The organism is Candidatus Halocynthiibacter alkanivorans (assembly GCF_003333265.1).
Classification (GTDB): Bacteria; Pseudomonadota; Alphaproteobacteria; order Rhodobacterales; family Rhodobacteraceae; genus Halocyntiibacter_A; species Halocyntiibacter_A alkanivorans.
In genome coordinates this window covers 1-96,078 of the sequence record NZ_QOLB01000169.1, presented here as the reverse complement: position 1 = coordinate 96,078, position 96,078 = coordinate 1, and the positions used below count along the sequence as shown (strand labels likewise).

General features: G+C 59.0%; 89 protein-coding genes. 35 read left to right on the top strand and 54 right to left on the bottom strand.

What is annotated here, in order from left to right; translation table 11 throughout:
* Positions 1-314 precede the first annotated feature (314 nt).
* Genes DWA01_RS22710 through DWA01_RS22695 form a run of 4 tightly spaced genes read right to left on the bottom strand, consistent with a single transcriptional unit; the run spans position 315 to position 4,522 of the window.
* Positions 315-1,352, bottom strand: coding sequence for a glycosyltransferase (locus tag DWA01_RS22710; RefSeq protein WP_114288084.1), 1,038 nt, complete (start codon positions 1,350-1,352; stop codon positions 315-317).
* Positions 1,349-2,341, bottom strand: coding sequence for a glycosyltransferase family 2 protein (locus tag DWA01_RS22705; protein ID WP_114288083.1), 993 nt, complete (start codon positions 2,339-2,341; stop codon positions 1,349-1,351). Before DWA01_RS22705 ends, DWA01_RS22710 begins: the two co-directional genes overlap by 4 nt.
* A 19-nt stretch (positions 2,342-2,360) precedes the next feature.
* Entirely contained in the window at positions 2,361-3,284 is a 924-nt protein-coding gene (locus DWA01_RS22700; protein WP_114288082.1) for a glycosyltransferase family 2 protein, read from the bottom strand.
* 2 nt (positions 3,285-3,286) lie between these two features.
* Positions 3,287-4,522, bottom strand: coding sequence for an oligosaccharide flippase family protein (locus DWA01_RS22695; RefSeq protein WP_114288093.1), 1,236 nt, complete (start codon positions 4,520-4,522; stop codon positions 3,287-3,289).
* A gap of 211 nt (positions 4,523-4,733) precedes the next feature.
* Between DWA01_RS22695 and DWA01_RS22690 the strand changes: the two genes are divergently transcribed.
* Positions 4,734-5,954, top strand: coding sequence for a polysaccharide biosynthesis/export family protein (locus tag DWA01_RS22690; protein ID WP_114288081.1), 1,221 nt, complete (start codon positions 4,734-4,736; stop codon positions 5,952-5,954).
* Here DWA01_RS22690 and DWA01_RS22685 read toward each other — a convergent pair.
* The 3 genes from DWA01_RS22685 to DWA01_RS23935 form a co-directional block, all read right to left on the bottom strand.
* On the bottom strand, positions 5,853-8,591 hold the full coding sequence (locus DWA01_RS22685) for an ATP-binding protein (RefSeq protein WP_114288080.1): 2,739 nt from the start codon (positions 8,589-8,591) through the stop codon (positions 5,853-5,855). The two genes, DWA01_RS22690 and DWA01_RS22685, sit on opposite strands and share 102 nt — an antisense overlap.
* A 327-nt stretch (positions 8,592-8,918) precedes the next feature.
* Positions 8,919-9,806, bottom strand: a complete 888-nt coding sequence (locus DWA01_RS22680; RefSeq protein ID WP_114288079.1) for a UTP--glucose-1-phosphate uridylyltransferase — start codon at positions 9,804-9,806, stop codon at positions 8,919-8,921.
* Between the two features lie 34 nt (positions 9,807-9,840).
* The gene (locus DWA01_RS23935) at positions 9,841-11,235 is read right to left on the bottom strand and encodes a WecB/TagA/CpsF family glycosyltransferase (RefSeq protein ID WP_114288078.1); all 1,395 of its coding nucleotides are present in this window, start codon (positions 11,233-11,235) and stop codon (positions 9,841-9,843) included.
* 245 nt (positions 11,236-11,480) lie between these two features.
* On the opposite strand from DWA01_RS23935, the gene DWA01_RS22670 reads away from it, so the two are divergent.
* The 3 genes from DWA01_RS22670 to DWA01_RS22660 all read left to right on the top strand — a co-directional run bounded on the left by DWA01_RS22670 (position 11,481) and on the right by DWA01_RS22660 (position 15,007).
* Positions 11,481-12,095, top strand: a complete 615-nt coding sequence (locus tag DWA01_RS22670) for a response regulator transcription factor (RefSeq protein ID WP_114288077.1) — start codon at positions 11,481-11,483, stop codon at positions 12,093-12,095.
* A 105-nt stretch (positions 12,096-12,200) separates the two neighbouring features.
* Positions 12,201-13,679, top strand: coding sequence for a GumC family protein (locus DWA01_RS22665; RefSeq protein ID WP_235008684.1), 1,479 nt, complete (start codon positions 12,201-12,203; stop codon positions 13,677-13,679).
* Positions 13,676-15,007 carry an O-antigen ligase domain-containing protein gene (locus DWA01_RS22660; protein ID WP_235008682.1) on the top strand — a complete coding sequence of 444 codons (1,332 nt, stop codon included), beginning with the start codon at positions 13,676-13,678 and terminating at the stop codon, positions 15,005-15,007. Before DWA01_RS22665 ends, DWA01_RS22660 begins: the two co-directional genes overlap by 4 nt.
* Before the next feature lie 195 nt (positions 15,008-15,202).
* On the opposite strand, the gene DWA01_RS22655 is transcribed toward DWA01_RS22660, so the two are convergent.
* The 9 genes from DWA01_RS22655 to DWA01_RS22615 all read right to left on the bottom strand — a co-directional run bounded on the left by DWA01_RS22655 (position 15,203) and on the right by DWA01_RS22615 (position 25,722).
* Positions 15,203-16,495, bottom strand: coding sequence for a uroporphyrinogen decarboxylase/cobalamine-independent methonine synthase family protein (locus tag DWA01_RS22655; protein WP_114288076.1), 1,293 nt, complete (start codon positions 16,493-16,495; stop codon positions 15,203-15,205).
* A 10-nt stretch (positions 16,496-16,505) separates the two neighbouring features.
* Positions 16,506-17,312, bottom strand: coding sequence for an inositol monophosphatase family protein (locus DWA01_RS22650; RefSeq protein WP_114288075.1), 807 nt, complete (start codon positions 17,310-17,312; stop codon positions 16,506-16,508).
* A gap of 123 nt (positions 17,313-17,435) precedes the next feature.
* Positions 17,436-18,332, bottom strand: a complete 897-nt coding sequence (locus DWA01_RS22645) for an endonuclease/exonuclease/phosphatase family protein (RefSeq protein ID WP_114288074.1) — start codon at positions 18,330-18,332, stop codon at positions 17,436-17,438.
* Positions 18,333-18,464: 132 nt separating this feature from the next.
* Complete coding sequence (locus DWA01_RS22640) at positions 18,465-19,475, bottom strand: LacI family DNA-binding transcriptional regulator (RefSeq protein ID WP_114288073.1); 1,011 nt, start codon at positions 19,473-19,475, stop codon at positions 18,465-18,467.
* Complete coding sequence (locus tag DWA01_RS22635; RefSeq protein WP_114288072.1) at positions 19,472-21,004, bottom strand: glycerophosphodiester phosphodiesterase; 1,533 nt, start codon at positions 21,002-21,004, stop codon at positions 19,472-19,474. Before DWA01_RS22635 ends, DWA01_RS22640 begins: the two co-directional genes overlap by 4 nt.
* Positions 21,001-22,059 carry an ABC transporter ATP-binding protein gene (locus DWA01_RS22630; protein ID WP_114288071.1) on the bottom strand — a complete coding sequence of 353 codons (1,059 nt, stop codon included), beginning with the start codon at positions 22,057-22,059 and terminating at the stop codon, positions 21,001-21,003. The genes DWA01_RS22635 and DWA01_RS22630 overlap by 4 nt, the downstream gene beginning before the upstream one ends.
* Positions 22,059-22,883 carry a carbohydrate ABC transporter permease gene (locus DWA01_RS22625; protein ID WP_114288070.1) on the bottom strand — a complete coding sequence of 275 codons (825 nt, stop codon included), beginning with the start codon at positions 22,881-22,883 and terminating at the stop codon, positions 22,059-22,061. The genes DWA01_RS22630 and DWA01_RS22625 overlap by 1 nt, the downstream gene beginning before the upstream one ends.
* Positions 22,884-22,898: 15 nt before the next feature.
* The gene (locus tag DWA01_RS22620) at positions 22,899-24,299 is read right to left on the bottom strand and encodes a carbohydrate ABC transporter permease (RefSeq protein ID WP_235008681.1); all 1,401 of its coding nucleotides are present in this window, start codon (positions 24,297-24,299) and stop codon (positions 22,899-22,901) included.
* Positions 24,300-24,369: 70 nt separating this feature from the next.
* A complete protein-coding gene (locus DWA01_RS22615; RefSeq protein ID WP_114288069.1) occupies positions 24,370-25,722 on the bottom strand; it encodes an extracellular solute-binding protein in 1,353 nt (450 codons plus the stop codon).
* 523 nt (positions 25,723-26,245) lie between these two features.
* Between DWA01_RS22615 and DWA01_RS22610 the strand changes: the two genes are divergently transcribed.
* The gene (locus tag DWA01_RS22610) at positions 26,246-27,166 is read left to right on the top strand and encodes a LysR family transcriptional regulator (protein WP_114288068.1); all 921 of its coding nucleotides are present in this window, start codon (positions 26,246-26,248) and stop codon (positions 27,164-27,166) included.
* On the opposite strand, the gene DWA01_RS22605 is transcribed toward DWA01_RS22610, so the two are convergent.
* The 8 genes from DWA01_RS22605 to DWA01_RS22570 all read right to left on the bottom strand — a co-directional run bounded on the left by DWA01_RS22605 (position 27,157) and on the right by DWA01_RS22570 (position 33,924).
* Positions 27,157-27,630, bottom strand: a complete 474-nt coding sequence (locus DWA01_RS22605; RefSeq protein WP_114288067.1) for an EamA family transporter — start codon at positions 27,628-27,630, stop codon at positions 27,157-27,159. The two genes, DWA01_RS22610 and DWA01_RS22605, sit on opposite strands and share 10 nt — an antisense overlap.
* Before the next feature lie 99 nt (positions 27,631-27,729).
* Entirely contained in the window at positions 27,730-28,869 is a 1,140-nt protein-coding gene (locus tag DWA01_RS22600; RefSeq protein WP_114288066.1) for an aminotransferase class V-fold PLP-dependent enzyme, read from the bottom strand.
* Positions 28,870-28,927: 58 nt separating this feature from the next.
* A complete protein-coding gene (locus DWA01_RS22595; protein WP_114288065.1) occupies positions 28,928-29,416 on the bottom strand; it encodes a RidA family protein in 489 nt (162 codons plus the stop codon).
* 58 nt (positions 29,417-29,474) lie between these two features.
* Positions 29,475-30,170 (bottom strand): ABC transporter permease, encoded by a 696-nt coding sequence (locus tag DWA01_RS22590; RefSeq protein ID WP_114288064.1) that lies wholly within the window; start codon positions 30,168-30,170, stop codon positions 29,475-29,477.
* Positions 30,171-30,172: 2 nt separating this feature from the next.
* Positions 30,173-30,844 (bottom strand): ABC transporter permease, encoded by a 672-nt coding sequence (locus DWA01_RS22585; protein WP_114288063.1) that lies wholly within the window; start codon positions 30,842-30,844, stop codon positions 30,173-30,175.
* The gene (locus tag DWA01_RS22580; RefSeq protein WP_114288062.1) at positions 30,844-31,623 is read right to left on the bottom strand and encodes an ATP-binding cassette domain-containing protein; all 780 of its coding nucleotides are present in this window, start codon (positions 31,621-31,623) and stop codon (positions 30,844-30,846) included. The genes DWA01_RS22585 and DWA01_RS22580 overlap by 1 nt, the downstream gene beginning before the upstream one ends.
* 71 nt (positions 31,624-31,694) lie before the next feature.
* Positions 31,695-32,441 (bottom strand): transporter substrate-binding domain-containing protein, encoded by a 747-nt coding sequence (locus DWA01_RS22575; protein ID WP_114288061.1) that lies wholly within the window; start codon positions 32,439-32,441, stop codon positions 31,695-31,697.
* Positions 32,442-32,886: 445 nt separating this feature from the next.
* Positions 32,887-33,924, bottom strand: coding sequence for a LacI family DNA-binding transcriptional regulator (locus DWA01_RS22570; protein ID WP_136057813.1), 1,038 nt, complete (start codon positions 33,922-33,924; stop codon positions 32,887-32,889).
* Between the two features lie 228 nt (positions 33,925-34,152).
* Between DWA01_RS22570 and DWA01_RS22565 the strand changes: the two genes are divergently transcribed.
* From DWA01_RS22565 to DWA01_RS22550, 4 genes are read left to right on the top strand one after another with little or no spacing between them, the layout of a single operon-like run.
* Positions 34,153-35,247, top strand: a complete 1,095-nt coding sequence (locus DWA01_RS22565) for a fatty acid desaturase family protein (protein ID WP_114288059.1) — start codon at positions 34,153-34,155, stop codon at positions 35,245-35,247.
* A gap of 41 nt (positions 35,248-35,288) precedes the next feature.
* Entirely contained in the window at positions 35,289-35,612 is a 324-nt protein-coding gene (locus tag DWA01_RS22560) for a MocE family 2Fe-2S type ferredoxin (RefSeq protein WP_114288058.1), read from the top strand.
* Positions 35,609-36,826 (top strand): NAD(P)/FAD-dependent oxidoreductase, encoded by a 1,218-nt coding sequence (locus tag DWA01_RS22555; protein WP_114288057.1) that lies wholly within the window; start codon positions 35,609-35,611, stop codon positions 36,824-36,826. The genes DWA01_RS22560 and DWA01_RS22555 overlap by 4 nt, the downstream gene beginning before the upstream one ends.
* A complete protein-coding gene (locus DWA01_RS22550) occupies positions 36,827-37,639 on the top strand; it encodes a 3-methyl-2-oxobutanoate hydroxymethyltransferase (RefSeq protein ID WP_114288056.1) in 813 nt (270 codons plus the stop codon). It begins immediately after the preceding gene.
* 89 nt (positions 37,640-37,728) lie between these two features.
* On the opposite strand, the gene DWA01_RS22545 is transcribed toward DWA01_RS22550, so the two are convergent.
* Positions 37,729-38,799, bottom strand: a complete 1,071-nt coding sequence (locus DWA01_RS22545) for a LacI family DNA-binding transcriptional regulator (RefSeq protein WP_235008680.1) — start codon at positions 38,797-38,799, stop codon at positions 37,729-37,731.
* Positions 38,800-38,998: 199 nt separating this feature from the next.
* Here DWA01_RS22545 and DWA01_RS22540 point away from each other — a divergent pair, with 199 nt between their 5' ends.
* From DWA01_RS22540 to DWA01_RS22515, 6 genes are all read left to right on the top strand, one after another.
* Positions 38,999-40,522 (top strand): sugar ABC transporter ATP-binding protein, encoded by a 1,524-nt coding sequence (locus tag DWA01_RS22540; protein WP_114288055.1) that lies wholly within the window; start codon positions 38,999-39,001, stop codon positions 40,520-40,522.
* Positions 40,519-41,538, top strand: coding sequence for an ABC transporter permease (locus tag DWA01_RS22535; RefSeq protein WP_114288054.1), 1,020 nt, complete (start codon positions 40,519-40,521; stop codon positions 41,536-41,538). The genes DWA01_RS22540 and DWA01_RS22535 overlap by 4 nt, the downstream gene beginning before the upstream one ends.
* Before the next feature lie 100 nt (positions 41,539-41,638).
* Entirely contained in the window at positions 41,639-42,595 is a 957-nt protein-coding gene (locus tag DWA01_RS22530; RefSeq protein WP_114288053.1) for a substrate-binding domain-containing protein, read from the top strand.
* A gap of 68 nt (positions 42,596-42,663) precedes the next feature.
* The gene (locus tag DWA01_RS22525; RefSeq protein ID WP_114288052.1) at positions 42,664-43,716 is read left to right on the top strand and encodes a sugar phosphate isomerase/epimerase family protein; all 1,053 of its coding nucleotides are present in this window, start codon (positions 42,664-42,666) and stop codon (positions 43,714-43,716) included.
* Positions 43,717-43,773: 57 nt separating this feature from the next.
* A complete protein-coding gene (locus DWA01_RS22520; protein ID WP_200832649.1) occupies positions 43,774-44,946 on the top strand; it encodes a Gfo/Idh/MocA family protein in 1,173 nt (390 codons plus the stop codon).
* A 384-nt stretch (positions 44,947-45,330) separates the two neighbouring features.
* Entirely contained in the window at positions 45,331-45,873 is a 543-nt protein-coding gene (locus DWA01_RS22515) for a histidine phosphatase family protein (protein ID WP_114288051.1), read from the top strand.
* An 80-nt stretch (positions 45,874-45,953) separates the two neighbouring features.
* On the opposite strand, the gene DWA01_RS22510 is transcribed toward DWA01_RS22515, so the two are convergent.
* From DWA01_RS22510 to nirB, 4 genes are read right to left on the bottom strand one after another with little or no spacing between them, the layout of a single operon-like run.
* Entirely contained in the window at positions 45,954-47,231 is a 1,278-nt protein-coding gene (locus DWA01_RS22510; protein WP_114288050.1) for an MFS transporter, read from the bottom strand.
* 12 nt (positions 47,232-47,243) lie between these two features.
* Positions 47,244-49,850 carry a nitrate reductase gene (locus DWA01_RS22505; protein ID WP_114288049.1) on the bottom strand — a complete coding sequence of 869 codons (2,607 nt, stop codon included), beginning with the start codon at positions 49,848-49,850 and terminating at the stop codon, positions 47,244-47,246.
* Positions 49,847-50,182, bottom strand: a complete 336-nt coding sequence (nirD, locus tag DWA01_RS22500) for a nitrite reductase small subunit NirD (protein ID WP_114288048.1) — start codon at positions 50,180-50,182, stop codon at positions 49,847-49,849. Before nirD ends, DWA01_RS22505 begins: the two co-directional genes overlap by 4 nt.
* The gene (nirB, locus tag DWA01_RS22495; RefSeq protein WP_114288047.1) at positions 50,179-52,623 is read right to left on the bottom strand and encodes a nitrite reductase large subunit NirB; all 2,445 of its coding nucleotides are present in this window, start codon (positions 52,621-52,623) and stop codon (positions 50,179-50,181) included. The genes nirD and nirB overlap by 4 nt, the downstream gene beginning before the upstream one ends.
* Positions 52,624-52,770: 147 nt before the next feature.
* Between nirB and DWA01_RS22490 the strand changes: the two genes are divergently transcribed.
* The gene (locus tag DWA01_RS22490) at positions 52,771-53,673 is read left to right on the top strand and encodes a LysR family transcriptional regulator (RefSeq protein ID WP_160116101.1); all 903 of its coding nucleotides are present in this window, start codon (positions 52,771-52,773) and stop codon (positions 53,671-53,673) included.
* Between the two features lie 1,162 nt (positions 53,674-54,835).
* Here the strand turns inward: DWA01_RS22490 and gyrB are convergent.
* The 9 genes from gyrB to mutM form a co-directional block, all read right to left on the bottom strand.
* Positions 54,836-57,253, bottom strand: a complete 2,418-nt coding sequence (gene gyrB, locus DWA01_RS22485) for a DNA topoisomerase (ATP-hydrolyzing) subunit B (RefSeq protein WP_114288045.1) — start codon at positions 57,251-57,253, stop codon at positions 54,836-54,838.
* Positions 57,254-57,342: 89 nt separating this feature from the next.
* Complete coding sequence (locus tag DWA01_RS22480; protein ID WP_114288088.1) at positions 57,343-57,963, bottom strand: LysE family translocator; 621 nt, start codon at positions 57,961-57,963, stop codon at positions 57,343-57,345.
* A 107-nt stretch (positions 57,964-58,070) separates the two neighbouring features.
* A complete protein-coding gene (gene recF, locus DWA01_RS22475) occupies positions 58,071-59,171 on the bottom strand; it encodes a DNA replication/repair protein RecF (RefSeq protein ID WP_114288044.1) in 1,101 nt (366 codons plus the stop codon).
* 82 nt (positions 59,172-59,253) lie between these two features.
* On the bottom strand, positions 59,254-60,372 hold the full coding sequence (gene dnaN / locus DWA01_RS22470) for a DNA polymerase III subunit beta (protein ID WP_114288043.1): 1,119 nt from the start codon (positions 60,370-60,372) through the stop codon (positions 59,254-59,256).
* A gap of 125 nt (positions 60,373-60,497) precedes the next feature.
* Positions 60,498-61,892, bottom strand: coding sequence for a chromosomal replication initiator protein DnaA (dnaA, locus tag DWA01_RS22465; protein ID WP_114288042.1), 1,395 nt, complete (start codon positions 61,890-61,892; stop codon positions 60,498-60,500).
* Between the two features lie 33 nt (positions 61,893-61,925).
* Positions 61,926-62,375, bottom strand: a complete 450-nt coding sequence (locus DWA01_RS22460; protein ID WP_114288041.1) for a rhodanese-like domain-containing protein — start codon at positions 62,373-62,375, stop codon at positions 61,926-61,928.
* A gap of 215 nt (positions 62,376-62,590) precedes the next feature.
* Positions 62,591-62,857, bottom strand: a complete 267-nt coding sequence (gene rpsT / locus DWA01_RS22455) for a 30S ribosomal protein S20 (RefSeq protein ID WP_114288040.1) — start codon at positions 62,855-62,857, stop codon at positions 62,591-62,593.
* Between the two features lie 117 nt (positions 62,858-62,974).
* The gene (locus DWA01_RS22450; protein ID WP_114288039.1) at positions 62,975-63,751 is read right to left on the bottom strand and encodes an enoyl-CoA hydratase; all 777 of its coding nucleotides are present in this window, start codon (positions 63,749-63,751) and stop codon (positions 62,975-62,977) included.
* 63 nt (positions 63,752-63,814) lie between these two features.
* Positions 63,815-64,666: a bifunctional DNA-formamidopyrimidine glycosylase/DNA-(apurinic or apyrimidinic site) lyase gene (gene mutM, locus DWA01_RS22445; protein ID WP_114288038.1), complete on the bottom strand. Its 852-nt coding sequence runs from the start codon at positions 64,664-64,666 to the stop codon at positions 63,815-63,817.
* Positions 64,667-64,901: 235 nt separating this feature from the next.
* Between mutM and ubiE the strand changes: the two genes are divergently transcribed.
* Both ubiE and ubiB read left to right on the top strand, forming a co-directional pair.
* Positions 64,902-65,651, top strand: a complete 750-nt coding sequence (gene ubiE / locus DWA01_RS22440; protein WP_114288037.1) for a bifunctional demethylmenaquinone methyltransferase/2-methoxy-6-polyprenyl-1,4-benzoquinol methylase UbiE — start codon at positions 64,902-64,904, stop codon at positions 65,649-65,651.
* Position 65,652: 1 nt separating this feature from the next.
* Positions 65,653-67,182, top strand: coding sequence for a 2-polyprenylphenol 6-hydroxylase (gene ubiB, locus DWA01_RS22435; RefSeq protein WP_114288036.1), 1,530 nt, complete (start codon positions 65,653-65,655; stop codon positions 67,180-67,182).
* A 171-nt stretch (positions 67,183-67,353) separates the two neighbouring features.
* On the opposite strand, the gene DWA01_RS22430 is transcribed toward ubiB, so the two are convergent.
* Together DWA01_RS22430 and DWA01_RS22425 are read right to left on the bottom strand one after the other, a co-directional pair.
* The gene (locus DWA01_RS22430; protein WP_114288035.1) at positions 67,354-68,052 is read right to left on the bottom strand and encodes a flagellar hook capping FlgD N-terminal domain-containing protein; all 699 of its coding nucleotides are present in this window, start codon (positions 68,050-68,052) and stop codon (positions 67,354-67,356) included.
* 14 nt (positions 68,053-68,066) lie between these two features.
* Complete coding sequence (locus DWA01_RS22425) at positions 68,067-70,208, bottom strand: flagellar hook-length control protein FliK (RefSeq protein ID WP_114288034.1); 2,142 nt, start codon at positions 70,206-70,208, stop codon at positions 68,067-68,069.
* Between the two features lie 207 nt (positions 70,209-70,415).
* Here DWA01_RS22425 and DWA01_RS22420 point away from each other — a divergent pair, with 207 nt between their 5' ends.
* The 6 genes from DWA01_RS22420 (at position 70,416) to DWA01_RS22395 (ending at position 74,401) form a co-directional block, all read left to right on the top strand.
* Positions 70,416-70,631 carry a rod-binding protein gene (locus DWA01_RS22420; protein ID WP_235008687.1) on the top strand — a complete coding sequence of 72 codons (216 nt, stop codon included), beginning with the start codon at positions 70,416-70,418 and terminating at the stop codon, positions 70,629-70,631.
* The gene (locus tag DWA01_RS22415) at positions 70,628-70,981 is read left to right on the top strand and encodes a hypothetical protein (protein WP_114288033.1); all 354 of its coding nucleotides are present in this window, start codon (positions 70,628-70,630) and stop codon (positions 70,979-70,981) included. Before DWA01_RS22420 ends, DWA01_RS22415 begins: the two co-directional genes overlap by 4 nt.
* Positions 70,982-71,191: 210 nt before the next feature.
* Positions 71,192-72,682 (top strand): flagellin N-terminal helical domain-containing protein, encoded by a 1,491-nt coding sequence (locus DWA01_RS22410; RefSeq protein ID WP_114288032.1) that lies wholly within the window; start codon positions 71,192-71,194, stop codon positions 72,680-72,682.
* 89 nt (positions 72,683-72,771) lie between these two features.
* Positions 72,772-73,149: a flagellar biosynthesis regulator FlaF gene (gene flaF / locus DWA01_RS22405; protein ID WP_235008679.1), complete on the top strand. Its 378-nt coding sequence runs from the start codon at positions 72,772-72,774 to the stop codon at positions 73,147-73,149.
* The gene (gene flbT / locus DWA01_RS22400) at positions 73,146-73,550 is read left to right on the top strand and encodes a flagellar biosynthesis repressor FlbT (protein ID WP_114288030.1); all 405 of its coding nucleotides are present in this window, start codon (positions 73,146-73,148) and stop codon (positions 73,548-73,550) included. Before flaF ends, flbT begins: the two co-directional genes overlap by 4 nt.
* The gene (locus DWA01_RS22395) at positions 73,547-74,401 is read left to right on the top strand and encodes a DUF1217 domain-containing protein (RefSeq protein WP_114288029.1); all 855 of its coding nucleotides are present in this window, start codon (positions 73,547-73,549) and stop codon (positions 74,399-74,401) included. The genes flbT and DWA01_RS22395 overlap by 4 nt, the downstream gene beginning before the upstream one ends.
* Positions 74,402-74,470: 69 nt before the next feature.
* On the opposite strand, the gene DWA01_RS22390 is transcribed toward DWA01_RS22395, so the two are convergent.
* On the bottom strand, positions 74,471-75,784 hold the full coding sequence (locus DWA01_RS22390) for a FliI/YscN family ATPase (protein ID WP_114288028.1): 1,314 nt from the start codon (positions 75,782-75,784) through the stop codon (positions 74,471-74,473).
* A gap of 82 nt (positions 75,785-75,866) precedes the next feature.
* Here DWA01_RS22390 and DWA01_RS22385 point away from each other — a divergent pair, with 82 nt between their 5' ends.
* The 9 genes from DWA01_RS22385 to DWA01_RS22345 are packed head-to-tail and all read left to right on the top strand — an operon-like array spanning position 75,867 to position 80,457.
* Positions 75,867-76,247 carry a FlgB family protein gene (locus tag DWA01_RS22385; protein WP_114288027.1) on the top strand — a complete coding sequence of 127 codons (381 nt, stop codon included), beginning with the start codon at positions 75,867-75,869 and terminating at the stop codon, positions 76,245-76,247.
* 3 nt (positions 76,248-76,250) lie between these two features.
* Positions 76,251-76,643 (top strand): flagellar basal body rod protein FlgC, encoded by a 393-nt coding sequence (flgC, locus tag DWA01_RS22380; RefSeq protein ID WP_114288026.1) that lies wholly within the window; start codon positions 76,251-76,253, stop codon positions 76,641-76,643.
* Between the two features lie 11 nt (positions 76,644-76,654).
* On the top strand, positions 76,655-76,951 hold the full coding sequence (gene fliE / locus DWA01_RS22375) for a flagellar hook-basal body complex protein FliE (RefSeq protein WP_114288025.1): 297 nt from the start codon (positions 76,655-76,657) through the stop codon (positions 76,949-76,951).
* Positions 76,952-76,954: 3 nt separating this feature from the next.
* On the top strand, positions 76,955-77,221 hold the full coding sequence (locus tag DWA01_RS22370) for a flagellar biosynthetic protein FliQ (RefSeq protein WP_114288024.1): 267 nt from the start codon (positions 76,955-76,957) through the stop codon (positions 77,219-77,221).
* 3 nt (positions 77,222-77,224) lie between these two features.
* Positions 77,225-77,941 (top strand): flagellar hook-basal body complex protein, encoded by a 717-nt coding sequence (locus DWA01_RS22365; protein WP_114288023.1) that lies wholly within the window; start codon positions 77,225-77,227, stop codon positions 77,939-77,941.
* Positions 77,942-77,956: 15 nt separating this feature from the next.
* The gene (gene flgG, locus DWA01_RS22360; protein WP_114288022.1) at positions 77,957-78,742 is read left to right on the top strand and encodes a flagellar basal-body rod protein FlgG; all 786 of its coding nucleotides are present in this window, start codon (positions 77,957-77,959) and stop codon (positions 78,740-78,742) included.
* The gene (gene flgA, locus DWA01_RS22355) at positions 78,739-79,191 is read left to right on the top strand and encodes a flagellar basal body P-ring formation chaperone FlgA (protein ID WP_114288021.1); all 453 of its coding nucleotides are present in this window, start codon (positions 78,739-78,741) and stop codon (positions 79,189-79,191) included. Before flgG ends, flgA begins: the two co-directional genes overlap by 4 nt.
* A 9-nt stretch (positions 79,192-79,200) precedes the next feature.
* A complete protein-coding gene (gene flgH / locus DWA01_RS22350; protein WP_114288020.1) occupies positions 79,201-79,929 on the top strand; it encodes a flagellar basal body L-ring protein FlgH in 729 nt (242 codons plus the stop codon).
* 12 nt (positions 79,930-79,941) lie between these two features.
* Positions 79,942-80,457, top strand: coding sequence for a flagellar basal body-associated FliL family protein (locus tag DWA01_RS22345; RefSeq protein WP_114288019.1), 516 nt, complete (start codon positions 79,942-79,944; stop codon positions 80,455-80,457).
* 3 nt (positions 80,458-80,460) lie between these two features.
* Here the strand turns inward: DWA01_RS22345 and maiA are convergent, their stop codons facing one another.
* The 3 genes from maiA to hmgA are packed head-to-tail and all read right to left on the bottom strand — an operon-like array spanning position 80,461 to position 83,787.
* Positions 80,461-81,108, bottom strand: coding sequence for a maleylacetoacetate isomerase (gene maiA, locus DWA01_RS22340; RefSeq protein ID WP_114288018.1), 648 nt, complete (start codon positions 81,106-81,108; stop codon positions 80,461-80,463).
* 20 nt (positions 81,109-81,128) lie between these two features.
* Positions 81,129-82,385: a fumarylacetoacetase gene (gene fahA, locus DWA01_RS22335; RefSeq protein WP_114288017.1), complete on the bottom strand. Its 1,257-nt coding sequence runs from the start codon at positions 82,383-82,385 to the stop codon at positions 81,129-81,131.
* 40 nt (positions 82,386-82,425) lie between these two features.
* Complete coding sequence (gene hmgA / locus DWA01_RS22330) at positions 82,426-83,787, bottom strand: homogentisate 1,2-dioxygenase (RefSeq protein ID WP_114288016.1); 1,362 nt, start codon at positions 83,785-83,787, stop codon at positions 82,426-82,428.
* Between the two features lie 69 nt (positions 83,788-83,856).
* On the opposite strand from hmgA, the gene DWA01_RS22325 reads away from it, so the two are divergent.
* On the top strand, positions 83,857-84,291 hold the full coding sequence (locus tag DWA01_RS22325) for a MarR family winged helix-turn-helix transcriptional regulator (RefSeq protein ID WP_114288015.1): 435 nt from the start codon (positions 83,857-83,859) through the stop codon (positions 84,289-84,291).
* Here the strand turns inward: DWA01_RS22325 and DWA01_RS22320 are convergent.
* The 10 genes from DWA01_RS22320 to DWA01_RS22275 all read right to left on the bottom strand — a co-directional run bounded on the left by DWA01_RS22320 (position 84,288) and on the right by DWA01_RS22275 (position 94,636).
* Positions 84,288-84,632 (bottom strand): hypothetical protein, encoded by a 345-nt coding sequence (locus tag DWA01_RS22320; protein WP_114288014.1) that lies wholly within the window; start codon positions 84,630-84,632, stop codon positions 84,288-84,290. The two genes, DWA01_RS22325 and DWA01_RS22320, sit on opposite strands and share 4 nt — an antisense overlap.
* Complete coding sequence (locus DWA01_RS22315; RefSeq protein WP_114288013.1) at positions 84,629-85,720, bottom strand: EscU/YscU/HrcU family type III secretion system export apparatus switch protein; 1,092 nt, start codon at positions 85,718-85,720, stop codon at positions 84,629-84,631. The genes DWA01_RS22320 and DWA01_RS22315 overlap by 4 nt, the downstream gene beginning before the upstream one ends.
* A complete protein-coding gene (locus tag DWA01_RS22310; protein WP_114288012.1) occupies positions 85,720-86,496 on the bottom strand; it encodes a flagellar biosynthetic protein FliR in 777 nt (258 codons plus the stop codon). The genes DWA01_RS22315 and DWA01_RS22310 overlap by 1 nt, the downstream gene beginning before the upstream one ends.
* Positions 86,493-88,568 (bottom strand): flagellar biosynthesis protein FlhA, encoded by a 2,076-nt coding sequence (flhA, locus tag DWA01_RS22305; protein ID WP_114288011.1) that lies wholly within the window; start codon positions 88,566-88,568, stop codon positions 86,493-86,495. Before flhA ends, DWA01_RS22310 begins: the two co-directional genes overlap by 4 nt.
* Before the next feature lie 9 nt (positions 88,569-88,577).
* Entirely contained in the window at positions 88,578-89,345 is a 768-nt protein-coding gene (locus DWA01_RS22300; RefSeq protein ID WP_114288010.1) for a transglycosylase SLT domain-containing protein, read from the bottom strand.
* Between the two features lie 86 nt (positions 89,346-89,431).
* Positions 89,432-92,131 carry a hypothetical protein gene (locus DWA01_RS22295; protein ID WP_114288009.1) on the bottom strand — a complete coding sequence of 900 codons (2,700 nt, stop codon included), beginning with the start codon at positions 92,129-92,131 and terminating at the stop codon, positions 89,432-89,434.
* Positions 92,128-92,997, bottom strand: a complete 870-nt coding sequence (gene motA / locus DWA01_RS22290; RefSeq protein ID WP_114288008.1) for a flagellar motor stator protein MotA — start codon at positions 92,995-92,997, stop codon at positions 92,128-92,130. The genes DWA01_RS22295 and motA overlap by 4 nt, the downstream gene beginning before the upstream one ends.
* Before the next feature lie 72 nt (positions 92,998-93,069).
* Positions 93,070-93,708, bottom strand: coding sequence for a MotE family protein (locus tag DWA01_RS22285; protein WP_235008678.1), 639 nt, complete (start codon positions 93,706-93,708; stop codon positions 93,070-93,072).
* Positions 93,708-94,127, bottom strand: a complete 420-nt coding sequence (locus tag DWA01_RS22280) for a hypothetical protein (RefSeq protein ID WP_114288007.1) — start codon at positions 94,125-94,127, stop codon at positions 93,708-93,710. Before DWA01_RS22280 ends, DWA01_RS22285 begins: the two co-directional genes overlap by 1 nt.
* An 11-nt stretch (positions 94,128-94,138) precedes the next feature.
* The gene (locus tag DWA01_RS22275) at positions 94,139-94,636 is read right to left on the bottom strand and encodes a flagellar basal body-associated FliL family protein (RefSeq protein WP_114288006.1); all 498 of its coding nucleotides are present in this window, start codon (positions 94,634-94,636) and stop codon (positions 94,139-94,141) included.
* A gap of 125 nt (positions 94,637-94,761) precedes the next feature.
* Between DWA01_RS22275 and fliF the strand changes: the two genes are divergently transcribed.
* Positions 94,762-96,078, top strand: a 1,317-nt coding sequence (gene fliF, locus DWA01_RS22270) for a flagellar basal-body MS-ring/collar protein FliF (RefSeq protein ID WP_114288005.1), incomplete at its 3' end; no start/stop codon positions are given.

Here is a 96,078-nt window from a genome sequence, read left to right as displayed (position 1 = left end):
TACAGAAGGGGTAGCGTCGGCAGCGTCGGATGTGTATAAGAGGCAGTCTTGGAATAGGGGGTGGTCTGAAGTGAGGCGTGGCCGGTTTCAGACCAGCACAACACCTGCTGCGCCCGGACTGCGCGCCGCGGACCACTGGCCGGACATCCGGGCACCGGCACTGTGGGCACGACAAAATCTCAACTTGGCCACCAAGGCGTTTTCCGGGACTGGCGCAATTTGACGGCAGCCCTGATGACGCAGCAGTTTCAGCCCGCGTTCCAACGGGTTATCGCGCAATGGTGACGCGTATTTCGGGTCAAAGCGCAGGCGGGTCATCTTTGGACCGGCGTCCTGGTCACCCGCCGGGGCATAACGTGCCGCACATCCTGCCCCGAGATCACAGTTTCCCACTGCGCGGCGAATTGCTGTTCGCGCTGCGCCATGCGGGTGTTTTGTACCCCGCGCGCGCTTTGCGGCACCGTCAGATATGCCAGCCCGTTTAATGCGTGGCTCCAGGCAGCCACCGAGGCGCAGGCGACTCCGGACGCGCCCTCCGAGATCTGATCTTTTAGCCCATCCACATTTGCCGCCAGAACCAGCCGGCCCGCTGCGCGGGCTTCAAGCGCCACCAGACCGTAGGCCTCCCAGCGCGACGGCACCGCCACCGCGTCCAGCGTCGCCATCACCGCCACCGGGTCGTCGCTGTGGCCAAAAAACCGGATCCGGGGGTCGCCTTCGGCCAGGGTTTCAAGCGCGGCACGCTCGGGGCCGTCACCGTGAATATGCAATTCCATATCGCGCGGTTCACACGCCACAAAAGCCCGGATCAGAGTATCAAAGCCTTTTTGCCGGTGCAGCCGCCCCATGGCACCGACCACCCGGATCTCCGGGCCAGGCGTGGCCAGAACGCGGAACTGATCCAGATCAACGGTTGATGGGATTACGACAAGATTGGCACGGGCCACCAGGCTGCGTGCGCCAAACCAGCGCGCCTGGTCATGGCTGACGGCCACCACCCGGTCAAACAGGGAATAGGCGGTTCTGAGCAGGGTCATAAACCTGTGTTTGTGTTTTACGTTCAGGGCGGTGGAGCATTCGGTATAGCTGTGTTCCACATGGATCAGCCGCAGATCTGCATGCAGCGCCCTGAGCGCAATCAGGCTGGGCAAGGTGCGCCAGCTAACCGCCAGGTGAGAGACGATCACATCGGCTTTGATCCGTCGGAAGGGCAGCGCGCCACGGCGCACCGGATGCAGCTGATGCTGCCCGGTCTGCGCCATCTCCTTTGAGGTTACAATATGGTTCAGGACGCGCATCACACCGCCAGGCGTGGTGTCATCAACGAGGTGGGCTACGACAGGACGGCTCATTGGTCTTTCCTTTTTGGTTGGGAGAGAAGCGCCCTGGCGGCCCGCAGGGGCGGCGCGCCGAACACGGCCAGCGTCCCGGTGGCAGCAAGGGTGACCGCCGATTTCAGCGGTTCTTCGACCAGTGGGCGCAGTGAGGAGCCCAGCCAGGCCCGGGTGAACTCCCAGGCGCCATCTGCATCCAGATCCTGCACCGCACGCCGGCTGAGATAGCGCAATTGATAGGCCCGTGCCGCCGGGGTGTGGCGCCGGAAGAACTCCGGGTCCAGCGTCTGCAGTTTGACCACCATGCGCTCCCACGCAATCAACTGGCGGTCTGTGGCGGCAGACAGGCCGCCCGAACTGATCCGGTAACGGGTCAGCAGGCCCGGCACGCCGCGCACGTCCCAGTCCGTGGTCAGCATCAGCCGCAACCAGCATTCGATATCTTCGGACTGGCGAAAGGTCTCATCAAAATACCAGTCGCGCTCGCTTTCATGATCCGGGCGCCAGGCGATGTCCCGCAATGCTTTGCGCCGCATCACCGCTGCGGAACCGTTGCCCACCGGGTTACGCTTGAACATATGGGCGCAGGTGACCCCCGCCAGCCGGGGCCTCTGTGTCTGGCCGATCAACGCACTGTTGTCATTAATCAGCGCCGAACCAGAATAGCTGATCCCGACGCGGGGCTGCGCGTTCAACTGTTCCACATGGGCGGCAAGTTTGCCCGGCGTCCACAGGTCATCCGCATCGCAAAACCCGATATACTCCGACTGCGCCGCCGCGATACCGCTGTTGCGCGCGCCGGCGAGCCCCCGGTTGGGCTGGCTGATGACCCGCAACCGGGCATCGTCTGAAAACTGACCGGCAACCTCCAGAGTCGAATCAGAAGAGCCGTCATCAACAACCAGCACTTCAAAATCATCGAAACTCTGCCCCAGCAAAGAGGTCAGGGTCTCTGCCAGGGTGGCTTCGACATTAAAGGCGGGGACAATAATACTGGCCAGGGGCATGAAAAACTCCTTTACCGGTTCAGGTTGAAAATAAATGGCGACGCAGAACGCGTGGCATAAGGGGTGCGCAGAAAGCGGCGATCACGGTTGCGCCGCCGCGACGCCAGGGATGCAAGAAACCGGCCGGGCTCTGGCACAGACCTTCGAGCGTAAAGCGCAGCGCGGCACCGCCGCCGGTGCCCAGACGCAACGCGCGCCGGGCCAGATAGCGCAGATGCACTGCTTCATTGCGCGCGTCCGGCAGAAAGCCAAAGCGGGCGGCGGTCGCCATCGCGGCGCGGCGGCCCCGGCGCATCGCCGGCAGATCCGCCGACAAGCCGCCAGGGCTGGCCCGGTAATAGACCTGAGTTTTATTGATGCCGACAATGCGCGCGCCCCGGCCGATCACCCGGATCAGAAATTCCAGATCCTCATTGTGGGAAATCTGCGGGTCAAACCCCGAGGCCGCTTCAAACACCCGGCGGCGCAGCGTCAGGTTGGACAGGGTGCAAACCGGGTTTTCCCCCAGCAGAACCGGAATGCTGAGATCCCCAGGCGGCACCGTGGACACCACCTGCGCGGCTTGCGGGGCCTCGGAGAAGAACGCAATGCGCCCATAAGCCCCGTCGACCCAGCAATCGTCAAAACAGCGGTTCAGACTGGAGAGTTTGTCCTTGTGCCAAAGATCATCGGCGTCACAAAAGGCGATCAATTCGCCCGATGAGGCAATCAACGCCCCGTGGTTGCGCGCCTCAGACGGGCCTTTGCCCGGATTGCGGATCAGCGAGATACGCCGGTCCTGTACCGCCAGGCCGCGGATTAACGCGCGGGTGTTGTCGCTGGAACCGTCATCAATGCAGATGAGCTCCCAATTTTCAAAACTCTGTTCACGCAGACTGTTAAGCGTCTCCAAAATCGTGTCCGCCGCGTTAAAACAAGGCAAGATGACAGAAAATCGGGGCATGTTCAGACCTCTTTCAGTTTGGCACCAAAGGCGGTGGTGATGGCGGGAAGGGATGCGGTGAACAGCACCAGTGATGTGATCAGCGCATAACCAGTGGCGATGGCGGTGAGGCCGTGTTCGGCCAGGATGACGGTGTTGGCGATCAGCGCCAGGGTCAGCAGGAAGGTGACCAGCAATTCGGTCTGCGGCCGCTCATGGGCCCGCAGCCAGCCGGCGGCAGAAGACCAGAGCGTGGTCGGGATTGCCACCAGGCAAAGTATTGCGACCACCGGCGAAATGCCCTCCCAGCCATCGCCAAACAGGATCGGCACATACCAGGGCGCCAGTGCCGCTTGCAGCAAAACAACCGGCACGATCAGCCCCAGCGACAGCATCATCGCCTGGCGCAGTGCCAGCACCCGGTCCCGGGCGGCGCAGAGATGGGGAAACAGCACGGTGGAAAACGCCATGGAAAAAGAATTGGCGAGGCCAAGCCCGGCGTTAAAGGCGAGGAAATACAGCCCCAGCGCTTCGGCACCCATCATCATGCCGATCACCAGCTTGTCAGCCTGAAGGCGTGCCGCTTTCAGCACTTCCACCCCCAGCACTGCCCAGCCAAAGCGCAGGAACGGTTTCAGCGGTTCATAGCCCTGCGAGCGATCCGCACGCCAGGGTCGCAGCCGGCGCATTGCCAGCAGCCAGAGCGGCGCGGTCAGCAGCCGTGGCAGCACCAGCGCCAGCGCGCTGGGCCAGAGCAGTGCCAGCACCACGGACAGGAAATTCGCAATCACCGTCTGCCCGGCAGAAATCGCTGCGGTCTGGCGCAGTTTGCCTTCCCGCATCGCCAGCGCCGCCTGCACCAGGCCCGGCGGCATGAACAGATATTCCCCGGCCAGGGTCAGGATCAGCGCCAGCAACAAGAGGCTGCCGCCGCTCAGATAGAGCGCAAAACCGATGGAGACCTGCAGAATGAACAGACCAACACACCACACCCAGAACAGGATCTGAGCGGTGGCGCAGACACGCTTCAGCCTCTCCTGAGGAGCTGCAATGATGCGCTGGCCAACACCATTTTCCGTCAGGGACTTCAATATATCCGCAGCAGCAAGCGCCGCCGCAGCCAGTCCGATCTGACCGGCGTCGAGCGTGCGGGCGATGACCACCACGACAATCAGGCGCGATGCTTTTGCCGCTGCTTCTGAGGCCCCGTAGGCCATCAGGTTGCCGGCAAAGCGGCCTGTCTGCTTATTGTCCTGCATGTTCATAAATCTCCCGTCCCGACACATGATGTCCCAATCAGCCTAAAGCTGTGGCGGCGCGAAATCGCCAGCGCGCCCGGCGGGGACTGTGGGGTTTTGGTGACAGGGCCTACCCCTCCGGTCAGGGATACGGGACCAAAGTATACCTGCAGTTGATTTATCGCAGCTCCCGGTGATTGAATGGGCTGACAATTGGGCCGGAGGGCAGTAAATGATTGCAGGCAAACATGTTCTGGGACTGAGCGCGGGCGTTTTTCTGGCCGGGTGCACCGGATTTGACCGCCCTGACAATATCGCTCCGGTCGAGAGCGGCGGTGGTTATCAGGCGCAATACCGCACGCCGGACGTGGCACGCGCCAACGCGGGTTTCCTGCGGTCAGCAGCAATGAACCGGCAAAAATGCCTACCCGCCCGCGGCGACGCGTTTGACAGCAACAGCGGCAAAGGCAACGCTATTCCCGCCTTTGAGCTGCGCGGCGAACGCCTGTCGCGCAATGACCTGCTGGACATCCGCATTGACGGGGATGAGACCTTTACCGGAACCTACGTGGTGTCACGGGACGGCACATTAAAACTGCCCTACCTGCAACCGGTGGCCGCCCAGGGCCGCAGCGCCGATGAAGTGGAATCGGCGATAGCGCGCCAGCTGATTGCCAATGAGTTTTACAGCAGCCTGCCGCGCCTGTCGGTGCGGGTTGCGGATTTCGCATCGGTCAGTGTGGGCGTGTCAGGCGCGGTCTTTGAGCCCCATCTGGTCGAGATTGGCGGCGTGGCAGGCAATCAACTGGACCCTGGACGCCAGCAGGCGCTTGGCGCCTCCACCGAGGCGCGCAATCTCTCCGCCGCGCTGCGTGCGGTCGGCGGCGTGCGCCCCGATGCGGATCTGTCCGCGGTTGAATTGCGCCGGAACGGGCGGCTGTACCGGCTTGATCTGCGCGGCGTGTTTGAAGGCCGCAACCCGGTCGATATCATGTTGCTGACCGGCGACGATATCCGGGTGCCTGACCGCCAGTGCTTTCAGGATGATTTAATGCGTCCCAGCCCGGTCAGCCCGCCCGGCATTACCCTGTTTCTGTCCAATCTGACCCAGCCTGCCACCGACAACGCCAGTTCTGCCATTGCGCGGGAAGTGCGTGAAATGCCTTATGGCACCCGCTATCTGCAGGCGGTGATCGACACCAACTGTGTGGGGGGGCCGCGGGTCAGCAGTGCCGACCGCTCGGCGGTGCTGTTCACGCGCAATCCGGTGACCGGCGTGTCTGTGGTGATTGAACGCGATATTGAAGATCTGCTGCGGCGCGCGGACCGGGATGATTTTGACCCGTATCTGCTACCCGGAGACGCGCTCGCCTGTTACGACAGCACCATCACCAACATCACCGAGATCGGGCGTGTCCTCGGGGTGATCGGCGCCGGTTTCCTCGTGCGCTGAGCCGGGTTCGTCCCGCCAGAGCGCGTGTTTTGTCTGCCGCCAGATGCCCGCCAGCGGGGCAAGACCTGCCACCAGGTCACCGCGTTCCTTACACCGCGCCGCGGTTTCCAGCAGCACCAGATGTTCGCGCAGCCGGCGGGCGCCAAACACCGCAGCGCTGCTGGCCAGGTTGTGCACTCTGCTGTGGGTGTCTGCGGTGAGCGGCAGATCCGCCTGAAAGGCCTGCAGCCAGTCAAGGGTCTCTTCTGCCTCGCGCTGGAACCGGGATAAAAGCGCCTGATAGGCCTGGCTGCCGACGCTGTTCTGCATCGCCTGGTTCTGCTCAAAGTCCAGCAGGTTTGCCTCCGGATTCTGCGGCGCGGACTCGGGCGCGGCAGGTTTAGCAGCGGGTTCGGCAGCGGCCCCCGGCCCTGTGCCCAGCTCCGCCACCAGGCGCAGCAGATCGCCCCGCATCAGCGGTTTGCTGAGCACGCTGTTCATCCCGTCCAGCCGGAACGAACGCAACTCCTCTGCCATCACATTGGCGGTCAGCGCCACGATCGGCACATCGCGCGACGCACCATCGCCGTGCCGGATCGCCCGCGTGGCCGCGCGCCCGTCCATGCCCGGCATGCTGATATCCATCAGGATCAGATCAAAACGGCGGGCTTCCGCCAGCTGCACTCCGCTGGCGCCATCATGGGCCAGGGTCACGTTATGCCCCGCAGCAAGCAGCATCTCATGCACCACCTGACGGTTTATTTCATTGTCCTCCACCACCAGGATGTCACAGGCCCGGCCGGGCATCGGTTCCGGCGCGGCCACCGGCGCCACAGCACCATCTGCCTGCGGTTTTTGCGTCGGTTCAAACGGCAACGTGACCGTGAACACGCTGCCCACGCCCGGCGTGCTTTGTGCACCTATGGTGCCTTCCATCGCGGTGATGAACCGTTTGGCAATGCCAAGTCCCAGACCGGTGCCGTCAGAGCAGCGGCTGTAAGAGTTGTCACCGGCAACAAAATCATCAAACACCCGGGTCATCGCCTCGGCTCCGATGCCGATGCCGGTATCGGTCACACGGAATTCGACGGTCGCCGGCGCGGAGCCTTCGGCACCGGTCACCACTTCAAGTTCCACCGTGATCCGGCCCTGACGGGTGAATTTGATCGCATTGCCAATCAGGTTCAGCATCACATGCTGCAACCTGTTGCGGTCCGACAGCACCCAGGGCATCGGCACGCCGCGCCAGCCCCATTCCAGCAAAGTGCCTGCCGCTTCGGCCTGACCGGCCTGGCTGTCCACCAGCGCCTGCATCATTTCGCTGATATTGACCGGTTCACTGGCAATGTTCAGTTTGCCGGCTTCATATTTGGTAATGTCGAGAATGTTGGACACCTGATCCATCAGCAGCCGGCCGGAGATTTCCATATTGTCGAGAAACCCGTCTTGTTTGGGGCTGGTGCCGGTGTCGCGCATCAACGCCAGATTGCCCAGCAACCCGTTCAGCGGCGTACGGATTTCATGGCTCATCAACGCCAGAAACTCGGTTTTGGCCTGTTCGCTCTGCAACGCGGTGTCGCGGGCTTTGACCAGTTCGGCTTCGGCACGCACCCGGAAGGAAATATCGCGCAGAAATGCGATATAAACATCGCCGCTGCCGGTCTGGGCGGACTGAATCGCCAGTTCCACCGGAAACACATCGCCATTGGCCCGCGTTGCATAAAGGCGCACGCGGCCTTTGCCGGCAAAATGTGCCGCAGCAGAGCGCCGTAAGTGTTCAAACCCACCAAGCAGACCCTTTGCACGCCCCCGGCTCTGCCCCGCAGGACCGGGTCCCGGATCAGTGCCGGCCTCATCCCCCACGATCAGTTCGGCAATATTACGCCCCAGAACATCGGCGGAGGGGTATTGAAAAATGCTTTCTGCCGCCTGATTGAATTCCTGAATATCACCAAGCCCGTCGGTCACGATCACCCCGTCCAGCGCCGCTGTGGTGACCGCTTTCATTCTTGAATTGGCGCGCAGCAACTCGGCCCTGTCGGTCTGGCTGCGCCGGTTCAGCGCGCCGAGGTAAATGGCCAAAAGTGCCAGCCCGGCCATCAGAGCTGCCAGCACCGCGGCGAGGCTTATCAGCGTCTGCGACACATCTGAGCGGCTGTTGTCGGCCTGAATGGCGAAATAGGCCAGACCTGACAGGGCCAGCCCGCGCACTTTAGGCCTGATTTCAGCCGCCTGCGCCCGCAGCAGCGGCAAATCGCGGATCAACTCCGCGTCGCTGCCGTCAATCTGCGCAACGCTGTTGTCGAGGAAAAACTTGATGTCCGTCAGAGGAACCTTAAAGTCACCGCTGGCGCGCAGCCCCTCATACAGGGTCGCGGTACACAGCGTGGTGATGCGGCTGAAAAACACGTCAAACTCGCGGCGCAGGGTTTTCAGATCCGCCGGGGAATTGTGCTGGGCGGCGTCAATGGCGCTTTGATATTCCAGAAACTCCACTTCGGCCTGTGACAAGTTCCACTGAATATTGTCGGAATTTGCCGAGCCCAGAAGCTTCAGGTGCCGCACAATGTCCACGCTGAGAATGCCAATGGAAACCAGGCTGATCGCCGTCACCAGCACCAGGAAAGACCAGTTTACGCCTGATTTTGCTTTATCCATGTGTTCTGCCTTTCCTTTTCTCACAGTTGGTGCCGAAAGCGCAGCACTGTGGCGGAAACGGGCACACTGTGCGGCCGGTGGTGCACCTCAGGCCTTCGCCCCCCTTGCGCCCTGTGGCGCCGGAGCGGGCAGAGGCCCTTAACCGGGCTGGCCTGATGTTTGTGTCCTGCTCATGCGATCAACGCTCAAAAATACTGAAGTCGCGGTCACAAAATAACGGACCACGTTTCTAATCCTTTGCTGACATACAACAATATGCCACAGCGCTGGCCGCAGGTGCAGCCAGGCTGAGGGATAGGGTCCTATCACAACGGGTAGGATTTGGGCTCAGGCGATAGAACGCCAGGGGAAAAACCGCTGATGTACGAACTTGTCGAACTCTTCGCACAGGTCTGGGCGGTCCAGTCCAAAGGCCACCGTGGCCTGTATCAGACCCTGGATTGAACCGCAGTCAAAGCGCTCGCCGGAGAATCGGTAGCCGCTCACCCCGGCGGTGCTCAGGTCGGCGTTGATCGCGTCGGTCAGCTGTAACTCGCCTCCACTGCCCGGGGTGATCATATCCAGTTTATCAAAGATTGAAGGTTCCAGAATATAGCGTCCGATTACCGCTTTGGCGGAAGGCGCTTTGCCTGGATCGGGTTTTTCCACCAAGCCGCGCACTTTGGCGATACGACCGTTTTCCGACAGCACGTCCAGCACTCCGTAAGAGGCGGTTTTGGCCCGGGGCACGGTCATCGTTGCCACCATATGGCCGCGGTTATGCTCATAGGCATCCACCATCTGCGCCAGCGCCGGGCGCGGCGCGCGGATCACATCATCAGGCAAAAGCACGGCGAAAGGTTCATCCCCCACCAGTCTGCGGGCCAGGCTGACCGCGTGCCCCAGCCCTTTGGGCCTGTCCTGACGTATAAAAGAAAGCGTGCCTGCCGGCATTCTTGTGCGCCCCAGCGCCGCCAGCGCTTCGGTTTTTCCGGCGCGTTCCAGCCGCATCTCCAGCGCCGCTGCGGTATCAAAATAATCTTCCAGCGCAGATTTTCCGGCGGAGGTAATGAAGATGAACTCCTCGATCCCCGCCGCGCGCGCCTCGTCCACCGCATATTGAATCAACGGCCGGTCCAGCAGTGGCAGCATTTCCTTGGGCACCGATTTGGTTGCGGGCAGAAATCGCGTGCCCAGACCGGCAACAGGGAAAACAGCTTTGCGAATACGTGTCATATCAATCTCCGTTTGAGCAGATGGATGGGGCAGTTTAATAAGCGCCACGCCCCGAGAAAACCGCACGTACAGTCAGCGCGATCAGCATGAAATCAAGCAGCAGCGTGCGTGATTTCGTATAGGCAAGGTCCATGTCGATCATTTTTTCAAAGCCAATATCGGCGCGGCCGGACACTTGCCAGATGCCGGTGATACCCGGTTTTACCGCTAGCCGGCCCAGCGCGCGACGTGGGTAGGCTGCCGCTTCTTCCGGCAAGGCCGGGCGCGGGCCGACAATCGACATCTCGCCCCGTATGACATTCAGGATCTGCGGAAGTTCATCGATGGAAAAGCGACGGATAAAGCGCCCGACCCGGGTGATGCGCGGATCCGCTTTGGATTTAAAACAAATTCCAGCACGGTCAGAGGTGGCGAGCAATTGCGCCCGGCGGGCTTCGGCGTCGAGATACATGGAACGGAATTTCAGCATTTCAAAGCGGCGGCCATCTTTGCCGACGCGGATCTGGCGGAACAGCACCGCCCCCGGGCTTTCCAGCCGGATCAAAGCCATCACCGCCAGCAACAAGGGTGCGAGGAAAAGCAGGGCACTTCCCGCCAGCGCCAGATCCAGCAGACGCCGCTGCAACGCATTGGCAGAGCTCTGTGCCAGCACGGTTTTAGCGGCCCGCGCCAGAAATGTGACATTGCCGATCAAATAACGTTGCGCCAGGCGACGCGGCTCCTGCGCCAGCCGCCAGACCCATTCCAGCCTGGCTTTGCGCACCAGCACCGGCGCGCGGCTGACGTTGCCCGCAAGAAAATCGAACAAAGCCCCCACCGCAAGTGTCACCCGCGCGGAAAGCCTGTGCTGATGGCGCGCCAGCCAGAGCTCCTGACGCGGAACCCCCATCGCCACAAGCAAGATATCAGCGCCAGAGGCATTGATTGCAGCGACCGCCGCATCCGCATCTTCAGCACCGTCAAAACCGTCGCGGGTGCCGGCAATCTGCAGATGGGGGATTTTTGCGATCAGGGCATCTGCGGCGGCTTCGGCGGTGCCGGGACGGGCCCCAAACAGAAACACCGACAGGCCTCGCTTTGCCGCCTCAACCAGCAGTCGGGGCACCAGATCAGTGCCGTTCAGATTAGAACTCAGGGTCTCGCCGCCCATTCTGGCCGCCAGTTCAATGCCCGCACCATCGGGCAACAACATTGTGGCGCGCTCCAGCGCCGCGGCGTAAGACGAGTCACGCTGGCGGATATTGCAACAATGGGCATTGATGAAAAACCCCATTTTTGATCCCGGCGTCAGCAGGGCGCGGACAGCGGCTTGCGGGCTGGCATCCACCAGCTGCAACCCCAGTGCGCTCAGGTGTCGGGTAGAAAATCTGCCAGCGTCAGAATCTCGTGGCGCTCCCAGTTCGAAGTGGGTTTGATTTGTATGTTTCATCCCTGTGCTCCTCATGTGAAACGCCTGGTCTCAGGCTGCCTCACGCCGTTGCTTCACTCAAACGGTCGGGCGGACAGGACGTGGGGGCGTTCGGGACCAAACTGTCCCTCTGGCCGGGGTTTCCTGCTCCACCGGAGGGGGGATCTATGCTTAGGAATAGGGGGCTCGCCGAATTGGTGCTGGCTTTGCGCACAACTTCAGGCACAATCAGGGCACAGAAGCTATTGTAACAAGTGAGGATTATGATGAGAGTTTTGATTGCCGACGATCACGATCTTCTCCGCGACACATTGGTATTGTACCTGGAATCAGAAGGCGGGGTCGAAACCCATACTGCCGCAAACCTTGAAGACGCCTGCGCACGCATCCGCGCCGACGAGACATATGATCTGATCCTGCTGGATTATAACATGCCGGGAATGAACGGGCTCAGCGGTCTGAAACAGGCGCTGGCGATGGAAGGTGGCCAACGGGTGGCGCTGATGTCAGGCGAAGCCACCCGTGAGATCGCAGAACAGGCGCTTGAAGCCGGTGCCGCCGGGTTTGTGCCCAAAACGCTCTCAGCGCCCTCGCTGATCAATGCGGTCAAATTCATGGCGATGGGCGAGCAATATGCCCCGATCGCCTTTATGACCGCGCCGCCAGAACCGGTCACCAACCCGCTGGCGGAAAAACTGACCCGGCGCGAGTTGCAGGTTCTCGGCGGGCTGACCCAGGGCAAGGCCAACAAGGAGATCGCCCGGGACCTGGGCATTCAGGAACCGACCGTGAAACTGCATGTGAAAACACTCTATCGCAAAGTCGGCGCGAAAAACCGCACCCAGGCGGCGCTGATCGCGCGCGAAGCCGGGCTGTTCTGACCTGTCCGCCGGTATAGGGCTGCGCCCGTAAAGCCGGGGACCCTATCCACCGGTGCCGCAGTTTTCCGGACTGCAACATGTCACGCTCTGGGCAAAGGAGCGCCCATGACCAGTGACATAAAATGCGGAAACACCACCACAGCCGGCCCGCGCCCCCGGGTGCCGGAAATCTATCGGACCCCGCTGCGTCAACTGAGCTGGCACCGGCTGATCCGGGGGGGCCGGACCGGCGACCTGGGCCGCCTGCCGCGTTACCTCGCCTTTGGCCTGCTGGGCAGCGCGATGATCTGGGCCCCGATCATAGGTTATCTCAAAACCGCACCGCTGAGCTTTTCCAGTCAGGCCTCCCTGATCCTGCCGGGATCCGGTGCCGCTGCTTCGCTCAATCTTGAAGGCATCGGTCAGTCGTCCTCCTACGCCAACTCCGCATTTACCAGCCCTTCTGTCAGCCCCACCGAGACCTACAAACGGTTGATTGGCGCAGAGCGTATATTGGTGACAGCGGCCCTCGAGCTGGGCATTGAACGGCCCGCACTGAATGGGCCGCGGATCCTGCTGGTGGACCAGACCAGCCTGATCCATGTGGAGATGACCGGCCCCAGCCCGCGCGCCGCCCAGGCGCGCACCGAAGCCGTGCTGCGCGCCTTTTTCAGTGACCTGGACACGTTGCGTCAGGACGAGCTGGTCACCAGAGAGGACGGTGGCAAAGGGGCGATCGAAGATTACAAACGTTCGGTCGCCGCCACCCGCCAGAACATTGCCGATCTGCAGGCCAGTACCGGGCTGTTGTCCAAAGGGCAATTTAACGCCCAGGTCGCCGCCAATGACACCCTGCACAACACCGTCGAAATCCTGGAATGTGAGTTAGACCAGAAGACCGAATCCCTGCGCAGCCTGCAACAGGTGCTGGGCACCACGCCGCAGCTGGCCGCCACAGTGCTGAACCTGAACGCGAACAGTGAGTTTTCCGCCCTGATCAGGGAAATGTCCTCCCATGCCGCTGAACTGGCAGAAGCACGCGCGCATTACGGGCCGCGCCACCCCGAGGTGCTGCGCGCAGGCTCTGCATATCAGACCGCCCGCCAGGGGGCGCTGCAACAAGCGAGTCTGGTGACCGGATTGTCGGCCGAAGCGCTTGCAGAGCTGGACCTGACCGCGTCTGAAGCCCGGGCAGACCTGCTGGCCGAACTGGTGCGGATGGAGGCGGAAGCCGCCGGCGTCCGGCGCGAATTCGAAACGCTGAGTGCCCGCCTGACGGAGGAGACAACCCGGCTGAAAATCCTGTCTCCGGCAGCAGCGCGGCTCGAAGACCTGCAACGGGATTTTTCGGTGTCAGAAGCAGTCTTTACCTCCGCCATTGCGCGGTCTCAATCCACCAAATCCGATATTTACGCCTCATATCCGCTGGTGCAGGTGCTGGAAAACCCGTCCCTGCCGGACGCGCCTTCGTCGCCGAAACGCAAGCTGGCGCTGGCCGCCGGCGGTGGCGCAACTCTGATGCTGCTGATTGGTATGATGCTGGGCTGGGTCCGCCGCGCGCTGATCGCCCGCGTGCTGGCCCGCCCGGAGCGGGACGCCCCATGAGCGCTTTCTCGCCCCGCAACCCGGCCGAAACCATGTTGTGGCGGGCGCTGATCTGGACCTGGCCGTTCTATTTTATAGGCGCGCTCTATGTGGTGGGCCCGGTGCTGGCCTGGCTGATGGGCGGCCTGGCGGTGCTGGCGCTCTATCTGGGACCGGCCATCCGCGCTGACTTACGCCCTGCAGGCCCTGTGCCCCCGGTTGTCACCGGTTGGATCCTTGGCATGATCCTGATGCTGATCGTACTCCTGATCGGCCATGTGGACTGGGATCTGAGCCTGCGCCAGACCATAAAATCCACTGTCGGCTGGGCCAAGGGCTGGGCATTGCTGGCGTTGTTTCCGCTGGCGGGTGCGGTGCTGCCGGTACGCCGCGCGCTGCTAGTGCGCGGTCAGTGTGTGGTCGGGGCCTGGACGCTGGCGCTGGCGCCCCTCATGTTGCTGGCACCCACTCTGGGATTGCCGGAGCGGATATTTGTCTCCCCCCTGCGCGCCGTCGGCGGGCCCGGGCCGGAATATTTCACCGTCTTCCTGTTCACCTGGGACCCGGCAACCTGGACACCACGCTGGCAGTTTTTTGCCCCCTGGTCGCCCTTTGCCGCCCTGCTCGGGGTGATGATGTTCTTGTTTGCACTGGAGGAGAAACACCGCGGCTGGAGGGGGGCCGGCCTGCTGGCTGGCATGCTGATGGTCTTTGCCTCAAAATCCCGCATGGGGCTGGTGGGGCTGCTCATCTGTCCTGTGGGTCCGCGACTGATGCCGCTGTTGCTGCGCGGCTGGGCCTGGCATGTGGGAGCGGCGCTGATTGCCTCGCTGGCCGTGTTTGGCACCACGCTTGCCACTGCTTTGGGCGATGGGGTGTATGCGTTCAAAATGGCCCGTGCCGACAGCACAAGGGTGCGCGCCACCTTGCAGCGCATTGCCGAAGAGCGCTGGCAAAACGAGGCGCCCTGGTTTGGTCACGGCACCATTCAGCCCGGCTCTCATCTGGTGGAATACATGCCGATCGGATCGCATCACACCTGGTACGGGCTGTTGTTTATCAAAGGGCTCGCCGGGTTCTGCGCCCTGCTGATCCCCTTGGTGTGGAACACTGGTCTGGCACTGGTGGATGCAACCCGCCACGCGCGCGGCCGCCTGCCGCTTGGCATTCTGATGACCATCATGCTGCTGTCTTTTGGCGAGAACCTGGAAATTCAGGTCTACCTGCTCTGGCCCGGCCTGGTGATGCTTGGCATTCACGCCCGCGAAATGCACGCTGGGTGCTCCGGCCCTGGGACCGGGCGCAAAACCGGGCGCGGCGACCAGGACAGCGTGCGAAAATCAACCTGAAGACAAAAAAGGACAGCGCAAGGCAACGGTGATACGCGCTGCAAACAGCGCCACCCGATGCAAAATTCCAGAGTTTTTGAACACAGCGCCTGCTCACCTGATCCGGCACCACCGGCCCGATAGCAAAGCCACCTTTGCGAACGGAGCGCCGGATCCGTTGATCTTTAATGAGGTCCCGGCAGCCGGGCCCGCCCCTCAGCGAATGTCCGACACCCCGGCCAGTACCTGCTGCATCAGATCAATGCTGGTCTCTACATTGGTGTCCTCAATGTAGATATCACCGGGCCAGGACAGGACCGGTCTTGGCCGTTCCTGTCCCCGCAATACGTCCGATATCTGGCGGATAACGCCGGCGCGTTCTTTTGCTACCTGGCGCAGCTCAATTCCGGCCGCTGCCAGATCGGGCACTGAATTACGATCCAGCCGGACAGCACCGATGCCCAGATACAGCGGCATGCCCAGATCGGTCGCTGCCCGAATATAGTCCTGCAGCGGCGCCGCGTCCGCCTCCAGCCGCATAAGGAAATGCGGGCAACACAGCTTTTTTGCTTGCAGCAGACTGTCAAAAGAAATCGACGATACCGCAGCCGGGCTTTTTTTCCGCCGCCCCCGGCTTGGTGCCCCTGCGGGCAGATCGCCCCGGTAATTGGCGACAAACACCCGGTCCCCCCAGGGGTTTTCCACAATTATCCGGCGCACCGGATCCACGACGAATTTCAGAAAATTCTCCGGCCCGACGAACATCGGCGATCCGCTGGCATCCGAAAACTCCAACCAGACATCGGGCACATTGGCAACCAGGTCCTCACACCAGGGTACCAGCACCCGCGTCACGATCAGGTCGAGGAATTCATGCACAAAATCCGGCTCAAGCGCCAGCGCACCAATCAGCGGTTCCTGGCCAAATATCTCTGCGGCAAGCGAATAGGGTGCCGGCATATGGGCAACGGGCTCAATGCCGCCAAGACGCGCCATATGTTGCAGGTTTTCGCGGATGACGCGGGCCACAGGGTGATCGGGATCATAGGCCGGCATGTCACGCCAGCTGTCAAAATCCAGCAGCGGCACCTCCGGGTCAGACCCCGGAGCCTGGTCTCTGGGGTAGATCATCACCTGGCCCAGAAGTTCGGCGCCAAAGCCATAAGCCGGGCCGCCAAGTGTCAGCCGTTCCAGCCCCAGCATCCGTTGTATCAGACAATTTGTACGCACGTAGCGCAGCGCGTCACCTTTATAGAAATCCTCAGCGTCCAGCCCGGTCAGCCGGTTGAGCAGCGCCATTACCATCAGATGACAGGACGTGGTGACATGAATTTTTTCCGGGTCCGGATCACCCGCATACTCCGCGTCATAGCGGCCCGCATCCGCCGCCTCAAAGATCGCCGTCAACTCCGGCGCCGCGGTCTGGTCGCCGTCAAGATAACGACGCAGAAGATCCAGCCCTCCTGGTCCGGTTACCTGCGCCCAGTCCTGTGCAATGGCATCTGACATGCAATCTCTCCTATTTGGCGGCCAATATTCCGGCCAACAGATCTGACAGCGCCGGGGTGGCGCAGAAAACCTCGCCACCGCGGGCGATAAATTTATCCATTTCAGGCAGCCGGATCGTGCCGCCGGCTTCGCGGGTGATCAGTACCGCGGCCAGCGCGTCCCAGCTGTTCAGGTGGCCTTCATAATAGAAATCAACCGTACCTTCGGCCACGCGAATGATGCCAATGGCGGCGGAGCCGATTTTTCGGTGCTCGATACCGGCGTCATAAAGCGATTTGATCTGACGCAGATACCCCTCGACCGGCAGCCGGCGCGACGCCCCGAGAATGCCCAGCGCTGCGTGCGGATCGCTGGTCGGCGATACAGAGATCGGCTGCCCGTCGCGAAATGCCCCCTGCCCCGCCTGTGCGTGATACAGCCGGTCGGTCGGTGAATCATGTACAAGGCCAAGCTGCATCTGACCGCCAGACACATAGGCGATCGACACGCCCCAGTGCCGTAATCCGCGCAGATAATTGGCGGTGCCGTCAATCGGATCGACCACCCAATATCCGCCGGTTCCGGTGGTGCCGCCGGTTTCTTCGCCGATAAAACCATCTTGCGGGAAGCGGCGCGCCAATTCAGACCGGATGGTGTGTTCCGCCGCCTTGTCGGCTTTGGTCACGAAATCCTGCAGGCCCTTGGTCTCAGTGCCCAGCCCGTCGGCACCTTGTTCATTCCAATAGCGCAGTGCCTCAAGGCCCACGTTTCGGGCCAGGATGCTGGCAAATTCAAGCCGCGCGGCAAGTGTATCAGTTTGGTCGGTTTTGATCGTCATAGCACCCGCTTCCAGACAGTCGTCCTGGTTGAATGTTTGTGGTCTTCTGACCTTGCCCCAGCGTGTTCGCGGCCCGCGACACTCCGAGGCGCGAGCCTTTGAAGCAAGATCACCGGCAATCTGTTATGCATTGAACTCGACCCAGAGCGGCAGGTGGTCTGATGCCGGTGACTCGTCGTCAATCCGGACATCTGTGACCTGGTCCCACAGGCCAGAATTGACAAAACAATAGTCGAGGCGTGAGGACACCTGTTTGGAGACCTCTTCCGCGCCTTTGATCGCCGGGAACGTCACGCCCTGATCTTCGGCATTGCCCGCCACCACCCAGGCGTCGCGATATCCGGTTCTGCTGGTCAACCGGCCATAGTTTTCATTCAGCGGTCCGGTAAAGCACTCATAGCCCGCCATTTTTGTGGTGAAATTGAAATCGCCTGCGATCAGCGCTTTATATGGCATCGGCGGCACACCACCTTCGGTCCAGCCATCAGCTTCCACCGGGTGTGTGCCACACCAGACGCCGCCTTCTCCCGGCGCTCTTGCGATAATATCCAGCATCATATCGATCTGCGGTTGCCGGAGTTCGTCGCCCAGATGGCTGAGGTGAACCGTATAGACCCGGATCGGCCCGGACGGCACATCGATCACCGTTTCCAACAGCCCGGTCTGAATGCTGTGATGCGCCACCGCGCCAAATTTTGGCAGTGGGAAAACTCTTTTGGAAATGATCGGCCAGCGCGACAGAACCATCACGCCAAACTGACGCCGGCGCTGAACCAGACTGCCGCCCGCATCTTTATAACTGGCGTCCAGATCAAGATTGGCGGCGTAGGTCCAATGGTAGTCCGGCAGCAAACGGGCCAGTTCCGCAGGCTGGTCGCTGTAGTCAGAGCGTTTCCAGTGGCGTTCGACTTCTTGCAGCGTAATGATATCAGCCCCGCGCACCGCATCCGCGGTCCGGGTCAGGTCAAATTTTCCGTCGGCACCAAAACCGAACTGAATATTTAAGGTAACGAGTTTCATTTGTTGGATTAGCTCCTGATATCCAAAACGAACAGAACTTCGGCCAGTGGCTGTCTGCCAGATGATCCGCAGGCATGCGCAGCCGCACAGCGGCACAGCGGTTTTCAGGCGGTGTTCACCTGTGCCGCAATTCTAGACCGTGCCCCGCGTAACCAGTTGCACATCAACGATTTCATTCTTGGGCTCCGCGCCGGGGTTTTTGATCCGCTCTTTCAGCAGCTCAACCGTGACGCGGGCGAATTCCTTTGACGACTGTTTGATGGTGGTCAGTTCCGCGAAAGCCCAGCTGGACTCCGGGATGTCATCGTAGCCGACCAGACTCATCTGTTCGGGAATGCGCACGCCATGTTTGTTGCGCAAAGTATCAAGCAGTCCCAGCGCCACCGTGTCGGTCGTGCAGAATACGCCGGGCGTTTTGTCCAACTGTGCGATAACTCCTGCTGCAGCCTCTACGCCAGCCTCATATTCGACAGGGTTCACGGCGACAGTGCTGCACAGCACGCCAAGTTCGGCGGCACGCGCGCGAAATGCTGCGACCCGGACCTCTCCGGAATACCCCAGCACGCCCTGTTCCACGACGATCAAATGTTTACGCCCAGCCTCAACCAGCGCATCGGCGGCCAGGCGGGCACCTTTAACATCATCGCCATTGATCAGGTCCACAAACGGCAGATCGTCCATCCGGTGCACCATCACCAGCGGCACCCGCATGCGGGCGCATTCCTCGCAGATCTTTGCCGGGGGCGCATCTGAGGTAATAACAACTCCGGAGACCTGGTAATTCAGCAGGATCGACAGCAATTGCTCAACGTCTTTTCCCTCGTCGATGCAGAACAACATGGGTCGGAACCCTTGCTGCACCAGCTGTTTCGCCAGCGCGTCGACCGAAGCCGCCCGGTAGGAGGTGGTCAGACTGGAGACGATCATGCCCACCAGATCGGTGCGTTGTTTGTTCAGCCCTCTGGCAACAAGGTTGACCCGGTACCCAAGCTCGGAGGCCGCTTTGAGAATCTTCTCACGGCTCTTGGCGGAAATACTGGCACCCGGCGTAAAACATCGCGACACGGCAGAGCGGGATACCCCCGCTCTGCGGGCCACATCAAAAGACGTAACCGCAGATGTTTTATCGGGATCAAAGCTCATACGACTGCCCTTGTGTACTGGTCCTGATTGCTGGCCTGGAAATGTTGGCGGACCCGCGGATATGACGTCAGAATTTTATAGCGGTCCGGACGATCGAGATTGGCCAGATCCGGCCGGAAACTCAGACAGGTTTCCAGGTCATCCCACTGATGCTGTTTGCTGAAAATCATCGACCGCACGCCAAGCGACTCGCACTCAGACATCTCGGACAGATCATCCTTTTCCGCGTCAAATTCAACTATCTGAGCGCCGTAAGCCGCAACCGCCTCGCGGACAGAAGTATACATCCAGCGGGTGGCCATCAGCACAGCTTCGGGTGCCAGTTCGCGGATCTGGCGCATTTTTCCGATGTCATATCCCCAGAAAAAACACTGGCCGAGCATGTCGGCTTTACTCACAACGTCCAGCAGCTTCACAGGGTCGGCATCCTTAACTTCGATGTAGAGACCGGCGGACCCGCGCACCAGATCCAGCATCTGGCGCAGGGTCGGGACCCGGTATCCGGCCGAACCTTCACGGAACCACCCCCCGGCGTCAAGCGACTTGATCTGCTCCAGTGTCATATCAATGACCAGGCCGCTGCCATCGCTGGTGCGTTTCACGTCGGCGTCATGGATAACCACAAGCTCCCCGTCTGTCGTGGTGCGCACATCCAGTTCGACATATTGAAACCGCTGATCGGCGCATATGCGCGCTGCCTCCAGGGTGTTTTCCGGTGCAAGCGCGTTGGCGCCGCGATGGCAGACAATATCAACCGGATGCGCCGGATCCGGACGATAGGGTTTCAACAGCTCCGGCCGGTTGGAACAAATTCCCATCACCGGCTGCTGCAAAAGCGCATCCACAACCTCTCTGCGATCCTCGTCCCAGATCACGATCTGGTGGCCACTGCCCTGAAAACGCTGCATCAGTTCGCTGGTCAGCAATTCATGCGGGGCATCTGATGCGTCCCGCCAGCAGAGATGCACGATGTCGACCTCGGCCCCATCCAGATAGGTGAATGGTTCCATCCCGGCCGGCACAAGCACGCCCAGCGGGTATTCACAACCCAGCTGATGCAACTCCCGGACCCAGCCGACATTGAACGATGCCAGGCATGCAAACTGCAACCCTGCTTCTTTCAACAACTCCCAGGCCACAGGCCCGGCGCCGTCGGACTTTATCTCGATATACAGTCCGCATCCGGTTTCTTTCGCCAGTTCAATGACCTGCTCCAGGCGTGGGATGCGCTGTCCTTCCGGCAATCTCAATTCAGAAATCTCGTCCCAGCTGGCTTCTGACACCCGCAGACCCCGCCGTGCGACCCGGGTCAGATTGTCGTCGTGGACAACCACACAGACCCCGTCCGCAGACAGGCGCACATCCAGCTCCCACATTTCTGAGCACAGATCAGCGGCAACCCGGAAGGCTTTCAGCGTGTTCTCCGGCGCGTGGTCACTGGCGCCGCGATGGGCGACCGCCAGAGGATGGCCGGTCAGCAAAGTTGCCGGCCAGCCAAAACGTTCCAACCACTCCCGGGTGAGGGTCATAGTCTCATACCGTCCCGGCCAAAGACCAGCATCTGTGAAGAATCAACACCCCATTCCACCTCGTCACCGATCCTCGCAGAAGACTGACTGCCTTGAATCGAGCGCAGGATATTGCCGTCAGGCAAAGTGACATTGTACAGGGTTTCGCGTCCCTGGGACTCGATGAAGGACACCCGTCCTTTGATCGCCGCACCAGCGCCGGGTTGAAAAAACTCAGGCCGGATTCCGACCCGCACTTCACCACCATTGGCCCTTTTGGCAATATCTGCGTTGACGGGCATTTTTGTTCCGGTGCTGGGTTCAACAAAGATGCCGTCGGTGATCCGCCCCTGCAGGAATGCGATCGGCGGACTGCCCAGAAAACCAGCCACAAAGTCGGACACCGGGTTGTTGTACATTTCCCGTGGCTCAGAGATCTGCACAATTTTGCCAGCGTCCATGATGGCGATACGGTCACACATGCTCATGGCTTCCACCTGATCATGGGTCACCAGAACTGCGGTGATGCCGGTTTCCTGCTGGATGCGCCGGATCTCGGAGCGCATTTCAAGACGCAGCGTGGCATCAAGATTGGCCAGAGGTTCATCCAGCAGCAGCACATCCGGCCGCCGCACCAGGGCGCGTGCCAGGGCTACCCGTTGTTGTTGCCCGCCCGACAATTCACCGGGACGGCGATGTATCAGTGCTTCGATATGCACCATTTCGGCGATCTCATCGACCTTGCGCTTGACCTCAGACGCGGATTCTTTGCGCAGTTTCAGCGGGAAGCCGATATTCTGTTCCACGGTCATATGCGGGTAAAGCGCAAAGGACTGGAATACAACGCCAACGTTGCGCTCCTGCGAGGTGATGTTGGTGACATCCTTGTCGCCAAACAGAATGCGCCCGCCGTTGATCTTGTGAATGCCGCAGATCGAAAACAGCGTGGTGGATTTACCGCAGCCCGATCCACCCAGAAGCGCGATCATTTCGCCTGAGTGAATTTCCAGATCCATCTGGTCGATCACCGTGAGCGTGCCGAATTTTTTAGTGAAGTTGTCCAGTAATATACGCATCAGCCTTTATTACCCCCGCTGTAGATATTCATGAGTTTGCTCTGGAAGAAGGTGAACAGGATGATCACCGGGAGCACGTAGAAAACGCCGACAGATTTGAACATTGCCATGTCGAAATTGGTGTCATCCGAAATCAATCCGGCAAGGTAGACCGACAGCACCTGGACGTTGTTGTCCGGCGCCAGCACCAGTGGCAGAATGAACTCTGACCAGCCGGCAAGGAACGAAAAGATCCCCAGTGCCATGATCGCAGGCTTCACCTGCGGCAGCACCAGTTTGGTCCAGACCTGAAACCGGGTTGCCCCGTCCTGCAGCCCGGCCATCTCGATTTCCCAGGGCACGGTGTCGTAAAACCCTTTCATGATCCAGATACCGAACGGCAGTTCCAGCGCCGTCTTGACCAGGATGACCCCGATCAGCGTGTTATAGAGACCGACCATCTGCAGGATCAGAAAGATCGCGATCAGCAGCGTCACCGTGGGAAACGCATGCAGAACCAACACGCCGCCAAGGAACAAAGAGCGTCCCGGCATATTCAGCCGCGACAGGGCGTAGCCTGCGGCGGAGGACACCACCAGCACGATCGAAGTGGTGGTGGTCGCAAACAGGAGCGTGTTCAAAGTTGCGGTCCAGATTGAAGGCCGGCCGGGAATGGTGGTGAACAGGAAACGCCAGTGTTCTGCGGTCCACTCGTTGGGGATCATTGATCCCGGCGGTGAATTGGTGACGGTATCTACGAACAGGTAGAAATACATCAGAATGATCGGTGCGGTCAAAATCCCCAGAAACAGGATCATCGGCCATTTGCGGTAGTTGCCAGTCATGACAAAATTCTCCTGTTACTCAATTTTCGGTGGGGCTGTCAGCGTTTTGAAGTCAAACAGCTTCAGATAGAGGATCGACATGGCGACCCCCACGACTACCAGCACAAGGGCCAGCGCCGCGCCATAGCCGTATTCCAGCGATCCGGCATAGTTGTTCAGCGCTTTGAAATAGGTGGACAGTGCCCAGACCTCGGTTGATCCGCCAGGACCGCCCTCTGTCGCCAGCAGGATAAATTCAAACGATGTCAGCAGCGACAGGGTCTGATAGCTGGTGATGAACAGGATCGGAAAGCGAAGTTGCGGCAGGATGATATGGCGGATCTGCTGGGCCCGGGTCGCCCCGTCCACTTCGCTGGCGTAAAACAGCGATGTTGGGATGGCTTTGATCGCCGAGGCGAAGATCAGCATACCCATGGAAGCCCCGACCATGCCATTGATCAGGATGATAAATGTCCAGGCGTTCGTCGGGCTGTCCAGCATCCAGTTCTTGGGCGCGATGCCGAACGGGCCGAGCACTGCGGAAATGAACCCGGTGTCCCAGGCCAGCCATTTCCACATCAGCACATAGAGCACCGGCGGCGTAATGCGGGGCAGCAGCCACACAGAACGAAAGAACCCGGCAGGTGCGGCGTCCATATAATGGGTGCTGATTGCCAGTACGAGCGCGAAGCCGACGTTAAACAGGATCAGAGTGGTGAAGACATAAAACAGCGTGTTGTACAGCGTTGTTCTTGTATCCGGCAGCGAGATCATCCGTTTGAAATTGTCTGTAGTGAACACCCAGCCGGTATAGGTCACATCGATCACAGCCGCCTGCTGCTGCGGGTCCAGACTGATCCCAAACTTGTTGAGTGCTGCCAGGAGATCGTCAGCGCTGTCAAAGCGGATGTTAAAAACGGAGCGCTCGAAATGTTTCGATATGGCCTTGATGGCACGGGTGCTTGACGGCCGGTTGTCCAGCGTTTTGATCGCCCGCTCCACGTCGCGCCGCTTGCCAAAGCTCTGGCCGAAAAACTTTGCGTTCAGCTCCTTCAGCGTCGCCGCGCTGGCGCCAGCCTGTGCAGCTGCTTCCAGCCCGGCTTCGTCAATCGTGAAAACGACCCGGTTGATCTGATCGGCAAGTTCACCGAAATCATGTTTGTCTCTGAGCGCGCGCATTGACGACTGGTTCGCCAGATAAGCGCCGCCGGAGATGCCCGTAGCGGTGCTCATATTGGTAAAACCGAATACGCCGGTCAGCAGCACTGGTGCGACAAAGAATAATACAACAAACAAAAACGCCGGCGCCATCAGATAGAGGCCAAGGTGCCTGGAATTTCCGATCTTCTGCAATCTTGTCAGTTGAGGCGCGCCGCCACGCAGATCTGGCGCGCTCACACGGCCGCTCGCGGCAATTTCAGCATTTGAATTTCCCATTGGTGCCCCCGAAATTCTGGAAAGTAGAGTGGCGGCGGCGCAAACCTGTGCGCCGCCAACCAGTGATTAATCAGCGAATGACGATGTCGTCGCCAAGGGTGGTTGCCAGCTCTGTTTCGACATCAGCAATGGCGGCTGCCACTGTTTTCTGACCCGTCCAGGAGGCTTCCAGACCGCCAAACATGATCTCCCAGTACTGACCGAAGTTCACGTTATTTGGCATCGCGGTGGCGAAAGGCAGCAGGCGTTCAGTTGCTTCCCGTGCCCAGCGGTCGCCAGCATAGAGATCCACAGACGATTCCGCCTTAGTGATGCCCAGGTGGGCGGACTTGATCGCGTGCAGCGCATTGATGCGCGGCTCAGATGCGATTTTAACCAGATCGGCAGCGATGGCGATCGCGTCGTCATTTTCCTGCTGCGTCAGAAGGTATACGACCGGGTGGGTCAGGGTGTTGGGTTGGCCGCCCGCATTACCAGCCGGGATCAGCGAGAACTGGATGTTACCAAAGAAATCGTCCTGACCTTCTTTGCCGGTGTAACGTGCATAGTGCCAGGTGCCGCCATGCCACAGACCCGCTTTGCCGTTGGCAACTTCTGCGTACCACTGGTCCCAGGGAGTCCCGAGGTGGTTTTTGCGGGTAACACCCAGCTCAACTGCATCAACAAAGAACTGGTAGAAGCCGGTCATTGCCTCTTTGTCGAATACCAGTTTGCCTTCGTCGTTTTCAATGGTGCCGCCGAAGCTGGTATAGAACTGCCAGTAGTCCGGCCCGTTGGACACCCGTGGATAGAAGCCGTAGCCTTCTGCTACCAGTCCTGCATCCTGGATTTTCTTGGCGTCGGCCAGCACATCCTGCAGCGTGTAGCCGCCGGACTGAATGAGATCAGGCAGGCCGTCGATATCCGCATCTGAATAGCCGATTTCGCGCATATAGTCCTTCCAGAAGAAGAACGGGCGCGACTCTGCATCCTGTGGCAGGCCGTAAAGCTGACCGTCAAAGGAGGCGATTTCAAGCAGGTTGGGGTAGATGTCATTGACGGGCCAGGCATCTACGTCAATGTAATCTTCAATCGGAACGATCAGGCCGGACTGAGCCCAGGGCGCGATATCTTCATGGCCGGCAGCCACAATAGCTGGTGCAGCACCAGCCTCCGCCGCAAGGGTCACACCCTGCTTCATCTCTTCCCAGCCCGAAAAGGATTTGGTCACCACATTGATGCTCAGATCTTCGCCCCGGACGGCGGCTTCGCGTTGCAGAAAGTCAGCTGCGATCTCGATGGCTTCACCGCGATAGCTGTCGGAGTCCCCGCCAACGAACCAAATGTCGATGTCGTATTGCTGAGCCAGAGCGGCACCTGACCCGATGGAAATAAGGGCCGTGGTCGCCAAAGCTGCCAGGGTCGCTTTATAACGTTTATTCATTTTAATCCTCCCAGAGATTTGAATTCGGGCGCTCCTCAACGCCGAATGACGCTCAGTTAGCCATATCTTGGACACGTGTGCAAGAAATTTTACACACGTGTGCAAAGCTGACCTGCGTCGCCCGTTTCAGGGCATACCGAGCAGCCGCGACGATTCAGCCTCCGGCCCGGGTCATGGCACACCAGCCGCCGCCCCCATTGCGAGGCTTCAGCTTCAGCAGTGATTTCTGAGTAACGTCCGCGCCAGGCAGAATTTTTTCACCGGCCCAACCTCCGGCGCCTCACCAGCAGCAGGCATAACTTGCTCCGGAAATATCAGTTCAGAGCCCCTGCGACCGTCTGCTGGCCTCGCTCTGGCAGCTCTGGTGACACAATTTAAATGGGCTGAATTAAGTTCCAGGCCGGTGCAGAATCAAAACTTTCTCCGCGTGAACCGGCAGGATCCGATAAATCTTTACTCCGCCCACGGAGAACGCCATATGTAAAAAGTCAATTTGACCAGGATTTTCCAGGGGCATCCGATAATGTTGGGCCGCGTCAGCGACAAAGATCTAAGACTGCTTCGTGTGTTCATCACAGTTGTGGAATCGGGCGGGTTCTCACTTGCAACGGCCCGTCTGAACGTCGCTGAATCGACCATCAGCACCCATATGACCGACCTGGAAACCCGTCTGGGCATCCGGTTGTGCGAACGCGGGCGCGGCGGATTTCGGGTCACTCAGCGCGGCCAGGAAGTGTACCAGGAAACCCTGGCCCTGTTTGACCGGATGGATGAATTCCGCGAACGTCTGGCGTTGGTGAAAACCCATATGGGCGGCACTTTACGCATTGGCATGCCCGACGGTATGATTTCCCATGACAGCTTGTTTATTTCGGACTGGCTATCTCATGTGTCCGACCAGAAGCCCGACATGAGCATCGAAATCATCCAGGACACGCCCCGGGTGCTGGAGCGACTGCTGGTAGATGAAAAAATTCACTGCGCGATCTCTGCCCGGCACCGCAGCGTCGCCGGGTTGGAATTTCTGGTACTCACCGAGGAGCGGAACCAGTTTTACTGCGGCAGGACTCACCCGCATTTTCTGATCCCGGACCAGGATATTTCGATTGAAATGATCGAAGCCGGGGGGCCGATCGCGCGTGGCTATATCGACCGGTTTGACGAAGAATTTTTCAACCCGGACTCCCACCGCACCGTGGTGCACCACATCGAGTCCGCCGGCATGCTGATCCTCAGCGGCCGTCATGCGGGGTTTTTGCCGGTTCATTACGCAAAACGCTACGTCGACAACGGTCAGATCCGCGCGCTGAAGCCGGACGAGATCTTCATTGATGTGCCGCTGGGTATCGTCATCAAAAAGGGCCGCGAGCAGAACCCGCTCATCGCCTCAATTCTCAAAGACGCGAAAGCCGGTCTGCTGACAACGCCGCCGTCTCAGCTCTGAGCCTGCCCTTTCACAAAGAACATGATGATGCCGCCGATGATCAGCAGGCTGCCCAGCACCTGATTCCAGGAAATAGTCTCTTTGAGCACGAAATAAGCGAACAACATCGCGATCACGATCGTGCCGCTGACCACGGTCGGGATGGCAACACTTGCGTCCATCGGTTTGGCAAGGCCGACACCACCGAACAGATACAGATAGCCAATCTCAGCACCGCCAATGCAGATCCCCGCCAGTGCCGCCCAGAAGTAGGTGCCGTTTGACAGTGAAAACACCTGACCGCCCCGCATCAGCAGCACGCTCAGGAACACGCCGGAGGTAAACAAGGCTGCCAGCTGAATGCTGATGGTCGCCAGGATCGTCGTAGTGGCCTCCGCCGGCACCTGGACACCGGCCATTTTGACAAAAAGATTATATCCCGCGTAGAGCAAAGTCACTGTCGCAAGCAGTATCAGTCCGGCCATCGTCTTTCCTTTTTCCTGGCACCACGGTTTTCCGGCGCCATAGTGAGCAGGCCCGGGGCGGAACTTCAGATCCGTTCCGCCCCGGGGTCATGGGTGTATTCAGCCGTGTTTCAGCTGTGCAACAAGTGCCCGGATGTCGCTTTCATCATTGAAATGCGCGATTGAAACCCGGATGCGGCCGTTGCGGTTGCCACAGACAATATTTGCATCCCGAATGTTGCCCAGCGTGGTGTCGACGTCACCCGATGGGTTGCCCAGCGTAATAATATGGGACGATGCGGCCCGATCGTGTGCGGCGCGGAATGGCGTCCAGCCGGTGCCTTGCAGCTCTTCATCCAACAGGCTGGCCAAAGTGCGCGCATGGGCTTCGATCTTTGGCGCGCCCATCGCAAGCAGCTCCCTGATCGCAACTGTCAGCCCCGCCATAGAGATGTAGGACATGGTCGACTGGGTGAAACGCCGGGCGTCGCCGGCCAGCGGCAGCCTGGTCGCCTGCATATCAAACGGATCTGCGGCCCCCATCCATCCTGGGGCTGGCGGTGTGTGCAACAACAGGTCCGGCGCCACCACGGCGAAGCCGACCCCGCCGTGCCCGCCCAGCCATTTGTAGCCGCTGCAGACCACGATGTCGGCCTGCCAGCCGCGCGTATCGATCGGAACCGCCCCGGCCGCCTGGGTGACATCGACCACCAGACGGGCACCGACTTTGCGCGTGGCGTCGCGCAGGCGATGAATGTCGCTGCGGCTGCCGGTGGAAAACTGCACATAGCTGACGGCAACCACAGAAGTGCGGTCGTCGATCGCCGCGATCAGCGCGTCGGTCAGATCGGTATCGCCGCGCTCATCTACGAACTGCAGCTCCAGGTCATGGGTTTCAGCATAGGCGATCCAGGGCCGGGTGATGGCGGGGAAGTCAGTGGACACCGAAAGGAACTTGCTGCCGGCACGCGGCTGAAACAGAGAGGGCAGCTGATTGAGCATGTCGCCCGCACTGAACATGATCGCAAGCTGTTCCGGCGCGCAGTTCATCAGGGCCGCCGCATTTTCACGCAGTGGCGTGAACAACGCAACTTCTTCAGCGTCCGTCAGGTTCATATTCCCGTGGCGGCCAATATCATCCAGATAGGTATGCATAGCCGTCACTGCCGGCTGGCCCATCAGCCCCAGCGAAGCCTGGTTCAGATATATGGCGTCGGCAAGGCTGCTGTATTCAGCGCGATCTGACAGAGAAGAAATCATGAGAAGTCCACTTATTGTAACAAACTATTAGAGCGTACGCGGATAACGCGTGCCAGGATCAGTCGATTTCGAAAACGGCGTCAATTTCCACCGAAACGCCGAGCGGAAGTGAGGCGACGCCGAGCGGAAGTGAGGCGACGCCGACGGCGGCGCGCGCATGACGTCCCGCATCACCGAACACCTCAACCATCAGGTCAGAAGCGCCGTTGATCACCTTCGGCTGGTCGGTGAATTCCGCGGTGCAGTTCACAAAACCGCCAAGTTTAACCACGCGGCTGACCCGGTTCAGATCCCCGCCACAGGCCGCTTTCAGCTGTGCCAGAAGATTGCGCGCGCAGAGGTTGGCAGCCCGCACGCCCACTTCGGTCGAAACGCTGTCGCCAAGCTTGCCCACATAGGCAAGTTCGCCGTTTTCCACGGTGATCTGACCGGAGATGAATACCAGGTTGCCACTGATCACCCAGGGCACATAATTGGCCACAGGAGCCACCAGATCGGGCAAAGTAATTCCGAGTGTTTTCAGACGTGTTTCGATTTGATCAGACATGGTTTCTCCTGCGGAGTCTGTTGGGATTGGGTCGGCTGCTCATTGGGAGAGCGCCGGCCTAGTAGCTCAGTTTTCGTTCGCCCAGCTTGAAGCTCCAGGACAAAAGTTTTGCGACCAGGTAATACATGGCACCTGCAAGCACATAGGTTTCCAGTGGCGCAAAGGTTTTCAGCGAGATGATACGCGCCTGCCCCATCAGGTCCAGAACGGTGATTGTGGACACCAGAGCCGATGATTTCAGCAGGTAAATCACCTCATTGCTGAGCGGGCCCCATGCAATCCGGATCGCCTGCGGCAGCAGAATACGTCTGGCCCTGGCGACAAAGGAAAATCCATAGACATCCGCCGCTTCGACTTCGCCTTTGGGGATTGCCAGCAGGCCGCCGCGCAGCACTTCGCCCATATAGGCCGCTTCATTCAAAGCCAGCGCCAGCACCGCACAGAACAGCGGGTTTGAAAACGCCACCCACAAAAACGACTCGCGGAACAGGTCAAACTGCGCCAGGCCGAAGTAGATCAGAAACAACTGCACCAGCAGCGGTGTGCCTCTGAAAAAGGTGACATAGACACCGGCGGCCATGCGGACCGCCCAGTTGCCCGACAGTTTGGCAAAGGCGACAACCACACTCAGCATGGCGGCAAAGATCAGCCCCAGCCCAAAGACAAAGCCCGTCACATACAGGCCTTCAAGCAGCAGGTATCCGTAATCAGTGTAGATACTGAGCAGGCGTTCTATGGAGAATATATTCGACATGGTCACGCTTCCTGACGCAGATGTGCTTCGAGACGGCGCTGAACAGCTTCGGAGAACAGAGTGATCACCAGATAGATCAGCGCGGCGACCAGCAAGAAACTAAAGGGGTCACGAAAGGCGTCACCACCGGCCTTTGCCGCCCGCATCACGTCAGACAACCCAATGACAGAGATCAGCGCGGTGTCTTTCAGCATGGTCTGCCAGATATTGCCCAGTCCCGGCACTGCGTTGCGCCACATCAAGGGCAATTTGATCCGGTAGAAGACCTGCCAGTCCGAAAACCCATAGACCGCTGCCGCCTCCAACTCGCCTTTTGAAATCGCCTGAAAGGCCGCCCGGATCGTTTCGGATGCAAAGGAGGCAAACGCGATGCTCAGGGTCAGCAGGCCGGCAACAAAGGGGGTGATTTCCACATAGGTTCCGGTGAGATCCGCCAGCACCACAGGCAGCGCGAAGAACACTACCATCAGCACCAGAATTTCAGGAATACCGCGAAAAAAATCTGAAAAGACATTGGCAAGGGCGCGCAGCGGCCAGATGGAGGACAGTTTTGCCAGTGCCAGCAATATCCCGCCCAGAAGGCCAAGTGCCAGCGACGACAATGCCAGCAAGACCGTGGTCACTATGCCCGTCAGAAACAGTGGCGAATATTCGATAATGCCTTCAAAGTTCATCACTCGTTTCCACCCGCGGCGATGAACTGCCTGAAATTGCCTTCATTGAAATCAGGGTGGAACGCGTCTTCTGACGGCGCGTCAAAGGCCACTGTCCCGCCCTGGCAGAACACCGTGCGGCTGGATACTTCGCGGGCAAAACGCATTTCATGGGTGACCACAATCATCGTGCGCCCCTCGTCTGCCAGCTGGCGCATCACCTGCAGCACTTCGTTTACAAGCTCAGGATCCAGCGCCGAGGTGGGCTCATCAAACAGCAGCAGCGCCGGTTCCATGGCCAGTGCCCGGGCGATTGCCACCCGCTGCTGCTGGCCCCCCGACAGGTGTTTCGGGTGGTAGTCCTTGCGCTCATAAATTCCGACTTTATGCAGCAGCGCCTCGGCTTTTTCAGTCGCTTCTGCTTTGGAGAGGCCGAGCACATGCATCGGTGCTTCAATTACATTCTCAAGCACGGTCCGGTGGGACCAGAGATTGAAGGACTGAAATACAAACCCGATCGAGCGTCGCAACGCGCGTATGTCTTTGGCAGAGGGTTGCCGCTTGTCTGCAACCGATCCCATATCGATGGTCTTGCCACAAATCTCAATCCGGCCGGCGCTGGGGGTTTCAAGGAAGGACAGGCATCTGAGCAAGGTACTTTTGCCCGAGCCACTTCTGCCAAGCACACTGATCACCTCGTGTTCAGCTGCCTGCAGATCAATTCCGTGCAGAACGTCCACCTGGCCGAAGGATTTGTGGATATTCGTGGCGTTCAATACGTTGACGGGGCTCTCGGACACGTCTCTCTCCTGTCTTTCGGTCACCACCCGGACCAACCCGGGAGGCGACGTTAATTTGTTGCTTGCTTCAATCAGCGGATTGAGAAGGGGAAATAGTCCGATGTGATTTCATCAAATGTGCCATCATCCGCGATACCAGCAATGGCCGCATTGACGGTTGCCAGCAGCTCATCGTCGGATTTGCGCAAGCCAATTCCAATGCCGTCACCAACGAATGCCGGATCAGAAATCGACTCCCCGGTCAGGATGAATTGTGCTTTCGCACCCTCTTCCAGCCAGTCGTAGATCGTCAGCAGATCACCCAGAACATAATCAACGCGACCCACTTCCAGGTCTTTCATCGCTGCCAGCTGGGCGTCATACGTTTTGACTGTCGCGCTCTTCAGCTCGTTGTCCGCATATGTGGCACTGATGGAGCCGCGTTCAACACCGATCACCGCATCGGCCGCCATGTCCGAAGGCGCGTCAAACCTGGTCACAAACTGGATCGGCGCATTGTAGTAACGGTCGGAAAAATTGATCACTTTGGCGCGTTCGCCGGTGATCGACATCGAGCCGATAATCATATCGATTTTGCGGGCCTGCAGCCCGGAAATCAGCGCGTCAAACTGCATTGGCACGATCTCGCACTCAGCATCGATGCGGGTACACAGCTCGTTAATGAAGTCGACCTCAAGCCCGACAACCGAGCCGTCGCCTTTTACTTCGCTGAAGGGTGGAAAGCTGGCATCAACGCCAATTTTATATTCCTCAGCAAAAGCGGTTCCGGATGCGGCAACCGTCAGCGCGGCGGCGGCAATGAGCGAAGTAAGTTTCATTCAGTATTCTCCCAGGCGTGAACATCAGAGGCAGAAAACCACTGTCAGGGTCTCCGCTCTTGGTGAAATTTGCCGCAATTGAATTTGCGGTCGTGGCTATGACAGGTCTTGTGAGGGGAGAGTAATAACCGGGGGCAATCTGAAGCATCCCAATATCACGAAGTAAACTTCACGACCTTCCCGGGATGCGGTCCGGGACGCTGGAAACGCTGGAAACGCTGGAAACGCTGGAAACGCTGGAAACGCTGGAAACGCTGGAAACGCTGGAAACGCTGGAACAGAATCGTTTTTGCGGCGGGAACAAGTGCGGGTTTTCAGCTTGCAGCCCCGTCAGAGCTTTGCCCACCACCTGGACCGGGTCACCTGCCGGATGGTCTGTGGGGCATGTCGCGGCCATCCCACACCGCGGAACCCGGGACCGCATGCACTGCCCCGGGGCCTGGCATCAGGACCTGATGTTTTCCGACGTGATGATGTCGAACGGAATGATATGCTGATGCTGATGCTTGTTTGGGTCGCCCTGAAAGGCGGCCACCATCGTCTCAACGGTGGTCGCGCAAAACGCGTTGACGGGCAGCGAAAGCACCGCAGAGATCACCCCGTCAATAAGGGCAGACTGCGTCGCCGGTGTCAGTTGACTGCAGATAACAGCCACATTCCGCCCCTGACCATCACTGCGAAGCGCCGAGATTATACCTTCGCGCCCGCCCCCCGCATCATAGATCCCGGCCAGATCAGGATGTTTGCGCAACAGGTCAAGCGTGACCCCTTCGGCCACGGCGGGGTCATCAAGATTGATCGAGGTTTCAAGAAGCTCATGGCCCCGGGGGTTCTCGCGGCAATAAGAGCGGAATCCGATCTCGCTCATCTCCTGGCCGACATAGCGGTGACTGCCGACAAAAACCGCAATCTTGCCCGGACTGGATACGAGATGCGACATCAGCCAACCGGCGGTCCGCCCCAGCTGCCGGTTGTCGACGCCAATATATCCGGCAAGTGATTGTGCGCCCAGCGTCGTCAGCAGGGCAACGACCGGAATGCCTTTTTCTGCCAGCTCTGAAATGGTGCGCGACACAATCGGGTGCTCAATGGGAACACAGGCGATCACATCCACACTGTCCTGCATCGCCAGCATAGCTGCCGAAATTTTTTCCGCCGACAAATCGTCAACAAACTCAATTATGGCACGCCCGCGCACCTGCGGTGCGTTTTCGGTGCAGGCCTGCAGCTGTTCTGCAAGCTGCTGATAAAAACTGTCACCCGCCTTCTGCAAAACGAAGCCAAGCCGGCACAGGGGCAATTTGGAGGTCAGGCGATGGCGAATGACCGGAACCGAATAATAGCCCAGTTTCTGCGCCGCGTTGATCACGCTTGCGGCGGTTGCGGTCCGCACGGCGGCGCGGTTGTTCAGCACCCGGTCAACCGTTGCCACCCCCACGCCGGCTGCGTCAGCAACGTCCTGCATCGTTGGTCTTTTGGCCAATGTCTAATTCCTCTGAAACCATCCCTGATAGGTTTATATCACAAATGCCAATCAAGGATGATAGTTATTGATAGGAAAATTCATGAAAATTTGAATTCGCAACCTCAGATGATATCTTCATTTTACCAAGTTACGGCCCGGTATCTGGTGTTATCTGACCGCCCGAATGATCGGGATCAGCAGGACGCAGCTAAGTACGGGTGATGTTTTCTGAGAGGTTAGGTTCCTATGGTTATGTCAGCAGGTAAACGGGACTACGACTTATTGGGTCCGAGTGCCCAACACGCCGTCGACGCCGGTCTTACCGCAGCAGAATGGTATCATTCGGAAATTTCGCGCAAAGAGATGAAAGCGCTGATGCGCCGCTCTGATCAGCCCGCCATCCGCGATACCGTGATCTGGCTGGGCTGCATGTTGCTGTTTGCCGCCTTTGGCATCTTGTTGTGGCCAGGCCTCTGGTCGGTGCCGTTCTGGCTGGCATACGGCGTGCTTTACGGCTCGGCTGCGGATTCGCGGTGGCATGAATGTTCCCACGGCACGGCCTTCCGCACCCGCTGGATGAATGATTGGGTCTATCAGATCGCCAGCTTCATGATGATGCGCAACCCTGTGTCCTGGCGCTGGAGCCATACCCGCCATCACACTGATACGCTGATCGTTGGCCGCGACCCTGAAATTGTCGCCATGCGGCCGCCCGCCATGCGGCGGATCATTCTCAACCTATTTGGCGTGGTGGATGCGTGGCAGGCGATGGGGAATATGCTACGCAATGCCTCTGGCAGGCTGAACCCGCAGGAAGCCACCTATGTGCCACAAAGCGAGCACGCCAGGCTCATCTTCGTGGCGCGGATCTGGACCATCATTTACGCGGCAACGCTCGCGCTGGCCCTCTGGCTGGGATCGATATTGCCACTGATGGTCATAGGCCTGCCCCGGCTTTACGGCGCCTGGCACCACGTCATGACCGGAGTGTTGCAACATGCAGGGCTGGCCGACAACGTGCTGGATCACCGGCTCAACAGCCGCACTGTCCACATGAACCCGGTCAGCCGCTTTATCTACTGGAACATGAATTACCACATCGAACACCACATGTTTCCAATGGTGCCCTATCACCAGCTTCCCGCGCTGCATGCGGCGATTAAACACGACCTGCCACCCGCCAGCACAGGAATATGGCAGGCCTACAGTGAAGTTCTGCCAGTGCTGCGCCGCCAGCTCAGACACGAAAACTGGTTCCTCAAACAAAGCCTGCCCGAAACGGCACGCCCCTACCGACCCGAGTTCCACGGTCAGGTTGAACCCGCCATGGCCGCGCAATAGCCGCCGAAAACTTCCAAATTAAAACACCTGGAGACCTGCCAATGCCCAGCTGGATTGACGCTTGCGCGACCGACGATATCGAAGAAGAAGATGTGATCCGCTTTGACCATGACGGCGCGGTATTTGCGATTTACCGCAGCCCGGATGATCGCTTTTATTGCACTGATGGCCTGTGCACCCATGAAAAAGTGTCTTTGGCGGATGGCCTGGTCATGGATGAAATCATCGAATGCCCCAAACATAACGCACGCTTTGACTACCGCACCGGCGAGGCCAAAGCGGCACCGGTCTGTGTCAATCTGCGCACCTATGCAACGAAGATCGAAAACGGGCGCGTCCTGATCGAGCTGATGGGCGCGCAATGACCCAACACAGAGGCATGGTGATTGTCGGGGCTGGCGAGTGTGGCGCCCGCGCCGCGTTTGCGCTGCGCGAAAACGGGTATTCCGGCCCGATAGATGTGCTGGGCGAGGAGGAACATCGCCCTTACGAACGCCCGCCACTGTCCAAGGGCAGACCAGGTGGCGCCGTGCCGCTCAAGGAAATTGCCACACAGGCGCAATGGGACAGTGCGGAGATCTCACTGAGCCTCGGCACAAAGGTGACTGAGGTGGACCGGGCGGATCGCGTTGTTCGCCTGGCTGACGGGCGCATAATGCACTATGACAAGCTGCTGTTTGCCACTGGCGCCCGCGCCCGCAGACTGCCTTTGGCGACCACTGCCCCTGTGGCCACTTTGCGCACGATGTCCGATGCACAGCATATTTCTTCGATCGCAGTGCCCGGCAGCCATGTCGCCATTATAGGGGCCGGACTGATCGGTCTGGAACTGGCCGCCCGGCTTCGCGCCGGAGATGTTGATGTTACAATAATTGAAGTGAGCTCTGCGGCGCTTGGGCGTGCGGTTCCGCCCGAACTTGCCGCACGCCTGGTGCAGCGCCACCGCAATGAAGGCGTCAGATTTGAATTTGACGCGGAGATCACCGCGATCACCGACAGGACAATTGCCCTGTTGGATGGATCGCAATTCACCGCCGACCTGATCGTCGCCGCCATCGGCGCAGAGCCCGAAACCGGGCTTGCAGAACAGGCAGGGTTGGAGGTGCGGAATGGCATCACGGTCAACGTCACGCTGGCAACATCTGATCAGAACATCTTTGCGGCCGGCGACTGCTGCAACTTTCCCTCGCCACGCACCGGCGCGCCCGTCCGGCTTGAATCCTGGCGCAATGCGCTGGATCAGGGGGAACATGCGGCGGCGAATATGCTTGGCGCATCCAGGGAATATCAGAAAACCCCCTGGTTCTGGAGCGAGCAATATGACCTTACGCTGCAGGTCGCGGGGTTGCCGCAACCCGGGCGGCCGTTTGTGCGGCGGGAACCAGGCTCCGGCGCCACACTCCTGTTTCAGTTTGACGATGACGGTCGGCTGGTCTCGGCCAGTGGTCTCGGCCCCTCCGGCTCTGTCGCGAAAGAAATCCGGATTGCCGAGATGCTGATCGAGCGCGGCGCCCGTCCCGACCCGCGCCTTCTGGCAGATGCACAGAGCAATTTGAAAAAACTTTTGAGGACCGGATAGATGACCCAGCCGATGACAATTGCCGATTTGCGCGCCCTGCGGGGTAAAAAACAGCTTTCGATGTTGCGGGTCGATACGCTCGACGAAGCCGCCGCCGCGGAACAGGCCGGAATTGACATGGTGTCTGTGCCGCCGTCTTTGCTGCTGAACCCCGGATTCCGTTCAATCGCGCCATCCGTGTTCGCCTGCCCTGGCCTCGATCTTGGGGTCTACATCACGGAAGAAGAATGCCTGAGAGCCGCATTTCAGCTGATTGGGGCCGGCGCTGATATGATCTATTGCCCACAACGACCGCAAACCATCCGCCGCCTGACGGAAGAAGGCATCCCGGCCTGCGGCCACACCGGTCTTATTCCCTCAAAGGCAACCTGGACCGGTGGATTCAAAGCGGTTGGGAAAACGATGGAGACCGCCCGGCTAGTCTGGCAGCAAGTCCGCGCCCTGGAAGAGGCCGGCGCAGTGGCGGCTGAAATCGAAGTCGTGCCGGAAGAAATCGCGTCCGAAATTGCCGCCCATACGTCTTTGTTTTTGATATCGATGGGGGCCGGAAGCGGGTGTCACGCGCAATATCTGTTTTCCGAGGATGTGCTGGGGCAAACCCGCGGACACGTACCACGCCACGCAAAAGCCTATGACAATTTCCAGGCGGAACTTGAAAAACTGCAAAAAGCACGCGTCAAAGCCTATCAGTCGTACAAGGACGAAGTGGGGAGCGGCGCCTACCCGGGACCGGAACACAAAGTCCCGGTCAAAGCCTCTGTCCTGTCTGAATTCCGAAGCTGGCTGCAGGAGACCAGCTCAGATCCGCGCTGATGACCTGCGGGCCGTCTCCTTTTTGCGCACACATCGTGTGGCCGCCCGGTTTGCAAAGCCGACCGGGCCAGGCACCAAATTCATTTGGCTCAGCCGGTGGCGGAAGGCCCCGGATGGCCCCCACGACGAAGCGAACGGTTGGGCACCGCCCCGCAACTCTCACGTACGACCAGATCGCCGTGCAGCAGGCTTGACGCCGGAGGTCTGTCGCCGCCGGTCAGGCTGTCCAGCAAAAAACCCATCGCCAACTCGCCAATCTGACCGCGGGGCTGGCGGATGGTCGTAAGCGCGGGGGTGATATTGTTTGCAAACGGAATATCGTCAAACCCAATGACCGAAAAATCTTCGGGCACCCGGTATCCCCGCAAATGCAGGGCGCTGATCACCCCGATGGCAGTGTTGTCATTGTAACAAAAGAACGCCGTCGGCAGCGTGTCCTTGATGAACAGACGTTCCACCGCTGCCCGCCCGCCTTCACTGGTGCCGTCGCCTTCAATGCGCCAGTCTCTGAGCGGCGCCGCGGCTTCTGCCAGGCCTTTCCGATAGCCATCATACCGCAGGTCCGACACAATATCGCTGCCGTCCGAAGAGACATAGACAATGTCCCGGTGCCCGAGTGACACCAGATATTCGGTCGCCATTTTTGAGGCGGCAACATCATCGACGCCAACAAAGGTCACGTTTGCCTGGCTGACAGGGCTGGTTGCGGCCACCAGCGGCGGATAGGAAGCCACCGGGGACTTGGCCCAGCCGGCAACCGGCAAATGGCCGGTCAGCAGCACCACGCCGTCGACCATGCCTGAGGACAGGAAGCGCATATGGTTTTCTTCCAGCGACACTGAGCCTTCGGTATTGCCGATCAGAACACCGTAACCCCGCTCATTGGCGACTTTTTCCAGCCCGATCAGGATGCCCGGAAAATTCGGGTCGGCAATGGACTGGGTCAGCACCATGACCATGCGCGAGCGCTGCATGCGCAAATTCTGCGCCATCGCATTCGCGGTGTAACCCGTCCTGGCGATGGCGGCGGTCACCTTTTTCCGGGTGCTTTCGGCGACTTTTTCCGGTTTGCGAATCGCGCGGCTGACCGTCGCAATGGACACACCTGCGAGCTTCGCTACATCTTCGATTGTCGCCGGTTTATTTGATTGGTCCTGCACGTGTTTTTGCCTCAGATCCAGCACCCAAGGGGCCTTGTTAGACGTTGTATTTGGTAGTCTTATCTCTGACCATACCCGTATTTCCGCTGGGTGAAAAGGTTTACAGCCCCAATGTAAAGGTTTACATAAGTTGTGAAAAGGTTTACACAGATGGAAGGATGCATGTTCAAATGCCGAAAATCTGTGACGGGAGAACGGGATGCCTGACGGGCGGATGGAGAACCACTCAGTGCTGGAAGCCGACAGGATCAGCAAGTCCTTCGGGGCTATCCCGGTTCTGTTCAGCGTCAACATGCAGATCCGTTCCGGTGAAGTTCACGCCCTGATTGGCGAGAATGGCGCCGGCAAATCCACGCTGATGAAAATCCTCTCCGGCTTTCACAACCCGACCTCCGGCAGCATTCGCTTTCAGGGCGCAGAAATATCGCTGCCCGCCAATGGCGAAGCCGAAGAAATGGGCATTGTGCTGATCCACCAGGAACTCAACCTGGCCGAACAGATGACCGTAGAAGAGAACGTTTTTCTTGGCCGCGAGATCAGCCGCAACGGCATTCTGAAACGCGATGAAATGCGCCAAACAGTGCAGCGCTATCTGGATGAGGTCGGCCTGAATATTGCCCCCACCGCGCGCATTTCCGACCTCTCAATTGCAGAAAAACAAATGGTTGAAATCGTCAAAGCGATCAGCCGTGATGCGTGCGTCCTTATCATGGACGAACCGACAGCGGTGTTGACCCAGGCCGAGACCGAGTTGTTTTTCCGCCAGGTCAGACGGTTAAAAGCCACCGGCGTGGCCATTGTTTTTGTGTCGCACAAACTCTCCGAAGTGAAAGAGATTGCCGACCGCATCACCATCCTGCGGGACGGGCAATGGATCGCCACCAAACCCGCAGCAGCCCTGACCCCGGATGCGATGGCACAGATGATGGTGGGACGTGAACTTTCTGATCTCTATCCGCCCCTGAAAGAGGCCGACGTGGATGCGGACCGTGTTCTCAGGGTCAAAAACCTGTGCTGCGATGGCGTGCGTGATGTGTCTTTTGATCTTCGCAAGGGAGAAGTGCTGGGGTTTTCCGGCCTGATCGGCGCCGGTCGCACGGCGGTGTTCGAAGCAATCTGTGGTCTTACACATATTGAAAGCGGCCAGATCCTGGTCGATGGAAAAGAGACCCGTTTTGCCTCAGTGGCCGCGGCGCGGGACGCCGGTATTGCCTATCTGACCAAAGACCGCAAAGCCAAAGGCCTGCTGCTCAGCAAGCAGATGCGGCTGAACCTCACCCTGCTGTCGCTGCCAAAATTCATCCGCCGTCTGGGCATTGTCGTGGCGGCGGAAGAGGCTGCGCTGGAGCGGGCCATCCGCCGGTTCGACATCCGTGCACTCGATCACAAAACCAAAGTCGGGGACCTCTCCGGCGGCAACCAGCAGAAACTGTTGCTGGCCAAGGTGATGGAAAGCGAACCGCGTATTGTCATCATTGACGAACCCACCCGCGGCATCGACGTCGGCACCAAGCAACAGATTTACCATTTCATTGCTGCACTGGCAGCCGAGGGCGTGTCGGTCGTGGTGATCTCGTCAGAGATGCCCGAGATCATTGGCATCAGCCACCGGGTGGTGGTGATGCGCGAAGGGCAGATCATGGGCGTTTTGACCGGCGACGACATCAACGAAAACGAAATCGTGCGTTATGCCGCAGGGTTGAAACAGGAGGCGACGATATGACCGCAGCGGCCACAAACAGCGGCAAGAAGGGACAGCAAATGCGCTTTGACATCAAGACAGCCGGCCCTGCTATCGCGTTGATCCTGCTTTGCATTATCGGATACTTGCTGAACCCGGCCTTTCTGAGCGAGGGCAATCTGGCCAATCTGCTCACGCGTTCGGCTTTTATCGGCATTATTGCGATTGGCGCAACTTTTGTTATCACCGCCGGCGGTATCGACCTGTCGGTGGGTTCCATGGCCGCCGCGATCGCGGGTGTTATGATCATCATCATGAACAGCGCCGTGGAAACGTTCGGCGGTGGTGTGACAACGGTGTTGATCGGCGCCGGTTCGAGCATCCTGCTGGGTCTTGGCGCCGGCTGGGTCAATGGCATCCTGACGACCAAGGGTAAGATCGAAGCCTTTATTGTGACGCTCGGCACCATGGGGATCTATCGCTCACTGGTGACGTATTTTGCCGATGGCGGCACCCTGTCGCTCGATTTCGCGGTGCGCGGCACTTACCGCCCGATCTATTACGACAGCTTTATCGGCCTCCCCATTCCGGTCTGGGTCTTTGCAGTGGTTTCGGTTCTGGGCTGGCTGCTGCTCAACCGCACCGCATTCGGACGCTACTGCACTGCAATCGGATCGAACGAGGCGGTTGCGGTATATTCCGCCATCAAAGTCGACCGGATAAAGACCATGACCTATGTCATCCAGGGGCTGTGTGTCTCGCTGGCGACGATCATTTACGTGCCACGGCTGGGCTCCGCATCTGCCTCGACCGGCGTGATGTGGGAACTGGAAGCGATCGCTGCGGTGATCATCGGCGGCACGGTGCTCAAAGGTGGCTACGGCCGCGTCGGTGGCACCATCCTTGGCGCTCTGATCCTGACCACCATCGGCAACATCCTGAATTTCACCGACATTATTTCGAATTATCTGAACGGCACGATGCAGGGCCTGATCATCATCATCGCTGTTTGGTTACAGCGCGGTGACTGGGGCAGCGCCAGGCGCAAGAAAACGTAAGCGTTTCACTAAGAAGCGAGGACCCTGTCCTTCCAAAGAACGAAAGAACCGGGCGCAACCGGACAGGAAAGGTGCGTCCAATCAACAAGGAGGAACTGAGATGAAACCTATTATGACCCTGGGTGCAATCGCCCTGACCGGTGCGCTGGCTTTCTCTGGCGCCACGGCACAAGAAAGATCGATCAAGATTGGTGTGAGTTATCCGACACCGACCCACGCCTGGGCCGCCGGGATGAACTGGCACGCCGAGCAAGCGGAGATACGGCTGGAAGCGCTGTACCCGGATGTGGATCTGATCCTGATCAACTCACCGGACCCAAGCGCGCAGGCCAGCGCTCTGGAAGACCTTGTCTCGATCCACCAGATCGACGCGCTGGTGGTCCTGCCCTTTGAATCTGAGCCGCTGACCGATCCGGTTTTGAACGTCAAGAAAAGCGGCGCGTTGATCACCGTGGTTGACCGTGGCCTCAGCCTGCCGGGGATTGAGGACATCTATGTCGCCGGCAACAACCCGGAACTGGGCCGCGTCTCCGCCGTCTATATGAAGACCCGCCTGAAAGAAGGCGATAATATCGTTGTGCTGCGCGGCATTCCGACGCTGATCGACAACGAACGTTATGATGCCTTCATGGCGGAGATCGAAGGCTCCGGCATCAATGTACTGGACCAGAAACACGCCAACTGGAACCGCGATGACGGTTTTGAAGTGATGCAGGATTTCCTCAGCCGTTTCCCCGATATCGATGCGGTCTGGGCTCAGGATGACGACATTGCCATCGGCGTAGTTGCGGCACTGAAACAGGCGGGCCGCGATGGCAACGGCATGTTCGTGGTCGGCGGTGCCGGTATGAAAGAAACCATCAAGAGCATCATGGACGGCGATGAGCTGATCCCCGTGGACGTGCTGTATCCACCGTCAATGATCGCAACTGCGATGGATGTCACCGTGGCCGCATTCAAGTCAAACGGTCCCGTTGCCGGGCGCTACATTCTCGGCGCCACGCTGATCACCCCGGAGAACGCAGAAGCTTTCTACTTCCCGGACTCGCCTTTCTAAGTCCTCCCGACTTTGAAAATGAGAGGGGCATTCGTGCCCCTTTCCCCCCACGCAAAAGGAATTGTCCGATGAAGACTTTGAAAGGTCCCGCGCTGTTTCTGGCGCAGTTTGCAGGCGACGCCGCCCCGTTCAACACCTGGTCAGGCATCACCAGATGGGCTGCTGAATGTGGGTATAAAGGCGTCCAGGTTCCCAGCTGGGACAGGCGTTTAATTGACCTCACCAAAGCGGCCAGTTCGCGGCAGTATTGCGATGATTTCCTGGGTATTGCGCAGGAAAACGGCGTCACGGTCACCGAACTGTCCACCCACCTTCAGGGGCAGCTGGTGGCGGTTCATCCTGCCTATGACGAAGCCTTTGACGGCTTTGCCGCTCCCGAAGTGCGCGGCAATCCCGCTGCCCGGCAAGCCTGGGCGGTTGAGCAGGTAAAACTGGCGATCACCGCAAGTTATAATCTGGGCCTGACCGCCCATGCGACTTTTTCCGGCGCCCTGGCCTGGCCATACCTTTACCCTTGGCCCCAGCGCCCTGCCGGCCTGGTAGAGACCGCTTTTGACGAATTGGCGCGGCGCTGGCGACCGATCCTGGACCACGCTGAAAACATGGGTGTTGATGTCTGTTACGAAATCCACCCCGGCGAAGACCTGCATGACGGCGTCACTTTTGAAATGTTCCTTGAGCGTGTCGACAACCATCCCCGCGCCAACATGCTTTATGATCCGTCGCATTATGTTCTGCAGTGCCTCGACTACCTCGACAATATCGACATCTACCGCGACCGGATAAAAATGTTCCACGTCAAGGATGCAGAGTTCAACCCGACCGGGCGCCAGGGTGTATATTCCGGCTACCAGAGCTGGACCGACCGGGCCGGCCGTTTCCGCTCGCTGGGCGACGGACAGGTGGATTTCGGCGCGATATTTTCCAAAATGGCCGCCAATGATTTCGACGGCTGGGCCGTGGTTGAATGGGAATGCTGTCTGAAACATCCTGAAGACGGCGCCCGCGAAGGCGCGCAGTTCGTAAAGGATCACATCATCCGGGTGACCGAAAAGGCGTTTGATGATTTTGCAGATACTGGCAGTGACGACGCCGCAAACCGGCGTATGTTGGGGATCTGACACCAGGCACATACGGGCACAGCGTGAACAGAGGGCGGCAAAATGGCGGGCGAATCTATGAGTGAACTTCAAACAGGGCCCATCCGGCTTGGCATGGTCGGCGGTGGTAACGACGCGTTTATTGGTGGCGTGCACCGGATCGCGGCACGGATCGACGGCCAGTTTCAACTGGTTGCCGGCGCGCTGTCTTCAACGCCTGAAAAAGCCCGGGCGTCGGGCCGCGCGCTTGGTCTGGATCCGGAGCGCAGCTATGATGACTTCGCCACCATGGCAGAACGCGAGAGCGCGCGGCCGGACGGGATCGAGGCGGTGTCCATCGTCACTCCAAACCACGTTCATTTTGCGGCGGCCTGCGAGTTTCTCAAACGCGGCATCCATGTCATTTGCGATAAACCCCTGACCTCAACACTTGAAGACGCGCACAAGTTGGCAGACGTCGCGGCCAGTTCTGACGCCTTGTTCATCCTGACCCATAACTACACCGGGTTCCCGATGATCCGCCAGGCCAGGGAGATGATTGCCGCCGGGGAGCTTGGGGCATTACGTGTGGTGCAGGCGGAATACGCCCAGGACTGGCTGACGGAAGCGCAGGAGGATCAGGGCAACCAGCAGGCGCAGTGGCGCACCGACCCGGCCCGGTCTGGCGCGGGTGGTTGCATCGGCGATATTGGCACCCATGCATTCAATCTGCTGAGTTTTGTCACCGGGCTGCAGGTCGACACGCTGTCGGCGGACCTGCAGAGCTTTGTCGCCGGGCGGCGGCTGGATGACAATGCGCATGTGATGCTGCGCTTCCTGGGAGGCGCGCGTGGCATGTTATGGTCCAGCCAGGTGGCGCCGGGCAATGAAAACGGGCTACGGCTGCGCATCTATGGCGCGAAAGGCGGGTTGGAATGGGCCCAGGAAGACCCGAATTATCTCTGGTATACGCCCTTTGGCGAGCCCAAACGACTGATCACCCGCAATGGTGCCGGATCCGGGCCGTCCGCTGCCAGGGTCAGCCGGATACCGGCGGGGCACCCCGAGGGGTATCTTGAAGGTTTTGCGACGATCTACGCCGAGGCGGCGCGCGCGATCCAGGCGCGGCGCAGCGGTCAGGCCGTCCCGGATGACGTCATTTTCCCCACGATTGCAGATGGTGTGCAAGGCGTGGCCTTTATTGAGGCCTGCGTGCATTCCTCGCGTGAAAACAGCGCCTGGATCAGCCTGCCTTCAGCACCGGGGAGCTGAGGCAACGGCCTGACAACTAAGGGTTCCCAGCCCATTCCAGCCAGTGCGCAAAAAACACTGGCACATGGGTGACAAACCTCAGCGAGGCTAAAGATCGTCAGGCAGAAATTCCGGACGTCGCGCCGGAAGCACCACGCGCACGAAAGGCCCCGACGCTTCACCGGCGACCCGGCCGCGATCCCGCATTCCCCCGACCTGATGCTGGCGGCGCTGACCGGCGCCGTAGGGCATTGATATATGCGAAATTCCGGAAATTGATCCGGGCGCCACATATTTGCGCCTTCAGGTCCGCGCTCTGAATATTAAAAGGACGGCACGGGACAACGGTGATACGTTTTGCAAACGACTCCGCCCGACACCCGAGACCAAAGGTTATTAAATTACATGCCCATTTACCTGATCCGCCACGGACAATCCGAATTCAACGCCGCCCATACCGAAGGCGCCCCGGATCCGATGATCTTTGACGCACGGCTTACTGCAAAAGGCGTGGACCAGGCCAGAGGCGCACGTGTCCGGGCGCAGGCGCTTGGTGTTCAGCTGGTCATCGTCTCACCGCTGACCCGCGCCTTGCAGACCGCGCAGCATATTTTTGGCGATACAGCGCCGATAAAAGTCATGGCCGACCCGCGTGAAAAACTGCTGCACAGCTGCGACGTCGGCCGCCCGCCAAGTGAGTTGCAGGCCGATTTTCCCGCGCTTTCATTTGAGGATCTCGACGACACATGGTGGCATCACGGCGTCCCGAACGAGCTTGGATATACCATTGAACCACAGGACTTGTTTGCGGACAGGATGCGTGCCTTTGCCAGCACGCTTACAGCCATGTCGCCCCGCCCCATCGCAGTTGTCGGCCACGGCAATGCCTTCAGGGAATTAATTGGCTATCAGATGGAAAACTGCGAAATCTGCCCTTATCCGCAGTAGCGTTCCGTCGCCCCGCTCCGTCCGCTCCGACAGTCTTTGCGACCTCGTATGGGGCGAACAACCGCTGGAACCGCTGCGGATCAGGCCTCCGCTGCAAGCGCCGTTTCCGGGGCGCGTTCCATCCGGCGGATGGCCAGGTGCATCCAGAGGGTCGAAACCGCCACCAGCAAAAACAGCAGCATAAAGGGCGCCGTCCAGATCCCGGTGGCGTCAAGCAGCATGCCGAACGCAATCGGCAGAACGAATCCGCCCAGCCCGCCGATCATGCCCACCAGGCCACCGACAGCGCCCACATGTTGCGGATAATAGACCGGGATATGTTTAAAAACCGCTGCTGAGCCCAGGCTCATGACAAACCCCAGCGCCACCGTCAGGGCAACAAAAAATCCCAGCGAGACGCTGAAATCAAATTCGACCAGCCCGTAGATGCCCTGCACCATATAGCGGCCGCCCGGAACCCCCATCAAAAACAGCACCAGCATTGAGGTGAAAAAGGTGAAATAGATCACGTTGCGCGCGCCCCACCGGTCAGACATCCACCCCCCGAGCGCCCGGAAAACCGAACCGGGCAGCGAAAACAGACCGGCCAGAAAACCTGCGCTGGTCAGCTCCAGCCCATGGGCACCAACATAATATCGCGGCAGGAAAGAAGCGAGCGCCACAAAGGCCCCGAAAACAAAGAAGTAGTAGATGGAGAAGCGCCAGACCTGGAGATTTTTCAGCGGTGCCAGCTGCTGGGCAAGCGTCGCCTGCTGCCCGCCAGAACGCTGGCGGCGCTCTTGCACCGGGTCGGTTTTGGCGAGGAGAAAATACAGTACCGCTGTTGCCGCCAGAGCAACCGCATAGATGCGCGCCGTTCCTTCCCAGCCCAGCGCCAGCACCAGAAAAGGCGCGGCAAAATTGGTCACCGCAGCGCCGACATTGCCGGCTCCGAAAATACCCAGCGCAGTGCCTTGTTTTGCCGGCTCAAACCAGCGCGATACATAGGCGACACCGACAATGAACGAACCACCCGCAAGCCCGAGCCCAAGCGCGGCCAGCAAAAACACCTCATAACTCTGCACCGAAGTCAGCAGCCAGACCGCCAGCGCGGTGATCAACATCTGCAGCGGAAACACCACCCGGCCGCCAAAGCGTTCCGTCCAGATGCCCAGAAAGATGCGGCTGACCGAACCGGTCAGCACCGGCGTGGCCACCAGCAAACCAAACTGGGTATCCGACAGGCCGAGATCTTGTTTGATGCTGACCCCGATGATTGAAAAAAGTGTCCAAACCGCAAAGCAGACGGTGAACGCAAAGGTGCTCAGACCCAGCGCCCGGTATTGTTCTTTGGTTTGAGGAGTGGCGGTGCTCTGCATGTCAGGCTCCTGTCATTCTGCTGCGGTTAACATCGGTGTGGCGGCCAGCAGCGCCTGCAACTCCGGCTTGCAGGAGCCGCAGTTGGTGCCGGCAGCGGTTTTTCGGCCCAACGCGCTCGTGCTGCAGGCGCCGCCCTGGATCGCGGCTTCAATCGTGTGGATGCCGACGTTGAAACAGGCGCAGACGGTGCGGCCGGGATCGGGCTGATCGGACATCGGTGACCCCGCCAGCGCCACCAGCGCCGGCAGTTCGCCATTGACCTGTGCAATCGAATGGGCACGCGCCACGTCCAGCGGGTGCGGCGCCGCAAAAAACAGCCCCTTAAGTGTCTTGCCGTCATAAATGGCGACCCGCACAACGCCTTTGGCAGTATCGCACAGGATGCTGGCGTCGCCTGCGGGCAGGTTCAGCACCGCGCGGGCCTCAAATTCCCAGTCTGTGACGGGCGTGAATCCGGCCAGTTCACAGCTCCAGCCGGTGCTGCTGCGCGCCACCGCGCTATAGGCATGCGCGGGCTGCATTATGGCAGTGGACACCGCGAAGCCGTACCAGCGCGCCCTGAACGGGCGCAACGTGACCCGGCTCGCCTTCAACGCCGGCTGACCCGAGACCGGATCGACACGCCCCTCAACCAGAGCGTTGACCCGCCCGGCAGAAGCGTTGCTGCCGCTCCAGTGCATCGGCACAAACACCATGCCGCGGCGGATATCCGCGGAGATCCTGATGCGCACCACCGCGCGTCCCTGCGGCGCGTTGAGCTCCACCAGCGCGCCCTCCTCCACGCCGGCATCCGCAGCGTCCTGCGGGTGGATTTCCGCGAACGGTTCACTCAGGTGCTGGCTCAGCCGAGCAGATTTACCGCTGCGGGTCATGGTGTGCCACTGGTCGCGGATGCGACCGGTGTTCAGAAGATATATCCCACCAACGGCCGCGGGGACGGGCGTCGGGGCGATGGGCAGCATCTGTGCCCTGCTATCGGCGTGAAAAAAGCCGCCCTTACCAAACAAGCGTCCGCCAGCGGGCTGATCAACGGTGACCGGCCACTGCACCGGGGTGAAAGCGGCATAATTGGCGTCGCTTATTCTGGCGAGGCCACTTATGTCAAAATCGCGGCCCAGTGCCGCCGCCTGACCCGAAAGCGCAGCGTATTCGCGAAATATCTCTGCCGGGCCACTGTAGGAGAACGCATCCTCCCAGCCCATGCGCTGCGCCACCTGGCACAGGATCTGCCAGTCCGCGCGGGCCTCGCCCGGTGCCGGCAAAAAGGCGCGTTGCAGGCTGATGCGGCGCTCAGAGTTGGTGACGGTACCGGTTTTTTCACCCCAGGTGGTGGCGGGCAGCAGCACGTCCGCCAGTGCGGTGGTATCGGTGTCGGTGACATCAGAGGCCACGCAGAACGGTACTTTGGCGATGGCCTGAGCCACAAAATCAGAATCCGGCATCGACACGGCCGGGTTGGTGCCAATGATCCACAGGGCTTTAATTTTGCCGCTGTCACAGGCGTTAAACAGGTCCACCGCTTTCAGACCCGGACGGGTGCAGATCGTCGGCGACTGCCAGGCCTGCTGCACCACGTCGCGGTGCGCCGGGTTCTCAATGTCCAGATGGCAGGCCAGCATATTGGCCAGGCCGCCCACTTCGCGCCCACCCATTGCATTGGGCTGGCCGGTGACGGAAAACGGCCCCATGCCAGGGTGCCCGATACGGCCGGTCGCCAGATGGCAGTTGATGATCGCGTTCACCTTGTCGCTGCCACAGGCCGACTGGTTTACGCCCTGGGAAAAGATGGTCACCACTTTGCGCGATCCGATCCAGAGATCGTGAAAGGCAGAAATCTCCTCTGCACTCAGACCCGCATCCGTCGGATCACTGTCGCGCGCAGCCGCAAGTGCGGCGTCAAAACCACTGACGTGGCGTTCGACATAAGCCCTGTCGACCGCGCCGCGACGCTCGATTTCGGCAAGCAGGCTGTTGAACAGCGCGCTGTCCCCGTCCGCCCGGACTGGCAGGTGCAGATCGGCGCCGTCAGCGGTTTTGGTGCGACGGGGATCAATCACCACAAGTTTCATCTGCGGCCGCTCTGCCCGGGCCGCGCTCAGGCGCTGAAACAGCACCGGGTGGCACCAGGCCAGGTTGGAGCCGACCAGAACCACCAGATCCGCCTGCTCGATATCCTCGTAATTTCCGGGAACCGTATCTGTACCAAAGGCGCGTTTGTGGCCGGCGACGGTGGAGGCCATGCAGAGCCGCGAATTGGTGTCGATATTGGCGGAGCCGATAAACCCTTTCATCAGCTTGTTGGCGACGTAATAATCTTCAGTCAGCATCTGACCCGAAACATAAAATGCCACGCTGTCCGGCCCGTGATCTCGGATCGCGTCGCTGAACTTGCCAGCTACCAGATCAAGCGCCTCTGCCCAGCTTGCCTGCTTGGTATGAATGCGAGGTGCCAGCACCCGCCCCTCCAAACCCAGAGTTTCGCCCAGGGCGGCGCCCTTGGAGCACAGGCGGCCAAAGTTGGCGGGGTGTTCCGGATCGCCCTTTATGCTGCCGTCGGCACTGACCAGCAAGCCACAGCCGACACCGCAATAGGCGCAGGTGGTGCGTGTCTCGCTCATGCGACTGCCTTTGCCGCCAGCCGGGTCGCGTCCAGCAGGATACGGCCCTGTTCTACCCGGACCTGATGGGTGGCCACCTGACCTTCATCCGCGCCCAGTGCCAGGCCAGTTTCCAGGCTGATCACCCAGCTGTGCAGGGGGCAGGTTACTGAGGCGCCATGCACGATGCCTTCAGAGAGGGCGCCGTTTTTATGGGGGCAGGAATCGTCCAGCGCAAAGACCTGATCCTCACCAGTGCGAAAAATCGCCACACAGCCCAGCCGGGTTTTGACAACACGTGCGCCCTGGCGGGGGATGTCATTTAAAGCGGCAATATCGATCCAGGCATTCATTCTGCAGCCTCCAGGGTCAGGTCAGTCAGGGGTGCCCATTTTTTCTCTTTGAATTCAGGGGTGGATTCGGCAGCCCAGGGATCCTGGCGATAGACCGACTGGGAAAGTTCAAACCGGGCACAAAGCGCGGCGCGCTGTTCCGGATCGTCAACAACACGGGCCTTCACCCAGTCCAGCCCCACTTTGGCGACCCATTTATAGGCCCGGTGCAGATAGCGGGCGTTTTCACGATAGAGCTGCACAAAAGCGACGGTGACATCGATGGCCTCTTGTTCGGTTGCGACTTTGGCCAGCGCTTCGGTCTGTTTCAGCTCCATGCCCGCCGCGCCTGCAACGCTGACTTCAAAGCCGCTGTCGACACAGATGATACCAATGTCTTTACAGGTGGCTTCGGCGCAGTTGCGCGGACAGCCCGACACGCCCAGTTTTACCTTGTGTGGCGTCCAGCTGCCCCAGAGGATTTTTTCCAGCTTGACGCCAAGCCCGGTGCTGTCCTGGGTGCCAAAGCGGCAGAAATCAGTGCCGACGCAGGTTTTCACCGTGCGCAGCCCTTTGGAATACGCGTGCCCCGACACCATGCCGGCCTCGTTCAGATCGGCCCAGATGTCAGGAAGGTCTTCCTTCTTCACCCCCAGCAGATCGATCCGCTGACCACCGGTGACTTTCACCGCCGGTACGTTGTATTTGTCCGCCGCATCGGCAATCGCGCGCAACTCGTCCGGCGTGGTCATGCCACCCCACATCCGTGGCAGCACCGAAAATGTGCCGTCTTTCTGGATATTGGCGTGGTTGCGCTCATTCACAAACCGGCTTTGCGCATCGTCCGCATAGTCCAGCGGCCATTCCGCGATCAGATAGAAGTTCAGCGCCGGGCGACAGCTGGCACAGCCGCAAAGCGAGCTCCAGCCGCATTCCTGCATCACCGCCGGCATCGTTTTCAACGCCTGGGATTTGATGATCCGGCGCACGTCCTCATGAGTCAGAGTGGTGCAACCACACATTGGCGACTCAGCCGGAACGACAAAACCATCCCCCAGGGTGCTGGCCAGCACCTGCTCCACCAGGCCAGAACAATTGCCGCAGGAAGCCGAAGCTTTGGTCACCGCTTTGATGGCAGCAAGATCGGTGGCACCATCGCTGATCGCGGTGACGATACTGCCTTTGCACACGCCGTTGCAGCCGCAAATTTCCGCGTCCAGCGGCAATGCCGCAACAGCCGCCAGCGGGTCGGCCTGGGCCCCACCCTGAAACGCAGGACCAAAGATCAGCGTGTCGCGGATGTCGCCGATGTCTTCGCCCGCTTTCAGCTTGGCAAAGAACCAGCTGCTGTCGCTGGTATCGCCATACATCACCACACCGATGATTTTGTCGTCGCGCAGAATGATACGTTTGTAAATGCCACGCGCCGGGTCGCGGAACACGATATCTTCGCGCCCCTCGCCCTCGGCAAAATCACCGACTGAGAACAGATCAACGCCGGTGACCTTCAGCTTGGTCGACACAGCAGGCGCCACGAAGGCGGCCGGTTCATCAATCAGGCTCTGCGCCAGCACCTTTGCCATATCAAACAGCGGCGCCACCAGGCCATAGACCGTTTCATTGTGCTCGACACATTCGCCCACCGCCAGGATATCCGGGTCGGACGTCTGCATTGCATCATCCACAACGATGCCGCGCTCCACATGCAGCCCGGCGTCGGTGGCAACGCGGGTTTCAGGGCGGATACCCGCGGCCATAACCACCAGATCAGCGCCCAGAATCGTGCCGTCTTCAAGCAACACCGCATCGACGTGCTCTTTGCCCAGGATGGCTTTGGTGAAGGCTTTGCAGATCACCGTGATGCCGCGGCTTTCCAGCTCTTTCTGCAGTAGATACCCCGCGGCAGGGTCAAGTTGACGCTCCATCAGATTGCCCATCAGGTGCAGCACGGTCACTTCCATGCCCTGCCCGTTCAGCGCCGCCGCGGCCTCAAGCCCCAGCAGACCACCGCCAATAATAACCGCTTTGCCGCCGGGTTTACGGGCGGCGGCAAGCATCTGCTCCACGTCATCCATATCGCGGAAGCCGATAACGCCAGGCAGATCATTGCCCGACACCGGAATGATGAAAGAGGCCGAGCCGGTGGCGATCACCAACTTGTCGTACGGCGTCACACCCGCAGCGCTGACAATGTGTTTTTGCGAGCGGTCAATTTTCACCACTGGTTCGCCAAAACGGCAGGTAATGCCCTGATCGCGGTACCAGGCCGCATCATGGGTGACGATCTCATCATAAGATTTTTCGCCGGCCAGAACCGGGCTCAGCATGATGCGGTTATAATTGCCGCGCGGCTCGGCGCCAAACAGGGTGATGTCATAAGCATCTGGTGCGATCCCGGTCAGGCTCTCCAGCATCTGGCCCGATGCCATGCCAGCACCAATAACGACAAGTTTGCGGGTCATGGGGGGATCTCCTTCAGGGGTATCGACTCAGAACAAGGCTTGTTGACCTGTGATACGGCTTGAGCGCGTTGCTGTATGTTGCTAAGAAATCAGCCATGCGTTGCAAAAACTGCAACACAACAGCTAAGACACGGATCCAAAGCAGAGATGCGACACCTTCTGGTCCTGAAATACATCGAAAAAATCGCCCGCACCGGCTCGCTGCGCAGCGCTGCCGAAGAGCTGGGCATTACAGCCTCCGCCCTGAACCGGCGGATTCTGAGCATTGAAGAAGAGCTGGGCGTCGAAATATTTGAACGCCACCCCGCCGGTCTTCGCCCCAATATCGCCGGTGAGATTCTGCTCAAACATATCCGTGACCAGCTTGCCGACATGGACCGGGTCAAGTCGCGCATTGCAGACTTGTCTGGCATGCGTGCCGGCCATATCAACATCGCCACCACACGCGAGGTGGTGCAATTTTTTCTGCCGGCGCTGATCAAACAACACATGGCTGAATTTCCAGCGGTGACCTTTGGCGTCAATCTTTGTGAGCGTGGCGAAGCAGAAGCTTCACTGCTGGACAACAGTAATGACATTGCCATCGTCTTTGACCCCCTGAGGCAGAAAGAGCTGCAGACGGTCGCCTCTGTTGCTCAGCAAATGTATTGCATCATGTCCACAGAGCACCCGCTGGCCGGCAAGGAATGGCTGAAAATCTATGATTGCGCCGATTACCCGATGTATCTTCCCAAACGCCCGGAAGGCATTCGTCAGGTGCTCGACAGTATCGCGGCAAAGGTCGGCATCACATTGGCGCCGGCGCTGGAATCCAACAGTCTGGATCTGTTGCGCCTGATGGCCCAGGACAGCCAGGCTTTAACTTTCGCGCTGGAGGTAAATTTGCGCCCGGAACTTGCGAAAGACCGGCTGGTGGCGGTGCCGCTTGATTCACAGGGCCTTGCAAAAGGCCTGCTGGTTGCCGGTCATCTGCGTGGGCGAACGCTCCCTGTCGCCGCGGCGCGTTTTCTGGAAAATGTAAGCAAAATCCTGGCGCTGAAATATTCGTGACGCCTGGCAACAGCGACCACAGGTGGCTGGTTTCAAAACCTGTGCTGTGGCCTCCCGCCCGCAGGCTGGGCGCCGGCAACCACGGTTGCTCAGCTGGCCTATGAGTTCCACTCTTTGGAGGGAATCCCCGTTCCCACTCTGTAGGCAAACTTATGGTTTTGCCTTGGTGGCAACGGGTTTCGTGCTACTCAAATAATGTTGCGCCATTGATCGCCAGCGCTGTTGTTTATCTGCTAACAGCGGTTGACGGTCCAGCCGATTGAGTCGGAGATTTATCCGTGCAGTTGTTTGGGTTAGTGGTAAATTCAGTCAGTCTGCGAGTTACCGGATCCTCATAGACATGGAGTTCACGGAAACAGGGCGCTTCAAATCGCGAAGGCGAATATTCGTCTAAAGCCACCCTCTGTGTGGAAGTGGCATTTGATGGCGCCGGTGCACTGCCTGCGAAGTGGCATATCCCGTCAGCTCCACGGAACCAACCCGTTGAACAGTAGCTCGTATTGGCAACAGGTGACGATGTGGTACGGCTGCTCGGAGCCTGGTCAGCAAGCATGCTTTCGAATGTTTCGCCCGCAGCCCGGCGTTTGGCGCCCCTGCTAAACCGGGCGTCCGCTTCTGCGATCTGAGCGGATGTAAGCCCGTTACCGTATGCGCCTGAATACTCATAAACTGGTGTACGCAAATTACTGGAGCCATCGCCGCATCCGACAACCAGAAGAACAGACGCAGCCAAGATCAGAAGGTTTTTCATTGAATTAGCCAATCGATTTGAAAAGCTTACAGTTAGTGGAACTTCTAGATTGGGTCAAGCGCACCGGAATGTAGTGACACTGCAGCAAAGAATTAGACAGAAATAAAAACTGAGCAGCGCTTTTGGGGTATTTCGGTGCTATTTGTCGGTCTAGACCGGAGCGCCGCGAAGTCGGCCTACAGGTCTTTCCCCATTGGCGACAAACTGTACCAAAAGCAAACTGTGCTACTGAATCGCTTGATCGGGGCGCAGCCGCGCCAGCTGTTCCATTCAACACGGATCTGAGCAAAAAAGGCGGATACGAAAGTATATAAATTGTCTTTCGCACCAACAAAAATGGCGCGAAAGACCAGGGCACATCTACGCAAAGCCTGGCTCGGAACGCAAATCTATGTGCATCCTCTCAGTGGATCAGAAATCGAGGTTTTCAACGCTAAGCGCGTTTTGCTGGATGAATTCGCGGCGCGGCTCCACCACATCGCCCATCAGCTTCGTGAATATGTCGTCAGCCTCGGCCATATCATCCACTTTTACCTGCAACAGAGTGCGCGCATCCGGATCCAGCGTGGTTTCCCAGAGCTGATCGGGGTTCATCTCGCCCAGACCTTTGTAACGCTGCAGCGACAGGCCTTTTTCGCCCTCCGCCAGGATAGCGGCAAGCAGATCGCCAGGGCCGTGGATCACGGTTTCGCGGTCTTTGCGCACCAGGTGCGACGGATCACGAAACACCTCGCCGGCCTCCTGAGCCGACTGGTTCAGACGCCGGGCTTCTCCGGAGCGCAGAATGGCGCCGTCCAGCGTGCGCACCTCTTCCACACCACGCAGGATCCGGGTCAGACGAATGCCGGCATCCTGGGTCTGACGCCCCTGCCAGCCCTGCTCATATTCCACTGCGATCTGGTCCAGACGTTTGGCCACCAAATCGGCCACACCCTGGGGATCCGCATCAACCCGGCCTGGCTCAAACGCTCCGGCCAGCGCCGCCTGCTCCAGGATATGACGCGGGTAATGCGTTGGGAACGCGTCCAGAATGCGTTTGAACTGACGCGCGCCAGTAACAACACGGTTCAGATCCTGCCCGGCGATCTCTTCGCCGTTGGTCAGGCGCAGGGTGGCGCCCTCGACACCCTGGTTCACCAGGTAGTCATCCATCGCCGCCTGGTCTTTCAGATAGACCTCCGACTTGCCGCGCGACACTTTGTAAAGCGGCGGCTGGGCGATATAGAGGAATCCGCCTTCGATCAACTCCGGCATCTGACGGAAAAAGAAAGTCAGCAACAGGGTGCGGATATGGGCCCCGTCGACGTCGGCATCGGTCATGATGACGATTTTATGATAGCGCAGTTTCTTGATATCAAACTCATCCCGGCCAATGCCGGTGCCAAGCGCCATCACCAGGTTGCCGATCTCCTGGCTGCCCAGCATACGGTCGAACCGGGCCCGTTCCACGTTGAGAATTTTACCTTTGAGTGGCAAAATAGCCTGGGTCTGACGGTCGCGGCCGGTCTGGGCGGAGCCACCGGCAGAGTCCCCTTCCACCAGGAAGACTTCGGTTTTGGACGGGTCTTTCTCTGAGCAGTCCTTGAGCTTGCCAGCGAGGAAATTGACGTCCAGCGCCGATTTGCGCCGGGTCAGCTCGCGGGCTTTGCGTGCCGCTTCGCGGGCCTGAGCGGCCTCAACAATCTTGGAGACAATCATTTTGGCTTCAGCAGGGTGTTCGCCGAACCATTCGGTCAGCTTCTCGTTCATCAGGCTTTCCACCACCGGGCGCACTTCTGAACTCACCAGCTTATCTTTAGTCTGCGACGAAAATTTCGGGTCCGGCACTTTTATCGACAGCACAGAGGTCAGACCTTCACGGGCATCGTCGCCGGTAAAGCTGATCTTCTCTTTTTTGGCGATGCCGGTGGCCTGGGCATAGGCGTTAATTGAGCGGGTCAGCGCCCCGCGGAAACCGGCAAGGTGACTGCCACCGTCGCGCTGGGGAATGTTGTTGGTAAAGGGCAGAACAGATTCATGATAACTGTCATTCCACCACATGCCGACCTCGACAGTGATGCCGTCTTTTTCGCCGGTGATAAAAATCGGTTCGTCCAGCAGGGGTGTTTTGTGACGGTCGAGGTAGCGCACGAATTCTTTGACGCCGCCATCATAAAACAACTCGCTGCGCAGATGCTCGACCGGGCGTTCGTCCACCAGGATAATTCTGACCCCGGAATTCAGGAATGCCAGTTCGCGAAGGCGTTTTTCCAACGTTTCGAAACTGTATTCCAGGTTGGAAAACGTGTCGGTCGACGCGAGGAAACGAACCTCAGTGCCTTTGCGGCCGTTGGCATCGCCCACTACACGCAGAGATTCGGTGGTATCGCCATGACCAAAACGCGCGACATGTTCTTTGCCATTGCGCCAGATCCGCAGTTCCAGCCAGACCGACAAAGCGTTCACTACCGAAACGCCGACGCCATGCAGGCCGCCAGAGACCTTGTATGAATTGCTGTCAAACTTACCACCCGCATGAAGCTGGGTCATGATAACCTCGGCAGCAGAAACGCCTTCTTCAGGGTGAATATCGACCGGAATCCCGCGCCCGTTGTCTGACACTGAAACAGAGGAATCTGCGTGGATGGTGACGCTGACATGATCGGCATGACCGGCAAGCGCTTCATCGATACCGTTGTCGACCACCTCGTAGACCATATGATGCAGGCCGGAGCCGTCGTCCGTGTCGCCAATATACATGCCGGGACGCTTGCGTACAGCTTCCAACCCTCTGAGAACCTTAATAGAATCTGCACCGTACTCTTCTGAGGCCTGCTGGGCTTCCGACATTCGAACGTTCCTTCGTATATTTGTCGTTTTTATACGATGTCACAGGGGGGATGTCACGCAGATCAGCACGTTTTTGCCGGGACTGCAGCTCAGGTAAAGGGGAGAACAAACGCCACAAAGATCAGCAGGATTCCAGCGGTCCTGTTCATCCGCTTCAGCGCCCGGGGCGAGCTGAGCACATTGCACACGTGGTGGATCGAAAAGGCGAAAACCAGGTTGCCCAGAAACGGCACCACCATCGACATCGCCACGATGGCAGCGATGTCGTATCGGGTGATCTGACTGATGTCGAAAAACCCGGGCAGCACCCCCATATAAAACAGTATCGCTTTGGGGTTGCCAATGATCACCACCAGCCCGGCCAGAAAACCGGCCAATACACCGGGACGGGTCAGACGGCTGTCACTGGAAATGGTTTTATCCGCGTGGCGCAGGATCAGACCGCCCATGACCAGAAACACTGCGCTGGCGACATATCGCAGGATCAAAAGGAACCCTTCAATCTCCTGCACCGCCCAGGCCACGCCAAGTATTGCCAGCAACGGCCAGAGACCGTCTCCGATCACCACTCCGAGCGCCAACGGCCAGGCTGCGGCAAAGCCACCGGACAGCGAGCGCGCCACCAGTGCAACCCAGACCGGCCCCGGCGTCAGAAAGATCAGAAACAGCGCACCAGCATAAAGCAGAAGATCAAAAGGGGATATTGTCATGGGACCTGCGCTTTGAATAACCGGGCCGGGACGCCCCCTGAGAGGCCCGACCATTGCGATTTTCGATTTCAGTTGCAAGCACAGTTCTACAACGGCCGGCCCAAACGTCATCCGAGCGAGGACAGACCGCCGTTTTCACTGACGTGAATGCGCCCGGCACGGGGGCCGAGCGCGGCAAACAGGCTGTCTTCGGTGCCGGTCATAAAGGCCTGAGCCCCCAGCGCGCATATCTCGTCATACAGGGCCGTCCGGCGTTCTGCATCCAGATGCGCCGCGACCTCATCCAACAGCAAGACCGGCGGCGTGCCCCGGTCCTGCGCCAACGCCCGGCCATTGGCCAGTATAAGTGAGATCAGCAGCGCTTTCTGCTCCCCGGTGGAACAGTGACGCGCTTCAACGCCTTTGGCCTCATAAGTGGCGGCCAGGTCAATGCGGTGCGGCCCGACCAGGGTGCGTCCGGCGGCCAGATCCCGGCTGCGTCCCTCCATCCAGGCGGAGCGCAACTCGTCGACGCCCTGCGGATCATTGCCCTCTTCAGGGGCCTCAATACAAAGCCCGGCGGCCGGAAAAGCGGTCTGCGCCCCCTGTTGCGCCAGGCGCAGACGCTCAAGCACCCTTGCGCGACTGGCAATCATCAAAGCACCAGCGCGGGCCATCTGATCTTCAACCGCATTGTACCAATGAGGGTCCCGCACCTGATCCTTCAGCATGCGGTTGCGCTCGCGCATGGATTTCTCATAGCTGAGCGCCGCGTCGCCATGGCCCGGCTCAAAGCTCAGCACCAGCCGGTCCAGAAACCGCCTCCGCCCCTCAGCACCTTCGATCCACAGCCGGTCCATCGCCGGAATCAGCCAGACCACCTGCACCAGGCGTCCGAGCGCGCTTTGTGTCGCCGCTTTGCCGTCAATGCGCACCTGGCGCGCCGCACCCGGTGCGGCGCGGGTTTCGATCTCATACTGCTGGCCAAGCCGGTCCAGCACCGCCGAAACTTTCCACCCCAGCCGTTCGGGTCTGCGCGCAATGTCATCACTGGCAGCACGGCGCATACCCCGCCCTGGCGACAGCAGCGACACCGCCTCCAACAGGTTGGTTTTACCGGCGCCGTTGGCGCCATAAATCACAACAGGCCGCCCGTCCAGTTCCAGACAAGCGGCCTTATGAGATCGGAAATGCGACACTGTCAGTGATCTGAGAGACAGACCCGCCACGCGGCATCCCCTTGTTTCGTTTCTGAGTTTCTTTTTGGCACAAATATCCGCGCCGCAGGCAAGACCGACGGCGCAGCGGCGGCTAAACCCGCATCGGCATGACCACATATAGCGCGGAGGTGTCATTGCCTTCACGCATCAGGGTCGGGTCGCCGGAACTGTTGAACATGAACACCGCGTTTTCACGATCAACCTGATTGGCAATTTCCAGCAGGTATTTGGCGTTAAAGCCGATTTCCAGCCGCTCATCCCCGTAAGCCACTGCCAGTTCTTCTTCGGCAGCCCCGGAATCCGGCGCGTTCACCGACAGAACCAAACGGTCTTCGTCCAGCGACAGCTTGACTGCGCGGGAACGCTCAGAAGACACCGTGGCCACCCGGTCAACCGCCTTGGCAAACTCGGCCGCATCGACTTCCAGCTTGCGGGTGTTGCCCTGGGGAATCACCCGTGTGTAATCCGGGAACGTGCCGTCGATCACTTTGGACGTCAGCGTGACGTCCGGGGTGGCAAAGCGCACTTTGGTTTCAGAGACAGAAACAGCAATCATCATCTCGTCATCATCCAGCAGTTTGCGCAACTCGCCGACAGTTTTACGCGGCACAATCACACCGGGCATATCCAGCGCATTGTCAGGCATCGGAGCATCAATCCGCGCCAGCCGGTGCCCGTCAGTGGCGACACAGCGCAGCACACGACCGTTTTCGCCATCGGCGATATGCATATAAACACCGTTCAGGTAATACCGGGTCTCTTCTGTCGAGATGGCAAATCTGGACTTGTCAAACAAGCGCCGCAACACAGGCGCCAGGATGGTGAAGTTTGACGAATATTCAGAAGAGGCCATCACTGGAAAATCTTCTTTTGGCAACGTCGCCAGCGAGAAGTTGGAACGGCCGGCCTCGACCGTCAGACGCCCGGTGGTGCCGTCATCGGTCAGCGTGACCAAAGCGCCGTCAGGCAGTTTGCGCACGATTTCATGCAGGGTCACTGCCGAAACCGTGGTTGATCCGGCGCGCTCAACCATCGCGGCGCCCTTGTCGATCACTTCAATATCCAGATCCGTGGCCCGGAAGGACGCGCTGGCGCCTTCGGCTTCGATCAGCACATTGGCAAGGATCGGAATAGTGTTGCGGCGTTCGACAACTGACTGTGCCTGGCCAATGGCCTTCAGAAGCGTACCGCGTTCAATGCTGATTTTCATGCCACCCTCGCAAACATAATCCGGGTGGACGAAAGTAACGCAATTGCCGCCCGGCTCAAGTCTTTTCTTTGAAACGGACTTTCTGTTGAAGTGACGGGGGCGTCAAGACCCCCGCGCCACTTGTTTCAGGCTTCGAGGGCCCGGCGCAACAGTTCCAGGTCTTCGGCAAGCTGATTGTCGAGGCCTTTGAGTTCTTCGATCTTTTTCACCCCGTGCATCACGGTGGTATGGTCGCGACCGCCAAAGCGCCGGCCGATTTCTGGCAGGCTGCGCGAGGTCAGCTGTTTTGACAGATACATCGCCATCTGACGTGGACGCGCAATGGCACGCACCCGCTTTGGGCCGATCATATCGGAGAGGCGAATGTTGTAATGCTCCGACACTTTGCGCTGGATTTCTTCAATGGTAACTTTGCGGTCAGAGGCGCGCAACACGTCGGCCAGACAGTCCTGAGCCAGTTCCAGGGTAATCTCACGCCCCACCAGCGACGCAAAGGCAAACAGCCGCATCAGCGCGCCTTCAAGCACACGCACATTGGTGGTGATCCGGTGGGCGAGGAATTCCAGTACGCCGGGGGTGATTTCCAGCCCCGGATATTGCACCCGGTAATTTTCGACCTTGGTCTGCAGCACACCCAGACGCAATTCATAATCCGTCGGGTGCAGGTCGACAACCAGGCCACATTGCAGACGCGATTTGATCCGGTCTTCCAGGTCTTTGATTTCGCCGGGGGCACGGTCGGCGGAAATGATGATCTGTTTGTTCTGATCCACCAGCGCATTAAAGGTGTGGAAAAATTCTTCCTGAGTGGAATCCTTGCCGGCGATGAACTGCACATCATCCACCATCAGAACATCAACCGAGCGGAAGATCTGTTTGAAATCCATCATCTGCTTGTCACGCAGTGCCTGGACAAACCGGTACATGAACTGCTCAGCCGACAAATAGACCACGCGAAGCTCCGGGCTGCGGGTCTTCAGCTCATTTGCAATCGCATGCATCAGATGGGTTTTGCCAAGCCCGACGCCGCCATAGAGGAACAGCGGGTTGAAAGTGACCGGTCCGCCTTCGCCAACGCGGCGGGCGGCGGCGTGGGCCAGTTCGTTTGGCTTGCCGACAACAAAATTGTCAAAGGTGAAACGCGGGTCAATCGGTGCACCAGGCAATTCCGAGACGCTGCGCGCTGGTGCGGCCCTGGCCGAAAGCGTTGGCGCGTTCCCGGCGACGGGTCTGACCGCGTCCACTCTGACAGCCGCTGGTTTCACAACAGCACCGCCCCGTGCGGGCACCGTGAACTCCACCCGGCTGACCGATTTTCCGGTCGCCACCATCCGCTGCAGGATCTGGTCGCCAAAATTGCGCGACACCCAGTCCCCCATAAAATTTGTCGGCACAAAGAAGGTGGCAACCCCTTCTTCCAGCCCGCTGAATTCAAGTGGCTCAATCCAATTGGTGTAATTGTTCCGCCCAACAACCCCAAGCAGCTCTTCGCGCACGCGTCCCCACGTTTCTTCCGTCATGTCCACATCGACCCAATATTATTATTCGTTAGTTTAGGACTGACACCAGGCCAGCCCACGGGATTTCCAGCCGTTGCTGGCTCCCCGGTGATGTTGCGGATCAAGATCGCCTTCAAAACCTTCTGCCACATTCAGACACGTCACCTGTTTGCCCGCAGCGGACAAATGGGCGACTATCGCCTCTGCTGCATGCAGAGAACGGACACCTGATCGGCACATGAACAAAAGCGTATCGGGAACGTCCCCCCCGAGAGCCTCAATAACTTGCTCACAAAAAGCCTGATTTGCGGACATCCCGGGATAGCGGGCCCACTCAACACAGATGAGTGAACGGCCCAAAGCCGAAAGGTCAGGAACACCGACGAAAGCCCATTCCGCCTGCGTCCTAACATCTACGAGCATGGCCCCTGTGTCATTAGTCAAAAGTTCCCACGCTTCGGACGGGTTAACCGCGCCGATGCCCGGGCCAGAGCCGGTGTTCATATAGATGTCCTCAAATCGATCGTGAATCGCACCTGTAAACTAGCAATCAGCAAAGTGACCGCGCAACAGAACTCTGATCTTGACTCAGGCTTTGAGGAAAAGAATCCCTGACTGCGGCAAATCGGCAAAAACCGTGTTTTTTGCACCACCGACCTGGAACGCAAAAAGCGCGCCCTGGGGCGCGCTCTTCAGTCCTGAAAGATCAGGAATTGGTTTTAAGCAGCGATTGCTTTAACCCGTGCCGACAGACGCGAAATTTTGCGTGCGACAGTATTCTTGTGCATGATGCCTTTGGTCACGCCGCGCATCAGCTCAGGCTGAGCTTCGCGAAGTGCGGCTGCTGCCACTGCTTTGTCGCCACCTTCGAGCGCTTCTTCTACTTTACGCAGGAAGGTCCGGATGCGCGAGCGACGCGCTTTGTTTACTGCAGCCCGACGTTCGTTTTGGCGGGCACGTTTTTTAGCCTGAGGCGTATTTGCCATGATGCGAGTTCCCACTGTTCGGGTTCGTTGAAATCTGAGACTGAGCCTTTAGAGACGAGTCGGGGGTGAGTCAACTGCCAGCAACCACTTTTCGCCGGCTGGCAGCCGTCCAGAGCTTTATTTATCGCGGAATTGCGGCTGACGCTTCTCCAGAAACGCCTGCATGCCTTCTTTCTGGTCTTCGGTGGCAAACATCGAATGGAACAGACGGCGCTCAAACAAAAGCCCTTCAGCCAGCGTGCCCTCATAGGCGCGGTTCACCGCTTCTTTGGCTGCCAGAATCGACGGCATCGATTTTTCGGCTATTTTGCCAGCGGCGGCCAGCGCTTCTTCGACCAGTTTCTTGGCGGGCACGATGCGCGACACCAGGCCGGAGCGTTCGGCTTCTTCCGCATCCATGAAACGCCCGGTCAGGTGCATTTCCATCGCTTTAGACTTGCCGACAAAGCGAGTCAGGCGCTGGGTACCACCAATGCCGGCAATCACACCCAGATTGATTTCAGGCTGACCAAATTTGGCCGTGTCTGCCGCGATAATGAAATCACACATCATCGCCAGTTCGCAGCCCCCGCCCAGCGCATAGCCGGCCACAGCGGCGATCACAGGTTTGCGCACCGTCTGGATGGCCGTCGCCTGGGCGCCAAACAAATCGTCGGTGAACACGTCATTAAACGTTTTGTCCGCCATTTCCTTGATGTCCGCACCTGCGGCAAAGGCTTTTTCCGACCCGGTCAGGACAATCGCCCGGACTTTGTCATTTTTCTGGGCGCTCTCCAGCGCCACGGCCAGTTCGCCCAGCAATTCCGAATTCAGCGCATTCAGCGCGTCCGGCCGGTGCAGCCGGATCAGGGCAACGTGGTCTTCAACCTCGACGATCAGAGTCTTATAGGCCATCTGTGACGCCTTCTTTGGTTTCCGTTGACTGCGAGTCCTAGCATCCCAGACGTTTCCCGCAAGCTATCTTTGACATAGCGGGCAGAAGAAACTTGAACGACCCGACTGGTTAATTCTGACGATAACCCCGTCGCAACCCGGAGTGACGCAGGGGCAGGCCTCGCGACCGTATACCGCAAAGGAATGTTGAAAATATCCAAGCTTTCCATTAACTTGCTTATAATCCTTTAGCGAAGATCCGCCCGCATCGATCGCCTCTGACAGCACATCCCGGATGATCGGAACCAGCGCTGCTACCGCCGGCGCAGCGATCTGTCCTGCGTGTTTTTTTGGCGGAATTCCGGCCCGGAACAGCACTTCGCAAACGTAGATGTTGCCCAGGCCAGCGACGATTCCCTGGTCCAGCAGCGCCGATTTAACCGGCGTTTTTTTACCCTTGAACCGCTCAACCAGGTAAGGGCCGTCAAAGGCGTTGCCAAGCGGTTCGGGCCCCAGCACTGCAATCAGCGGGTGCTGGGCGAGAGTGGCGGTGTCAATCAGATCCATCGCCCCGAACCGGCGGGCATCATTGAAGGTGATCCGGGCGCCGTTTGCCATATCCAGCACCACATGATCATGTTTCAGCGCTGCCGGGTGATCGTGGTGAAACTGACCGAGAGGATCACCTGAGACCTGCATCCGCCCCGACATGCCAAGGTGAATCAGCAGCGTTTCGCCGCGGTCCAGATCGGCAAGAATATATTTTGAGCGCCGGCGCAACCGCTCCACCCGCGCGCCCCTCAGCCGCGCCGCCATATTGTCGGGAAACGGCCAGCGCAGCCCCTCACGGCGTATATCGGCCGCTTTGATCACCACACCCTCCATCGCAGGCGCAAGCCCGCGACGCACGGTTTCGACTTCGGGCAGTTCAGGCATCTGGCGCTCTTTCCTCAATCAGGATCCAGCCGCAGTGTAAACATTCCCGGCCCCAATCAAAGCACAAGCCGCCGTGAGCGGCGCCAGGGCGCCTGGGGCGTTGCGCCAACTTGAAAAATCGTTGCAACAGCGGCGCTGATCGCGCACTGCCTTTACTGACCCGGGCGCGCGCTTGCCGCATTTCAATCGCCGGGCACACCCGGTATAAGGCGGTCAATCAACAAGGTTGCGTATCATGGCAGAGAACGAGCAGACCACCCATTTCGGGTTTCAGACGGTGGCAGAAGACCAGAAGGCCGGCATGGTCCACGGGGTCTTTACTTCGGTGGCGTCCAAATATGACATCATGAATGATGTGATGTCGGCAGGCATTCACCGGATCTGGAAAGAGGCCATGATGGACTGGCTGGCGCCGCGCCCGGGCCAACGTCTGCTGGATGTGGCCGGGGGCACCGGAGATGTGTCTTTCCGTTTTCTGGAACGCGCACCCGGCGCCGATGCCGTGGTTTGCGACCTGACCGAATCAATGCTGGTTGAAGGGCGCAAACGCGCGGATGCAGGCAAGCTTGCCGATCATCTGGACTGGGTGGTGGGAGACGCGATGGCGCTGCCGTTTGAGAGCGGCAGTTTTGATGTTTATACTATCAGTTTTGGCATCCGCAACGTCACCCGGGTGCAGGACGCGCTGAAAGAGGCCTTCCGGGTGCTGCGCCCCGGCGGCCGCCTGATGGTGCTGGAATTCAGCCAGCTGCCCAATCCGGCGATGCAGAAGGCCTATGACCTCTATTCCTTCAATGTTATCCCACAGATGGGCAAAATGATCACCGGGGACCGTGACAGCTACCAGTATCTGGTGGAGAGTATCCGTCAGTTCCCGGATCAGGAGACTTTTGCCGCCATGATCCGTAAAGCCGGGTTTGAGAACGTAAAATACCGCAACCTGTCGCTCGGCATTGCGGCACTTCATTCGGGCTGGAAAATCTGAGATGCGCGGACCACATAATATCTGGCGGCTGATCCGGACCGGCGCCACCTTTGAACGCACCGGCGCCATGAGTGTGGCGCTGGACGCGATGAATGCACCACGCTCGCTGCGCATCGCCGCCCGGGTGCTGGGCTGGCCCTTTGCGTGGCTCGGGTATCGCGGAGACCCGACGCAGCCACCGGTCACCCGGGCGCTGACGGCGCTGGGTCCGGCCTATATCAAATTCGGTCAGATCCTGTCGACGCGGCCCGATGTGGTCGGCGAAGAAATGGCGATGCAACTGCAGGTGCTGCAGGACAAACTGCCGCCATTTCCGCGCGATCAGGCGATGGCTATGGTCGCTGAGCAGCTGGGCCAGCCGGTTGAAACGCTGTTTTCCGAATTTTCTGAACCGGTGGCGGCGGCCTCTATTGCCCAGGTGCATAAGGCCGTTGTGAGTGGTACCGATGAACCGGTGGCGGTAAAAGTACTGCGCCCGGGCATTGAACGGGCCTTCCGCAAAGACATTGATGCCTTTTATTTCGCCGCTTCTGTGATCGAACTGTTGTCTCCGGCCGCGCGCCGACTGCATCCCACTGAGGTGGTTGCCCATTTTGACGGCGTGGTACGTGGCGAACTGGATCTGAGACTGGAAAGTTCCGCGGCTTCCGAATTTGCCGCCAAAACCGAAGGCGACGAGGGATTTCAGGTCCCGAAAGTAAATTGGGAACTGTCCGGGCGCAGGGTGATGACGCTGGGCTGGGCCGAAGGGATTTCCGCCAGCGACCTGGAAGCGATTGATGCCGCTGGCCATGACCGCACCCTGCTGGGCAAGCGCGTGTTGCAGATGTTCCTGTCACATGCGTTGCGCGACGGGTTTTTTCACGCGGATATGCACCAGGGCAATCTGAAAATCGCCGCCAACGGTGACATTATTGCGATGGACTTTGGCATTATGGGCACGCTGGACGCCTATACGCGCCGGGTCTATGCCGAGATCCTTTTTGGTTTTATCCAACGCGATTACCAGCGCGTGGCTGAGGTGCACTTTGAGGCCGGCTATGTGCCGCCACACAAGGATGTGGACGAGTTTGCCCGGGCGCTGCGCGCCGTCGGCGAACCCATTTTCGGTATTGATGCGGACAAAATGTCGATGGCACGGCTTTTGAGCTATCTGTTTGAAGTTACCGAACGCTTTGGCATGGAAACCCGCACCGAGCTGATTCTGCTACAGCGCACGATGGTGGTGGTGGAAGGGGTGGCGCGCTCCTTTGACCCCAACCTGAACATCTGGGACGTGGCGCATCCGATCGTAGAAGACTACATCAAACAGAACATCGGCCCCAAAGCGCTGATGCGTGATCTGATGCGCACGGCCCGGGTGCTGGGACGCTTTGGTCCAAAACTGCCGGCGATGGCGGAGGCCGCGCTGCAACGCCAGTCCCAACCGGTGGTAGCGCCAGCCCGCACCGGCCCCTGGCGTACGCTCGCCCTGATGGTGCTGGGCGCGGCTCTCGCCAGTTCGGTGATCGCTCTCAGCGGCATTCTGTAACGCCACCATCTTCGCGGCAGGCCTGTCGTCAAAACTGCCGCAGGGCGCCTGCTGCCTCTTGTGGGCGCTCTGGCCGGCATGAGGGTGTCAATGCAGCTGATGCCAACGGAGCCCGCCAACCATGCAGCCCCATTACAATTCATCCAGGCTGACAGTTCCGGACCTGCCGGATCAACTTTCAGAAGTAAGCGGCAGTGATTGCGGCGGTTTGCGTACCCCGGTGGCATCGTCGGACATGATTGTCGCGCCACTTCTGAGCACCAGAACCGAGGCCCCGTCGGCCATGCGCGCTTCAACAACTTCTGAATAGGTTTCCGCGGTGCTGGAGCCAAGCATATTACCGTCTTTGTCAAAGCTCTGCACTTCGAACGTGTAATTTCCACTGGGCATAGGATCACCTGATTCGGTTACCCCAGCCCAGGTCAGGCTTTCTTCGACCTTGGAGAATTCGACTGTATCCACCACAACGCCGGCATCATTTTTTACCTGCAACGTGGTGGTTATGGCACCACTTTCAGTATCCGGATAAATGGTAACCGGCGTGCCGTCGAAATAGGCAGGCGAATCGCTCAGCGCTTCCATGCCGACCCAGGTCGCCAGATCGCCCAGCCCGGAACTGGACAGGGCGGTCATCATTTCCTGCAACAGCTCATTGGTGGTCACTTGTTGCTCCACGGAGGAAAACGTCGCCAGATCAACGGCGAAGTCAGCGGAATCCATCGGCTCCGACGGATCCTGATTTTTCATCTGGGTGGTCAACATCAGCAGAAACGTATCGTAATCAGATTTTGTTTCGTCCGTTGTTTCTTCGACCACGGCTGCGCCGCCAAAAGATTGTGCCGCCGCAGTAGTCTGGGTCACGTCCAACATGGGTCGTCTCCTTTTTAAAGTCTCAGGTCAACACCGCCGGACCCGTCAAGCGCAATGCGCACCGGATCAGGGGTGTCGGCCGGGAGGTCCTGGTGTTCGGAAGCTATCTGGCTCTGATTGCCCGACTGCCCTGGTTCACCATCATCAAAATTTTGCCCGCCCTGCTGACTGAAGCTGAAGGACACATCTTTGAAGCCCATTTCGCGGAATTCAGCAGCAAGCGTGTCGATATTGCGGCGCATCAGATCCAGCGTTTCACCGCGCTCTGCCGCAACCACAACGTTCATTGCCCCCTCGCTGGCGATAAAGGTCAGGCGCACATTACCAAGTTCTTCCGGGTTGAGCGCCAGTTCGATCGGGGCATCAGGCATGGTTTGGGCAGCCTGGGCCAGTTGCGCAGCAATGCGTGCCGGCAGGTCAGTACGCTGTTGCTGCAACTGGGCAGCGGTTTCCACCCTTGCCGAAGACATTTCCGTGCTGATTTCAGCGGCAACAACATCCGGTGCCGCTTCAAGCGCGAGTTCCGCCAGACTCATGGGGACTAGCCCGGCAGCGGCCTGGGTCACGGCCTGGGCCGGGGCGGAGGCCTCTCCGGTGGCGGCCGGGGCGGCGCTGACCGTCTCCGGATCGCGGATGTCAAAGCCCTGGTTGCCAATCCGTACCGGCGATCCCGACTCGTTCAGGACCGGTTGCGGATCCTGCAACAAAGGCCCCGCCTGCGCCGTCTGCACCGGTTTTAGTGCAGAAGCTGTAAGTGGCGCACCGGCTTTTACCGGCGTGGCGGGATATGCCGGATTTTCCGGCGCTGGTGTCCCGGCGGCGTCAACGGAACGCCTGTTCGGGGGACGTTGCTCAGTCTCTGCTGTCCGCGCCCCTGGGCGCAGCACATCAGCGGGCGTTTTACCCTGATTCTGAACTGGAATTGCAATTTGTGTCGCTGCTTGTGACGCCTGTGCCACCGTAACAGGCTGCGTTTCAGCCCGAAGTGGCGCCGTCTGGGCCTGCGAATCGGGCAGCGTCTGGACCTGTGCGGCGGGGCTGCTCTGTTTCGGGCTCGCCATGCTGGTTTGTTTTTCCAGGCCCGCCACGCCAGATTCCGGCACCGGATCAGTATCCGGAGTCTGGGGCAACTGTGCACTCTGCGCCGGCTCCGCACGCACCGAAAACGCCGTTTGGGACGGGCTCCCAGCTTGACTGGCGGGCAGACCAACAGACAGGTCACCAGACGCAAACCGCATCTGGGGTTGAGACTGCTGGATTGGGGTCTGGGCTGGTTCGGCAGAGCCCGGCACACGGGAATCGCCTGCCTGACCCCGTCCGCCCATAACTGCCTCAACCGCCAGCTGAACTGCGCTCAGCACGCTTGTTTCCCCAGGCGGGGACAAAGGCGCAGGATCTGCCGTTTGGGTACGGTTCAGATTGACCTGATCTGCGGCCTGACGGCGATTCAGATTGGCAGAAACGGCAACCGTCGCCTGAGTCAAACCAGTTTCAGCCGCATCAGGCACGCCGGCTTGCGCCGCAAATGAGACGGCACTGCCGGAGACGACCTGATCAGCAGCCGTGCCCAGCGGGGCTTCGACAGACCCGGTCTGGCGCGTAACCGGCTGCGCAGCCCGGCTCAATGCAGCGAGAACCTCCGGCGTCATCGACAGCTCCGCCATTTCCTCAGGCGTAATATATTCGCCTGCCTGAACCGCCTGAACCGGTGTCGCAATTTCACCATTCGGACCGCGAACAGTGTCTCCGGCTGTCTGGAACAGGCTCTGCGCCATGGTTAACCCGGGCGCATTCTGTGGCGTCGGGACAAACAGTGATTCGCCACGCCCGCCGGCGGCGGTCTCAAGCAAATCTCTATCGTCGCCGGAGGAGAGTTTGACGGGACCTCCCGTCGCATCTGCGCTCTCAGACAAGCTGCCGCCCGATCGCTGGAACGGTTCACCATCATCGGGAACACCGGCGTCGACCGGCCCGGAACTGGCGCGATTTTCACTTATTTTATTGGGAATATTTGGTTTTGCGCTGTTGCGCGAAGGCAGCTGGGCCTGCGCGTCAACAAAAGCGGCAAAGCCTGATTCGCCATCGGATCCCACCTGCGGCGGGAGCTCTGTATCACTGGTACCGCCAATGGCAGCAAAGACATTCTGTATCTGCATTTTCCAACCCGAGACTTCTTCTCTGAGGTCTTCACTATGCCCATGCTTTGGTTACCGCTTCTTTACCGTGATGGGTCATAAAGAGAAAAATGCATCCACTTGGAAGGATCTGCCGTGAATACTTTTGATCCCAACAGCACCGCCGGCCCAGCCGCGCTTAAACCCCAGGCACAAAGCCCGGCGCCGAACCAGGCGCAGGACGAACAGCTGCGCGATCTGGCCAATGAGCTGGAAGCCACGTTTCTGGCAGAAATGCTGAAATCTGCGGGTGTTGGCAAAAGCCGCGAATCGATGGGTGGTGGCGCCGGAGAAGAACAGTTCTCTTCCTTTATGGTGAAAGCCCAGGCGGACCAGATGGTGCGCGCCGGCGGCATCGGACTTGCCGAATCCCTTTTTGAATCCCTGAAAGAATCAAGCAAATGAGCTCTTATACTGCCAATGCAACCGTTCATGTCCTGACCACATTGCTGGACGAGGAGCGCCAGGCGCTGCGTGACGGGGATCTGATCCGGGTGCAGAACATGATCCCGGAAAAAGAACGCCTGCTGACTTATATTACCCAACTGCGGCTGCCAGTGACCACATTGCAGCTGCTGCAGGATGCGGTGGAGCGCAACGCCAGGCTGATGGAGGCCACCGCGCGTGGCATCCGCGCCGCACTGCAACGGATCAAAACCCTGCGTAACGGCCCGGCGCCACTACAGACTTATGGTCCCGCGGGGCAGATCACCATGCTGAGCGCCCGCCCAACCGGCCGGGTTCACAAAGCGTAAAAAAAATAATTCAACTTTGAACAATCCTGGCGGGCAAGCTTAGCGAACTCTTAGTCTTTGCCCTTCAGGGTCACAGATGCATCCCGAGGGGGTGGCGCGACAAGACCGGAACCGGCCAGGTCGTAACTGTCAGAATGACACGAATTCCCCGCCCAGAAAGCGGATCATGAAACACCGGTGCAAAGCGCCGTTAAGATGAAGGAAAATGCTATGTCGAGCATTCTGACAAACTCCAGTGCGATGGTTGCCCTGCAAACCCTGAAGAGCGTGAACAAAAACCTTGAGGAAACTCAAGGCATGATTTCGACAGGTAAATCGGTCGCCACTGCAAAAGACAACTCTTCGGTCTGGGCGATTTCCAAAGTTATGGAATCGGACGTGAAAGGCTTTGAAGGCATCTCTGATTCCCTTGCCCTGGGTGAATCATCGGTTGCTGTTGCCGCCAACGCATCAGAAACCATCACTGATCTTCTGACTGATATCAAAGGCAAAATCGTTGCCGCCCAGGAAGAAAACGTTGACCGAGACAAGATCCAGACCGACATCAACAAACTGACAGATCAGATTGGATCGATCGTTGGCGCGGCGCAGTTCAACGGTATGAACCTGCTGAAAGGCACCGACGACATCAACATCCTGTCCTCGCTTGACCGTTCCTCTGACGGCACAGTGACCGCCTCCAGCATCACGGTTTCGCGCCAGGATATGTCGACCTCTGCGGGCACTTATGGCACCGGCACCTCTCTGGCACCGAACGCCACAGCGAGTGCCGCCGCAGTTGCGAACACTGGGAATAGCGTCACTGTTGCGCTGCCCACAACTGACGCCGATATGTCGGACAACGCGAATATGTCCATCACTGTTGCCGGCGCACAGCTGACTTTCGCCACTGGTGATTTCGCAACTTCTGATGATCAGGACGCTGCGGCGATCATCATTAAAGACGCGATCAATGCGCTTGGTCTTGATGGTATCACTGCAACCATCAACGGTACAAATGCCTACGAAATTGATATCACTTCGACCCGCGCCTTTGAAGACGTAACAATTGCGGGAACCGGTGACATCACTGCCGCCACCACGACCATTGGCGAACGTGCAGAGACTGTGGCCTTTTCGAACACCGCCTCCGTGAATGACGGTGACGGCTATAAGGTCACGATTGGTTCGGATTCCTATGAATATGTCGCTGGTAAAGGCGAAACCATGGAAGACGTCGCCAAAGGGCTTAAAACCGCTATCGACTCCGCCGGCCTGACCGATATTTCAACGCAGGTTTCCAAGAACTCCACCTCCGGGGAATGGGAACTGAAAGTCGACAATGCCGGATCTTCAGTTGGCTTCTCGGCCACTGGGAACGCCGGTGGGGAGGCCTCCGGCGGCATGTTTGGTCTTGATAACATTGACGTGACCACCGATGGCGGAGCCTCTGCCGCGCTCAGCAATATCGAAACCATGATCAACGGCTCGATTGATGCTGCGGCGGAATTTGGTTCGGCACGCAGTCAGATCGAAACCCAGACCGAGTTCGTCTCGCAGCTGACCGATTCGCTGAAACAGGGCATCGGCGGCATGGTGGATGCAGACATGGAAGAAACTTCCGCCCGTCTGCAGGCGCTTCAGGTGCAGCAGCAGCTGGCAACCCAGTCGCTGACCATCGCCAACCAGGCGCCGCAGTCGATCCTGTCGCTCTTCGGCTAATATAAGACCCCGGAGCGCCCGAACGGCGCTCCGGACCACGCGCGGTAAAATCCGCGTTTCAGCATTTTTCGTCTCTGGAAGGACACGACGTGAACGCTTTACAGATGGCCCGAACGGCCTATTCTTCCGCTGCCGCCCCGATCCGCACCCCACGCGACACCGAATACGGTGCATTTATGCGGGTCACGCGCCAGCTCAAAGCTGCCTCTGAGCAGCAGACCAAAGACTACGGCGCCTTCGTGCGCGCGCTTTACGACAACCGCAAACTCTGGACCATTCTGGCCAAAGATGTTGCCGGTTCCGACAACGGTTTAAGTCAGGACCTCCGGGCACAGATTTTTTACCTTGCGGAATTCACCCAACAGCACAGCTCCAAAGTACTGGGCAAAACCGCCACCGTGGACGCGTTGATTGAAATCAACACCGCCGTGATGCGTGGTTTGCAGCAAAACGAGGTGGCAGCATGAGCGGTCTGGTTCTGAAACTCAGCCCCAAAGAACGGGTGCTGATCAACGGCGCGGTGATTGAAAACGGCGACCGGCGCTCGCGCCTGTCCATCGTCACACCCAATGCCAACATCCTGCGCCTGCGCGACGCCATCCACCCGGATGAGGTCAACACACCAGTACGCCGGGTCTGTTACATCGCCCAGCTGGTTCTGTCCGGTGACACCGCTCCTGAAGACGCTAAAATGCCGCTTCTGCGCGGCATTGAGCAGCTGAGCCAGGTGCTGACCGACATGGACAGCCGCAATCTGCTGAATGACGCGAGCAATTGGGTGCTGGAGGCGCAATATTATCAGGCGCTGAAATCCCTGCGCGGCCTTCTGCCACGTGAGGAACGCCTGCTGGCCGGTCGCGAACAATGAGCTATCAACCCATTATCCCCGTTTCCGGATTTAATGGGTGGCAGATTCTCAGCCGGACCAAGGAGACTCAGCAGGAGGCCTTTAACCAATCGGCTGAGATCAAGCGTGAACTGAATTATTTTGCCGAGAATATCGGCAAAATAACCACCGCCGAAGAACTGGTCGGTGACTACCAGCTGCTGAAAGTGGCACTTGGTGCCTTTGGGCTTGATGAAGATATCGATTCGAAGTTTTTTCTGAAAGAAGTGTTGAGCGACGGCACCGGCGACGACAGTGACCTGGCCAACAAACTGACCGACAAACGTTATGAAACATTGGCGGCTGCCTTTGCCTTTGACGGCGAAGACGGTCCAGCCTCTACAATTGACACCGACGCGTTGATCGCAGAAGTATCGGAAAACTATCAGGACCGGCAGTTTGAAATCGCCGTTGGCGAGCAAGACGAAAGCATGCGTCTGGCGATGTCGCTGGAGCGGGATCTCACCGCGATTGTGGAGAAAGATACCACTGACAACGGCCGCTGGTTTGCCGTTATGGGCAACCCTCAGCTGCGCAAAGTGTTTGAAACCGCGATTGGCCTACCCAAAGAGATCGGCTTGCTGGACCTCGACACCCAGCTGATCCAGTTTCGTGAAAAATCTGAACAGTTTTTTGATTCGCCCGAAGTCACCGATTATGGCGATCCTGAAAAGATGGACAAGCTGTTGCGCTACTATGTCATCCGGGCAGAGCTAAACGGTGAAAACACCGGCAGTGCCAATAAGGGCCAATCGCTGGCGCTGAGCATTTTGCAGGGATCGAACCAGGGCAGCACTGCGAGCACACTGATGGACATCCTGTACGGCGCCTGACGCCCGCCGGATGATTAGCCACACATTCCGGCAGCGACTTTTTCAGATACTGATTGCCGCTGCGCCCGCTCAGCCAGCCGAGCCATCCAGGCAGGCTGCCAGCCGGCTAAAACTGGCGGCAGTGGAGTCAAACTCTGCTTCAGCCAGAAACGCATCGAGCCGCGGATAAGTTTCTATCGCGGTATCGATCGCGGCATCCGTGCCCCTGGTATAAAGCCCGGCCTGAATCATCATCTCTGACCTGTCATAAGTGCCCAGCCGCTGTCGTGCCGTTGAAATGATGGCATTCTCCTCAGCACTGGCGGCCTCCGGCAGCGCGCGCGACACCGACCGCAACAGGTCAATCGCCGGGAACCGTCCGCGTTCCGCAATCTGGCGGTCCAGCACCACATGCCCGTCCAGTACCCCGCGCAAAATGTCGGCGATCGGTTCCTCCATATCGGAACCAGCAACCAAAACACTGAACACGGCGGTGATATCGCCTGCGCTCCCCTTGCCCGGCCCGGCGCGTTCGCAAAGCGAGGTAATCATGTGTGAGGTTGAGGGCGGATAGCCGCGCAGGGAACTGCTTTCCCCCGCTGAAAGCGCCACTTCACGGTGCGCTTCGGCAAAACGCGTCACGGAATCTGCCATAAATAACACATGCTTACCCTGATCCCGAAAATGTTCCGCCACCGCCATTGCGGTCCAGGCACAGCGGCGGCGCACGAGCGGCGACTGATCAGAAGTCGCGGCCACGATAACCGAGCGCTTCATCCCCTCCGGCCCCAGCACCCGTTCAATAAACTCGCGCACTTCACGTCCGCGCTCGCCGACCATTGCGATGACAACGACGTCGGCCTGAAGTCCGATCGCCAGCTTTGCCAACAGGGTGGATTTGCCGACACCGGAACCAGAAAACAGACCAATACGTTGCCCGCGCACAATCGGCAGCAAAGTATTAAACACCGCCAGCCCGGTTTCAAGCCGCGCGCCAAGCGCCCGCCGCTCCGTCGGGTTGACCGGTACACCACGCAGTGGACGGGGCTCGGGCCCGCGCAGAATCGGCCCCTGGTCTATCGCCTGGCCAAAGGGATCTATCACCCGGCCGATCCAGCTGTCATGCGGCGCGATATCATTGCCGCCCTCGTGAACGACCGCATCGCCGATCTGCAGCCCCTCAGGCGCGCCATCCGGCAGCACCGTGATGGTCTCCCGCCCGAGCTGCAGCACCTCGCCCCGCCGCTCAGCTCCGACGCTGACCATGTCACCAAGCGCCGCCACACCGGACAGGCCGGACACCAACAGAGTGCCGCCGCCGATCTCGATTATACGGCCCACCGATTTGACGGCTTTCACCGCCGCCACTTCAGCCTGCAACACATCGAATCCTACAGTCGTCATTCTGACTCCTTTTCAGTCTTAAATCCTTTTTAACGGAATCAAGGTTAACTCTTAGTTGAAACCAGTCGAGGGAGAAGCCCCGATGTTCGATAAAATTGAATTGTTCCAGATGGCGCAGGGCATGTCTACGCAGGCCAACGCCCGTATGGCGGTAACTGCGCAAAACGTGGCCAATGCGGATACGCCTGGCTACCGGGCGCAGGATATCGCCTCTTTTGCGGAGACCTATGAGTCGCCGGCTGGAAACATGCGCTCTACCCGCGCCGGGCACAGCCTGGCCAGCGGCAGCCAGGCACCCATGGCCACCGTTGACGCCCCCGGGGCTTCGTCCCCCAACGGCAACACTGTCTCACTTGAAACCGAAATGATGCGATCAGTAGAGGTTCGCCAGCAGCAGGATCTCGCGCTGGCGGTCTACAAAAGTTCGCTGAATATTTTGCGCACTTCGCTCGGGAGGAAATAAATCATGAGTGACCTGATGAGTACTCTGGCGCTGTCCGCCAGCGGCATGAAGGCCCAGGCCGGGCGTTTGCGCCATGTTTCCGAAAATATCGCCAATTCGGATACCCCTGGCTACCGTCGGAAAACCGTCAATTTTCAATCCCTGGTCGATCAGAGCGGCGCCAATATCGGTGTCGAAATGGGTAAAGTTGCCCTGGACCAGGCGGAGCTGAAACAAGTCTATGATCCCGGCAATCCGCTGGCAGATGCCAATGGGTATTATGAGGGATCCAACGTAAACCTGATGGTTGAAATTGCTGACGCGCGCGAAGCGCAGCGCAGTTATGAGGCCAATCTTAAAATGTTTGATCAGGCGCGGCAAATGCAGTCGTCTCTGCTTGAACTCCTGCGCAGATAAGGAGATCCAGAATGGACATCCGTTCTTCAATGGCCGCTCAGGGCTACGCCGCCACCCGCCCGGCAACCCAGCCCAAAGCGGCCCTGGGCGGTCAGGGCGCCGGCGACGCTTTTGCCAAGGCCGCTGGCAGCTTCGCTCAGTCGCTGCAACAGACCGAGGACATCGCCAAGGCAACGATGGCCGGCGGCGCCGATCCAACGTCTCTTGTCCAGGCGCTGGCCCAGACCGAACTGGCGATTGAGACCGCAGTGACCGTGCGCGACAAGGTGGTTGAAGCCTACCAGGAAATCCTGCGGATGCCGGTGTAAGACATGGATGAATTCGTTTTTTACGATACGTTGCGCCAGGGACTTTGGATCGCGGTGATGATGTCGATGCCCATTCTGGCGGCGGCGCTGGTGGTCGGGCTGACCATCGGCCTGTTTCAGGCCCTCACTTCGATCCAGGAACAAACCCTGACTTTCGTGCCCAAACTTGCCAGCATCCTGTTGGTGTTCTGGGCCTCAATGGGGTTCATGACCGAAACGTTGGTGGCGTTTTTCGACAGCCGCATCATCCCACTGATAGCGGGGATGTAAGCCATGGAAACGCCAACCTATACTACGCTGAGCCGCCAGACCGGGCTGATGTCCGAAATGCAGGCGATCGCCAATAACATCGCCAATATTTCCACCGCCGGCTTCCGTAAGGAAGGTCTGATTTTTTCCGAGCAGGTCGCGGCACTCGAACCCGGGGAGCCTTCTCTGTCGATGGCAGTGGGGGACGTGCGGGTGACATCTTCGGCCCAGGGGCCGCTGTCCCAGACCGGCGGCACCTTTGACTTTGCCATCGAAGGGGACGGGTTTTTCATGCTTGAAACTCCGGATGGCGAGGCGCTGACCCGCGCCGGGGTGTTTACCCCCAATGAGGCCGGTGAACTGGTCAATATGGACGGCTTCCTGGTGCTGGACAGTGGTGGCGCGCCCATTTTCATCCCCTCGGATGCAAAATCCATCGCGCTTGCCAGCGACGGCACCCTTTCGGCCGACGGGCAGCCTCTTACGCAGCTGGGTGTGTTCATGCCCGAAGACCCCAACAGTCTCAACCGCCGTGACGGCGTCAGTTTCATCGCGGACGGCGCTACTTTTCCGGTCGAGGAACCCGTGGTTTTACAGGGGTTTGTTGAAGGATCCAACGTGAACGCGGTCAGCGAAGTCGCCCGCATGATTGAAGTGCAGCGTGCCTATGAAATGGGCGCCACTTTCCTTGAAAAAGAAGACGAACGCATCCGCGGCGTCCTCACCACACTTGGCCGATAAGAAGAGGAGCCTGATATGCGTGCCCTGCAAATCGCCGCAACCGGGATGGCAGCCCAGCAGACGCGGGTTGAAACCATCGCCAACAACCTCGCCAATACAAATACCACTGGCTATAATGCCCGACGCGCTGAATTTGCCGACCTGCTCTACCAGCAAATCTCCAGCCCGGGTACGGTGAACGCCTCTGACGGCACAGTTCTGCCCACCGGGGTCCAGCTTGGGCTCGGGGTGCGCACCACATCGGTGTCGATGCAGATTGCCCAGGGATCGCTGTCTCAGACCGGCGGTGATCTCGACGTCGCGATCGAAGGGGACGGTTATCTCGAAGTCACCCTGCCCAACGGCAATTCGGCCTATACCCGTGACGGCGGGCTGAATCGCTCGGCCGATGGTCAGATCGTCAATTCGGACGGGTTTGTGGTGGTACCGGATATCACCATTCCCGACGATGCCACCAATATATCCATCAGCCCGGATGGCGAAGTCTACGCCTATTTCAGCGACACGCCCGAACCGCAGTTGCTGGGGCAGTTCACACTGGCAGATTTCACCAACGCCAAGGGGCTTGAGGCCATCGGCGGCAACCTGTTTCTCGAAACCGTCGCGTCGGGTGCGCCGATCACCGGCACCCCGGGCGACGACAGCCTGGGTACTTTGCGCCAGTACTATCTGGAAGACAGTTCGGTGGATTCGGTGCGCGAAGTGACTGAGCTGATCGAAGCGCAGCGGGCCTATGAAATGAACGCCAAAGTGATGACCGCCGCCGACCAGATGATGTCCGCCACGAGCCAGATCCGATGATACGGCTGTTATTCCTTATTCTGCTGGCGCTGCCGCCCCTGCTTCTGCCACCCGGGGCTGAAGCAGAAATGGTGGCCACCAACCGCACAATCCGCCCCAAAACCATTCTCAACGCCGGGGACCTGGTGATGATCCCCGGTGAGGTGCCCGGCACGCTGATCGCATTTGATGAGGCCGTCGGGCTTGAAGCCCGCAAAGTGCTCTATGCCGGCCGGCCAATCCGGTTTGAAGATGTCGGCCCCGCCGCAATCATTGAGCGCAACCAGATTGTACGGCTTATTTTCCGCAAGGGCGGTCTGACCATCGCCGCCGAAGGCCGCTCTCTGGGCCGCGGTGGTATTGGCGACAGCCTGCGCATCATGAACCTTTCTTCACGCACGACTGTCAGCGGAATTGTCGCCCCCAATGGCGCCGTCTACGTCGGGTCAGCCCTGGCCGCATTCCAATAAGGAACCGAAATGAAACGTATTTTTCTCTTGCTGCTGCCGCTTTTTATCAGCGCCTGCACCAGCCTGGAAACAGTGGGCCGCGTGCCCGCATTTACCGCGGGAACCGAGACAGCGGAATATAACGCCATGGTGAACCCGGACCCGACGGAAACGGTGGAACGCCGTACACCGCTGGATGCCGCATCGCTCTGGACCCAGGGACGTGGCTCGCTTCTGGGCGACCGGCGCGCCGCCAAACCGGGGGACATCCTGACCGTCGTTATTGAAATCGACGAAGAAGCCGAGATTTCCAACGCCAGTGCACGCGGGCGCAGTGGCTCGGAATCGATGGGCATTTCTTCACTGCTTGGCTTGCCACAAAATTTCGACAACAACGTTCTGGCGGACGGGGCCACATTGGGCTCCGCAGTTTCCACCGATTCCACATCCACCTTCTCGGGCAACGGGTCCGTCAGCCGCAATGAGAAACTGATGCTGCGGATTGCGGCCACCATCGTGCGGGTGCTGCCCAACGGCGTGTTGCAGATTGATGGCAGCCAGGAGGTGCGGGTGAATTTTGAAGTTCGTGAACTGACCGTGGGCGGATTTGTGCGCCCGGCAGATATCTCGCGCAAAAACGAAATCACTTATGACAAAATTGCATCGGCCCGCATTTCTTATGGCGGCCGGGGTCAGATCAGCCAGGTTCAGCAGCCACGGTATGGCCAGCAGATCGCTGATATTATTCTGCCATTCTAAGGAGCTGGAACGATGGGAAAACTGATACCAATAATTCTGGCTGTCATCGGGCTTGGCGCCGGCATTGGCGGCGGCATCGCCTTGCGCCCTGCTCCGGTCGTGGCGGAACTGGTGGCCTGTGTCGCCGACGGGGCTATGGTCGCCAGCACCGTCGCACAGAAATCCGAAGCGCAACAGGAAGAGGAAAATGAAGCTAATTCGACCAATGAATATGTGAAACTGAACAATCAGTTCATCATCCCGGATCTGGAACAGGGCCGGGTCAGTTCGATGGTGGTTTTGTCTTTGAGCATCGAAACCAAATCCGGGGGGCGCGAGACGATATATCTGCGTGAGCCAAAACTACGCGATTCGTTCAACCAGGTGCTGTTTGACCATGCGAATACTGGTGGTTTCAAAGGCGAATTCACCGAATCTGCCAAAATGACCAGCCTGCGCAACGCGTTACGCGAAGCGGCGCAACGCGTTGTGGGCGATGTGGTTGTCGGCGTGCTGATCCAGGACATTGTGCGTCAGGATCTGTCCTGACGTTCACGGCGCTGGTTTCACCTGGTCGGGGTGCGCGCGGGCAAAAGCCGGGTGCGCCGCACAGGCGGCCTGAACCGCGGTAACCCGCGGCAGATGTGCGGTCGGTACGTTCCAGCGCTCCGCGTTATAGAGCTGCGGCATCAGACAGATATCGGCCAGACCGGGGCTGTCACCGGTGCAAAACTCCGTCGGGGAAAAACCGCTGAGCAGTGCTTCAAACGCTTCCAGCCCCGGGGCGATAAAATGGGCCATCCAATCTTCGCGCATGGTGTCGGAGGCGGCGTTTGCGGCCGCATAGGCGACCACACGCAGATTGCAGACCGGGTGCAGATCAACCGCAATCGAATGGGCCAGCGCCCTCGCCTGGCTGCGTAGCCCCGCGTCCTGCGGCAACAGGCGAAGGTCGCGGGTCTCGTTCAGATAGTCCAAAATCGCCAGCGACTGGATGAAACGCTGCCCGTCAATCTCCAGCACCGGCACCAGCCCCTGGGGATTGCGCTCCAGATGGGCCGGGCTGCGCTGCTCCCCCGCCACAAGGTCAACCGGCACCGTCTCATAGGCGATGCCGGCGAGGTTGAGCGCGATGCGCAGACGATAGCTGGCGGAACTGCGCCAGTAATCAAACAAACGAGTCTGGTGTTTCTGCGTCATCGCGTCACTCCTTACAGGGCTCAGTCCGGGAATTTGACCGAAGCCAGGATCGTGCCGGTGCAATCGCCAAAGCCGATCTGATAACCATCGCCCTTTGCCGCGCCGCGCAAGGTCAGCGTATCGCCATCCTCGATAAATCCGCGGCTTTCGCCGGTTTCCAGTGTGAACGGCTCCCGCCCGGCGTGGCTCAGCTCCATCAGCGAGCCATATTCCTCCCGCGAGGGGCCGGAAATCGTGCCGGAACCAAGCAGGTCACCGCTGCTCATTTCGCAACCGGAGCTGGCGTGATGGCACAGTTGTTGCGCCGCTGAATAATACATCCGGCTGTAATTGGTCCGCGAAATAACCGATGGTTCAGGCGCGCCTTCCGGCTGCACCAAAACCTCAAGCGAGATATCGTACAGGCCCGGTTTTTTCTCGGCCAGATAGGGCAGAAGTTCCTTTTCACGTGCCGGGGTGGCGGTGCGGAACGGCTCTAACGCGGCTGAAGTCACGATCCAGGGGCTGATAGACGTGCCAAAGGCTTTGCCCTGGAACGGACCGAGCGGTTGGTATTCCCAACCCTGAATGTCGCGCGCCGACCAGTCGTTCAGCAACACATAACCAAAGATCATCTCATCGGCTTCAGAGACAGTAACCGGCTGCCCCATCTCGGAGCCGGTGCCGACAATCGCGCCCATTTCCAGCTCGATATCCAGCCGCTTACAGGGGCCAAAAGAAGGCATATCCGCGTCCGGGGCTTTGGTCTGGCCCAACGGCCGGCGGATGTCGGTGCCGGAGACCACAACACTGGACGCACGGCCGTTATAACCGATCGGAATATGCAGCCAGTTGGCCGGAAGATCAGGCGAGCCACGCAAAATTTCGCCCATGTTTTTGGCGTGCTGCATGCCGGCGTAAAAATCGGTATATTCCGCGACCGCAAAGGGCATGTGCAGATCGGCGTCGTTCGCCGCCACCAGCAGGGGCTCAGCGCTGGCCTGATCGGCGGAGCCCTCTGCGAGGATTTCACCCAGACGGGCGCGCAGGCTGGCCCAGGTGTCGCGGCCCATTTCCATCACATCGTTCCAGTACGGTACGTCAAATACCGGCAGATCGGACAGGGCGATCAGACCGGCGTCTTCGGCCGCTTCCATGTCCAGAATCATATCGCCGATGGCCACACCACAGCGGGGGTAGTCGTCACCGACAGAAAACACCCCGTAGGGCAGGTTGTTCAGCGGGAAAGGTGTGTCGGCAGAGTTTGCCGAAGCCACCCAGGATTTCAGAAGTGTCATGCGTTTTCTCGTTTCTTTTTTGTATCTGGCAAGCGATGGGTCACTTTTTGCCCGGCGTCCCGTCGAATTTCTTTTCAATGTCGCTCCAGCAATCGATGTAATCGTCCTGCAATGGTGCTTCATTGGCGGCAAAGGCTGTCAGGTGTTGCGGGAAACGGGTTTCGAACATGAAAGACATGGTATTATCGAGTTTTTCCGGGCCCAGATCAGCGTTTGAGGCGCCTTCAAACGCGGTTTTGTCCGGCCCGTGCGGCAACATCATATTGTGCAGAGACATGCCGCCGGGAACAAAGCCCTTTGGCTTGGCGTCATACTTGCCGTAAATATTGCCGATTAATTCCGACATGATGTTTTTGTGATACCACGGCGGACGGAACGTGTCTTCTGCCACCATCCAGCGCTCCCGGAACAGTACAAAGTCGATATTGGCGGTGCCCTCAACGCCGCTGGCCGCAGTCAGCACCGTGAAAATCGACGGATCCGGATGGTCAAACAGGATCGAGCCGACCGGGCAATAGGTGCGCAGGTCATATTTCACCGGCGCGTAATTTCCGTGCCAGGCCACCACATCAAGCGGGCTTTGCCCGATATGGGTTTCATGGAACTGCCCACACCATTTGATCGTCACTCTTGAGGCCACTTCACGGTCCTCAAAGGCGGCAACAGGGGATTTGAAGTCGCGCCGGTTGGCCATACAGTTGGCGCCGATCGGCCCCCGCCCCGGCAGCTCAAATTTCTGGCCGTAGTTTTCGCAGACAAACCCGCGGCACGGCCCTTCGATCACCTCGGCGCGGAACAACAGCCCGCGCGGAATGATAGCGATTTCTTTGGGTTCGAGATCGATCACCCCCAGTTCAGTACAGAAGCGCAGGCGCCCTTCCTGGGGCACGATCAACAATTCAGAATCAGCGGAGAAAAAATAATCGTCCACCATCGATTCGGTGGCCAGGTAAATATGCGTCGCCATGCCCACCTGAGTATTTACGTCACCGGCAGTGGTCATGGTTCGCATGCCGGTGACAAAGGTCAGCGCCGCGTCAGAATGGGGCAGCGGGTCCCAGCGGTACTGGCCCAGCGACACCACATCCGGATCCGCATTGGGTGCGGATTTCCAGTAGGGCATATCGATTTTTTTGTAGCGGTGTGAATGTTTCACCGAAGGCCGGATCCGGTAACACCAGGTGCGTTCGTTCTGATGGCTCGGCGCCGTAAACGCGGTGCCGGTCAACTGTTCACCATAGAGCCCGTAATTACATTTTTGGGGCGAATTCATCCCCTGAGGCAGCGCGCCCGGCAGGGCTTCGGTTTCAAAATCATTGCCAAAACCCGGCATGTAACCTGGTTGGCTGTCCTTGCGGTCAATTGCCATGGAAAGGCCGGAAACTGTAGTTTGCTCTGTCATCACACTGATCTCCTGAATTGAAGACAGGATATTAGTTGTTTTTGTAACTAACAAGTCTATAAGAAGGCTATGACACAGAAGCACGATTTCGATTTACAGGACTTCCTGCCCTACCTGCTGAACCAGGCGGCAGAAGAATGCGGCCTGGAATTCCAGAAAGTATACAAACAACGCTATGGCATGCTGCGCACCGAGTGGCGGGTATTGTTTCACCTGGGGCGCTATGGCGACATGACTGCCAAGGACATTTGCGACCGTGCCCGGGTGCATAAAACCAAAGTAAGCCGGGCAGTTAGTGCGCTGCAAAGCCGTGGTTTTCTGAAACGGGTTCAACTGGAACAAGATCGTCGCCACGAACGCCTGTCTCTGACTCCGGCCGGGGTCAGCGCCTATAGCGACCTGCAGGCTGTTGCCGCCGACTATGATACAAGGTTAACGGCGAATTTCAGCGCCGAAGAGCAGCGAAACCTGCGCGACGCCCTGCGACTCCTGGCACGACTTTAGTCTTTGGACAATTTTCCCAGTACGTCACGGCGGCCAAAAGCGCGGCGGGTTTTCACCAGCTGTGATTCGCGCTGCGCCATGATCCGGGCCTGAGCGGCCAAAATGTCACGCTGCTGTTGCTGTTGCCAGATCTTCCAGGACTTGTCCGCCCCCGCCATCAGCGCTGCGTCCGGTGCGTCAGCGCCGGCAATCTGATCATCGCGCGCCCGGGCAGCGTCGGTCAGGGCCTGTTTTCTGGCCTCCTGTTCCTCCTGCAACGCATTGATACGCGACAGCGCCGCCATTTCGGCGTCAAACACCATCTGGCTGATCCGGGCCATTTCTTTCATTTGATTTTTCATTTCAGCGACCTGTTCATGCGCACGTGTTTGCGCATTTTCTCAGCAAAACGGATCGCAGCCGCCACGGCCTGATAATGCTCCGGCCAGATTTCCTGGTCCACTTCCACCACCGCATACAGGGCGCGGGCGGTCGGCGGATCCCGATGGATCGCGATGCCATTTTCGCTCGCCACTTCGCGAATTTTGGCCGCAATTTCATCCACACCTTTGGCAACACAAACCGGCGCAGCGCCAGAACCGCGGTCCCATTTCAGCGCCACAGCGTAATGTGTCGGGTTGACGATAATCACATCGGCCTCAGGCACCGCCGCAATCATCTGATTCATCGCAATTTCGTACCCTTTCTGGCGCCGCTTTTGCTTCATATGCGGGTCGCCCTCGGATTGTTTGGCTTCGTCTTTCATTTCCTGGTGAGACATGCGGTTTTTGCGGGCATGTTCCTGTTGCTGGAACAGATAGTCCACCGCACCGATGGCCAGCGAAATCATCAAAACGATCGACAGAAATGAAAAACACAGTTTGAGCAGAACCACCGTCACCATGCCCGGGCTCAGCGACATGGTGGCGAGAATTTCCGGCATCCTGTTCATCAGAAATATCCAGAGAACCGTGCCGTAGATCAGAAGTTTCACAAAGCTTTTGCCAAACTCAAACAACCCGGAACGGCCAAATTTATTCTTGGCATTGGACAATACGGAAATTCGGCTCAGCTTGGGGATCAGTTTATCCGGCGCGACCACAAATGATTTTTGAGCGATAATTGCCAGTATCACCGCCAGACCCGGGACCAGGAACCAGGGCGCCAGGGCCTGCAATACCGACATGATCATGCCGCCGCTTATGGCCTGCCCGCTGCCGGAGAACATCAGTGCGGACAATCTGTCAGAATTGCCCAGAAACACTGACATCGTGGTCGCCAGTGTCGTCAGGCTGGCAGCGCCAAAACTGACCGCGATCAGCAGAAAGCCACCGTAAGAGGCGGAGGTCATCAGATCGGTGGATTTCGGGACTTCCCCTTTTTTGCGGGCGTCATCCAGTTTCTTCTGCGAGGCTTCAAATTGCTTATCGTCATCATCTTCATCAGACATCAGCGCACCGAAAACGGATCAGCGAGGAATGAATTCAGACCATCGACCCAGATCGACAACAGGATTGGCAGCGACAAGAACAACAACAGAAGGCCGCCAGCGGTGATCGCGGGAGCACCAATGAAGGAGACCATCAGTTGTGGCATCGCGCGGTTAATCACACCCAGCGCCGTGTTATACACCAGCGACGCGATAACAAACGGTGCGGCGAGCGAAAAGGCAAGGCTGAACGCATTGGCAATCTGGGCAACGCCCCAGTCTGCCATATCACCGGTGCCGGGGAACTGCCCGGCAGGCAATACCTCGTAAGACAGGATCAGGTATTCGACCACCCGCACATGAAATCCCATCATCACCGCCAGCGCCAGGCCGGACACCAGCATAATATGGCCAATGGCAGGGGCCGGATCCGCGCCGGCGCCGCCAAATAATTGCGACAGAGAAGTAGACTGGGCTGCCATCGCGCCTGCGGTCTGCAACGCCAGTACAAAAAGGCGCAGGGATATGCCGATCGCCAGGCCGGCGATCACTTCGGTGATCAGGAACACACCCAGTACGGTTTCCTGTGCCGCAATGGCGCTGACTTTATCGGTCACGGCGGGTGCTACAATAAGGGTAAATGCCAGCCCGAGAACAAGCCGGATGCGCTGAGGCACCGAACGTTCACCAAAAGCCGGCAGCAAAGCCATCGCCGCACCCACCCGCAGGAACACCACAAATCCGGTGAACAGCGCCTGGCGGCTGTAATCAGAAGCGAGGGCCAGGAGTTCATTCATGCCGGCACCAGCCCGACCATTGAGGGCCGTGCATCGGTGCCAATTTCCTCAAACGAAAGCACCGGATTCTGAATGCCCTTGGCGGACAGAACTGTGCGCAGGAAACGGCGGCGGCGCGTCGAAGTCACGATCGCCGGGTAAATTCCGGTTTCACCCGCACGCGACACCCGGTCTGCAACATTATTGGCCAGTTTGTTAAACTCCTCCGGTGGCAGCGCCACATCACCGCGATCGCCTTCAATCTGATACTGCACAAAACGGGCTTCCCAGTCCGGCGACAATTGCACCAGCGGCAACGTACCATCAGGGCGGCGCAGCTCCGCAATCAGCTGGAAGCCGAGCCGTTGCCGCACGTGTTCACAGATGCCTTCGGGATTGTTGTGTGAATTGCGCCCCTCAGCTATCGCTTCCAGGATCAGCGGCAGGTTGCGCACCGACACCCGTTCATCCAGCAACATACGCAGGATTGTCAGCAGCAGATCCGCCGGCACCTTGTCCGGCATCAGCTCCTCCAGCAGGCGACGGTTGCCCTCACTGCGGGTCTCATCGGACAGATTGGTCAGCTCATCCAGCATCCGGCGCATGGTTTTCAGCGTCAGCAGCCGGCTGAAGTTTTTCTTGATCACTTCAAGTAAATGCGTTGCCAGCACTTCGGTCGGAGTGACAACGGTAATACCGGACAGAGACATGTCTTCTTTTTTATGGGCCTCAACCCAGCGCGCCGGGGCACCGTAAACCGGTTCTTTGACCTCTTCTCCCGGTGGCATAAGCAGGTCGTTCCCGCCCGCAAGCGCCAGCACCTGATCCGGCCGCAGGGTGTCGCGAGCCTGTTCCACGCCCTGAATCTTCACCAGATAACTGCCGATCGGCAAAGCGGCATCATCCGTCAGACGTATTTCCGGCAGGATCAGACCATAGACCGTGGCGACATGGTTGCGCATATTGGCGATACGCGCGTCCAGACCGGTGTCCGGATCCAACACCATGGTCACCAGGTCCGGCGCAAATTCGAGATGAATATCATCCAGATCAAGCACATCCCCCATAGTTTCCGGCTTAACAGCTTCTTTCGCCTCTTCTGGGTCTTTTGGTTTTTCCAGCGCGTCGCGCAGGGATTTCTGATAGCCAACCCAGGCCGCGGCCCCGAGACCTGTAGCACCGAAGATAAACGGCAGAAACGGCAAGCCAGGCACGAGGGCAAACATCGCCATCAGCGCCGCAACCGTTCCAAGCGCCGCCGGGTAGCGGGCGAACTGCCCAAACAGAGCCAGATCGGCGGAACCGGTGGTGCCGCCCCGCGCCAGAAGCAGCGCAGAGGCGATCGAAATAATCACCGAGGGGATCTGCGACACCAGCCCATCGCCAACAGTCAGGATCGCATAGGTTTCAAACGCCTGTCCGATCGGCATGCCATGCACGACCACGCCCACCAGCAGCCCGACCACAATGTTCATCAGGGTGATCAGCAGGCCGGCAACCGCATCGCCTTTTACAAATTTTGACGCCCCGTCGAGTGAGCCAAAAAACGTGGTCTCTGCAAGTTCGGTTTCACGGCGGCGTTTGGCTTCGTTGTGGTCAATCGCCCCGGCGGACATGTCGCTGTCGATCGCCAGTTGTTTGCCAGGCATGCCGTCCAGCGCAAACCGGGCGCCGACTTCGGCCATCCGCCCCGCGCCTTTGGTAATCACCACAAAATTCACGATCAGAAGCACGAGGAATATCACCACCCCGAGAAAAACATCGCCGCCCATCACAAAGTTAGCGAATCCTTCGATCACTTTGCCCGCCGCACCGGTGCCGGTATGCCCCTCGCCAATGATCAGCTTGGTCGACGATACGTTCAACGACAGACGCAGCATGAGTGACGCCAGTAACACGGTCGGAAACGCCGAGAAATCCAGAGGGCGTTCGATAAACAGAGTCACAGTGAACATCAGAATCGCCAGCGCAAAAGAAGCTGCCAAACCGATATCCAGAACCCAGGATGGCACCGGCAGGATCATCATTACAATAACCGCCATCAGCGCGATCGAAAGCAGGACGGTCGGATTAAATAGGATCTTGCTGCTCATAGCGGCCCTTTAATCTATCGCGATCAGGCGACGTGCGCCCGATCCGAACATTGGCACCAGCGACCCCATCGCACCACCGGGCTGCCCCGCCAATAACAATGGAAAACTGTTCAGGCGGGGGGCGGCAGGCGCGGCGGCAGGGGCAAGGCTGGCAATGGCTTTGGGCACTTCCCGCGCGGGCTGGCTGGCAAGCGCGAGGCGCACTGGTTTGCCGTCCTCTTCTGCAAACCGGGCCCGGAAAGTTTCGAACCGGGCTGTGTATTTTTCTGCCTTATCCGGCGTGCGGGAATGATAGGCACCGGCGGCTTCGCTCCAATTGCCTTTTTCCGCGTAAAGCTCTTTCAGGAACCTGGCGGCGTAACGTGCATTTGCCATCGGATCGAACATCTCTTCGATCGATGAAAACGCCTGTCCGTGCCATTTGTAATTGATCTGAAAACAACCAATGTCAAAGCTGCGCGCGCCGCGGTCAAATTCCCGCTCCGCATAAGCAAGCGCTTCGGCTTTGCTGTCAAACCAGACACCTTTGCCCTCCATATTTACGGTCCAGGGCCAGGGGCGCATCACACCGCCACTATTACGTCCGGTCTCGTTCAGGGAGATCGCTTTAAGCACTGATACCGGCACGCCGCTTTCGCGCGCCACAATCTGCGCCGCATCTTCACAGAATCCCGGCTGCGCCAGAGCCGGCGCAGAAAAGCCAATTCCCGCCAACAGGCCAACAAGGGCTGATAACCAGACTCCGCCAAGGCGCAGTTGTGTTGAATTCTTCGACATATAAGCTGCATTCTTGCTGCTGTGTGATCCCTCAACACTTACGCAATTATGGTTGATAAAGTGTAACCAAGCGGAGGGTTTATCGGCTACTGACCCACTGGCATGTCCTGAAGCAACTGTTTCAGGACCTCGCGGGTCTGGCCAGCGGACTGCAACAATTCCCGGTTGGTTTCCACCGTATCGGGCCGCGGCGCCAGCGCCAGGTCCGCGGCGGCCTTACGACTGTCATCGCCAAGTTCGGACACCGTAGACCAATCGCCACTGCGCCAGGCTTCGCGGGCCTGATCCTCCGCCTGGTTCAACCGGGCATAAATCGCAGCTGCGCGTTCGAAATCCTGTGCCCCGGCGTAAATTTCAGCCCGCAGCGCTTCGATTTCGTCCCCCTCGAGCCCAGCAAGATATCCCAGTGCAACCTGAGGTTTGCCCTCCAGCCTGGCGACTTCGGAAAACAGCAGTCGCTCTTCCCGGTCGGGATTGTCAGAGGCGCCGGTCAGGAAGGGGCGGGCTTCGGTCGGAAAGCCAAGATCAATCAGCCGGCGGGCCACAACGCGCCGCGACGTGGTGCTTTCGATCTGAAACGCAATTTTGTTCAGATCTGGCAGGATGCGGCGCAGAAACTCAACGTCATCGCCATTCCTCGCCAGATTGTCATAAACTTCCGAGCGCAGTTCCCGCACCCGCGCCGGATTGATCAGACTGTCTGATTCGACTTGCACCAGAAGATCAAGCGCCTTGCTGTATTGATTGGTGTAAATAAGCCCCCGCGCCGTGACCCGGCGCAGCTCACCACCCAGCGGCCCGTCGCGATGTTCAAAAGCCAGCGCCTCGGCTGAACGCACCGTGTCGCGGGACATCGGCAACCCGGCATCCACCTGGGTATCAATCAGCCGGATCAAAGCTTCTGGTGCCAGGGTGCCATTTTCACTGACAATGGCATCGAGTCGTGCCGCGGCATCCGCGTCCTCACCATTGCTCAGATCCAGTTGTGCCTCGAGGTAATCCAGGCCGCTGCCACTGTCCCCCGGCGCCCGCAGAATCGCGTTGCGCAGGTAGGTTGCGGTTTTCACATCGCCCACCGAGATAAATTTTTCAGACAGCTGCGGTCCCAAATGGCGTCGCAGATGGACAGGCAGGGCTGAAAACTCGCGCAGAACCTCAGTTTTGTTCACCACATCGCCTTTGTTCAGCTCCGGCATCGCCAGAACGGACCACATGGCCACGGGCCCCTCACAGCTGGTCTGACCCGCGAGACGACCGGGAGTTTGCGCCTGGCCATCATCCATAATATCCGCCATCGCATACAGAAGGTCGCCGTCTTCGATATAGGTCGCGAACTGTTTCAACGTGGCTTTGGCTTCGGCGCCAAATGTCAGATAAACATAGTATTTGGCGAGTTTTTCAACGCCTGCTGGCAGCGGAGTATCAAATTCACCTACCACATTGTTGCGATATCCCGCCATGCCTGCACCCTGGGTCAGAGGCCGGCCCCAGTTCTCGATATCGAACAGGCGACCCGGCAGGCAGGTGATCCCATCCCCGGTCAGATCGTCCAGCCAACGCTGCGATCGGTTGCCACGCTCAAATGCAGTTTCAACCCGCACATGGGGCAGAGTTTCTTCCACGGTCTCCGGCAGTTGCGGTTCAACAGGCGCCTCTTCATCGGGTTTACTCAGCGCGTCAACCTGTTGCAGAATTTGCTCACTGCTCGGCAGATCTGCATTTATCAACCCCTGGGAGGCCGCCCGGCTCAGCGCCGACAGCAAAGATGATTCCGCTTCAATCACCCGTTGCGAACGCGCGGCAGGCAGCAGTGGAACCACCGACGTCCGTGGCGGAGGTGCCGGCATCCGCGCCGGCCCGGGCTCTGAGAACCGCGGATCAGTGCCGGTGACTTCTGCAACCGCATTATTGGTTGTGATCTGGCTTTGGCGCGCCTCAGCCACAGGCATCGCCTCAGCGACACCTGCAGGCAGCATCTGCTCCATGCCACTTTCTTGTGACGCAGCGAACGACTCACCGGCTGTGCCCGGCGGCGGCGCAAGATCAGCCGGGCCGGAAGCCGCCGCCGGAAGCTCAGAGGAACCTGCGGGCCCGCTTGCGACCACTTCGGGTTCCACAGCAGGCTCCGGCTCAATTTTGGCAGGTGTCACCACCGGTCTTACGCTGGTTTTAGGTACCAATGGTGTCGGCCGCGCCAATTCCGTACCCATGCGTTCAAACGCGGCGATTTCGCGTTGTCCGCTGCGAAACACCGTTGGCAGGATAGGTTCGGCACCTGGCATATTGGGCACGGGTGCAGCTCTTGCAGCGGGCCGGGCGGGTTCAGGGACGGGTTCAACCGCAACTGCGTCAGCCAATACTGGTGCTGGCGTCGCCACAGCGATTTCCACCGGGGCCGCGAGTGCTGATTCAAATTCTGCGCTCGCGGGCGCTGCGCCGGTTTTAATGTCAATCACCAGCCGCCCGGCGCGGATTTCAAAGGCATCCGCATAAACGTCTTTCGCCACTTTGATCAGCAAACGACCCGGCCCGGGGCTGGAAAGCGCAGTGATCCGGCTGCGTGGAATGCGTTGAAACGCGCCCGCAAAATCGAAATCGTCATCCAGGCCCGGCACGCGCAACTCATAGGCCAGCCCGTCCCGGCCCAATGCCCAGTCGGTCGCCTCGTCAAATTGCATCACCAACCGGGAAAACCCCTCGTGCTCACCGGAATTCACCACAACGGTTTCGGCCCGGACGATGCCCGGGCCTGTCATCAGCAGGAATGCAATTATTCGTAAAATCATGCCGCCGCCTGTTTGACCTCTTTCAGTGCATCCTCAAGTTCTGCAAAACTTGGCCGCACATGGGAAGGCGTATTCTGACGCCCCACCTCAATACAGATATTTGTCGCGTGATTGTGAAGGTTAGCCACCAGCACCTCACGGATAAGTTGATAAAAATGACCGTCGTCTTCGGTCACGGTTTTTATCTTGGCCGCGAAGGGGCCGACAAGCCCATAGGCCAGAAAAACCCCGAGAAATGTGCCGACCAGCGCGCCACCGATCATCTTGCCCAAAATTTCAGGCGGCTGATCGATCGAAGCCATCGTCTTCACAATGCCCAGAACCGCGGCAACAATGCCCAGCGCTGGCAGACCGTCGGCCAGGCCCTGAAGCGCGTGGCTGGAATGCATCGCATGGTGCAGATTGGCCTCGATGCGTTTTTCCAGCACTTCTTCGACCTGATGCGGGTCATCATAGTTCATCGACGCGGAGCGCAGCGTGTCACAAATCAGGTTAATACCTTCTTTGTCGCTCAGAATTTTGGGATACTTGGAGAAGATCGGCGATTTTTCCGGGTCTTCGATATGTTCTTCCAGCCCGACCGGATTCTGGCGCGCCAGGCGAATCAGCTCAAACAGCAGGCACAGCAGGTCGCGAAAATCTTCGGGTTTCCACTTGGGGCCCTTGAACACTTTGCCAAGATCCTTGAGCGCATGTTTAATCGCCGGCATATCGTTGGCAATCGCAAAAGTCCCGACCGCAGCACCACCGATAATCATGAACTCAAATGGCAGTGATTTAAGGATAATCCCCATTTTGCCGCCAGCGGCCAGATAGCCGCCAAACACCATAACAAAGATAAAGATGATACCACCGATGGCGATCATTTATTTCCACTCCCCACAGGATAAATCAGTATTCCGATACTGGCAGATCAAGGTTAACAAAATCTGCGATTCTCAGTTTTCCGTCGGCACAGACGCGTTGCGACCGGCCAGAATTACCGAGATTGAATAGGCGGTTGTCGGCTGCAACCCGGCAAGAACAGAGGCGGCGGCGTCCGGGCGCATCCGGGCCAGGAAACCGGCGGCAAAATTTGGTGCCATTTCCTCAAACAGGGCAGCGGCGTCTTTGGCTTTCATATTTTCATACATCGCTGTCAGCCGCTCCAGGTCGCTTTCCGCCGCCGTATTGGCCACCGAAAGCGTGCTTTTTAACTTAGCCGCGGCAGCGGCAAGCGCGATAAGATTGTCCTCAATCTGCGTGCGCGCCAGCGCCAGCGCCTGGCGTTGGTCATTCAGAATCGCTTCCTGTTCTTTCAGCCGGGCCTCGCGCCCCTGAAGCGCGGCCAAAACGGTGGCGAGGTCTTCTGATGTCTCACAGATAAGTGGCTCGGCCGGCAAACCGTCGTCGCCGGCGCCAAGCTGTGCCATTTCACGCGCGATCGCGGCGCCGGTCTCCCCGGACAGGCGCACCACAGCGGAGCCGATCAGCAACGCCGCAATCACCCAAAGCGCGCCGCGCCCCGATTTCCAGCTTTTGCGCGGCATCTTCCTGGGTTTATCCGCCCTGGCGGCTTTCGTTTTTTTACCAAACATTATTTTGCCCCCATGCGGTTACGGTGACTCAGAAACAGGGCTTCTTCCGCGAATTCCTCGGGCGCGGACCGCTCTGCAGTAACGGACCGCTCAGCAGTAAAAGGCTGCGGCGCAGGTGCGCGCGCGGGCTCCGGTTCCGGCAGGTCATGCATGGACGCAATCAGCAACTCCATCCGCTTTGCGACACTTTCAGCCCGGGCCGTCAGTTCGGTCAGCTCCACGGCCGAACCGGCGGCGGTGTGCTGCGCCCGTGTCAGCGTTTTGGTCATGTCATCCACCTGAGCCGACAGCACGGCGATCGCGCCACCCACGCCTTTTTCAAGATCGGTAAACCGATTCAGCCTGCGTGCGAGAATGATGCAGTAAAACCCGGCCCCCAGGGCACCTGCCACCAGCAGAATATCTGCAATTAAGTCCATCTGCCCTGCTCCTAGCTCAGTACGAATTCCATAATCAGAAGGTCGCGCACGCGGCCCTCTCCGGCCACGACCTGTACGCGGCGTAACATCTGGGCCCGTAAGCGAATCAACGCCGCCGGATCTTCCAGTTCGGTCATATCCACTGCGCGCAGATAGCCGTTCAGCACATCCACGATGCGCGGCATCACTGCGACCACATCAGATTCGGCCTTCGGGTTGACTTCCAGCTGAGACTTGAAGCGCAAAAAGCTGCTCTGCCCGTTGCGCGACATATTGATAATCAGCGGGTCAACTTCGACAAAAGCCACCTCCGGCAGTGGCTCAAACGCCTCTTCGGGCCCTGTAGCCTCTTCTGCCAGATGTCCTGAATCAGGGGTGAGAATCGCCCCGGAATAGACCGCAAAAAATCCGCCGCCGCCAAGCAGCAGCGCCAGCACGATCCCAATCATCATTGGTTTCTTGGACCCTTTTTTACGGGCCTTTCCGTCTTCGAGTTCTTCGTCGGCCATGGTTCCATCCGAAAATGTGAATGAAACCTGTATAACCCAAACTTAGCTAACCGATTGTTAAGGCTGTTGCGTCAAAGATGATTCATCGACGGGGGCAGAAGCCCGCTCAACAAAGGAGTCACGTCTTGCAACAAGTCTTTTCGGTGTGGTCTGCGCTGGACAATAAACGCCGTATTACAGTGGTTCTGGCCACCGTCGCCATGTTCGCCGCCATACTGGGTCTGACCCGTGTGGCCTCAAAACCTTCGATGGCTCTGCTCTATGCGGGGCTCGAATCAAGCGTCGCCGGGGATGTGGTCACCGCGATCGAAGCGCGTGGCGTTCTCTATGAAATCCGCGGCGCTTCGATTTTTGTCGACTCCAGCGAACGCGACACACTGCGCATGATGCTGGCCAGCGATGGGCTGCCGTCCAATTCGACCCAGGGCTATGAACTTCTGGACAGCCTGTCAGGCTTTGGCACCACCAGCCAGATGTTTGACGCTGCTTACTGGCGCGCAAAAGAAGGGGAACTGGCCCGCACCATCAGCGCCAACCCGCTGGTGCGTTCCGCCCGTGTACACCTGGCCAACCCGTCGTCACAGCCCTTTCAGCGCCAGGCGCGCGCCACCGCTTCTGTCACCGTGAATACCAGTCAGGGCACACTGAGCGGCGCCCAGGCCCAGGGTATTAAATTCCTGGTGGCCTCAGCTGTTGCAGGGCTGAACCCGGAAGATGTGTCCGTGATAGACGGCCGTGGTAATCTGGTGGACGCAGCTGACAGCGGAGCAGAAACCACTGGCGACAACAGCCGGGCCACCGAATTGCGCCGCAATGTTGAACGGATGATCGAAGCCCGTGTCGGCAAGGGCGCCGCTGTGGTCGAAGTCGCTATGGACGTCGTGACCGAGCGCGAATCCTTCACCGAGCGGAAATTTGACCCCGAAAGCCGGGTGGCGATCAGCACAGACACCGAAGAGCGCACCACCAGTTCCAGCAACCAGAACAACCCCTCAGTAACCGTCGCGTCCAACCTGCCCGCAAATGGCTCAGACGGCGGTGGCAGCAATTCAAATAACAGCGAGACGCGCGAACGCATTAATTATGAAGTGTCGGAAATTACCCGCGAAGTAACCCGTGCGCCCGGTGCCATCAAGCGGCTGTCGGTGGCAGTGCTGATTGACGGCATTCGCTCGCAGGATCCGACTACCGGTGAAACCATCTGGGCCCCCCGCAGCGAAGAAGAGCTGTTGGCGCTGCGCGAACTTGTCAGCGCGGCCGTCGGGCTGAACCCGGACCGCGGCGACACTTTGACCTTAAAAACGATGGAATTTGAACCGGTTGTGGTCGAGGGCACCGTGGTCGAAGCCTCTATCATTTCTGGTTTGCAAATTGACCTGATGACCATCATCCAACTGGCCGTATTGTCCGTTGTTGCCCTGGTGCTGGGCATGTTGGTGATC

Bases quoted from the DNA above. Each gene is read 5' to 3' on its own strand.
- DWA01_RS22710 (WP_114288084.1), bottom strand. From the start codon at position 1,352: ATGAGCCGTCCTGTCGTAGCCCACCTCGTTGATGACACCACGCCTGGC.
- DWA01_RS22705 (WP_114288083.1), bottom strand. From the start codon at position 2,341: ATGCCCCTGGCCAGTATTATTGTCCCCGCCTTTAATGTCGAAGCCACC.
- DWA01_RS22700 (WP_114288082.1), bottom strand. From the start codon at position 3,284: ATGCCCCGATTTTCTGTCATCTTGCCTTGTTTTAACGCGGCGGACACG.
- DWA01_RS22695 (WP_114288093.1), bottom strand. From the start codon at position 4,522: ATGCAGGACAATAAGCAGACAGGCCGCTTTGCCGGCAACCTGATGGCC.
- DWA01_RS22690 (WP_114288081.1), top strand. From the start codon at position 4,734: ATGATTGCAGGCAAACATGTTCTGGGACTGAGCGCGGGCGTTTTTCTG.
- DWA01_RS22685 (WP_114288080.1), bottom strand. From the start codon at position 8,591: ATGGATAAAGCAAAATCAGGCGTAAACTGGTCTTTCCTGGTGCTGGTG.
- DWA01_RS22680 (WP_114288079.1), bottom strand. From the start codon at position 9,806: ATGACACGTATTCGCAAAGCTGTTTTCCCTGTTGCCGGTCTGGGCACG.
- DWA01_RS23935 (WP_114288078.1), bottom strand. From the start codon at position 11,235: ATGAAACATACAAATCAAACCCACTTCGAACTGGGAGCGCCACGAGAT.
- DWA01_RS22670 (WP_114288077.1), top strand. From the start codon at position 11,481: ATGAGAGTTTTGATTGCCGACGATCACGATCTTCTCCGCGACACATTG.
- DWA01_RS22665 (WP_235008684.1), top strand. From the start codon at position 12,201: ATGACCAGTGACATAAAATGCGGAAACACCACCACAGCCGGCCCGCGC.
- DWA01_RS22660 (WP_235008682.1), top strand. From the start codon at position 13,676: ATGAGCGCTTTCTCGCCCCGCAACCCGGCCGAAACCATGTTGTGGCGG.
- DWA01_RS22655 (WP_114288076.1), bottom strand. From the start codon at position 16,495: ATGTCAGATGCCATTGCACAGGACTGGGCGCAGGTAACCGGACCAGGA.
- DWA01_RS22650 (WP_114288075.1), bottom strand. From the start codon at position 17,312: ATGACGATCAAAACCGACCAAACTGATACACTTGCCGCGCGGCTTGAA.
- DWA01_RS22645 (WP_114288074.1), bottom strand. From the start codon at position 18,332: ATGAAACTCGTTACCTTAAATATTCAGTTCGGTTTTGGTGCCGACGGA.
- DWA01_RS22640 (WP_114288073.1), bottom strand. From the start codon at position 19,475: ATGAGCTTTGATCCCGATAAAACATCTGCGGTTACGTCTTTTGATGTG.
- DWA01_RS22635 (WP_114288072.1), bottom strand. From the start codon at position 21,004: ATGACCCTCACCCGGGAGTGGTTGGAACGTTTTGGCTGGCCGGCAACT.
- DWA01_RS22630 (WP_114288071.1), bottom strand. From the start codon at position 22,059: ATGCGTATATTACTGGACAACTTCACTAAAAAATTCGGCACGCTCACG.
- DWA01_RS22625 (WP_114288070.1), bottom strand. From the start codon at position 22,883: ATGACTGGCAACTACCGCAAATGGCCGATGATCCTGTTTCTGGGGATT.
- DWA01_RS22620 (WP_235008681.1), bottom strand. From the start codon at position 24,299: ATGGGAAATTCAAATGCTGAAATTGCCGCGAGCGGCCGTGTGAGCGCG.
- DWA01_RS22615 (WP_114288069.1), bottom strand. From the start codon at position 25,722: ATGAATAAACGTTATAAAGCGACCCTGGCAGCTTTGGCGACCACGGCC.
- DWA01_RS22610 (WP_114288068.1), top strand. From the start codon at position 26,246: ATGTTGGGCCGCGTCAGCGACAAAGATCTAAGACTGCTTCGTGTGTTC.
- DWA01_RS22605 (WP_114288067.1), bottom strand. From the start codon at position 27,630: ATGGCCGGACTGATACTGCTTGCGACAGTGACTTTGCTCTACGCGGGA.
- DWA01_RS22600 (WP_114288066.1), bottom strand. From the start codon at position 28,869: ATGATTTCTTCTCTGTCAGATCGCGCTGAATACAGCAGCCTTGCCGAC.
- DWA01_RS22595 (WP_114288065.1), bottom strand. From the start codon at position 29,416: ATGTCTGATCAAATCGAAACACGTCTGAAAACACTCGGAATTACTTTG.
- DWA01_RS22590 (WP_114288064.1), bottom strand. From the start codon at position 30,170: ATGTCGAATATATTCTCCATAGAACGCCTGCTCAGTATCTACACTGAT.
- DWA01_RS22585 (WP_114288063.1), bottom strand. From the start codon at position 30,844: ATGAACTTTGAAGGCATTATCGAATATTCGCCACTGTTTCTGACGGGC.
- DWA01_RS22575 (WP_114288061.1), bottom strand. From the start codon at position 32,441: ATGAAACTTACTTCGCTCATTGCCGCCGCCGCGCTGACGGTTGCCGCA.
- DWA01_RS22565 (WP_114288059.1), top strand. From the start codon at position 34,153: ATGGTTATGTCAGCAGGTAAACGGGACTACGACTTATTGGGTCCGAGT.
- DWA01_RS22560 (WP_114288058.1), top strand. From the start codon at position 35,289: ATGCCCAGCTGGATTGACGCTTGCGCGACCGACGATATCGAAGAAGAA.
- DWA01_RS22555 (WP_114288057.1), top strand. From the start codon at position 35,609: ATGACCCAACACAGAGGCATGGTGATTGTCGGGGCTGGCGAGTGTGGC.
- DWA01_RS22550 (WP_114288056.1), top strand. From the start codon at position 36,827: ATGACCCAGCCGATGACAATTGCCGATTTGCGCGCCCTGCGGGGTAAA.
- DWA01_RS22540 (WP_114288055.1), top strand. From the start codon at position 38,999: ATGCCTGACGGGCGGATGGAGAACCACTCAGTGCTGGAAGCCGACAGG.
- DWA01_RS22535 (WP_114288054.1), top strand. From the start codon at position 40,519: ATGACCGCAGCGGCCACAAACAGCGGCAAGAAGGGACAGCAAATGCGC.
- DWA01_RS22530 (WP_114288053.1), top strand. From the start codon at position 41,639: ATGAAACCTATTATGACCCTGGGTGCAATCGCCCTGACCGGTGCGCTG.
- DWA01_RS22525 (WP_114288052.1), top strand. From the start codon at position 42,664: ATGAAGACTTTGAAAGGTCCCGCGCTGTTTCTGGCGCAGTTTGCAGGC.
- DWA01_RS22520 (WP_200832649.1), top strand. From the start codon at position 43,774: ATGAGTGAACTTCAAACAGGGCCCATCCGGCTTGGCATGGTCGGCGGT.
- DWA01_RS22515 (WP_114288051.1), top strand. From the start codon at position 45,331: ATGCCCATTTACCTGATCCGCCACGGACAATCCGAATTCAACGCCGCC.
- DWA01_RS22510 (WP_114288050.1), bottom strand. From the start codon at position 47,231: ATGCAGAGCACCGCCACTCCTCAAACCAAAGAACAATACCGGGCGCTG.
- DWA01_RS22505 (WP_114288049.1), bottom strand. From the start codon at position 49,850: ATGAGCGAGACACGCACCACCTGCGCCTATTGCGGTGTCGGCTGTGGC.
- nirD (WP_114288048.1), bottom strand. From the start codon at position 50,182: ATGAATGCCTGGATCGATATTGCCGCTTTAAATGACATCCCCCGCCAG.
- nirB (WP_114288047.1), bottom strand. From the start codon at position 52,623: ATGACCCGCAAACTTGTCGTTATTGGTGCTGGCATGGCATCGGGCCAG.
- DWA01_RS22490 (WP_160116101.1), top strand. From the start codon at position 52,771: ATGCGACACCTTCTGGTCCTGAAATACATCGAAAAAATCGCCCGCACC.
- gyrB (WP_114288045.1), bottom strand. From the start codon at position 57,253: ATGTCGGAAGCCCAGCAGGCCTCAGAAGAGTACGGTGCAGATTCTATT.
- DWA01_RS22480 (WP_114288088.1), bottom strand. From the start codon at position 57,963: ATGACAATATCCCCTTTTGATCTTCTGCTTTATGCTGGTGCGCTGTTT.
- dnaN (WP_114288043.1), bottom strand. From the start codon at position 60,372: ATGAAAATCAGCATTGAACGCGGTACGCTTCTGAAGGCCATTGGCCAG.
- dnaA (WP_114288042.1), bottom strand. From the start codon at position 61,892: ATGACGGAAGAAACGTGGGGACGCGTGCGCGAAGAGCTGCTTGGGGTT.
- DWA01_RS22460 (WP_114288041.1), bottom strand. From the start codon at position 62,375: ATGAACACCGGCTCTGGCCCGGGCATCGGCGCGGTTAACCCGTCCGAA.
- rpsT (WP_114288040.1), bottom strand. From the start codon at position 62,857: ATGGCAAATACGCCTCAGGCTAAAAAACGTGCCCGCCAAAACGAACGT.
- DWA01_RS22450 (WP_114288039.1), bottom strand. From the start codon at position 63,751: ATGGCCTATAAGACTCTGATCGTCGAGGTTGAAGACCACGTTGCCCTG.
- mutM (WP_114288038.1), bottom strand. From the start codon at position 64,666: ATGCCTGAACTGCCCGAAGTCGAAACCGTGCGTCGCGGGCTTGCGCCT.
- ubiE (WP_114288037.1), top strand. From the start codon at position 64,902: ATGGCAGAGAACGAGCAGACCACCCATTTCGGGTTTCAGACGGTGGCA.
- ubiB (WP_114288036.1), top strand. From the start codon at position 65,653: ATGCGCGGACCACATAATATCTGGCGGCTGATCCGGACCGGCGCCACC.
- DWA01_RS22430 (WP_114288035.1), bottom strand. From the start codon at position 68,052: ATGTTGGACGTGACCCAGACTACTGCGGCGGCACAATCTTTTGGCGGC.
- DWA01_RS22425 (WP_114288034.1), bottom strand. From the start codon at position 70,208: ATGCAGATACAGAATGTCTTTGCTGCCATTGGCGGTACCAGTGATACA.
- DWA01_RS22415 (WP_114288033.1), top strand. From the start codon at position 70,628: ATGAGCTCTTATACTGCCAATGCAACCGTTCATGTCCTGACCACATTG.
- DWA01_RS22410 (WP_114288032.1), top strand. From the start codon at position 71,192: ATGTCGAGCATTCTGACAAACTCCAGTGCGATGGTTGCCCTGCAAACC.
- flbT (WP_114288030.1), top strand. From the start codon at position 73,146: ATGAGCGGTCTGGTTCTGAAACTCAGCCCCAAAGAACGGGTGCTGATC.
- DWA01_RS22395 (WP_114288029.1), top strand. From the start codon at position 73,547: ATGAGCTATCAACCCATTATCCCCGTTTCCGGATTTAATGGGTGGCAG.
- DWA01_RS22390 (WP_114288028.1), bottom strand. From the start codon at position 75,784: ATGACGACTGTAGGATTCGATGTGTTGCAGGCTGAAGTGGCGGCGGTG.
- DWA01_RS22385 (WP_114288027.1), top strand. From the start codon at position 75,867: ATGTTCGATAAAATTGAATTGTTCCAGATGGCGCAGGGCATGTCTACG.
- flgC (WP_114288026.1), top strand. From the start codon at position 76,251: ATGAGTGACCTGATGAGTACTCTGGCGCTGTCCGCCAGCGGCATGAAG.
- fliE (WP_114288025.1), top strand. From the start codon at position 76,655: ATGGACATCCGTTCTTCAATGGCCGCTCAGGGCTACGCCGCCACCCGC.
- DWA01_RS22370 (WP_114288024.1), top strand. From the start codon at position 76,955: ATGGATGAATTCGTTTTTTACGATACGTTGCGCCAGGGACTTTGGATC.
- DWA01_RS22365 (WP_114288023.1), top strand. From the start codon at position 77,225: ATGGAAACGCCAACCTATACTACGCTGAGCCGCCAGACCGGGCTGATG.
- flgG (WP_114288022.1), top strand. From the start codon at position 77,957: ATGCGTGCCCTGCAAATCGCCGCAACCGGGATGGCAGCCCAGCAGACG.
- flgA (WP_114288021.1), top strand. From the start codon at position 78,739: ATGATACGGCTGTTATTCCTTATTCTGCTGGCGCTGCCGCCCCTGCTT.
- flgH (WP_114288020.1), top strand. From the start codon at position 79,201: ATGAAACGTATTTTTCTCTTGCTGCTGCCGCTTTTTATCAGCGCCTGC.
- DWA01_RS22345 (WP_114288019.1), top strand. From the start codon at position 79,942: ATGGGAAAACTGATACCAATAATTCTGGCTGTCATCGGGCTTGGCGCC.
- maiA (WP_114288018.1), bottom strand. From the start codon at position 81,108: ATGACGCAGAAACACCAGACTCGTTTGTTTGATTACTGGCGCAGTTCC.
- fahA (WP_114288017.1), bottom strand. From the start codon at position 82,385: ATGACACTTCTGAAATCCTGGGTGGCTTCGGCAAACTCTGCCGACACA.
- hmgA (WP_114288016.1), bottom strand. From the start codon at position 83,787: ATGACAGAGCAAACTACAGTTTCCGGCCTTTCCATGGCAATTGACCGC.
- DWA01_RS22325 (WP_114288015.1), top strand. From the start codon at position 83,857: ATGACACAGAAGCACGATTTCGATTTACAGGACTTCCTGCCCTACCTG.
- DWA01_RS22320 (WP_114288014.1), bottom strand. From the start codon at position 84,632: ATGAAAAATCAAATGAAAGAAATGGCCCGGATCAGCCAGATGGTGTTT.
- DWA01_RS22315 (WP_114288013.1), bottom strand. From the start codon at position 85,720: ATGTCTGATGAAGATGATGACGATAAGCAATTTGAAGCCTCGCAGAAG.
- DWA01_RS22310 (WP_114288012.1), bottom strand. From the start codon at position 86,496: ATGAATGAACTCCTGGCCCTCGCTTCTGATTACAGCCGCCAGGCGCTG.
- flhA (WP_114288011.1), bottom strand. From the start codon at position 88,568: ATGAGCAGCAAGATCCTATTTAATCCGACCGTCCTGCTTTCGATCGCG.
- DWA01_RS22300 (WP_114288010.1), bottom strand. From the start codon at position 89,345: ATGTCGAAGAATTCAACACAACTGCGCCTTGGCGGAGTCTGGTTATCA.
- DWA01_RS22295 (WP_114288009.1), bottom strand. From the start codon at position 92,131: ATGATTTTACGAATAATTGCATTCCTGCTGATGACAGGCCCGGGCATC.
- motA (WP_114288008.1), bottom strand. From the start codon at position 92,997: ATGATCGCCATCGGTGGTATCATCTTTATCTTTGTTATGGTGTTTGGC.
- DWA01_RS22285 (WP_235008678.1), bottom strand. From the start codon at position 93,708: ATGTTTGGTAAAAAAACGAAAGCCGCCAGGGCGGATAAACCCAGGAAG.
- DWA01_RS22280 (WP_114288007.1), bottom strand. From the start codon at position 94,127: ATGGACTTAATTGCAGATATTCTGCTGGTGGCAGGTGCCCTGGGGGCC.
- DWA01_RS22275 (WP_114288006.1), bottom strand. From the start codon at position 94,636: ATGGCCGACGAAGAACTCGAAGACGGAAAGGCCCGTAAAAAAGGGTCC.